Origin of the sequence: Streptomyces sp. NPDC048565 (assembly GCF_040650935.1) — a bacterium.
Lineage (GTDB): Bacteria > Actinomycetota > Actinomycetes > Streptomycetales > Streptomycetaceae > Streptomyces.
Genome location: NZ_JBEZIH010000018.1, coordinates 56282 through 171237, shown reverse-complemented (window position 1 = coordinate 171237; position 114956 = coordinate 56282). Strand labels below are relative to the sequence as shown.

The window sequence follows — 114956 nt, the reverse complement described above, 5'->3', positions numbered from 1 at the left end:
ACGAGGTGATCCCGCCCGAGCCCGGCACCGGACCCGGCCCGGACCCCGCCACCGGTACCGGCAGCACCCCCGCTCCCGACCCCGAGCGCCCGCGCGACTGACCGCGGGCGCCGCGTGTTGCGGGAGTCACCGAGGCGCACGAGGCTGGTCCTGGCCGCGCGGCACCGAAGAAGTCATGCCGCAGAACCGATAGGGCAAGGGACCATGACTCCTGGCGATCAGCGGACCGCTCCGGAACCTGCGGTGCTCAGCGGTGCCAGCGCCCCGTGCTGGGTCCATCTGGTGACCCGCGACCTGGACGACGCGCGGCGTTTCTACGGCGCGGTGCTCGGCTGGACGTTCCGCCGAGGGCCGCTGGGCAGGGACTACCTGATGGCGCGCTCCGACGGTGTGCCGGTGGCGGGTATCGGCGGGGTCGCGTCCGCCTACCAGGTGGCCGTGGCCTGGATGCCCTACTTCTCCGTCCTGGACGCCGACGTCGTCTCGGACCGCATCCGTGAGCGCAGCGGCACCGTGGCCGTGGGTCCGCTGACGGTCGGCACGGGCCGTGCGGTCCTGGCCGCCGACCGCGACGGCGCCTCCTTCGGCGTCTGGGAGTGGACAGGGCGCGCGGCCACTCTCGCGCCGTCCGGTAACCGGGCGCACGCCTGGCTCAGGCTGCGCACCAGGGACGCCTTCGACGCGGCGATCTTCTACGGCGAGGTCCTCGGCTGGGAGCGCGGGGAAGCCGGTGGCTGCGAGGTGGCGTACGTGAAGGAAGAGGTGCTCGTACGCTGCAACGGACGCCCGTTGGCCCGGATCAGCTCCGGCGCCGTGGAAGCCGCTCCCGACCCGCAGGTGCGCCCGCACTGGCAGGTGCAGTTCCCGGTCGACGATGTGGGCGCGACGGTCCTCGCCGCCGAGCGGAACGGGGGGACCCTCGTGGAGCGGCGCGATGTGCGCTACGGCAACGAGGCGACGCTGCGGGACCCGGACGGCGGGCTCTTCACCGTGACGGACGTACGCAGCCCGGCGGGCGCGGACGACGACTGATCCGTCCTGAATCTCCATGGTGGCCCAGGCCGTGGTGGCTTACGATCGTCGTACGGCATCGCGCGTCGGTCACCGGCCGGGTGAGGCGTGGAGGTAGCCCGTGAGATGCCCGTTGGAGGCATTCCACAGTGTCGGTCGAGTTGAATCACACCATCGTTCACAGCAGGGACAACCGCGAGTCCGCCGAGTTCCTTGCGCACATCCTGGGTCTCACCGTCGGAACGGAGTGGGGACCCTTCATCCCGGTCGTCCTCGCGAACGGCGTCACGCTGGACTTCGCGACCGTTCCGGCTGAATCGATCACCGTGCAGCACTACGCGTTCCTCATCTCGGAAGCGGAGTTCGACACGGCCTTCGGCCGGATCCAGGCGCAGGGGATCGCCTACTACGCCGATCCCCACAAGAAGCACCCCGGCGAGATCAACCACAACGACGGCGGACGCGGGGTGTACTTCCCCGATCCGAGCGGTCACGGGATGGAACTCATCACCCGCCCGTACGGCGGCTGGTCCTAGCCGGGACGGCACCGGCCGTTCAGGGGCTTTCGTCGACCGTCAGCGTCAGCTCGGGCCGGTCCCACATCACCGCGGGAGGACGGGCCTCGACCGTACCCGTACGTTCGGCGCCGACGCCGCGGTAGAAACCCTCGGCGGGCGGATGCGCGACCACCCGCACGGCGGTGAGGCCCGCACGACGGGCCTCACCGCGCAGGTGGCCGATCAGGAGCCGTCCGATGCCCTGCCCCTGGACGTCGTCGGCGACGAACATCAGGTCGAGTTCGGGCGGGGACAGGATCAACGCGTAGAAGCCGAGCACGCGGCCCTCGTCGTCCACCGCCACGTGCACGGCGTGGGTCTCGATGTAGTCCGGGCCGATCCTGTACCCCGCCACCATGGGCGCGTAGTGCCCCTCGTAGGCGCGTGACCTGGTGACCAGGCGGGTGAGCCGCCTGGCGTCCCGTGGGAGGGCCCGCCTGATGTGGACGCCTCCGCGCCGGCCCGTACCGCTCGGTCTCATGAGGCGATTATGACGTGCCCCCGGTGCGGGGCAGGCACGGCGATCAGTGCCCGCTCCGCGCCTCGTGCCACTGCGTCACGACCGCCTCGATGTCGATCGGCCTCAGATTCAGCGGCGGGCCCTCCGGCGGCCTGGCCAGCGCCTCGCGGATCAGCTCGTTCATCTCGGTCAGAATGCGTCTGGCCTCGGCCTCGGACCGGGCCTGGGACGCCTCGCGCAGGGCGTCCTCGGCCGCCTTCCGCAGAGTCAGCGAGGGCGGGAGCGCGGACAGGCCCTCACGCTCCATCTTCGCCTTGACCCACCACATCGCGTCGTAGGGCCCTTCGAGACCGGGAATCGGTTTGCCCGCGCCGGGCAGGTCGGCGAAGGCACCTCGCTCCTCGGCCTCCCTGATCTGCCGGTCCACCCAGGTCTCGAAGCTGACCCCTGCGGGTTTGCGCTCGGTCACCGCTTGCCCCTCTCCCCACCCGTACCGGACGGCGCCGTGTTCAGCCGGAGACGCCCGCGTCTGCGCATCCCAGGGTACCGAGGGGTGCGTTCTCTCAGACAGGGACGGCCAGATCCGCGCGCAGCCGCTCGGCCACGGCCGGAGGAAGACGCAGCGCCTTGCTGAGATAGCCGTCCAGCCCGCCCCAGCGCTCGTCCATCGCGTCCAGGGCCGCCTCCAGATACCGGGGGCGTGCCTCGATGACCGCGGAGGCGATCTCCGGGTCACCGCCCTCGTCGAGAAAGCGCCGCACCGCGGGCCCGAAGGCGGCACGCACCGCGCGGTTCACCGCGAGGAACTCCGCTCGTACGACGTCACGCGACGCACCCGCCATCATCAGCAGCAGCGCGGTGGCCCAGCCCGTGCGGTCCTTCCCGGTCGCGCAGTGGAAGAGCAGCGGTCTCGCGCGCGGATCCGCGACGGTGTCCAGGAAGGCGCGGTAGGCGGCCGCCGCCCCCGGGGAGAGGACCATCTTGCGGTACGTCTGCGCGAACAGTTCCTCCGCCTTCCCGCAGCCGAGCAGGCGGGCTGCTCCGTCCGGGTCACCGAGCAGCGCCTTGAGCCGCGCGGGCGCCACGCCCGGGTTGTCACCGAGTACGTCGGCGACGAAGAGCCTCGCGCCCGTCGGCAGCCGGTCGGGCTCCCAGCGGCGCTCGTCGGCGGTGCGCAGGTCGACGACGGTGCGGATGCCGAGCGCGGCCACCGCCATGTCGTGCTCGGCGTCGAGGGCGCTCAGCTGGCCCGAGCGCAGGAGGATTCCCTGCCGCAGGCGACGGTGGCGCCCCAGGGCGATACCGCCGAGATCGCGGAGATTGACAACGGTGGCTGCGGGGACGGCCCGGGCGGTCTGCACGATGAACTGCCTCTTTCCCGACAGACTGCAGGTCGGAATCAACGTCGCACGGCGTGCGAATATCGACAAAGGGAACGTGAGGTACCGGGAAACCGGCCGGTCGAAGACTCAGTCGGCGAGGATCCTTGTCTTCTGCGCCGCGAATTCCGCGTCGGTGAGCACGCCTCGCTGCTTCAGATCGGCGATCCTTTCGAGCAGCGTGATGACGTCGTCCCCGCCGTCCGCCGGGACGCGCTCGTGCGCCAGGAGCAGACCTCCGGCCTGCTGGACCGTCCGGGTGAGAGGGACCGACCACAGGTCCTCCCACACGATCAGCGCGGCAGAGCTCTCCTCAGGCAGCCGATCGAGCACTTCGAGCCCCGTGACCCGCGGCAGGCCGGCGGGCGGTTCGTCCGGTGGATCGAACGCCACCAGGCCCTGGGGATCCATCTCCCGCAGCTCGACATGCGTGAGGGTGCCGTCAGCGGCTCTTCGGGCGAAGGCCAGATCGAGGATGCGTACCGCCTCGGACGCGACGGCGTCGGCCAGTACGGGCGCGATCGCGTCGGCGAAACGTCCGCCGGGAAAGGTGACGACGAGGTACTCCACGGGTCCCACGGCCACGGTGCGTCCTTCCCCTGCGGTTCTGGGTCGACAGCAGCTTAACTTCGGGCAATCCGTTACGCATTGTGAAAATAAATGACAGAAAGGTCACCGGCCCAACGCGGGCCCGCCGTCCTGGCTCCCCCGTCATGGGATGCTGATGGTGTGACGCTGGAAGACCTCGTCCGGATGCGCCGGGCCCGTGACCGGATGGACCGCGACTACGCGGAGCCGCTCGACGTCGCCGCGCTCGCTCGCGAGGCCCTCATGTCGGCGGGCCATTTCTCCCGCAGCTTCCGCGCCGCGTACGGGGAGACGCCGTACAGCTACCTGATGACGCGCAGGATCGAGCGGGCGAAGGCGCTGTTGCGGCGTGGCGACCTCAGCGTGACGGAGGTCTGCTTCGCGGTCGGCTGTACCTCTCTGGGGTCCTTCAGCTCGCGGTTCACCGAGCTGGTCGGCGAGAGCCCGAGCTCGTACCGGGCGCGCCCTCATGACGCGGGTGCCGCCATCCCGGCCTGCGTCGCCAAGGTCCACACACGACCGGTCAGGAATGGAGAAGCAAAAGCTTCCCGCCGCCCGTAGCGTGATCCGTATGGAAATCAACCTTTCGACCTGCTTCATCGCCGTCGACGACCACGACAAGGCGCTCGCCTTCTACCGGGGCGTCCTGGGCCTGGAGGTGCGTAACGACGTCGGGTTCGAGGGGATGCGCTGGGTGACCGTCGGCTCGCCGTCGCAGCCGGACGTGGAGATCGTCCTCGAACCCCCGCTCGCGGACCCCAACGCCTCCCCCGCCGACAAGGCGGCCATGGCGGAACTGCTGGCGAAGGGCCTGCTGCGCGGCGTCATCTTCAGCACCGACGACTGCGACGCCACCTTCGAGCGCATCCGCGCGGCGGGCGGCGAGGTGCTCCAGGAGCCCGTCGACCAGCCGTACGGCGTCCGCGACTGCGCCTTCCGCGATCCCTCGGGCAACATGCTGCGCTTCAACCAGTCCCGTAGCTGATCCGCCCCTGCCAGGACCGTCGCTCTGATAGACAACGACCGTCGCCGCGACGCACCGGTGACGCCGACCACGGCCGCGCAGGCGGACCGCTCAGCAGATGGAGAGACGACCGGCATGCCCACGAGGACGGACCGGCAATCGCCGCCGCACGCTGCCGACACCCACGACCTGATCCGCGTGCACGGCGCACGTGTGAACAATCTCAGGGACGTCAGCGTCGAGATCCCCAAGCGCCGGCTGACGGTGTTCACCGGCGTATCAGGATCGGGCAAGAGCTCGCTGGTGTTCAGCACGATCGCCGCCGAGTCGCAGCGGATGATCAACGAGACGTACAGCGCCTTCGTGCAGGGTTTCATGCCGACGCCCGCGCGGCCCGAGGTCGACGTACTCGACGGACTGACGACCGCGATCACCGTCGACCAGCAGCGGATGGGGTCCGACCCCCGCTCCACGGTCGGCACCGCCACCGACGCCAACGCGATGCTGCGCATCCTCTTCAGCCGGCTCGGCAAGCCGCACATCGGCCCGCCCGGCGCGTTCTCCTTCAACACCGCATCGGTCAGCGCGAGCGGCGGAATCACCGTCGACCGCGGTACCGCCAGGACCAGGACCGTGAAGGCGACCTTCAAGCGCACCGGCGGGATGTGCACGCGCTGCGAGGGCAGGGGCTCGGTCTCCGACATCGACCTCAGCCAGCTCTACGACGACACCAAGTCGCTGACCGAGGGCGCCTTCACCATTCCCGGCTGGAAGTCGGACAGCCAGTGGACCGTGCAGGTCTACGCCCAGTCGGGCTTCGTCGACCCGGACAAGCCGATCCGTGAGTACACGAAGAAGGAACTCCAGTCCTTCCTCCACGGTGAGCCGGTCAAGGTCAAGGTCAACGGCGTCAACCTCACCTACGAGGGGCTGATCCCCAAGATCCAGAAGTCGTTCCTGTCCAAGGACAAGGAGGCGATGCAGCCGCACATCCGGGCATTCGTGGAGCGTGCGGTCACCTTCACCACCTGTCCCGAATGCGACGGCACCCGCCTCAGCGAGGGCGCCAGATCATCGAAGATCCGACGGATCAGCATCGCCGACGCCTGTGCGATGGAGATCCGTCACCTGGCCGAATGGGTGCGCGAGCTCGAAGAGCCTTCGGTGAAGCCGCTGCTCACCGCGCTGCAGCAGACCCTCGACTCGTTCGCGGAGATCGGCCTCGGCTATCTCTCGCTGGACCGGCCGGCCGGCACGCTGTCGGGCGGCGAGGCGCAGCGCGTCAAGATGGTCCGTCACCTGGGTTCCTCGCTCACCGACGTCACCTATGTCTTCGACGAGCCCACCATCGGTCTGCACCCGCACGACATCCAGCGGATGAACGACCTGCTGCTGAGGCTGCGGGACAAGGGCAACACGGTCCTCGTCGTGGAGCACAAGCCGGAGACCATCGCGATCGCCGACCACATCATCGACCTCGGCCCGGGGGCGGGTACCGAGGGCGGCACCGTCTGCTTCGAGGGAACCGTCGAGGGGCTGCGGGCCGGCGACACCGTCACCGGGCGCCACTTCGACGACCGTGCCGCCGTCAAGGAGTCGGTGCGCAAGCCCACCGGCGCGCTGGAGATCCGCGGGGCGTCGGCGCACAACCTCCAGGACGTCGACGTCGACATCCCGCTCGGGGTGCTGACCGTCGTCACCGGAGTCGCCGGTTCCGGCAAGAGCTCGCTGGTGCACGGGTCGGTCCCGGCGGGCGAGAACGTGGTGTCGGTCGACCAGAGCCCCATCAAGGGCTCCCGGCGCAGCAACCCTGCCACGTACACCGGTCTCCTCGACCCGGTCCGCAAGGCGTTCGCCAAGGCCAACGGGGTGAAGCCGGCCCTGTTCAGCGCGAACTCCGAGGGTGCCTGCCCCACGTGCAACGGCGTCGGCGTCATCTACACCGACCTGGGGGTGATGGCCACCACCGCGACGACCTGCGAGGACTGCGAGGGGAAGCGGTTCGACGCCTCGGTCCTCGACTACCACCTCGGTGGCCGTGACATCAGCGAGGTGCTCGCGATGTCGGTGGCCGAGGCCGAGGAGTTCTTCGGCGCCGGGGATGCGCGCACGCCTGCCGCGCACCGTGTCCTCGGCCGGCTGGCCGATGTGGGGCTCGGCTACCTCCGCCTCGGCCAGCCGCTCACCACGCTGTCCGGCGGCGAGCGCCAGCGGCTCAAGCTCGCCACCCACATGGCCGAGAAGGGCGGCATCTACGTCCTCGACGAGCCGACCGCGGGTCTGCATCCGGCCGACGTCCAGCAGCTGCTCGGGCTGCTCGACCGGCTCGTCGACTCCGGCAAGTCGGTCATCGTCGTCGAGCACCACCAGGCGGTCATGGCGCACGCGGACTGGATCATCGACCTCGGGCCGGGCGCGGGACACGACGGAGGCCGGATCGTCTTCGAGGGCACACCGGCCGATCTCGTCGCCGACCGCTCCACCCTGACCGGCGAGCACCTCGCGGCCTACGTCGGCGCCTGACGGTGTCTCCGCGGACAAGGCCGCCACAAGAGCGCTCTACCCAGAGAATCCAGCACATTTCGGAGAGTGCAAGGTCACAGCCGGTGGCCCTGCTGCTCGTCAGAGCGCTGACCTAGCATCTGAGCATGACGGTCCTGCCTGCTGACGGGCTTTCCCAGGCCGCCGAGTTCCCCGACCCTTCCCATGACCAGTGGCAGACCCTTGTCGAAGGTGTACTGCGCAAGTCGGGCAAGGAAGTCACGGGCTCGGCCGCCGAGGAAGCGCTGTCCACCGCGCTCGGGGACGGGCTCACAGTCCGCCCCCTGTACACCTCAACCGACGCATCGGCGGACCCCGGTCTGCCCGGCTTCGCACCCTTCACCCGGGGCAGCAGGGCGACGGGGAACACCACAGGCGGCTGGGATGTGTGCCAGCGCCACGAACTGACCGATCCCGTACGCCTCAACGAGGCCCTGCTCGGCGACCTGGAGAACGGCGTCACGTCGCTCTGGCTCACCGTCGGCGGCCCCGGCGGGGTTCCGGTCTCCGGCCTCGCCCGCGCCCTCGATGGTGTCTATCTCGATCTGGCGCCCGTCGTGCTGGACGCGGGCGACGATCCCGGGCCCGCGATCCGTGAGCTGCTCGGGCTCTACGAGGCCCGGGGCATCACGAAGGGGGCCGTGCGCGGCAACCTCGGGGTGGATCCGCTCGGGCGGTCGGCGCGTACAGGCACGGAGCCTGAGCTCGGCATCGCCGTCCAGTGGGCGCGGCTGTGTGCCCGCGAGTATCCGGGGCTGCGCTCCCTGGCCGTGGACGCACTGCCGTACCACGAGGCGGGTGGCTCCGCAGCGGAGGAGCTGGGGCTCTCGCTGGCCACCGGTGTGGCCTATCTCCGCGCGCTGACGGCGTCGGGGCTCTCCGTCCAGGAGGCGTGCGCGCAGCTGGAGTTCCGGTACGCCGCGACGGCCGACCAGTTCCTGACGATCGCGAAGCTGCGCGCCGCCCGGCGGCTGTGGGCGCGTGTCGCCGAGGTCTGCGGGGCCCCGGCCGCCGGGGCGCAGCGGCAGCACGCCGTGACCTCGCCGGTGATGATGACGCGCCGTGATCCGTGGGTGAACATGCTGCGGACGACGCTGGCCTGTCTGGGTGCGGGGGTCGGCGGCGCCGAGTCCGTCACCGTCCTGCCGTTCGATCACGCACTGGGTCTGCCGGACGCGTTCGCCCGGCGGATCGCCCGCAACACCTCGACGATCCTGATGGAGGAGTCGCATCTGGCCAGGGTGACCGACCCGGCCGGCGGTTCCTGGTACGTGGAGCGGCTGACCGATGAACTCGCCGCTGCCTCCTGGGCGTTCTTCCAGGAGATCGAGCGGGCGGGCGGCCAGGCGGCCGCACTCGGCTCCGGCATGGTCGAGGAGCGGCTCGCGGCCACCTGGGCGGCCCGGAGCAGGGATCTGGCGCGGCGCAAGGAGCCGGTGACCGGGGTCAGTGAATTCCCGGCCGTCGACGAGCGGCAGGTGGAGCGCGACCCCGTGCCCGCCACGCCGTCGGGAGGCGGGCTCCCCGAGGTCAGGCGCGACGAGGCGTTCGAGACACTGCGCGCCAGGTCGGACGCCCATCTCGCGGCCACGGGCAGCCGGCCGAAGGTCTTCGTCGCGGCACTGGGGCCCGCCTCGGTGCACACCGCGCGGGCCTCCTTCGCGGCGAATCTCTTCCTGTCGGGCGGCATCGTGCCCGTCCATGAACCGGCCTCCGTCGACGCCTCGACCGCCGCCGCGGCCTTCGCGGCCAGCGGTGCGACAGCCGCCTGCCTGTGCTCCACCGGTGCGCTCTACGCCGAGCAGGCGGACGACGTCGTCTCGGCCCTCAGAGCCGCCGGCGCCGAACAGATCTTCCTCGCGGGCCGTCCGGGCGAGTACGCCGGGGCCGACGCCCATGTGTTCGCCGGCTGCGACGTGGTCGCCGTCCTCTCCTCCGAACTCGACCGCATGGGAGTGGCGTGATGCAGACCCCCGAGACAACGGCCCCCTCCAGGACCCCCGTTCCGGACTTCTCCGACATCGCGCTGACCGGCGGGGCCCCCGCCGAGGCCTCCGAGGACCAGTGGCACGCCGCGGTGAAGGAGTCGGCCGGCCGGTCCGAGGACGAGCTGCTCTGGGAGACCCCCGAGGGCATCGAGGTCAAGCCGCTGTACACCGGGCGTGATCTGGAGGGCCTGGACTTCCTGGGGACGTATCCCGGTATCGCGCCGTATGTGCGTGGCCCGTATCCGACGATGTACGTCAACCAGCCCTGGACGATCCGTCAGTACGCGGGTTTCTCCACGGCGGAGGAGTCCAACGCCTTCTACCGGCGCAACCTCGCGGCCGGCCAGAAGGGCCTGTCCATCGCGTTCGACCTGCCCACCCACCGCGGCTACGACAGCGACCACCCCCGGGTCACGGGCGATGTGGGCATGGCGGGCGTGGCGATCGACTCGATCTACGACATGCGTCAGCTCTTCGACGGGATTCCGCTGGACCGGATGTCGGTGTCGATGACGATGAACGGCGCGGTCCTGCCCGTGCTCGCGCTGTACATCGTGGCCGCGGAGGAACAGGGCGTGCCGCCCGAGAAGCTGGCCGGGACCATCCAGAACGACATCCTCAAGGAGTTCATGGTCCGCAACACCTACATCTATCCGCCCGCCCCCTCGATGCGGATCATCTCGGACATCTTCGCGTTCACCTCGCAGAAGATGCCCCGCTACAACTCCATCTCCATCTCCGGCTACCACATCCAGGAGGCCGGAGCCACAGCCGACCTGGAGCTCGCCTACACCCTCGCCGACGGGGTGGAGTACCTGCGGGCCGGGCAGGCGGCCGGCCTGGACGTGGACGCGTTCGCCCCGCGTCTCTCGTTCTTCTGGGCGATCGGCATGAACTTCTTCATGGAGATCGCGAAGCTGCGGGCCGCGCGCCTGCTGTGGGCGCGGCTGGTCAGGGAGTTCGGCCCGAAGAACCCCAAGTCCCTCTCGCTACGCACGCATTCGCAGACGTCGGGCTGGTCCCTGACCGCGCAGGACGTGTTCAACAACGTGACACGCACCTGCGTGGAGGCCATGGCGGCGACGCAGGGGCACACCCAGTCGCTGCACACCAACGCCCTGGACGAGGCGCTCGCGCTGCCCACCGACTTCTCCGCGCGCATCGCCCGCAACACGCAGCTCCTGCTCCAGCAGGAGTCCGGCACCACCCGGGTCATCGACCCGTGGGGCGGCAGCGCGTACGTCGAAAAGCTGACGCACGACCTGGCGGAGCGGGCCTGGCAGCACATCGAGGAGGTCGAGGCAGCCGGCGGCATGGCCAAGGCCATCGACGCCGGCATCCCCAAACTCCGCATCGAGGAAGCCGCCGCCCGCACCCAGGCCCGGATCGATGCGGGGCGCCAGCCCGTCATCGGCGTCAACAAGTACCGCGTCGAGACCGACGAGAAGATCGACGTGCTCAAGGTCGACAACTCCTCGGTGCGCACCCAGCAGATGGAGAAGCTGCGCCGGCTGCGCGAGGAGCGCGACGAGATGGCCTGCCAGGACGCCCTGCGCGCCCTGGCGACGGCGGCGGAGCGTGAGCCGGGTCCGGGGCTCGAGGGCAATCTGCTGGCGCTGGCCGTCGACGCGGCCCGGGCGATGGCCACGGTCGGTGAGATCTCCGACGCTCTGGAGAAGGTGTACGGCAGGCACGCGGGCCAGATCCGTACGATCTCCGGGGTGTACCGCAAAGAGGCAGGAGAGTCCCCGTCCGTGGACCGCACCCGCACACTGGTCGACGACTTCGAGGAGGCCGAGGGACGCCGTCCCCGCATCCTGGTCGCCAAGATGGGCCAGGACGGCCACGACCGCGGCCAGAAGGTGATCGCCACCGCCTTCGCCGACCTCGGCTTCGACGTCGACGTCGGCCCGCTCTTCCAGACCCCCGGCGAGGTCGCACGCCAGGCCGTCGAGGCCGACGTACACATCGTGGGTGTCTCGTCGCTCGCCGCAGGCCACCTCACGCTCGTACCCGCGCTGCGCGAGGAGCTGGCGGCCGAGGGCCGGGAGGACATCATGATCGTCGTGGGCGGGGTGATCCCGCCGCAGGATGTGCCCGCCCTTCTGGAGATGGGTGCCGCCGCGGTGTTCCCGCCCGGCACCGTGATCCCGGACGCCGCCCACGACCTGGTCGTGCGGCTCGGTACCACGCTCGGCCACGAGCTGTGAGCCGGTGACCCATGGCGGGAAACATCGACATCGACACGTACGTCAAGGGTGTGCTCGACGGGAAGCGCGCGTTCGTGGCACGCGCGATCACTCTCGTCGAGTCGACCCGCCCCGATCACCGGGTGCTGGCCCAGCGATTGCTGAGTGAGCTGCTGCCGCATTCCGGGCGGGCCAGGCGCATCGGGATCAGTGGGGTCCCCGGCGTGGGGAAGTCCACGTTCATCGACGCGCTCGGCACCCTGCTGACAGGGCTCGGCCACCGGGTCGCCGTGCTGGCCGTCGACCCGTCGTCCAGCCGTACGGGCGGCTCCATCCTGGGTGACAAGACCCGGATGGAGCGCCTGGCGGTGGACCCGCGGGCGTTCGTACGCCCCTCCCCCACCGCGGGGACACTCGGCGGGGTGGCCAAGGCGACCCGTGAGTCGATCGTGGTGATGGAGGCCGCCGGCTACGACGTGGTGCTGGTGGAGACCGTCGGTGTCGGGCAGTCGGAGACCGCGGTCGCCAACATGGTCGACACCTTCCTGTTGCTCACCCTGGCCCGTACCGGAGACCAGCTCCAGGGCATCAAGAAGGGTGTCCTGGAGCTGGCCGACGCCATCGCGGTCAACAAGGCGGACGGCCCGCACGAGCGGGACGCCCGCGCGGCCGCGCGTGAACTGGCGGGCGCGCTGCGCCTGATGCACCCCGTGGACGCGGCCTGGACTCCCCCGGTGCTGACCTGCAGTGCCAGGGAGTCGACCGGTCTTGACACCCTGTGGGAGCGGCTGGAGCAGCACCGTTCGCTCCTGGAGTCCACCGGGCGGCTCTCGGCCAAGCGCCGCGACCAGCAGGTGGACTGGACCTGGGCGATGGTCCGCGACGAGCTGCTCGACAGCCTGCGCGGCCACCCCGCGGTGCGCACGCTCGCGCCGGAACTCGAACGGAGCGTCCGCGGTGGTGAGCTGACCGCCACGCTGGCCGCCGAGCGGATCCTGCGGGCATTCCGCGGGGACGTCTGAGGGGCCCGGGAGGGGGATCTTCCCTCTCCCGGGCTTCCGTGGTACGTTGCATTCAGCACTCGTGAACGCCCGCTCAGGGCGCCGGTGCTTCTCTCCCGCTGTTGCGCCCGTCCTCAGACGACCGGCGATCCAGCTTTTTCGCACCCCCTCTTCTGTCCGGTCCGGGCTTTCTGCCCGTCGTACGAGGCGTGATTTCAGCCGCCTCGCCTTCGCCGGACCTCTCATTCGCCATGTCCGCGAAAGGACCAGCCATGACCAGCACACTCGAACGCCCCGCAGTCCGGCAGAACCAGCCCGTCCGCACCGCCGGTGTCCTCGACACCACGAACAACGGACACGGCGTACTGCGCACCGACGGTGGCCATCCCTCCCCCCGCGACATCCAGGTGTCGCCCGCACTCATCCGGCAGTACGCCCTGCGCAAGGGCGATGTCGTCGAAGGGACGTGCGAGCGACCTCGCGCGCTGTCCGGCGTCGACTCCGTCAACGGCCGTGGGGCGCACGAGCTCCACGGCCGTCCCCACTTCCGTGACCTCACCCCGCTCCACCCCCGGGAACGTCTGCGCCTGGAGAGGCCGGGAGGGGGTCCGGCCCCGCGGATCATCGATCTCGTCTCGCCCGTCGGCAAGGGCCAGCGCGGTCTGATCGTCGCACCGCCGAAGACCGGCAAGACCGTGCTGCTCCAGCAGATCGCCGCATCGGTCGCCGTCAACCACCCCGAGTGCCACCTGATGGTGGTCCTCCTGGACGAACGCCCCGAAGAAGTCACGGACATGCGCCGGTCCGTGCGCGGCGAGGTCTATGCCTCCACCTTCGACCGGCCCGCCAAGGAGCACGTCGCACTCGCCGATCTCGTCGTGGAACGTGCCAAACGGCTGGTCGAACAGGGCCAGGACGTCGTGATCCTCCTCGACTCCCTCACCCGGCTGTGCCGCGCGCACAACAACAGCGCCGGGGCCGGCGGCCGCACCCTGAGCGGCGGCGTGGACGCGGCGGCGCTCACCGGCCCCAAGAAGCTCTTCGGAGCGGCCCGGCTCGCCGAGGAGGGCGGTTCGCTCACCATCCTGGCGACCGTGCTGGTGGACACCGGCTCACGCGCCGACGACTACTTCTTCGAGGAGCTCAAGAGCACCGGCAACATGGAGCTCCGCCTCGACCGGACATCGGCCGACCGACGGATCTTCCCCGCGGTCGACATCACCGGGTCCGGCACCCGCCGCGAGGAACTCCTGCTGCCCGCCGGGGAACTGGCGGCCGTACGGGGGCTGAGGCGCGCCCTGCGCTCCAGGGACACCCAGGCGACGCTCGAAGCGCTGCTGGACAAGGTCCGCAGGACACCCGACAACGCCGCCTTCCTCCGCCAGGTCCAGCACACCGTCCCCGACGCGCAGCCGACCGCGTGAGCTCCGCTCAGTCCGTGGCGCCCAGTGCGCCGGACACCAGGTCGCGGGCCTCGTCCTGGACCCTGGCCAGGTGTTCGGCCCCCTGGAAACTCTCCGCGTACACCTTGTAGACGTCCTCGGTGCCGGACGGGCGTGCCGCGAACCAGGCGCTGTCCGTGCAGACCTTGAGCCCTCCGAGGGCCGCGCCGTTGCCGGGCGCCTCGGTGAGCACCGCGGTGATCGGCTCACCGGCCAGCGTGTCCGCGGTGACCTGCTCAGGGGAGAGCCTCGCCAGCACCGCCTTCTGCTCACGGGTCGCGGGGGCGTCGATGCGGGCGTAAGCCGGATCTCCGAAGCGTGCGGTGAGTTCGCCGTAGTGCTGGGACGGGGTCGAGCCGGTGACGGCGGTGATCTCCGAGGCGAGCAGGGCGAGCAGGATGCCGTCCTTGTCGGTGGTCCACACGCGGCCGTCGCGGCGCAGGAAGGACGCGCCGGCGGACTCCTCGCCGCCGAATCCCAGGGTGCCGCCGAACAGCCCGTCGACGAACCACTTGAAGCCCACGGGAACCTCCACCAACTGCCGTCCCAGGTCCGCGGCGACCCGGTCGATCATGGAGGAGGAGACGAGGGTCTTGCCGACGCCGGTGCCGGCGGGCCAGTTCTCGCGGTGGGAGAAGAGATAGCGGATGGCCACGGCCAGGTAGTGGTTCGGGTTCATCAGCCCGCCGTCCGGCGTGACGATGCCGTGCCGGTCGGCGTCCGCGTCGTTGCCGGTGGCGATGGTGTAAGCGTCGCGCTGCTCGATCAGCGAGGCCATGGCGTGCGGCGACGAGCAGTCCATCCGGATCTTCCCGTCCCAGTCCAGCGTCATGAAACGCCAGGTGGGATCGGCGAGCGGGTTGACCACCGTGAGATCGAGCCGGTGGCGCTCGGCGATCCGCCCCCAGTAGGCGACCGAGGCCCCGCCGAGCGGGTCGGCACCGATCCGGATCCCGGCGTCGCGTACGGCGTCCAGGTCGAGGACGGCCGGGAGGTCGTCGACGTAACCGGTCAGGAAGTCGTGCCGTCCGGTGGTGTCGGCGGCGAGCGCCCGGGCGTACGGGATCCGCCGGACCTCCTTGAGCCCGCCCTCGATCAGGGCGTTGGCCCGGTCCTGGATCCAGGAGGTGGCGTCCGAGCCGGCCGGGCCGCCGTGCGGCGGGTTGTACTTGAACCCGCCGTCGGCGGGCGGGTTGTGCGAGGGCGTGACGACGACGCCGTCCGCGAGACCGGTCTTACGGTCCCGGTTGTACGTCAGGATGGCGTGCGAGACGGCCGGGGTGGGGGTGTAGCCGTCGTCGCTGTCGATGAGGACCGTGGCGCCGTTCGCGGCGAGTACCTCCACGGCCGTGATCCGGGCGGGTTCGGACAGCGCGTGCGTGTCGGCCCCGAGGAACACCGGCCCGTCGGTGCCCTGCCGGTCCCGGTAGTCGCAGATGGCCTGGGTGGTGGCGGCGATGTGGTCCTCGTTGAACGCCGCCGCGAGCGCCGACCCACGGTGCCCCGACGTGCCGAAGGCCACCCGCTGGTCGGGCTCGGCCGGGTCCGGGTGGACGGTGTAGTAGGCCGTCACCAGCCGAGCCACGTCCACCAGGTCTCCGGACTGCGCCGGCTGACCGGCCCGTTCGTGAACCATCGCTTCTCCTAGCGCCTCTCTCGTGGACCGCCACCGGGCGGACGATCATCACGAGTTGTACCCGATACTGCCTCCTCGGCCGCGATCCGGGTATACGGCCCCGCCCGCGGGGCGCACGGCACGCGGCCGTTCCTTCGTGGCCGGCCGGTTCACACCGGAAAAGGCGGCGGGAGACGGCGGGTCCGGAGAATGCCACGCCGGACAGCCGGAATTGACGGGCTCAACTCGACGGTAATTTCGGCACATTAGCGCCGCGGCACGGCCATCATGGGGCACGGCGGCGCACAACCACGGCCATAGCCGCCTGACACGCCGCAGAATTCGAAGAGCCGGTGGTCGGCGGCCTGGCCGCGGGTAATACATCCGGACACGAGCGCGAGTCATACGTGTTTTCCCACGCAGGTTCTGCCACAGTGCAGTTCGGTTTCACCCACTTGATCTCCGCCGCCATATTCCTTACCGCCGGTGTTCATCCCAGCCGGCTCTTCGGCGCATGTGAAAGAGAGCCGCGCGTGCTGCAGAAGAGTTGCACCGACGAAATCCGACTGACCGTCCTTCATCTCGTCCAGCCGGTGGAGGGCGGAGTCGCACGGGTCGTGACGGATCTCGTCGCGGCGCAGGTCCGTGCGGGGCTGCGGCCCGTCGTGGCCTGCCCGCCGGACGGGCCGCTGGCGGCCGGGGCCTCCACCGCCGGGGCGCGGGTATGCGCCTGGCCGGCGGAGCGCGCTCCCGGCCCCGGGCTGGGCCGGGAGATCCTCACGGCGGGCCGTCTGATCCGTGCGTGCGCTCCCGACCTGGTCCATGCCCACAGCGCCAAGGCGGGGCTCGCGGGGCGGCTGGCCCTGCGCGGCCGGGTCCCGACGGTGTTCCAGCCGCACGCCTGGTCGTTCGACGCCCTGGAGGGCCGGGCCGCGGGAATGGCCACGGCATGGGAGCGGTTCGCGGCACGGTGGAGCGACCGCATCCTCTGCGTCAGCGAGTCCGAGCGTCTGGCGGGGCAGCGCGCGGGCATCACGGCACGCTGGTCGGTCATCCACAACGGCGTCGACCTCGGCCGGTTCCGGCCCGCCCGCGAGGACACAGCGGCGTCGGCCCGTGCCTCGCTCCCGCTGCTCGACGGGGTGCCGGCCGATGCGCCGCTCGTCGTGTGCGTCGGCCGGCTGAGCCGGCAGAAGGGCCAGGACGTGCTGCTGCGAGCCTGGCGCACGGCGGCACCACCCGGTGCCCGGCTGGTCCTGGTCGGCGAGGGGCCGTACGGGGACGAGTTGCGCCGCACCGCGCCCGACGGCGTGCTGTTCACGGGGGCGAGCGCGGATGTGCGGCCCTGGATCCACGCGGCCGACCTGCTGGTCCTGCCGTCGCGCTGGGAGGGGATGGCGCTGGCCCCCCTCGAGGCGATGGCCTGCGGCACACCCGTCCTGCTGACCGACGTCGACGGTGCCAGGGAGAGCCTGCCGCCCGGGCATCTGCCCCACTGCCTGGTGCCCCCCGAGGATCCTGCGGCCCTCGCGGCGGCGCTCACCACACTGCTGGGCGATCCGGCACTGCGGGCGGAGCTGGGCCGCACGGCGCAGCACCGCACCCGGTCGGTCTTCGACGTGACGAAGACCTCCGGAGCGGTCCTGCGCCTCTACGAGGAACTTGTCGGCCAGCCCCGCCCCACGACGAGGAAGCGCACCGAGCGATGACGACGGAGAGTGCACCTGTTCCCCGAGCCGCCCAGGCAACAGCCGTACGGGGTGCGGCTCCCACGGTCGGCCCGCCGCGCGACGGCAGCCAGGACGCTCCGGCCCCACGGGCCGTCGGAGGCCTCGGGCGCCGCCGGGGGCCGGTGGCTCTCATGGTCTCCGACGCACTCGCGCTCGGCCTTGCCGTGGCCCTGGCCGCCCCCGGGCCGTGGCCACCGGTCGTCGCGCTCCTGCAGATGGCCGTCCAGCTGCTCCTGAACTCCTACCGGGGCCTCCACCGGACCGGGCTCTCGCCGTCCGCCCTGGCGGAGCTGCCCTCGCTGGCCGGCCCGGCCGTGCTGCAGTGGTGCGTCTTCGCCGAGGCGATGGCCGCCTACGACCCGCGCCGTGCCGCCGGGTGGGTGGCGCTCGGCTGCGCGGCCGGTCTCCAGATCCTGCTGAGCTGCGGGGGCCGCGCCGTCGTCCACCGGTCCCTGCAGTGGTCGGCCGCCCGTGATCCGCAGTCCACCCTGGTGGTCGGCGAAGGGCCCATCGCCGACCGGGTCGTCGCCGTTCTGCAGGAGCACAAGCGGTACGGGATGCGGCCGGTCGGCCGGGTGGGGGGCTCCGGCCCCGATGCCGACGAGGCCGCGGACGCGCCGACGGGCGAGGCACCGCTGCCCGTCCTGACGTCGGTTCAGGACGCCGGCCGGGCCGTCGTGCAGAACTCCGTGCGGCATGCCGTCTTCACCGTCCCGCCCGGGGCCACGTCCGACGGGCAGGACCTCTTCGCGCTGTTCGCCCGGCACGGCTGCCGGGTGTGGCTGATCACCGACCAGCGGACGGCCGCGGCCTACCCGGCCGCGGACCGGCCCGACCATGTGTGGGGTTTCGCGGCCCACGCGCTGCACGCCGGACCGCACCATCCCGTGGCACACCGGGTGAAGCGGGCCATGGACGCGGTCCTGGCCTCGGTCGCCCTGGTCGTGGCGTCCCCGGTGATGGCCGCCTGCGCGCTCGCGGTGCGGGTGTGCGACGGCCCGGGTGTCATCTTCCGGCAGGAGCGGATCGGCGGGTACGGACGGCCGTTCGTCCTGCTGAAGTTCCGCACCCTGCGCCCGGCCGACGCGCACGAGTCGGCCACCCGGTGGAACGTCTCGGCGGACCGGCGCATGAGCCGTGTCGGCAGGACGCTGCGAAGAACGTCGCTCGATGAGCTGCCGCAGTTGTGGAACGTCGTGCGCGGCGACATGAGCCTGGTCGGACCACGCCCCGAACGCCCCTACTTCGTCCAGCAGTTCAGCCGCACATACCCCGGTTACCGGTCCCGGCACCGGATGCCCGTCGGCATCACGGGACTCGCCCAGGTGCACGGGCTGCGCGGCGACACCTCGATCGAGGACCGGGCCCGATTCGACAACCGTTACATCGAGACCTGGTCGCTGTGGCAGGACATGTGCGTGCTGGCGCGCACGGTCGGCTCGGTGTTCCGGCTCGGAGGCAGCTGAACCGTGACACTCACCGTGACCGTGGCACCCGTCGTGCCGGACGCCCGGGAGAAGGCCGCCCCTCACGGGTGGCGCGGCCGTTGGCCGTTGCTGCCCCTGATCGCGACGGTCCTGCTCCTGGCCGTCCCGGCCCACGACACATCGGCCGGGACCGTGGCCGGTGTGCCGGCGGCCGATCTCCTGTCGGGTGTGGCCGTGCTCGTCTGCGCGGGCCGCCTGTTGTACCTGCGGCGGCGTCCCCTCGCACCGGCCGCTGCCCTCGTGCTGGGCCTGCCGGCCGTGGGCCTCGCCCTGGCCACGGTCACCGCCGCGGATCCGGTGGCGGCCCTGCCGGGGTTCGTGCGGTACCTGCAGATCTTCGTCCTCGTACCGGCCGCCGTCCTGCTCCTGGTCGAGGACGCCACGGGGTTCCGGCTCGTCGCGGGAGCGCTCGTCCTGCTGGCGGTCGTCCAGGGCGTGACGGGAGTCCACCAGTACGTCACCGGCACCGGCGCCTCCTACATGGGCGAGAACATCCGCGCCGTCGGCACCTTCGGCCCCAGCGATGTGATGGGGATGGCCACGGTCGTCGCCTACGGTCTCGTGGTGGCGCTCGCGTACGCGCTGCGCACCCCCGCGGGCACACCGGGCCGGGCGATTCCGTGGGCTCCGGTGACCGCCGCTCTGCTGGTCGTCCCGCTCGCGCTGTCCTTCAGCCGGGGAGCGTGGATCGCGACGGCGGCGGGGGCACTCGCCGTGATCGGCCTGACCGGGCTCCGCAAGGCCGTGCGCGTCCTGGCGGTGCTGGGCGCGGCAGGAGTCGTCCTGGTGGGCGGCTTCGGCGTCGGGTCCGAGATGATCTCGCAGCGGGTCACCAGCATCACGGAGGTGACCAGCGCGCCCGACCGGTCGGTCAACGACCGCTACACCATGTGGGCCGCGGCGGCGGGGATGTGGCGCGAACGGCCGGCGACCGGTGTCGGCCTCAAGGGCTTTCCCGCGCACCGGGACGGGCACGCCTCGATCGGGCTCTCGGCCGGCAGCGACACGGCGGGGGCCGGCCAGGAGTTCCGTAAGCAGCCGCTGCTCTCCCCTCACAACATGTATCTGCTGGTACTCGCCGAGCAGGGGCTCATCGGCCTCACCGCGCTGGTGGGTTCCTGGGCGGCGCTGCTGGTCGGCGGGGTGCGCAGGCTGGTGCGCGCACGGGCCCGCGGGGCGGCGGCCGTCGACTGCGGTCTCGCCGCCGTCGGGCTGATGACCTGGCAGACCGTCGACTTCCTGTACGCGGACATCGGCGGCCCCTCCACCGTCCTGACCGGGATCGTGCTCGGGCTCGCCGCGTGGTGGGCGCTGGCCGGGCCGGAGAGGGCGGCCGACGCGTGAGCGGGACCGTCACGGACCGCGCCCCGAAGGCGCCGGTCGCCGGAACATCCGCGCATGATGCCCGGACCGGGTCGGGACGCTTCCTGGCCAGGGCTGCGGGCGGCGCGGCTGGACTCACCGTGGTCGCGGCCCTGCTGGGGCTCGTCCGGGACCAGGCCGTCGCCCGGCTCTTCGGCGCCAGCCATGCCAGTGACGCCTTCCTGATCGCCTGGACGGTGCCGGAGATGGCGTCCACGCTGCTGATCGAGGACGGCATGGCGCTGCTGCTCGTGCCGGCGTTCAGTCTGGCGCTGACCCGGCGGGCGGCCGGGGGGCATGCCCAGGACCCGGTGCGTGTCCTGGTGGCCGACACCCTGCCCCGGCTGTTCGCCGCGCTGGCCTGCGCGGGAGGCCTGCTGGTCGGGGGCGCGCCCTGGGTCGTCGGCGTCCTGGCTCCGGGGCTCGACGACCCCGGGCTCGCGGTGGACTGCACCCGGCTGACGGCCGTCACGGTGCTCACCTTCGGTGTCACGGGCTACTTCAGCGCGGCATTGCGGGCGCACGGCAGATTCCTGGCACCGGCCGGGGTCTACATCGCGTACAACGTCGGCATCATCGCGATGACGCTGGCGCTGCACAGCTTCTGGGGGGTGCGCGCGGCGGCCGCCGGGGTCGCCGTCGGCAGCCTGCTGATGACCCTGACCCTGCTGCCCACGTATCTGCGGCTGGTGCCCGTCCGGCGTGGGAAGGCGGCGGTACGGGCGCGGGGTTCGCGTTCCGCGCCGCTGGGGGCGATGGTCCTGGCGCCGGTCGTCCTGTTCGTGGTGAGCCGTCAGTCGCAGGTCTTCGTCGAGCGGTTCCTCGCCTCGTCCCTGCCGGCCGGGGCCATCTCCCATCTCAACTACGCGCAGAAGGTCGCGCAGCTGCCGATGGTGCTGTCCATGATGATCTGCACGGTGACGTTCCCCGTCGTCGCGCGGGCCATGGCGGCCGGGGACCGGGAGGGTGCCAGGAAGCGGGTCGAACGTGATCTCGCCCTGGCCGGCACCGTGGTGCTGCTGGGCGCGGCCGTGGTGATGGGCTGCGCGCCCCGGATCGTCGAAGTGCTCTTCCAGCGCGGCGCCTTCGACGCGGCGGACACCGCCGCCACGGCCGGTGCCATGCGCGTCTACACGCTCGGTCTGCTCGGTCACACCCTGGTCGGCGCCCTGTGCCGGCCGTTCTTCTCGGCCGGCCGGCCCACCTGGTACCCGCTGGGGGCGATGGGCGCCGGGCTCCTGGTCACCACCGCCGCAGGGGCGCTCCTGACCGGTCCCTTCGGCGTCGACGGCATCGCCGCGGCCAATGCCCTCGGCATCAGTACGGCCGCGCTGCTGATGCTCCTGGGGCTCGGCTCGCGGGCGGTCGCCGTACGGGCCGGGGCGGTCGCCCTCTCGCTCGCCCGGCCGGTGGCCGCGGCCGCGGTCGCGGCTGTCGCCGGCCGGCTGGTCATCGGGCTGGTGCCGGGGCCGGTGCCGGGTCTCGCGGCCGGCTGTCTTCTCGTACCCACGGCGTTCCTGCTCACCGGGCTCGTGCTCCGGGCCCCCGAAGCAGTTCATCTGCTGGCACTCATCCGACAGAGGTTCCCCGATGGCCGCTGACACCTCTCCGCCCCGCCTCCGGACGCTCCCCCTCCGGTCCCAGGCGTGGATTCTGACCTATCACTCGGTGAACGATCCCACCCAGGATCCGTACGGCATCACCGTCTCCGCCGACCGTCTGGACGAGCAGCTGACCTGGCTGCGGCGGCGGGGACTGTCCGGCGTGGACATCGCGGCGCTGCTGCGGGCGCGGGCCGCGGGGAAGCGGGGGCTGGTCGGGCTCACCTTCGACGACGGGTACGCCGACTTCGTGGACGAGGCGCTCCCCGTGCTGCTCGCCCACGGCGCCACCGCGACGGTGTTCGTCCTGCCCGGCCTGCCCGGCGGCTCCAACGACTGGGATCCGCTCGGTCCGCGAAGACCGCTGCTCACCGAGGAGGGCATCCGTACCGTGGCCGCCGCGGGCATGGAGGTCGGCTCGCACGGGATGTTCCACCGCGATCTGACGGCGCTCGGTGACGACGAACTCCGCCAGGAGACGCACGGCAGCCGGGAGGCCCTGCACCGCATCGTCCGGCAGCTTCCGGCCGGCTTCTGCTACCCGTACGGCACGGTCGACCGGCGGGTGCTGGAGTCCGTACGGCAGGCGGGATACGCCTACGCCTGCGCGCTGGCTCCCGGTGCGCTGTCGGGGCCGCTCGCTCTTTCCCGGACGCATGTCAGCCATGCCGACCGGGGCGCTCGTCTGCGGGCCAAGCAGGTACGCCACCGACTGCGGTACCGAACGGCCGGCGCGGTGTGGCCGGGTGATGCCGGGTGAAGGCGCTGCACGTCATCACCGGCCTCGGCGTCGGCGGGGCCGAGCAGCAGCTGCGGCTGCTCCTGCGCCATCTGCCGGTGCGCTGCGACGTCGTGACGCTCACCAACCCGGGAGTCGTCGCGGACGCGCTGCGCGCGGACGGTGTCCGTGTCAGGAACCTGGGGATGACGAGCAACCGCGACCTCGGCGCCCTGCCCCGGCTGGCCCGCATCATCCGCCGCGGTTCGTACGACCTGGTGCACACGCACCTCTACCGGGCGTGTGTGTACGGACGGATCGCGGCGCGGCTGGCCGGGACCACCGTGGTGTCGACGGAGCACTCGCTGGGGCGCGCGGAGATCGAGGGCCGACCCCTGACCCGCGGCACCCGGGAGCTGTATCTGCGCACCGAGCGGCTCGGGGCGGCGACGGTCGCGGTCTCCGACACCGTCGCGGGCAGGCTGCGCGACTGGGGGGTGCCGGCCGCCCGGATCCACACCGTGCCCAACGGGATCGACGCGGCGGCCTTCCGCTTCGACAGCGCCCGGCGGCACGCCACCCGTGCCCGGCTGGGCATCCCCGAAACGGCCTTCGTGGTGGGGGGTGTGGGCAGGCTGGTGCCCGGCAAGCGCTTCGACCTGCTGATCCGTGCCGTCGCCGACCTCCCCGGCGCCTGGCTCGTCCTGGCCGGGGACGGCCCTGAAGCCCTGGCGCTGCACGCGCTCGCGGCGCGGCTCGGTGTGACCGGCCGGGTCAGGTTCCTCGGCGAGTGCGGCGCTGCGGGCGCCGCTCCCGGCGTCCCCGCGTTGCTCAGTGCCGTCGACACCTTCGTCTCGGCGTCCCGCGAGGAGTCCTTCGGCCTGGCCGCCGTCGAGGCCCTGGCCGCGGGGCTGCCCGTGGTGCACGCGGCCTGTCCCGCCATCGACGATCTTCCGCAGGGCCGGGTGCCGGGCACCACCCGGATCGGATCCGCCGGGGCCGACGCCACGGCCGAGCTGACGGCCGCGCTGCGGCACCACATGGAGAGCGGCGCCCGCAGGCTGCCGCCGCCTCGCGCCGTGGACCACTACGACATCAGGCTCAGCAGCCGTCGCCTCATGGATGTATACGCACAAACCATCAACAGAGCCACCGCCCCCGTCCCCTCGACCGAGAGAGCACCCCTATGACCGAGTCGCCCGAGCAGCAGCCGGCCGTCCACGGCCGGCCGCGCAGGCTCCGCCCCGCGTTCGTACGGCCCCGTTGGTGGCCCCTGCCCGCCGGCGTCCTGCTCGGAGCCGCCTGCGGATTCTCGTACGGCATGCTCGCCACCCCCGAGTACACGGCCACCAGCTACGCCATGGTCACCGCAGCCAAGGGCATCGACCCGGCCGCGGCCGTGGGCTACGCGCAGTCGTACGGCCGTCTCGTCACCAGCGACGCCACCCTCACCTACGCCAGGGGCGCCGCCGGGGAGCCCGTGCGCGAACTGCGCACGCATGTACGGTCCGAGACCTCCCCCGACTCACCCATGATCGCGGTCACCGGTACGTCGGCCGACCGGGGCCGCGCGGCGGACATCGCCAACGCGGTGACCGAGGCGGTGGTCGTCAGCAGCGGGCACGTGGCGAAGGACACCGGCGTGACGCTGGTCAAGTTCTCGCACGCCGTGCCGCCTTCCGACCCCGTGTCCCCCTCCGCACCGCTCGGCACGGCCGTCGGCGCCTGCGCCGGCGGGCTGGTCGGCGGACTGGTCCTGCTCGTCCGCCCGCGCCCGGGGCGCCGGGACGTCACGGCCCAGGTGCCGGGCCCCGCCCACGGTGGCATCACCGGCGAACGGGAGCTCGTCCGATGAACCACGACCGTCATGAGCCGCTCACCGTGACCCTCTGCCGGGACCTGCCGGACTTCAGGGACCTGGCCGGGGAGTGGGACGCGCTGCACCGCCGGTGCCCCACCGCCACGCCGTTCCAGAGCCACGCCTGGCTCCACTCCTGGTGGCTCTCCTACGGGGTCCCCGGCCGGCTCCGGGTCCTGCTGGCACGCCGGGGCGGGCGGCTGATCGGCGCGGCGCCGCTGATGCTCGTGCACCGCCCGATGCCCCTCCTGGTGCCGATGGGCGGCGCGATCTCCGACTTCTTCGACATCCTGGTGGACGGCGAGGACACCCGGGCCGCGGTCATGTCGCTGGAGCGCGGGCTGCACCGGGCGGCCGCGCACACGGTCGTGGACCTGCGGGAGGTCAGGCCGGACGCATCGGCGCACCTGCTCTTCGACGCGTGGCCAGGCGCCAGGAGCAGTCGTACGGACTCGACCTGCATGGAGCTGCCCGCCGAGCCGATCGACGCCCTGATCGGGCGGATGAGCAGCTCGCGTGGCCAGCGGGCCCGGGCCAAGCTGCGCAGGATCGACGCGCTGGGCATCGAGTGCCGCACCGCGCCGGTGCACGGGGTGGCGAGCGCGATCGGCACCCTGCTGCGGCTGCACGAGCTCCAGTGGCTCGGCAGGGGCATCAACCCGGAGCATCTGCGGCCCCGGTTCTGCGCGCATCTGGTGCGCTCCACCCGCCGGATGGTGCGTGACGGCGAGGCCTCCGTCCGGCAGTTCCTGCTCGACGGGGAGGTGGTGGCCGTCGATCTGTCGTACCGCACGGCACGGTTGTCGGGGGGATACCTCTACGGGGCCGCTCCCCTGCTCAGGGAGACGAAGACGGATGTCTCGACGATGCTGCTGCGCGAGATGACCCGGGAGGCCGAGGGGCTGGACCTCGGGGTGCTGAGTCTGCTGCGCGGCTCGGAGTCGCACAAGAACCACTGGAGTCCGGTGCCGGTCGTCAACCGCCGTCTGCTGCTGGCCCGTTCGTCGCTGGAGCCGCTGCTGCGGATGCGCGAGACACAGCTGACCGCCCGGGACCGGGCGGCGCGGACGGTGAAGTCCCGTTTCCCCGCCGCGCGGGACTGGCGTGGGCGGCTCGGCGGGCTTCCGGCGGCCGGGGCCGCACTCATCGGCCGGAGTTGAGCCGTGATGATGAGTTTTGAGCCGATCCGTTACCGTCTGTCGACTTTCGCGTTGTCAGGGCATACCGGCCGCACGTTCGGTGGCCGGATTCGACCCTCTCAAGGAGAACTGATGTCGCGTATCTCGAAGGTGGCCGCCGTCATGGCAGGTACCGGTGCCCTGATCGCCGGCGGCGCCGGCATGGCTGCCGCCGACTCCGGTGCGGAGGCCGTCGCGGCCCAGTCGCCCGGTGTCCTTTCGGGCAACGCCCTCCAGGTGCCCGTCCACATCCCGGTCAACGTGTGCGGCAACACGGTCAACGTGATCGCCCTGCTGAACCCCGCGTTCGGCAACACCTGCGCGAACACGTCGGACAGCCACGACGACGAGGGTGACTACGGCAGCTACGACAACTGACCTCCCCCCGAGGCGCCGTCCGGGCCTCCCCTTGCCGCGTTCCGCGCGGAGAGGGGAGGCCCGGCCCGTTCCCGGCGGGCCCGGCCCGTCGACGGCGGGGCCCGCGCCGCTCAGACGTAGCGGTAGACCCCGCTGTGGCCCATGAGCTGTGAGGGCGCCACGTCCCAGGGCGGCATCGGCTGGTCGAGCGGATAGACACGGCCCCGCTGCGGGTCGTCGGCCGGCAGCGCGCGGGCCGGCAGGTAGCGGGAGCGCGGATGCGCCTTCTGCCAGCGGTCCCACAGCAGGTCGATGAAGGCGTGGTGCAGCCAGAAGGCCGGGTCGTCCGGCGAGGCCGCGCCCGCCATCGACCCGCCGATCCAGTTGTGCACCGTGTTGTGGTTGGCGGTGGCGCGGTTGCGCAGGGCCCAGCCCTCGACCCTGTTCCTGAATCCGGTGGTGCTGGTGCTGTTCCAGGGCGCGGTGTCGTACACGGGGTCCTTCAGCGCGCGGTCCACATCCGCCGCCGAGGGCAGTCTCAGTGGTGCGGACGGCCTGCCGAGGTTGCGCCGCAGGAAGGGGTCGTCGGTGACTCCCGCACGCAGCCGCCAGTTGCCCTGACGGTAGGCGAACGGCCCGGTCATGACCTGCCGGTCGCCCGATCTGCCGTTGCCGCCCAGGAAGTCCTCCGCCCACAGGGACGCGCCCGTCGTGTTGTCCCGCGTCCAGTCCCAGTACGGGATCGATACGCGGGAGTCGACCGCTCGCAGGGCCTGCTCGAACTCCAGGAGGTATCTGCGGTGCCAGGGGAAGAAGGACGGGGTCATATGGGCGGGCCGCGGGCCGGTCTCGGCGTCGGTGACGTAGTACTGCCGGTGCAGGTCCACGAAGTCGTCGTAGCGGCCCGATCGTTTGAGCTCCAGGATCGCGTCGACCAGGCGTTTCTTCTCGGTGCGCGTGAGGTCGCGCTGATTCTTGCGGCTGTACACGCGTGCTCGTCCTTAAGGGCTCAGATGGTGTGCGGGGAGACGGCCGACAGCTGGCTGGTGCCGAGTTCGTCGACCGCGGCGCGGGCCGTCTCGCGGAGTGTGGGGAACGACTCGTAGTGGTTGACGGTGCTGAGGTAGCTCCCGTCGGCGCGCCTCATCACGTGCAGCGTCCTCCCGTCGATGGTGACGTCGGTGCCGTGCTCCGCGGCGGCGGCTCCGGCGTGGCCGGCGTAGGACTGTGCGCCGGCCGGCACCGTCGCCGTGGCCGTGCCCTTGATCTCGCGGCCCTTGTACTGCTCGGAGAACCGCTCGGGCCCGGGGGCGTCATGCTCCGGGGCCGGGCTTCCGGGCTCCGGGGTTCTCATCAGGACAGGGGCGAGCGCGCCGCCGGTGCCGGCGATCACGGTCGCGGTGAAGGCGGTGCGCAGCACAGCGCGGCGGGCCGGCCGCGCGGTGCCGGCCGGCTCCCCGCGTGTGGCGTCGGTCGGATTCATGGTGTCTGTACCTCTCTCTCATCCGCAGGACATCACGCGGGAGCGGGAATTCGGCGGCTCTGTCCGGTCGTGTCGGCCGAGGGGGCGCCGCCCGGCGGGTCAGCATGGCGGTCCGAACTCCCGGAGGTTGCTCATGAACGCACCGACGCAGGTGCCCGTGCCCGGAATGCGGGGAACGGCCGGCGCCGATCTGGCCGATCCCGCGTTCTGGCGGCTCCCACGGTCCGAGCGGCTGGCCGCGTTCGCCCGGCTGCGGGAGCTGGACGCGCCGGTCCGCTTCACCCCGCGGACGGGCTCACGTACGCCGTTCCACGCGTTGGTGAAGCATGCGGACGTACGGGCGGCCAGCAGGCAGCCGCAGTTGTTCGCGAGCGCCCCCGGAGTCACCACTCCTGAGCCCGCGCCCTGGGCGAAGGCGGTGTTCGGCAACTCCATGGTCAACATGGACGGCGCCGAGCACGCGGGGCTGCGCAGGACCATCTCCCGCGCCTTCACACCGAGGCTGCTCACCGCCGCCGAGGAGAACATCGGCGCCGTCGCCCGGCGGCTCGTGGACGAGGCGCTCGCCGAGGGACCGGGGGACTTCATGCGCTCGGCGCCCTCACGCATGCCGTTCGAGGTCATCTGCGACCTCATGGGCATCCCCGGGCGCCATCGCGCCCGTATCGCCGCGCGCATCGACCACGCCTCACGGTACGTCGGGGTGCAGAGGCGTGGCCGCGCCCGGCTCCGGGTCCCCGGTCGCGGCCTGCGCTCGCTGGCCAGGATGCAGCTGGAGATGGCGGGCATCGCCCGTGAGCGGCGCCGTGTCCCGGCGGAGGACATGATCTCGGCGCTCGTCCGCGCGGACGTCGACGGGCAGGCCCTGTCCTCACGCCGGCTCGGGGCGTTCTTCTCACTGCTGCTGGTGGCCGGTGTGGAGACCACCAGGAACGCGATCGCGCACGGGCTGATCCTGCTGACGGCGCATCCGGAGCAGCGGGCCCTGCTGGAGTCCGACTTCGACCGCTACGCGGACGGCGCGGTCGAGGAGATCGTCCGTCACTCGACCCCGATCATCCAGTTCCGCCGGACGGTGTCGGCCGAGTGCTCCCTCGGCGGCCACACCTTTCCGCCCGGGGAGAAGGTCGTGCTCCTCTACGCGTCCGCGAACCGTGACGCGTCCGTCTTCGACGACCCGGATGCCTTCGACATCACCCGGTCGCCCAATCCGCACCTCGGATACGGCGGTGGAGGTCCCCACCACTGTCTGGGGGCCCATCTGGCGAAGCTGGAGATGAAGGCGCTCTTCCGCGAAATGCTCAGCCGTCCTGAAAGCCTCCGTATGTCGGGTGAACCAGGTCTGGTCGATTCGAATTTCGACAACCGCGTCGGCTCGCTTCCTTTCACCTTCGGGGTGGGTCACACGAGTCACCCGAATGGCCCGCTGTGAACCCGCCGAAATCGCGAATGGGCTATCACGGGCGGCCCCACAGCCCATTGTTGAATTCTTCACCATAGGGTCGAGGGTCCGAGACAGGCCGCAATCCAAGGAGGAGCCGTGCCCGTACAGCGCCGCCTCACCAATTTCGGCATCGGGGCGACCGCGCTCTGCCTCCTCGTCGGCGGTGCGCTCTTCGCCGACCGCGACACGTCGGACACCCAGTCCGGCAAGGACACGGCTCAGCAGGCCCGGCAGCCGGACACGACGACGGCCATCGGCGCCTATCTGGACTACGGGCCGAAGGGCGTACAGCGCATGGGGGAGCTGTCGCGCTGGCTCGGCGGCACGGAGCTGCGGGTCGGGCACAGCTATCTGCCGGGTGACCTCTGGGAGAACATCGAGGGCAGCCCCGACTTCCTCGCCTCATGGGCGGCCTGGCGGAAGGCGGCCGCCGACCGGATGTTCGTGCTCAACACACCGATGCTGGAGCGCAACGAGGAACACGTCTCCGACGACGAGGTGCGCGGCCTGCTTCGGCAGGGCGCCGAGGGCCAGTTCGACGAGCACTTCCGCCGGCTGGCCGAGCGCCTGGTGCGGCTGGGTGTCCCGGACACGGTGATCGTCCTCGGCTGGGAGATGAACGGGACGACGTACACACACCGGTGCGGCCCCGATCCCGACGCGTGGAAGGCGTACTGGAAGCGCGTCGTCACCACGATGCGCTCCGTGTCCGGCCAGAAGTTCCGCTTCGACTTCGCACCCAGCAGGGGGCGGGACGCCGTGCCCTGGACGGAGTGCTATCCGGGCGACGACGTCGTGGACATCATCGGCATGGACTCCTACGACCAGCCTCCCGCACCGTCCTTCGACGAGCAGGTGAGCGAACCGTACGGTCTGCGGAAGCAGGCCGACTTCGCGGCCGAGCACGGCAAGCCGGTCTCGTTCCCGGAGTGGGGGCTGTTCCGTAACGGGGACAATCCCGAGTACATGCGCCGCATGCTGGAGTGGATCGAGAAGCAGAAGCCGGTGTACCAGACGATCACGGACTACTGTCCGCACGGAGTGTGGCAGTGCACCGAGAACCCCGAGTCCTCCCGGGTGTTCCGTCAGAAGCTGAGGGGGCTGCCGGACGCGGCCGAGCCGTCGGCGCCCGCCTCCGAGCCCGGCGCGACACCCACGGCGCCGAAGCCCGACAAGTCCACGCCACCGACGCCCGCACGGGAACCGAACGATTCGGGATGGTGCTTCACCGTCCCGCTGAGTCAGTGGTTCGGCCAGTGGCTCGGCGACCGCGAACTCTGCGTACGCCGCTGAGCCGCCGCTCACCACCCGGTCCACAGCAGATGATTGACCAGCAGGGCGACGAGCGCCTGGGCGGTCAGCCAGCGACGCCGGCCCAGGTCCGGGAGCAGTGCGGCCGCCGGCATCAGCCAGACGACGAAGGGCTGCCAGATGCGTTCCGTCTCGGCTTTGCTCATCCCGGACAGGTCGGCGGCGGCGAGGACCAGAAGTGCGGTCAGGGTGAGCACGGCCAGCCGCTGAGCGTCCGTCGCCGTGCCGGAACGCAGTCCGCGCAGGGCGGCGGGGGCGGACACGGCGGCACGGCGCAGCCCCGCGACGGTGGCGAGGCCCACGGCCAGCGTGGCGCAGGCGAGGTTCCCCCAGACCCAGTAGGAGTAGGGGCGGGTCCCGCCCGCGCCCTGGTAGTAGCGCTCGACCAGCAGGTGGTAGCCCTCCCACCAGTTGAAGCCCGCAAGGGTGAAGGCCACGGGTACGACGAGTGCGCCGAGTGCCAGGGGGACGAGCGGGCGCGTCGTACGGGTCAGCAGGAGGACCGCTGCCGGCAGGGCCGCGATGAGCGTCAGACCGTAACTGAGGTAGCAGGTCAGTCCGAACAGCAGTCCGGAGCCCAGTGCGGCGGCTGCCGGGTGCCGGGCCGTGCGGGTCGCGGCGAGGGCCAGCAGCGCCACCGACCACGCGGCGACGCCGGCGAAGTAGCCGTCCGCCGATGTGCCGGTCCAGACGGCGAAGGGGGCGAGCACGAGGAACGGAGCCGCACGCCGGGCGAGATGTTCACCCGTCAGCGCGCGCAGCGCGACCATCACGGCCACGGCGGCCGAGCCGCCGGCCACGATGCACCACATGCCCGCCCAGCCACCGCCCCCGAGCCCGACACGGTCCAGGCCGACGAAGGTGAGCGTGGCGCCCGGCGGGTGCCCGGCGACATGGGCGGGCCAGTTGCCCGGCGGGCCGATCACGATGTGGTCGGTGAAACCGCGCAGGGCGGCGCCGATGTCGTCGAAGCGGTCGATCACACGCAGGTACTCGTGCTTGGTGGTCAGCCGGCGTTCGATCCCCCGGTACCAGCCCTCGATGAGGGCGAGCGAGACGATCCAGGCCACCGAGCCGGCCCAGCAGGTGAGCAGCAGCCGCCGCCAGGGCAGCAGGGCCGCGAGCCGTGGACCGTACGCGACGACCGCCACGGCCACCGCGACGGCGGCCGGAGTGCCGGGACCGACGTGCGGGTCCCAGGAGGCCAGGAGAGGCGGCCAGTGGACCTGCAGGCTGCCGTCGCCCTCCTGGATCACCCATCCGACCGCTATGGCCACGGCGACCAGCAGCGCCCCCGCCACCGCGGCTGCGAGGTCCCCGCGGCGGCCGGCGGGCTCGGTCGGGGCGGGCCGGGCCGGGCCGGCGGGCTCGGCGGTACGGGTCGGGTCGCTGCGTTCCTCGGTCGTCACGCGGGCACGCTACGCACCGGCGGGGCTCCATGGGCGGTACGACGCCGCCACGTCACGGAACCGTCAGACCTCCGCGCCCGTCACCTGCCGGGGCAGGGGCCGGCGTCAGACTTTCGTCAGGAGTCGTACGCCTCCGGGAGCGGTGTTCCCGGCATAACGTCGGCACATGCGCGACAGACGTCAGGACGCCGGTGCACGCCTCCGCTCCCCGGACCTCCCTCTTCCCACCGAGCCCGCCTTCTGGCGCAGTCCGGTGCGCGGGGTCCGGTTCACGGCCGTTCTGGGTCTGGTGCTCCTCGCCGGTATCACTGTGCTGTTCGTGACCGGTCTGCTGTCGTACGCGGCCTACAACCCGGACCTCGCCGCGGTGAACGACAAGACGCCGGGCAGGGGTTGGCTCGGCTTCTACCTGTTCGACTGGCCCACGGGCCCGCACTGGCTGTACCGGCTGACCCAGGGGATCCATGTCACGCTCGGCATCGTCCTCGTGCCGGTCCTGCTGGCCAAGCTGTGGTCGGTGGTGCCGAAGCTCTTCGCGCTGCCGCCGGCGCGGTCGGCCGGACACGCCCTGGAGCGTCTCTCGCTGCTGCTCCTGGTGGGCGGGGCGCTGTTCGAGTTCGTCACGGGCCTGCTCAACATCCAGTTGGAGTACCTGTTCCCCGGGTCCTTCTACCCGCTGCACTTCTACGGAGCGTGGGTCTTCTTCGCCGCGTTCCTCGCCCACACCTGCCTGAAACTCCCCCGGGCGCTCAGGGTCCTGCGTCGGGGACTCCCCGTGGCGGAGAACGCCCCGGCGGCGGAGCCCGACGAACTGGCCTCGCCGCGCCCCGCCCCACCGACCGTCTCCCGGCGCGGTGCGCTGGCAGTCGTGGGAGCGGGGTCGCTGCTCCTGCTGGTCACCTCCGCCGGCCGGAGCTTCGACGGCGCCCTGCGGCGGACCGCTCTGCTGACTCCGCGCGGCGGCGCCGAACCGGGGCAGGGCGCCAACGGTTTCCAGATCAACAAGACCGCGGCGAAGGTGGGGATTCCCCCGGCCGAGACGGGCGAATCCTGGCAGCTCACCCTGGTCGGACCTGCCGGGGAGGTCCGGCTGTCGCGGGCGGAGCTGCTGGCCATGACGCAGCACAGCGCGGCGCTGCCGATCGCCTGTGTGGAGGGCTGGTCGACGGCCGACCAGTGGTGGCGCGGGGTCCGTCTGCGCGACCTCGCCGCGCTGGCCGGCTTCCCGGACGGGCCACCGGGGGTGCTGGTGGAGTCCCTCCAGCGCAGCGGGCCCTTCCGGTCGGTGGCGCTCAGGGACAACCAGGTGCGCGATCCGCTCTCGCTGCTCGCGCTCGGCGTCAACGGTGAGGCGCTGTCGCCGGATCACGGCTATCCGGCGCGCGTGATCGTGCCGGCCGCTCCCGGAGTGATGAACACCAAATGGGTGAGCCGCCTGACCTTCGGGGAGCTGTGATGAGCGTTCCGCGCCGTCTGCGGGTGTTGCGCCGCTGGTACGGGGAGGGACCGCTGCACCTGCTGCTGATGGTGTCCTCGTTCGCCCTCGCGGGATACGCGGGGGTGCGGCTGCTCGACGGGGACACCCTCATGATCCTCGTGTGGTTCGTGGGCGCCGCACTGGTGCACGACCTGCTGCTGGTGCCGCTGTACTCGGCGGCCGACCGGGCACTGCGGGTCCCCTTCGCGCGGCGGCCCCGGCTGGTGAACCACGTACGCGTGCCGCTGCTCCTGTCCGGGCTCCTCCTGTTGATGTGGTTTCCCCTGATCACACGTCACACGGAGCGCTACGAGCCGGCGAGCGGGCTGTCCCCCGACAGATTCCTGGGGAACTGGCTGCTGATCACGGCCGCGCTGTTCGCGGTGTCGGCGCTCCGGCTCGTCGTACGCACCCTCCTGGAGCGGCGCAGGGCGAGGAACGGGCGGCCGTCGGCCTCCCACTGATCGACGGGCTTCCAGTCCCCCGAGCGCGCGTAGCCGAGCAGGGCGGAGGCGCCGACGCGGGCCCAGGGGAAGTGCGGGGCGGCGCGGGCCTGTTCGCGGCCGTCGTCGAGGCGCACCTGGACCTGCTCGTCCACGTCATGGGGCGCGGCCTCCGTGATGAGGAGTCCTCCCGGTGCCAGCACGGCTGCGACCCGGCGGAGCAGGGCCTCCGGGTCACCACCGATGCCGATGTTGCCGTCGATGAGCAGGGCGGTTCCCCAGCGGCCTTCGCCGGGCAGCGGCTCGAACACGCTGCGACGGAGCGCCGATCCGCCGATCCGCTGGGTGCGTCCGATGGCGGCCTCGCTCACGTCGATGCCCAGGGCCCGGTGTCCGCGCGCGGCCAGTGCGGCGACGAGGCGTCCGGGCCCGCAGCCGATGTCGATGACCGTACCCTCACTGCGGCGCAGCGCCGACAGGTCGGCGGCGTCGGCGTCCGCGCACCAGCGTTCGACGTCGAGGGGCAGCAGCCATCCGTCCTTCCGGCGCAGGAAGAGCGGGCCGCGGCCCTGGTCCAGCGCTCGCGCGTAGGGGTCCGCCGTCGCCCACGGGGCCGTGCCGGGGCCGGCCGGTGGCAGCACCGTACTCATCGGACCCCCGCCCGGCTCAGTCGTGTGAAGGTCCGTGCGAACCGTCCGTGCGGTGCGGCGGCGGCGACGTACGCGGCGTCGCCTGCCGTGTCCACGTCGCGCAGCGGCGGCAGGTCCCGGACGGTGAGGCCGAGGTCCGTCAGACGGGCGCGCTGGAGCCTTCCCGTGCCGGGCAGGGACATCGGGACGCCTCGCACGAGGCGGGGGTCGGGGGCTGCCAGGCCCAGGGCCCAGAAGCCGCCGTCGTCGGCCGGTCCGAACCAGGCGTCGCAGCCGTCCCAGGCGCCCGGGGAGAGTGCGGGAGCCAGCAGGTCCGGGGAGATCTGGGGGGTGTCCATCCCGATGAGGAGAGCCGGCCCCGTACAGCTGCCGAACGCCGCTGCGATCCGTTCGTCGAGGGTGCCCGGGATCTGCGGCAGCACGTCGAAGCCCTGCGGCATCCAGGGGCCCGGGCGCCCTTCGAGCACCAGGACCCGGCGCAGGGCGGGCAGGGTGAGCACGGTCCGCAGGGTGTCCTCGAGCGCGGCCTCGGCGAGCGCCGCCGCCTCGTCGGGGCTGAACGGCGGCGTGAGCCGGGTCTTGACCCGTCCGGGAACCGGCTCCTTGGCGATGACCAGCAGGGTCGTGGATCCGGCGGGTCGCATCGGTGCGCTCATCGGGACACCCCCTGCGTGACGCCCGTCCCGGCCTGCTGCCGCGGCGGCTGCCGCAGCACCGCACGCATGTCCCGCACGGCGTGCCACGTTCCCAGCCAGGTGCCGGTGACCTTGGACTTGCCGGTTCTCGGCAGATACGGCACGTCCGTCTCGGTGACGCGCAGTCCTGCGTCCGACGCGCGCACCACCATCTGCAGCGGGTAGCCGCTGCGACGGTCCGTCAGGCCGAGCGCCAGCAGCGCCTCCCTGCGTACGGCCCGCATCGGCCCCAGGTCGTGCAGCCGGAGGCCGGTACGGCGCCGGAGCATCCCGGACAGGGCGGTGTTGCCCAGCCTGGCGTGCAGGGGCCAGGCGCCGCTGGTGGTGGGACGGCGCCGGCCGAGGAGCAGATCGCTCTCCCCCTCGGCGATCCGCCGGACGAAGCCGGGGAGCAGAGCCGGATCGAGCGAGCCGTCGCAGTCGCAGAAGCAGACGTACTCCGCCTCCGCCGCGAGCAGCCCCGCGTGGCAGGCGGAGCCGAAGCCGCGGCGCGGTTCGTGGACGACGGTGGCGCCGAGCGAGCGGGCGATGTCCGCCGATCCGTCGGTGGAGCCGTTGTCGACGACGACGGCGCGCCATCCTTCGGGGACACGGGCCAGCACCCGGGGCAGGGCCTCGGCCTCGTCGAGACAGGGCAGAACGATGTCGGCGCGGAGGGAGCCGGCGAGATCAGCCGGTGAGGAGTCGGTCACAGCGATCACCCTACGGAGCGAAAACCGGCATTCCGGGCTTCGGGTTCTTACGAAACGTGGACGTCGACCGTGTGGCGGCCGGAGACCGTCCGTCCGGAGGGCCGGTGATGCCACAGTGGCGGCATGCAGAACATCTCCTCCCCTCCGGAACGGCGCGCCGCGTCACCGAACGGACGCGCGGACGGCGCGTCGCACGGACGTGTGCTCGTCGTCGACGACGATCCGACCGTCGCGGAGGTCGCCGGCGGTTACCTGGAACGCGCGGGCTACGACGTCGAACTGGCTGGCGACGGCCCCGTGGCGCTGGAGAGCTTCGCGGCGCTGCGGCCCGATCTGGTGGTGCTCGACCTGATGCTGCCCGGCATGGACGGCTTCGAGGTGTGCCGCAGGATGCGTGCGCGAGGACCCGTCCCCGTCATCATGCTCACCGCGCGAGGGGACGAGGACGACCGGATCCTCGGACTGGAGACCGGCGCGGACGACTACGTGACCAAGCCGTTCAGCCCTCGCGAGCTGGTGCTGCGGGTGGACGCGGTCCTGCGCAGGGACCGGCGCACCGGCCCGGGATCCCCCGCCACGCTCGGCGGGGCGGGGATCAGTCTGGAGCCGCTCGGCCGCCGTGCCAGCCGCGACGGCAGGGACCTCGCTCTCACCCTCCGCGAGTTCGACCTGCTCGCGTTCTTCCTGAGCCACCCGGGACAGGCGTTCACCCGTGAGGAGCTGATGCGGGAGGTCTGGGGGTGGGACTTCGGCGATCTGTCGACGGTGACGGTCCATGTGCGGCGGCTGCGCGGCAAGGTCGAGGCCGACCCCGCCCGCCCCGGTCTGATCCGCACGGTGTGGGGTGTGGGGTACCGCATGGACCTGCCGGGCGACGACACCTCAGGGTGCTGAGCCCATGACCGACATCCTGCTCATCGCGCTCCTCGCCTTTCTCGGCGCCGCGGCGGCCGGACTGCTGGGGGCGCTGGCCCTGCGGCTGCTGCGGCACCGTCCCCTGGTGGTCTCCCTGACCGTCGTGGCCGCGGTCGCGGTGGCGGCGATGCTGGCCGGGACCCTGACCGTGGCCTGGGCGATGTTCCTCTCCCCGCACGATCTGACGGTGGTGACGACCGTCGTCGCCATGGCCGCCGCGGTGTCCCTTGCGACCGCCATGCTGCTGGGACGCTGGGTGGCCGCCAGGAGCCGGGACCTGACGCTGGCGGCCCGTTCCTTCGGCGAAGGGGGCACGTTCGCCGCACCTCAGGGGCAGGCCACCACCGCGGAACTCGCCGCGCTCACCCGTGAGCTGGCGGCCACCAGCGCGAAGCTCGCGGGCTCCCGGGAGCGGGAGCGTGCCCTGGAGAGATCGCGCCGGGAGCTCGTCGCCTGGATCTCGCACGATCTGCGGACCCCGCTGACCGGGCTGCGCGCCATGTCCGAGGCCCTGGAGGACGGCATGGCGGCGGACTCGGGCCGCTATCTGCGGCAGATACGCAGGGAGGTGGAGCGCATGAACGACATGGTCGGTGACCTCTTCGAACTCTCCCGGATCCACGCCGGGTCGCTCACGCTGACGCCCACCCGGGTGTCCGCCCACGACCTGGTCGGCGACGCGCTCGCGGGGGCAGATCCGCTCGCCCGTGAGCACGGGGTCCGCCTCGTCGGCGACCGGGTCGACGCGGTGCCCGTGGAGGTCGACAGCAAGGAGATGGGCCGGGTCATGGGCAACCTCCTGATCAACGCGATCCGGCGCACGCCCGCCGACGGAACGGTCGCGGTGGCAGCTCAGCGCTCACCCGACGGTCTTGTGCTCTCGGTGACCGACGGGTGCGGCGGGATCCCGGAGGAGGATCTCGCACGGGTGTTCGATACGGGCTGGCGGGGCAGCCCGGCCCGTACGCCGCCGGCGGGGGCGGGGCTCGGGCTCGCCATCGTCCGCGGGATCGTCGAGGCGCACTCCGGCCGCACGGACGTACGCAATGTGGCGGGTGGCTGCTGCTTCGAGGTCACCCTTCCCCAGGCGCCGGGCTGAGGCCGGTCGCGCCTGGTTCCACGGCGCCCCGCAGCGGCGCCGTGGCGAACTCCCGCATCCCCGCGGCGAACTCCGTCTCCGGCTTCCAGCCGAGCTCCTCCCGCAGGCGCCGCGAGTCCGCGGTCACATGGCGGACGTCCCCGAGCCGGTACTCACCGGTGACCACGGGTGCCGGACCGCCGTGCGCCGCGGACAGGGCCCGGGCCATCTCGCCGATGGTGTGCGGTGTACCGCTGCCCGTGTTGTAGGCGTCGAAGGTGCCCGGCTCCCGCTCCCCCAGCGCGCCGAGCGCCACCGCGTTGGCCGCCGCCACGTCCCGTACGTGCACGAAGTCCCGCCGCTGGCAGCCGTCCTCGAACACCTGGGGGGCCTCGCCCCTGGCCAGGGCCGAACGGAAGAAGGACGCGACACCGGCGTACGGGGTGTCCCTCGGCATCCCCGGGCCGTACACGTTGTGGTAGCGCAGGGCGAAGGCCCGGCCGCCCGTCGCGCGTGCCCAGGCAGCCGCGAGGTGTTCCTGGGCGAGCTTCGTAGCCGCGTAGACGTTGCGCGGGTCACCGGCCGCCTCCTCGGTGACCAGGCCGGGCACCAGCTCGGCGCCGCAGGCGGGACAGCGCGGCTCGAACCGTCCCGCGTCGAGGTCGGCCACGGCCCGGGGGCCGGGCTTCACACCGCCGTGCCGCGGACAGTCGTAACGCCCCTCGCCGTAGACCACCATGGAGCCGGCGAGCACCAGGTCGCGGACCCCGGCCTCGGCCATCCGGGCGAGGAGGACCGCGGTGCCGAGGTCGTTGCACCCGACGTACTCCGGCGCGTCCGCGAAGTCCTTGCCGAGGCCGACCATCGCCGCCTGGTGGCACACGGCGTCGACCCCGGACAGTGCGCCGGCCACCGCTTCCCCGTCCCGTACGTCCGCGACGACCGTCCGGACGCCCGGCGGCAGCTGACCGGCCGCGGGGGCGGACGCGGCCGGTCCGTGCGCGGAGGGCAGCAGCGCGTCGAGCACCACCGGCTCGTGCCCGCCGGAGACGAGCGTGCGGACGATGTATGACCCGATGAACCCGGCTCCGCCGGTGACCAGTACGCGCATGGCCGCCACGCTAGGCGGCCCCGGGACGGGAGGCGCGGTCCGGCACGCCCACGTCACGGGACCGTAAGACGCCGCGCGGACGGCATCCGACGGCTCGGGGCAGGTCGCTCCGACGCGTCGCTTCCCGATCACCCGGGTGTCTTCGATACTGGGTGGCGTACGCAGCTGCGACCGACAACCGCCATTCACGCCCACGGCCGGCCGGAGATCGGCCCGCCGTGGCTCTGCCCAGGAGGAACCGTTGCGCATGCTCATCAACGTGCCGGAGACCGTCGTCGCGGACGGACTCCGCGGAATGGCCGCCGCCCACCCGGAGCTCGTCGTGGACGCCGAGAACCGTGTCGTCGTCCGGCGTGACGCACCGGTGGCCGGGAAGGTGGGGCTCGTCTCGGGCGGCGGGTCGGGGCACGAGCCGCTGCACGCCGGCTTCGTCGGGCCGGGGATGCTGTCCGCCGCGTGTCCCGGAGAGGTCTTCACCTCGCCGGTGCCCGATCAGATGGTGCGGGCCGCCGCAGCGGTCGACAGCGGTGCGGGCGTGCTGTTCGTCGTGAAGAACTACACGGGGGACGTGCTGAACTTCGACATGGCCGCCGAGCTCGCCGAGGACGAGGGTGTCCAGGTCGCCCGGGTCCTGGTCGACGACGACGTGGCGGTGGCCGACAGCACCTTCACCGCTGGCCGGCGTGGCACCGGGGCGACGCTGTTCGTCGAGAAGCTCGCCGGCGCGCTCGCCGACGAGGGCGCACCGCTGGAGCAGGTGGAGTCCCTGGCCCGGCGGGTGAACGAGTCCTCACGGAGTTTCGGCGTGGCGCTCAGCTCGGTCACCACCCCGGCGAAGGGCACGCCGACGTTCGATCTGCCGCCGGGCGAACTGGAGTTGGGCATCGGCATCCATGGCGAGCCCGGCCGGGAGCGACGCCCGATGATGACGTCGGGAGAGATCGCCGACGTCGCGGTCCACGCGGTGCTGGAGGATCTGCGGCCCAGCGGCCCGGTCCTGGTGCTGGTCAACGGGATGGGCGCGACGCCGCTGCTGGAGCTGTACGGATTCAACGCCGAGGTACAGCGGGTGCTGTCGGAACGCGGGGTGGCGGTCGCTCGTACGCTGGTGGGCAACTATGTGACGTCGCTCGATATGGCGGGCTGCTCGGTGACGCTCTGCCAGGCGGACGAGGAGATGGTGCGGCTCTGGGACGCGCCGGTGCAGACACCCGCGCTGCGCTGGGGCCGGTGAACGGATTCCACCGTAATTTTTCACCGTGTGCGAGGAAAAGGAGACCCTGTGCTCGACACCGATTTCTTCCTTCGCTGGATGGCCGCCACCGCGGCCGCCGTCGACCGTGAGTCGGACCGGCTGACCGAGCTGGACTCCGCGATCGGTGACGCCGATCACGGGAACAACATGCGGCGCGGCTTCGAAGCGGTGAGCGGCGTACTCGACGAGGAGACCCCCGGGACTCCGGGAGCGGTGCTGACGCTGGCCGGCCGGCAGCTGATCTCGACGGTCGGCGGGGCCTCAGGGCCGCTGTACGGGACGCTGCTGCGCCGCACCGGCAAGGCGCTGGGCGACGCGACGGAGGTGACCCCCGGTCAGCTGGCGGAGGCCTTCGGTGCGGGCGTCGCAGCCGTGGCGCAGCTCGGCGGGGCGCAGGCGGGCGACAAGACGATGCTCGACGCGCTGCTTCCGGCCGTCGATGTGCTGGGCTCCTCCTTCGACCAGGCCCGTGACGCGGCGCTGGCCGGCGCCCTGGAGACCGTGCCGCTACAGGCGCGCAAGGGCAGGGCCAGTTATCTGGGTGAGCGAAGCATCGGGCATCAGGACCCCGGGGCCGCGTCGTCGGCGCTGCTGGTCGGGGCGCTCGCGGAGGCCGCGGGACCGAGCGGCGGAGGCAACGCGTGAGCGACGGGAGGCAGGTCGGGATCGTGCTGGTCTCGCACAGCGCACCGCTGGCCGAGGCCGCCGTCGAGCTGGCCGAAGGACTGGCGGCCGGGGGCGCGACGGCACCGATAGCGGCGGCGGGGGGCACATCGGCCGGCGGCCTGGGGACGAGCGCGGAGCTGATCGCCGAGGCCGCGCGGAGCGTCGACCGGGGTGCGGGGGTCGCGCTGCTCGTGGACCTCGGCAGCGCGGTACTCACCGTGAAGGCCATGCTGGCGGAGGGTGACGAACTGCCCGACGGCGCACGGCTGGTGGACGCCCCCTTCGTGGAGGGCGCGGTCGCCGCGCTGGTGACGGCGTCGGCGGGGGGCGACCTGGACACGGTGGAAGCCGCGGCCACGGACGCCTACGGCTACCGGAAGGCATGAGGTACTGCGCCGGCGGCCCCCGTAGGGAGGGGCGGCCGGCGCAGGGTGTCTCGGGGTGTCGCGGGGCGGGCTCAGGCGCCGGTCTCGACGGCCGATGAGAAGGAGCTGACGGCGAGTCCCACTCCGCCCTCCCACGGCTCGAACCCGGCCTGGACGCTGGTGAGGTACCAGGAGTCCTGCGCCAGGTCCCTGGTGACGGTCTCGTCGACGAAGTCCATGACGTCGAAGCTCCAGCTGTCGATCGCGGACGGGGCCACGAACGAGATCACGTCGTTGCCGCCGTTGTTGCCCGTCCACACCTCCCAGTCACGTCCGGCGACCGTGGCGGACCCGGTCCGCGACCCCACCGGCTGGATGGGGCCCACCCGGTTGAACCAGATCATGATCTCGGTGCTGTTCACGCCGTCCGTACGGGGCGTGGGGTCGAGCCAGATGTCGTAGGCGGCGTCGTAGACCGCGTCGTCGACGTACTCGTAGGTGATGCTGGTAGGCGCGCCGCTGATCGAGCCGATCTGTGCCGGGAGCCCGGTGCCGGGAGAGCAGTTCGTGTAGTGGCAGCCGTTGAAGACGGACGGGTACGACTTGGGCGCCCCCGTCGTCGGGACCGAGCCCTCGGCCCGGGTCACCTCGAAGCCGTTCGCCGTCACACCGACGCACTGCTCCTCGGTGATGCCCCAGCGGTTGTTCTGCACCACGTACTGGTCCTGGATGACCGCCGAACCGTATGCCTGGCAGACCTCGGTGTCGGCGTGCGCGGGCGCGGCGGCGGTGGCGAGGGCCGCGCACGAGACCAGGGCCACACCGAGTGCGGCGGCCTTGGTGCGTATGGACCGGAGATAGCGGATGGGGCTCTTCATGGTGTCCCTTCGGTAGAGCCGAGACGCCGGGCAGGGCCCGGCAGGGCCAGAACTGGGAGCGCTCCCACTCCATTCCAGCGTGGAACCTATGGGGTTGGTGCGACAGTGCGCAAGGCCCGGGCCTTCACCGATTTCCCGGGCCTTCACCATGACCGACGGGGCGTCAGGCGGCGGGAGCCACCGCCCCGGCCGCGATCCGGATCCGTGCCTGCCGGGTGACGCCGTTGACGCTCACCGCGAGCGTGATGGTGCCCGGCCTGAGCGCGGTGAGCGTGCCCGTGGCGGGGTCAAATGCCGCGATGTGGCGCCCGCGTGCGCCGTGCGCGTCCCCGATATGGACGTTCGGGGACGCGGTCCAGTCCGCGCTGAGCGGGAAAGCCACCGGGACGGTCAGCGCCCCCTGGGTGACGTGGGCGCTCACCTTCGCACGCTCCCCCGCTCCGAGCGTCGCGGGGGCGTCCAGGGCCAGGGCGTCGACATGGGCGCGGGTCTGCGCGGAGACCCAGTCGGGTCCGCCCTGCCACGGCTTGCGGCGCGCCGCCGCCTGTTCACCGGCGGGGACCCGGTCGGCGCCGATCAGCGACCAGCCGGTGAACCCGCCTTCGTCCACGGGTGCTGCGGGTGCCTTGCCGGAGTTCCCGTTGACCAGGTACGGGACCCCGTCCACGTGCGAGGCGTCGAAGACACCGACGTGACCGCCGATGAAGGCCGCGCCCTTGCCCGTCGTACGACGGAAGTCGGCGAGCCACTGTTCGACGAGAGCCGCCTCCTTGCGGTCGCTCAGCCGGCTCCCCTTCTGCACGGTCGGATCGCGCGGCGGCACGTGCTCGATCAGGATCACGGACCCGACGGACCGGTCATCGGCCGCCGCGTCCAGCTGGGCACGCAGCTGCTCGATCTGGTCGAAGCCGCCGCCGCGCAGACTGAGGCTCGACGTGTCGAGCGTGACGACCCGGGTGCCCTTGTGGTCGAACGTCCGCTGTGCGGGGCCGAACTGCGAGATGAAGTCGTCGATCGTCCCGCCCATCACCTCGTGGTTGCCCGGCACGTAGTACCAGGGCAGCGTGTCCCCCAGTTCCTCGTCCAGGACCTGGCGGGCGAAGGCGAGGTCGGCGGGGGATCCCTCGTCGACGAGGTCACCGTTGACGACGAGGAAGTCGGGCCGCGCCGCCTTGATCTCGCGCAGGGTGCGGCGGGCCTGGCGGACGATGGCGCTGTCCGGTTCGCGTGCGACGAACTGGGCGTCCGACATCACCGCGAACTGCCAGTCCCGGCCCTCGGCCTCGGCGGCGGATGCGATCAACGGGTCGGCGGGCCGCTCCTGTCCGGGCAGCTCCACGGTGGGCGGCACCTGGGCCGTCAGACCGTCGATGACGATCTCGCCGGTGTACTGCTGGGCCGCGGCCGTCTCGGCGAGGTAGAAGCGGGACACCGACAGCGGCATCGCCGCGCCGGGCGGCACGGTGAAGGTGACCTGCCGCCAGCCGGTCCAGGTGATGTACGGCCCCCGCAGCAGCTGGTCGGAGCCGGCCGCGTCCTTGAGGTGCAGGGTCGGCCAGGCGCCGTTGCCGTCACCGTTGATCCAGAGGGTGAACGCCTGCGGCTGGCCCGGCACCTCGACGGGCTCAGGCGGGGCCGCGTAAGCGGCGCGCGTCGCCGTCGACCGGGTGAAGTCGTAGGTGAGGCGCAGCCCGGTGCCGGTGTGCCCGTCCGGCGTCGCGGCGAGCGAGCCGTCCGCGCGGGCCTGGCTGAACGTCCAGGAACCGGCGTCGTCGAAGTCCGACACGGTCTGCTCCGAGAGGCCGACACTCACCGCCAGAGTCGTGACCGCGCCTGCGACGGTCGCCTTGATCTGCCCCGCTCCGGAGCCGGTGAGTGACCTGACGGTGAAGGACCCCTGGCCGTCGTCGTCGACGGCGAACAGCGTGTGGTCGTAATCCAGGGTGACGTCGGCGGGCTCGACGGGAGCACTCGCGCCGTGGGCGTCGAGTCCGACGATGCCGAAGCCGCCGGTGGCCTCCTTGTCCGCCAGGCCGACGCGCACGGTGGTGGGCCGGATCCGGTCCAGCCGGTCGAGGACGGTGAGCGTGGTCGCTCCGTGGGCTGCGGCCCGCTCCGCCCGGACATCGGTCGTGCCGCCGCTGCGGGCGGTGAAGGTTCCCCGCGCGTCGACGCTGCCGACCGTGGCGTCGGCGGCACGCCAGCGCGGGGTGCCCGCGGCGGGGCCGTACGTCTCGTCGTATCCGGCCGCGGTGAGCCGGCGGGTCAGGCCGGGGAAGACCCGCTCGGGGTGGCCGCCGGCGACCGGGTCGTCGCCGGGGGCGGCACCCGCGGGCGTACGGGTCTCGACCCAGAAGCCTTCGAGTCGCCCGCTGCCGTCGGGGGCGGTCAGCGCGAGGCCGTTGGGGACGGTGCGCTCGCTGCCGTCGGAGGGGCTGTTCTCGACCTGGAGCGTGTCGCTGCCCGGCTCGCGGGCGACGAGCGTCGACGAGCCGCCGCCGTCGAGGTTCAGAGCGCTGTAGGAGCCGGCCTTGCGCATCATCTCGCCCAGCTCGGTGAGGGTGACGCCGCCGCTGTCGCTCTGGCGGCCGTCGACGGTGATGACCTGCATGGTCCTGCCGTCCTTGGAGAACCCGACGGCGGTGCGGGGTGCGGCGGTGTCGTTGCCCTCGCCGTCGTGGTCCTGCGCCGTCCCGTCGACGACGAGCAGCTCCCGGCCGCCCACGGCTGTGCGCGGCACGGCTCCACCGTCGGTGCGTGCCCGGTAGGCGACGGCCGCCGGATCACCGGGCCGCAGGGCGGCCAGCGGGGCGGCGCCTGCCTCACGGCCGAGGAGGACCACGGTGTCCTCGGGCACGGGGCCCGATCCGGGGGTGTCCGACACGGAGACCACCTTGCCGTCACGCACGGCGACTTCGGCGACGGGCCGCGCGTCGTCGACGGTCAGCGCGCGGTCGGCGCTGCCCCAGGCGGAGGTGTAGGCGCCGACGCCGTCGGCGGGCACGTTCGCCGCGTTGTACGCGGCGAGCGGGTGCGTGCCCGAGGGGAGGGTCAGTGTGCCGTCGAAGTACAGCTCCAGGACCCGGCCCGCGTTCCGCGGTCCGATGCCCACCGCGTGGTTGGTTCCGGGGGCCGGGGAGTGGACCGGCCGGCCGTCCTGGATCCCGGGGCCCTCGGGTGCTCCGGTCCCGTCGATGTCGAAGAAGTCCGCGTTGATCGCGGCGACGGTACGACGGCCGCGCCCCGGGTCGTGCGCGGCCGCGAGCTCGGAGACCGTGTGCCGGTCCGCGACCTTGCCGGAGGAGAGGTAGTCGGCGCGCACCCCGCTGCCGTCCAGATCGACGGAGAGGGTGTCGACCCGCAGCCACTTGTCGGATTCGAGGCGGTCGTAGGAGCTCAGACGTACGCCGGGGGCGACGGGGCGGGAAGCCCGGGCCGTCTCGATGCCGTCGCCGTCCACGACGGATCTCGCTCCGCCGGGCGGCCCGCTCGCGGCCGGCGGGGCGACGGGTCTGAGGATCTCGGCGGTGGTGTGCGGGCGGGGGTCCGGGGTCGGGTCGGCTGCCGCGGGCGCGACGGCCCCGAGCGCCGTCGCCGCCACCGTCGCCAGCAGCACGAGTGGCCGTAGGGTGCCGCGTGAGATGCCTGGGCCCACAAGTCCTCCTGTTGCGGAGCGGGTTGCTCACCGGAACTGCGCTGTCGGCGGACAGCATGACCGGGCCGGGTGGGAGGCACCAGAGGACAACAGGGACATCAGGAGGAACAACGCGCGGCGAACGGGTGACCCGGGCGGCCCCCGGCCGCCCCGCTCGGTCTGCCGCGCCTCGGTCCGGTGGCCCCGGGCGCGCCAGGACCGCACACTTGACGCCATGTCGGCAGTCAGGCGCAGCGCGGGGCTTCTCCTCTTCCGGACCGTGACCGGTGCGGACGGCCGGCCGGACGCCGAGGTGCTGATCGGCCATATGGGCGGACCGTTCTGGGCCCGCCGCGAGACGGCGGCCTGGTCCGTCCCCAAGGGTGAGTACGAGCCGCCCGAGGAACCTGCCGCCGCCGCGCGCCGGGAGTTCGAGGAGGAGCTCGGGCTGCCCCTCCCGGACGGGGCCTGGGTGCCGCTGGGCGAGACACGTCAGTCCGGCGGCAAGACCGTGACCGTATGGGCGGTGGAAGCGGACCTCGACCCCGGCCCGGCGGTCCCCGGCACGTTCACCATGGAGTGGCCGAGGGGGTCCGGTGTGCTGCGGGAGTTCCCGGAGATGGACCGGTTCGCCTGGTGCACACCGGACGACGCCGTCGAACGGCTCGTCGCCGGCCAGCGGGTCTTCGTCGAGCGGCTGCGCGCCTACGTACGCGAGGGGCGTGCGCCCTCGGAGGCGTAGGCCGTGTCCGTCATCGCGCGGCCTGCCCGCAGTTCGAGGCGTTCGCCGGTGAAGCGTCCCCGGAAGCTGCGGTCGTGCGAGACGACCACGACGGCTCCCGCGTACCGGTCGAGTGCCGCCTCCAGCTCCTCGACCAGGCCGAGCGCGATGTGGTTGGTCGGCTCGTCCAGGATCAGGAGATCCGCCGGGCGGGTCACCAGCCGTGCCAGGGCGAGCCTGCGCTGCTGCCCGATGGACAGGGCCGCCACGGGCACGCTCAGGTCCTCGGGGCGGAACAGCCCGAGGGCCAGCAGTTCGTCCACGTACTCGTCCGGGAATCCCGGCCGGCCCGCGGCGAAGGTGGCGAGCAGGGTGCGGCGGGTGGGCCTGACGGGGAGCTCCTGCGGGAGGTAGCCGATCGCGCCGCGCCGCCGGACCGTGCCGGCGTCCGGCTGGAGGTCTCCGGCCAGGACGCGCAGGAGCGTGGTCTTCCCCGCGCCGTTGGGCCCGGTGACCAGGAGCCGGCAGCCGGGCTCGACGCGCAGCGAGGGCAGGTCAAGACGTTCGCCGACACGGACGGAGTCCAGCTCGGCGAGCGGGGCGGATCGGCTGTACGCGTCCGCCCCGGCGTCGTGCGCGGAGGCGAGGGCCAGGTCGGCGGTGAAGCGCAGCGGCCGTGGGGGCGCGGGGACGGGTGAGCGGCGCAGCGTCTCCAGCCGGGTCCTGGCCGCCCTGACCTGGCCGGACAGCTTGGCCTCGTGCGACCTGCGGTGCTTGCCGAAGCCCTGCCCGGGGTCCTTGCCCGTTCCCGCGAGGCGCCGTCCGGCGGAGCCCACCAGTTCTTCGGTGCGGGCCAGGTCGGCCAGCCACTCCTGGTGCTCCTGGGCCCATCGGCGGCGCCCGGCGGCCCTCGCCGTGCGGTAGCCGTCCCAACCGTCGCTGTACCGGGAGACGCTCCGCACATCACGGTCGACCTCCAGGATCACGGTGGTGATCCGCTCCAGGAACGCCCGGTCGTGGGTGACGGCGACCAGGGTGCCCCGGTGCGCGCGCAGGTGCTCCTCCAGCCAGGTGACCGCGGTGGCGTCGAGATGGTTGGTCGGCTCGTCCAGGAGCAGGAGCTCCGGTGCGGCGGCCAGCACACAGGCCAGGGCCAGCCGGGACTGCTCACCGCCGGACAGCGTCCCGAGCACGCGGTCGCGGGTGAGACGGCCGAGCCCGAGGCCGTGCAGCGCGGCATCGGTCCTGGCGTCCGCCTGGTATCCGCCGCGCTCCTCGTACGCCGTCAGCAGGTCCCCGTACGCGGCGAGCCGCGCGTCGGTGGGGTCCCCTTCCGACAGCTCCCTCTCCGCCGCGCGCATCGCCCGTTCCAGGGTGCGGAGTTCGGCGAGGGCGGCGTCGACGGCGTCCTGGACCGTGCCGCTGAGGTCGAGGGTGAGGGTCTGCGCGAGGTGACCGGTGCCGCCCGGGAAGCTGACGGTGATGTCACCGCTGTCCGGGGTCTCGGCGCCGGCCATCAGCCGGAGCAGGGTGGACTTCCCCGACCCGTTCTCTCCGATGACACCGGCCTTCTCGCCGGGGCGGACGGTGAGGGACACCTGGTCGAGGACGGACCGGTCGCCGTACGCCTTGGAGACGTCGTTCATGGCCAGTTGGGCGCGGGGGTACTGAAGAGACATGGGTGCTTTCCCTGAAGTGACAGGCCCTCGGCGGGGCGCGTCTCGACGTCAGTGACGGAGGAGGCGCACCGCGGGAGCGGGGTGTCGGACAGTGGAGAGGACGGCGGCCCACGGTGTGACCCGGAGGGTCACACGCCGACGCTCAGCGTCGCGTGGCGGCGTCCTTGCCGTGTATCAGAGAAAGAAGTAGTACGAACCCATGGCGCCCAGTGTAACCATGCCCCGGGCGCCCGCACCGGCGATTTACCGGCGGCGGGCCTCCCCGCCCGGTGCGGGCGGCCCTGACGGTGTACGCCCGCCCCCGCACCGGCGCACCGGGGCGCTCAGCCCCGGCTGATCTCGAAGTGGTCGACGCGCTCCCCCGACTCGGCGAGCGCGGTGACCTTCATACGCGCGTTCCGGCCGGTCTCCACCTCCACCGCGAGGAACGAGAAGCCGGTGTAGCGCACCCGGGACCACTCGACGGTCTCGGTCGCCTTTCCGCCACCCTTGACCACGTGGTAGGTCTCCACACTCTCCGTGTCCGAGAGGTGGCCCTCGTAGCTGTCGGGCGCCGGGAAGTCGTACAGTGCCTTGCCCGCGCCGCCGGCCGTGACGTACACGATGCCGTCCCGCGTCGGGTCGGTGCGCTCGCCGATCGGGACCGCGCGGCGCACCGTGTTCTTCAGGATCGCGTCGGTGCGCTCGTAGACGTGGTTGTGGCCGTTGATGACCAGGTCCACCTGGTGCTTCTCGAATAGCGGCACCCAGGCGTCACGCACTCCGCCGTCGGAGGCGTGCGCGTTGGTCGTGGAGAACGCGCAGTGGTGGAAGAACACGACGACGAAGTCGATGTCGTGCCGGGCCCGCAGCTCGCCGAGCCGCCGGTCCAGCCAGCGCGTCTGCTTGCCGCCGCTGATACCGAAGTTGGCCGGGATCTCGTACGAGACGTCGTTGGCGTCGAGTGCGATCACACCCACGTTCCCGTGCGTGAAGGAGTAGGCGCCGGGCTGGTCGACCGGGTCGGGACCGTTGTCCGGCAGGGTCCAGCGGGCGTTCTGGCCGCCGTAGCCGTCCGGTGAGTACCAGGCCTCCATGTCGTGGTTGCCGGTCGTCACCATCCAGGGCACGGTCTTGGCGACGGTCTCCGTCTGCGCGAGGAACTGGTCCCAGGTGCGGGCGTCGTAGGCGTCGTCCTCCTGTCCTGAACCCGACGGGTCGGCGTAGCAGATGTCGCCCGCGTGCAGGTGGAAGGCGGGGTTCTGACCGAGGATCAGCTGGTCGTTGCCGAGCGCGTCGTAGCTGACGCCCTGGTCGCCGAAGGCCGTGAAGGTGAAGGCCTCGGCGCGCGCGGGCGCGGTGGTGAAGGTGCCTAGTGTGCCCAGGTTGCGGGTGTCGGCCGGGTCGAAGCCGTCGTGGCCGACGCCGTAGTAGTAGGTCGTGCCGGGCTTGAGGCGCTCCAGGGCGGCGTGTACGTAGAACTGTTCGGCAGCCGCGATCTTGCCGTCGTTGAGCAGGGGCGTCGTCAGGTTCCGTATCTCCGCGTCGATCTTGCGGCTGAGCGCCCACGGCTTGAGCCCGATCCGGATGTAGGGCCGCTTCACCGCGAAGGGGACCTGCCAGGAGACCGTCATCTGCGTCTTCGCGTCGGCCCCGTACGCCAGGTGCCGGCCGAAGGGGGCGACCAGCGAACCGTCCACCCGCGTCGAGCTCGATGGCGAGGTGACCGCGTCGTGCGTGGCGGCGTACGCCGGCCGGGAGGCGATACCCGAGGCCAGGCCGGTGCCCGCGACGGCCGCCGTCGCCATGCTCGTGCGGAGCACACCGCGCCGGGTGAGCCGGCTGCGCAGGTACTCGTGCTGCTCGGCCATGCTCATGCGGTCGGCGAGCTTCTCGGGGATTCCGAAACGGGGAATGTCCATGGCCGAAAACATCCATGGGATTCCTGACGGCAGCCCATCAGATAGGTGAACGCTACACGTACAGGATCCCATGAGTCCTTATGGTGAACACGGGGCGTCGTGGAGCTCAGCCCACCCGCACGGTCAGCGTGCCGAATCCGTGGGCGATGAACGACTCCACCTGGGCGGCGGGGACGGTCGGGTCGGCGAGGCGCAGGGCCGGGAAGCGGGCGAAGAGCGCGGGCAGGGCGATCGACGCCTCCAGTCGGGCCAGCGGAGCGCCGACGCAGTAGTGCACGCCGTGGCCGAAGGCGAGATGGTCCTTGTCGATCCGGGTGGGGTCGAAGTGGTGCGCGTCCCCGCCGTGGCGGCCGGGGTCGCGGCCCGCGGAGGCGTACGTCGCGAGGATCGCGTCGCCCCGGGCGATGGTGATCCCGTCGTGCAGCTCGATGTCCTCGACGGCGTACCGCAGGGGGAGGTTCGCGATCGACGGCGCCCAGCGCAGTGTCTCCTCGACGACCTCGCTCCAGGGGATGTCACCGGCGAGCACCCTGCCGAGGTGGTCCGGGTGGGTGAGGAGGGCGTGCACGGCGTTGCCGATGAGGTTGACCGTGGTCTCGTGTCCCGCGCCGATGACGAGGAGGAGGGTGTCGATGAGTTCCTCCTCGGTGAGGCCGGAGCCCTCCTCGTCCCGTGCGGCGATCAGAGCACTCGTCAGATCGTCTCCGGGCTGCTGCCGCTTGGCCTCGACGAGCCCGGCCAGCAGGGCGTGGACCTCCTGCCAGGTGGCGAGGGCCTGTTCGGGTGTGACGGTGGTGTCCATGACCTCACCGACGAGCCTCGCCGTGTCCGTCCGGCTGTCCGACGGCACCCCGAAGAGCTCGCAGATGACCTCCATAGGCAGGGGGTGTGCATAGGCCGCCCTGAGGTCCACGGGGCCGTCGGCGGCCTGCTCCGCCATCGCGTCGAGGAGGCGGGCGCTGATCTCCTCGACGCGGGGGGCCAGTGCGTCGGTGCGGCGCTTGGTGAAGGCCGGGGAGATGAGTTTCCGCAGACGCCGGTGGTTGGCGCCGTAGGCGGTGAACATGTTGGTCACGCCCACCCAGGTGTTGACCCAGGTCTCCCGGAACTCCCCCTCGATCCAGGCGGGCCAGTGCTGGTTGGGGTCCTTGGACACCCGGTCGTCGGCGAGCAGCTGTTTGAGCACCCGGTGCCCGGTCGGCGCCCAGGCCGTGATTCCGCCGGGCAGTTCGACCCGCGCGGCGGAGCCCTGGGCGCGGAGGGCGTCCGCCTCCCCGTGGATGTCGCGGCCTGCGGGGTCGATCACGACGGCGTGCTGTCCCATGGGTAACTCCTGTGTGTGGGGGCCAGGACGGGACGAGCGTACGGGCGCGGGGGTTCATGATCCAGGCCCTCCGGCGGCACAGCCGTGCCGCCGGAGGCCTGAATGTGGTGGCGGACGTCAGAACAGCGGGGGCTCGGCGAACCTGACCAGCTCCAGGGCCTGTTCGGGGAACCAGTCGCCCGCGGCCGGGTCGAGCGTCCCGCGCTCCGGGTCCTCCGGGCCCTCCGTCCCGCGCAGGCAGAGGCCGTCGGACTCACCCGGGATCTTGATCCACAGGCGTGCGTCGTGGAGCGGGTCGCCCGTGCGGGTGGTGGGACGGGCACCCAGGCCGCGGTCCGGCGGGTTGCACCATTCCTGCGGGTCGGTGTACGTGTCCGCGGGCGGGGTCCAGGTGCCGCGGCCGTTGCGGCTGGAGTCGGTGATGAAGTGCTTCATCCGGGCGGGGTCGGCGTCGTCATGGGCGTCGAGCCAGGCCTGGGCGTCGGCGCGGGGCCAACCCTGGTCCGGGCAGTCGGCGCTGTCGCCGCCCTTGTCCACGTAGGCGAGGCAGGAGGAGATGAGAGTGCCGTACCAGGCGCTGTCCTCCTCGGTGAAGTAGTTGGAGGCGTTGGTGTAGAAGCCGGTGGCCCGCTCCACACCGCCCTCGACGAGACGCGGCACGATGCTGTTGACCGAATGCCAGCCCGGGTGCCCGGTGTCGAGGTAGACCTTGGTGCCGGCGAGCGGCTCCAGTGTGTCGACCGCGTAGTTCACCTCGGTGTAGCGGGCCGCGGTCTTCGTCCCCTCCTCGTCGTCCTGCCCGCAGTCGGCGGGGAGCAGGGCGAGGGAGTCCGGCTCCAGGACGACCAGCGCCTCGCCGTCGCCGATGCCCCGGGCGAAGGCGTCGATCCAGTCGCGGTACTCCTCGGTCGTGGAGGCGCCGCCGCCCGAGTAGTTGGCGCAGTCCCGGCCCGGGACGTTGTAGAGGGCGAAGGCCGGGACGGAGTGCTGTCTGCCGGCCTCACGGACGACCCGCCCCGCCTCCTTCTCGACATCGGCGGGGCTCTGGTCACCGAACCAGACGGCGTGCGGCGTACGGGCCATGGCCACGACCCCGGCGGCATCGCGCACCTTGCCGTGGCGTAAGAGGTCCAGGGCCTGGGTGTACGCCCCGGGGTTGGCCTCGGGGGCGTACAGCCGGTCGCCCCCGCTGCCGGCGTGGGTCGCGGCAGCGGTCCGCGCATCGTCCGGGGGGCCGGCGGCTGCCGTCTGGGCGGTCAGCAGCAGAGCTGCCGTACAGGCGAGAGGCAGGGCTTTCAGCAAGGTGGTTCCGGTGCGCATGGGTGTCCGTCCCTCTGTCGCGGCGAACGTGCGGGAGCGCTCCCATGCGGCGGTGCGGGAGCGCTCCCACGAGCGTTCCCGAGGGGCATGTATGCGTCAAGAGTGCGGGTGCTACTTCGTGCCGCCGTTCCCCGGGGAGCCCCCGGGGCACTCCTCCGTGCTCCCGCCGTGCGGCGGTCTGCTCAGGACAAGCACGGCCACGTCGTCACGGCGTACGCCCCCGGAGAAGCTCGCCAGATCGGCCTGGAGGGCGTCCAGGACCTCATCGGGCTCGCGCCCCACCCATCGACCGAGCCGGTCGTCGAAGGGGTAGAAGGCACCTTCCACGTCGCGCGCCTCGGTCACACCGTCGGTGCAGACCAGCAGCGCCGCGCCCGGCGGGAAGTCGATCCACTCGGCCACGCGGGCCTCGCCCCCGAGATCCGCCATCCCCAGCGGCACGGACGTCCGGCGCAGGGTGACCGTCGACACCTTCCCGTCGTGCAGCAGCCGTGGCGGCAGATGACCGCAGTTGACGATCCGTACCCGGTCACCACCGTCGAAACCCAGCAGCAGGGCGGTCACGAAACGCTCGGTCTCACCGGACTCCGCGGAGAATTCGTTGTGCCGGACGACCGCGTCCTCGACGGCCTCGGACACGGCGGTGAGCTCGGGCTCCCTCACGGCCGCCTCCCTGAACGCGCCCAGCGCGGCGAAACCGGCCCCGATGGCCGGCAGCCCCTTGCCCTGCACATCGCCGATGATCACGCGGGTCCCGTGGGGCGACTGCACGACCTCGTAGATGTCACCGCCGACGAAGCGGTCCTCCTCTATCGGCTCGTAGAGACCGTGGGCGCAGACCTGCCGCGTGGTGACGGGGAGCGGGCGCAGGATCTGACGCTGGAGCGCGACGGCGGCCGTGCGCAGTCTCGCCACCTCGTTGGCGTGCCGGATGCGCGCGGCGCAGGCGGCGACGCCCAGTCCGCAGGCGAGGGCGGAGAAGGCGATGAGGAAGACCACGCCCCAGAAGGCCCCTGACCAGATGAACCGGGACCCGATGACCACCAGCATGACCCATACCGCCACCACGGTGGTCTGGCGGACCGTGCAGAAGACGGAGGCCAGCGCCGGCATCACGACCATGAGAGGGATGAGCGGGAGTTCGCTGTGGGTGAGGGCGTCGAGGACGACGACCACGGCGGTCAGGAGCAGGAGCGACAGCGTGAGCGCCCAGTTCCCGATCCGGGCGGCGCCCGCCGAGGCCTCCTCCTGGTACGTGCCGGGCACCGGTGCTCTGCGCGCCGTTGACGGGCGCCGGAGTCCCATGACCACGGCACGCCTCCCGCTGGTTCGTCCCTAATGCCCCACGTGTTCCAAGCTACCCGCACCCCGGCCCTCGGGCCCGGCGTCGGCGTGCGGCTCCACCTCCGCCGGTACCAGGGCGGAGAGGAACGCGGTCCTGCGGCGCAGGGTGAAGCCGAGGGACTCGTAGAGCCGGATGGCGGAGGTGTTCGACGCGGCGGCGTGCAGGAAGGGCGTCTCGCCCCGCTCCCTGACGCCGTGGGCGACCGCCCTGATGAGACGGGTCGCGAGCCCCTGGCCCCGCACCGAGCTGTCCGTGCACACACCGCTGATCTCGGTCCAGCCGGGCGGGTGCAGCCGCTCCCCCGCCATCGCGACCAGGACCCCGTCGCGGCGGACACCGAGATAGGTGCCGAGCTCGACGGTACGCGGCAGGAACGGGCCGGGGCGGGTGCGCTCGACCAGGTCCAGCATCTCCGGCACGTCGGCCGGACCGAGGAGCACGGCCTCCGGGTCGGGGGCGGCGTCCACGGACTCGTCCACCAGCTGGACGCCCTCGGCCTGGAAGACGATCTCCCAGTCGGACGGCGGGGGCTCGCGGAAGGCGGTGAGCGTGACGGACGCGCCGGGGCCCGCGAGCGCGGCGACATCGGCCCAGTCCTGGGCGTCGGGCGCGTCGGGCAGAGCGAGCCAGGGGGTGATGTCGGGGCGGTAGCGCAGGATGCGGCCGCGCCGCTCGGCGAAGTGGGCGTGCGGACCGGTCAGGGAGGCGCGGGCGGGGTTGTCCAGCGGGTGGGGCGGATCGGCGGACAGGGGTGTGGCCTCGGGCATGGACTCTCTCACTCCGGTCGATGGGCGGGCGGCGACAGAGATGGAAGGCTGATCCGCGCGTGCGTATTCCCGGGCCGCCGGTCCGTTCACACACCTGCAATCCAAGTGCTCCGGCGTACACCGCCCCACGGCCGGTCCTGCGAATCGCGCACCACTGCGTGGGTTACGCCCCCAACCGGCGTCGGGCTGTGGCACTCTGGACCTGACCGCCCCACCGGGCTCCCCCGTACCGGTGGGGCGGTTCTGTGTGCTCCCACATGCGAGGCTCCGCCGTCGCGGCCCGGGGGCGGCCACGGCCGTTCCCGCCGTCATCGGCATCAATGTGGCTCAAATCGTCCCCCCTCTGCATGAGTTGCTGACGGACGGGCAGGCGACTACACCTCACGGCCTACCATTCGAGGAGCGTGACGGATGACCGCGCACACTGCACAAACCGCCGATGCGGAGCGAGCAGGTGCCCCGGACCTGCTTCCATGGATCGAGGACGCCGGGCAGGTCGCTCCCCAGGACGCGCGGAAGCTGTCGAAGCTCTTCTTCGACCGCCTGCGGGAGATCGAGGAGGGCACCCCCGAGTACCAGTACGCCCGGAACACCCTCATCGAGATGAACCTGTCCCTCGTGCGGTTCGCCGCCGGCCGCTTCCGCAACCGCGGCAGCGGCGAGATGGAGGACATCGTCCAGGTCGGCACCATGGGCCTGATCAAGGCCATCGACCGCTTCGACCTCGCCCGCGAGGTGGAGTTCACCTCGTTCGCGGTGCCCTACATCGTCGGTGAGATCAAGCGCTTCTTCCGGGACACCACCTGGTCCGTGCATGTGCCGCGGCGACTGCAGGAGTTGCGGGTGGATCTCGCGAAGGCGAAGGAGACGCTGGCGGCGGACCTGGACCGGGACCCCTCGGTGCCGGAGCTCGCCGAGCACCTCGGCCTCGACGAGAAGGAGATCACCGAGGGCATCGTCGCGGCCAACGGCTACACGGCGGGATCGATCGACCTGCCGGCCGACGCGGCGGAGCCGGCCGGCCACGCCTCGGGCGGGCGCACCATGGCCGACGTCCTGGGCGAGCCGGACCCCGCGATGGAGACGGTGGAGAACCTCCATACGCTCGCCCCGCTGCTGGACGGTCTCGACGCACGCGAGCGCCGCATCATCGACATGCGCTTCGGCCAGGAGATGACACAGGCTCGGATCGGCGAGGAGCTCGGTATCTCGCAGATGCATGTCTCCCGGCTGCTCAGCCGCATACTCCGCAAGCTGCGCAGCGGCATGTTCACCCAGGACTGACGCACACCCGACACCGGGCCGGCCCCATGGACGGGGTCCGGCCCGGTCCGTCTGTTGCGGCCGCATTTCAGCTTCGTGGCCACGTGCGCGACCTGCTTCCATCCCGGCGCCACCCGGCTCTACGGTCCGTAATCAGTACGCCCACCGCGCCGCCACCATGCTCCGCGGACATCCTCCGAACGACCGTGCGAGGTATGACATGAGCCAGCCCGTCGACTCCGTCACCGCGGGACACACCCCTGAGGACCAGGACCGGCAGGACGCCGGGGCCGCGTGGTCCTTCGAGACGAAGCAGATCCACTCCGGCGCGGTCCCCGATCCGACGACCGGTGCCAGGGCAGTGCCGATCTACCAGTCGACCTCCTTCGTCTTCAAGGACACCAAGCACGCGGCCGACCTGTTCTCGCTGGCCGAGCCCGGCAACATCTACACCAGGATCCACAACCCCACCCAGGACGTCCTGGAGCAGCGGATCGCCGCGCTGGAGGGCGGGGTCGCCGCGGTCGCGCTGGCCTCGGGCCAGGCCGCCGAGACACTGGCGCTCCTGACGCTGGCGGGCGCCGGGGACCATGTCGTCTCCTCCGCCTCCCTCTACGGCGGCACGTACAACCTGTTCCGGCACACGCTCCCCCGGTTCGGTATCCAGGTGTCGTTCGTCGAGGACCCCGATGACATCGAGGCCTGGCGGGCCGCCATCCGGCCCGGCACCAAGGCCGTGTTCGCGGAGACGCTCGGCAATCCGCGCGGCGACGTCCTCGACATCCGCGGCGTGGCCGACGTGGCCCACGACGCGGGAGTCCCGCTGATCGTCGACAACACGGTGCCCACGCCCTATCTGCTGCGGCCGCTGGAGCACGGCGCGGACATCGTGGTGCACTCCGCGACGAAGTTCCTCGGGGGCCACGGCACCACGATCGGCGGTGTCGTCGTGGACGGTGGCACCTTCGACTTCGGCGCGCACGCCGAGCGCTTCGCCGACTTCCACACCCCCGACCCCAGCTACCACGGTCTGCGGTACTGGCCGGACCTCGGGCACGGTGCCTTCGCGGTGAAGCTGCGGGTCCAGCTGCTGCGCGACCTCGGTCCCGCGCTCTCGCCGCACTCGGCCTTCCTGCTCCTGCAGGGCGTGGAGACGCTGAGCCTGCGGCTGGAGCGGCACACGTCCAACGCACTCGCGCTCGCCCGCTGGCTGGAGGGCCGCGACGAGGTGTCGGCGGTGCACTACGCAGGCCTCGAGTCGAGCCCCTGGTACCAGGCCGGGCAGCGCTATCTGCCGCGCGGCGCCGGCGCGGTGCTCGCCTTCGAACTGCGGGACGGGGTGGAGGCAGGCAAGCGGTTCGTGGACGCGGTCGAGCTGTTCAGCCATCTGGCCAACATCGGCGATGTGCGAAGCCTGATCATCCACCCGGCGTCCACGACGCACAGCCAGCTGACCGAGGAGCAGCTCGCCGCCACCGGAGCCACCGCCGGCCTGGTGCGGCTCTCGGTGGGTCTGGAGAACGTGGACGACCTCAAGGCGGATCTGGAGGCAGGGTTCCGCGCCGCGAAGGCCGCGTCCTGAACCGCGTCTTCGCGGTCCCCGCGCCTCCCCTCCCGCCGGCTTCCGGAGGCCGGCGGGAGGGGGACCCGCCCGGCGGGCGCTCATGGGTGGCGCTCGACGGGCCGCTCGGTCTCGAGTCCGGTGCCACGCTGCCGGACGTACGACTGGCGTACGAGACCTGGGGGCAGCTCGCGCCGGACGGGGCCAACGCGGTGCTCCTCCTGCACGCGCTGACCGGTGACAGCCACGCGGCGGGTCCCGCCGGGCCTGGGCACCCATCGGCCGGCTGGTGGGACGCGCTGATCGGCCCTGGCCGCGCCCTGGACACCGACCGCTGGTTCGTCGTCGCGCCGAACGTCCTGGGCGGATGCCAGGGCAGCACGGGGCCTGCCTCCCTGCGGTCCGACGGCGCCCACTGGGGCGGGGATTTCCCCCGTCTGACGATCCGTGACCAGGTGGTGGCGGAGATGCGGCTGGCGGATGCCCTGGGGATCGGCCGGTGGGCGGCGGTGATCGGCGGTTCGATGGGCGGCATGCGGGCGCTCGAATGGGCGGTGAGCCGCCCGGACCGTACGGGATCACTGCTGGTGCTCGCCGCTCCCGCCGCGTCCTCGGCCGAACAGATCGCGTGGGGCAGCACCCAGATCGCCGCGATCCGCAACGACCCGGGCTGGCAGGGCGGCGCCTACCACGGCGCACCGCCCGGCTCGGGCCCGCACCAGGGTCTCGGGCTGGCCCGGCGGATCGCCCATGTCACGTATCGCAGCGAGGCGGAGCTGGGGGCGCGGTTCGGCCGGCGGGCGCAGCCCGGTGAACTGCCCTCGCGGGGCGGTCGTTATCAGGTGGAGTCGTATCTCGACCATCACGCGGCCAAGCTGGTGCACCGTTTCGACGCGGGCAGCTATGTGGTGCTCACTGAGGCGATGAACGGTCACGACGTGGGCCGGGGCCGCGGCGGCGTCGCGCGGGCGCTGCGCAGGGCGGACATGCCGGCCCTGGTCGCCGGCATCGATTCGGACCGGCTCTACCCACCGTCGCAGCAGGCGGAGCAGGCGTTGCTGCTGCCCGGCGCGGACCACATCCGGCTCATCGAATCCCCGTACGGGCATGACGGGTTCCTCATCGAGACCGATCAGGTGGGCGCCCTCGTACGGGAGTTGCTGCCCCCGGCCGCCGAACCGGCCCGACCCCGGTCCTGACCGCAGACCTCTTCCCCTGGAGCGCACAAGAGTCACATACCGGTCCGAGGTCGCGTACGACCGGGGGCGGCTTCGCCAATGGGTCCGTGGCGGCGCACGATCGGCGGGGATCGACCGCCGCGATCTGCTGAGGCTGGTCGCAGCCGCCTCGGTCGCTGCCCCGCTCGTCCCGGCCGGGGCGTCACCGGTCACCGTGGACTGACCTACTGGGCAGGCCGGCCCGCGTAGTAGGTGGCGATCATGTCCTGGTCGCCGTGTCCGGCGGCCTCCGCCCGGGTGAACCGCTCGGCGGAGGCGGCGACCAGGTCCAGGGTGACTCCGGACGCCTCGGCCGCCTCCAGGATCAGCCGGGAGTCCTTGAGCGCGGTGGAGAGCGCGAAGCTCGGGCTGAGGTCCCCGGAGAGCACCGCGGCGGACTTGCCCTGGAGATACGGCGTGTCCAGCGGGCCGCCCTTCATCGCGTCCAGGAAGAGCTGCGGGTCGAGCCCGAGGCCCTCGGCGAGATTGAGACATTCCGCCACGCTGTTGACCATGTTGATCACCCAGGTGTTGGCGACGAGCTTGAGCCGGGTGGCGGCCCCCGGCTCCTCCCCGACCCACACGGTGCGCTGTCCGATCGCCTCCAGGACGGGCTGCGCCGTCGCCCGGGCGTCGGACGGACCGGAGACGAACACGGTGAGTGCGCCCTGCTCCGCGGGCTGCTTGGTGCCGGAGACGGGGGCGTCGAGGTAGACGAGCCCCAGTCCGGCGGCCCGGTGGGCGAGGTCGGTCGTGGCGTCGAGCCCGACGGTGGCGCTCTGCAACCAGACCTGTCCCGGGCGCAGGCCCGGGGTCGCGGCGGTGAGGGTCTCGGCGACGGACCGGCCGTCGTTCAGGGTGGTGAGGACGACATCGGCTCCGCGTACCGCTTCCTCCGGTGTGTCCGTGACGACGGCCCCGTGGGAGGCCAGCGGTTCGGCGCGCGAGCGTGTGCGGTTCCAGACGCGGACGGGGAGCCGGTCCCTGAGCAGGCTGCGGGCCATCCCGGATCCCATGATCCCGGTGCCCAGGACCGCGACGGTCGGCGTACCGGATGCGGCGTCGGCGGGGGATGCGGTGGTCATGGGTGGGTTCCCTTCGTCGGTGCGGGCCGGTTCCTTGACCGGAGGGCCTCAAGACTGCCGCAGGGCGCCCTCCAGAACGGCGCTGTGCACGGCTCTGGCGAGTCGTGCGCCCCAGAGCGAACGCGGTCCGGCGAACGGTTCACCGGGCCGCTCCTCCGGGTCGGGCGCGGCGACGCAGACCGAGTCCGTCGGTGTCCCCGAGCAGTCGAGTCCGGCGTCCAGAAGTGCCTGGACCTTCGCCTCGGTGGCGGTGGCCACGGCGTTGACCAGGGCGGCGTCGGAGAGCGGCACGGGGAGGGTGACGACGATGTTGACCGTTCCCGGCAGGGGCGGCTCCTCGGTCCCTTCGGCCGGGACGGCCGCCCACCCCCGTACGCCGAGACCGCTGGTGACCGTCGCGGTCGCGCCGCCGTCATCGGCGACGGTGTGCGCGGTGACGTCGGCCGCGGTCATCAGTCCCGCCCCGGGGCCGGACAGTGCCTCGGCCGCCGCGATCTCCGAGAGGTGCAGGGCGGGGTCGAGGCGGGGGTAGCCGCCGGGCACCTGGGCGTTCAGGATCCAGGCGCGCGGGCCGAGTCCGCCGCCGAGCACGGCGCTGCTGCACACCCGCCAGCCGGGTCCCAGCCGCCACACCAGGTGGTGCAGCCCGATGCCGTCCTCCTGGCGGGCCAGCAGCTCGCCGCGCTGCCGGGGCAGCCGGATGCTTACGGATCCGATGGCGCACCCCCTGTGACAGGCCTGCCGACGGTCGGCGGCAGCGCGTCGATCATACGGGCGGGCCGTTGCCGCTCTTCCGCCGCATCCGGGCGTCGGCTCACTCGAATGGCGTAATGGGCTCGCGGGGCGGATAACCGCGTGGAGCGGGGCCACCGCCCCTTCCCGATGTCCTGGGCCGCTCGCCGCTCGGGCCGGGAAGTTGCACCGTCCATCCGGGTGAGGCGCGATGGAATCCGGACGCGCCTCCCCTGCTGGACCCAACCGCAGGACGCGCCCGGGCGAGGAGGAATCGGCCATGGGAGCCGCTGACGGTTTCACGGATTCCGGAGAACTCGACGGTCTGACCGTCTACGACAGCGACGGAGAGAAAGTCGGCACAGTGGGGCGGGTGTACGTCGACGACGACACCGGCAAGCCCGACTGGATCACGGTCAAGACCGGCATGTTCGGCATGAAGGAGAGCTTCGTACCGCTTGCCGGGGCCCGCCGGGTGGGCTCCGACCTGCACGTCTCGCATCCGAAGGACCGCGTCAAGGAAGCCCCCCGGGTGGACGCCGACGCGCACCTGTCCGTGTCGGAGGAGGAGGAGCTCTACCGGCACTACGGGATGACCAGGAAGGCCACCGGCGGCGGTGCGGGCGGCGACGCGCGCACGACGTCCGGGACCGGAACGGGAGCCATGGGTGCCGCGGGTGCGGCGGGTGCGGCCGGAGCAGCCGGCACCGCCCGTACGACCTCCGGTGGCCAGGCGAAGGCCACCGGCACGGGCAAGCACCGCGACACGGCCTCCACTACGTCCCGCCCGCTCGCCGGAACCGGAGCCGAGCGGTCCGCCGCCGGTGCCGGCGGCGAGGAGATGCTCCGGTCCGAGGAGCAGCTCCAGGTCGGTACGGAGGAGTACGAGAGCGGAACGGCACGCCTGCACAAGTACGTCGTGACCGAAAACGTCACGCGGACGGTGCCGGTGTCCCACGAGGAGGTGCGCGTCGTACGCGAGCCTCTGCAGCCGGGCGAGAAGGCCACGGGTGTGAAGGGGACGAATGATCTCGGCGAACAGGACGTCGAAGTCACCCTGCACGCCGAACGAGCCACCGTCCGCAAGGAGTCGGTCCCGGTGGAACGGGTCCGTCTCGAAACCAGCAAGGTCACCGAGCAGAAGGAAGTCTCCGCCGAGCTCCGCAAGGAGAAGATCGACTACGCGGACGGCAAGGACGACATGGGCAGCGACAAGGACATGGGCGGCGAGTTCGGCCAGGGACGTCGTCGCTGACCCCCTCACCCAGCGGCGAAAGGCCGCGCGACAGTAGCGAGGGGCGGACCCGGGTGGTTCACGGGCCCGCCCTTTCGTCGTGCGTCCGGCGCTGCCGTCCGCCGTCCGCCGGGGCCGGGGGCCGGGGGACGGGGGTCGGGCGGTTCAGCGCTTGGGGTGAACCGATTCGCCTCCGTCCCTGTGCGGCTTCCCGCACCGGCGCGAGAGCACGGACGCCGTACCCCAGTAGGCCAACAGCACAGCGCGCAGGCCCAGGGTCTCCAGACGCTCGCCCAGGCGGCCACACACCGGCTGCGCCCTGCGTGGGGCGCTCATCGGGTGACCGCGGGGCTCGTGTGCCAGGGGCCCCGGGGGTCGTCGTACGCGTCCGCGTAGCCCGGTCCGGCGATCGGCCAGTCGGCGAGCAGCTTCTCGGGCAGGGCGAAGGAGTCGGCCAGCTCAGGGGCGTGCGCGGCGACCGCCGCGAGCAGCTCCTCGGCGGCCTCCGGCAGCGCGTCCACCTGGGCGCGGCTCAGGAGACCGGCGGACAGCAGATCGCCGCTGTTGCGGGACACCCACTCGACGGCGAACAGCCGCTCCAGCTCCCCGACGCGGTCCCTGGCCTCCCCCGCGGGCAGCGCCGCGCGCGCCTCGGCGTAGGCCTCGGCGGCCTGCCGGTACGCATGGGCCTCGACCCCGCGCAGGGCGGGGCCCGAGGCCGCGTTCCAGCGTCCGAGTGTGTCCACGTCGGGCGCGCGCGTCGCGCGGGCCCTGGCCCGGGCGAACCAGATGTCCTGGACGGCGGCCATGAGCCGGCCCAGGAAGTGCGGGTCGCTCAGGTCACCCGGTTCCGGGGCGTGGTCCTGGACGTCGTCGCGGCCCGGCTCGGTGGCGAAGAGCATGTCGGCCGCCGCCTTGGCGTACAGCGCGATGTTGTCGCCCTCCGCGGTGATGGCGCCCTCCACGCCCGTGACGAGTTCGGTCATGCCGTTGTTCTCCAGCAGCGCCTGCGCTCCGCAGCGTTCACGGCTCTCGACGATGACGTCACGGGCCCGCCAGGTGATCCACGCCTTGGCGACATCGACGAGTCTGCCCGCCTCCGCCCGGCCGTCCTCGTCCGTGCGGGCCTCCCACCGCTCCTGGGCCCTGCGGTGGAGCAGGCTCATGGCGAAGATCGTGGCCATGGCCGAGGCGAGCGGTCCGTGGTGGGTCCGGTGGGCGCTGACCGGCACCGGTGGTGCGCCGCGGGTCCCGGAGATCATCCGGTGCCCGCCGTAGCGCACGGCGACCGCCAGGGTCGCCCGGGCCGAGCCCGCCGCGCAGGCGCTCATCGAGATCCGGCCGGGGGTCACCCGCCCGATGGAGACGAGGAAGCGCCGTCGTCTGTCCCCGGGGCCGGTCCTGAATTCGCCCGGGGCTTCGCCCTCGTCGCCGTCTCCCAGCAGGGCGTCCCGCGCCACGAAGAGCCGGTCGAACGAGGTCAGGCAGTGGTCGACGGGGCTGCCCATCCGGGCCGGCAGCCGCCGCACCCGGACACCGGGCAGTGCCCGTACGTCGTCGGTGAGGTGCACCAGGAAGAGGCGTACCCCGTGGTCGGAGCCGTCGGCAACCAGGCGGGCGGCGACCAGGCCGGACTTCGCCCCGCCCGCCGGGCTCGTGTTGGGCATGAACTTCTGCGCACCCGGGTTCGGGGTGTGCAGGACGAAGCCGTCCCGCTCACGGTCGTACGTCGCGGTGGTCTCCATGGCGGCCGCGTTGTTGCCGTGCGCCACCTCCGTACAGAGGAAGGTGCCGATGCGTCGCATCGTCAGATAGTCCGACAGATCACGGCGGCCTGTGCGGTCGTGGTCCAGGAGGCTGCCGAGGAAGAGGTTGTAGTGGATGCCCGCCACGGTGGTCAGCGCGGGGTCCACCGGGCCGAGCCAGGCGTGCAGGGCGGCCAGCGCGCGCGGATCGGCGGCCAGGCGCGCTCCGCTGTCCAGGGAGAGGTTGAGGACCCGCAACCGGTCGTAGGCGAGTTCCAGTCGCTCTTCGGGCGTTCCGCCGGCGGGGCGGCGGAACGGTTCTGTGCTGATCAGCCGCTGCCAGAATCCGTGCTCGCGGCGGAATTCCGGACCGAGGAGGACGCCGGTCAGCAGTTCGGTGGTGGACGGTGGGGCGGTGTCGGTCAGGGTCACGGTCATGTAGAAATCAACGATCGTGAGGGGGGCGAGGACACCGCTGGGCGCCCCGGCCGGTCAGGGCGACCGATGCCGGGGCCTGGCGCGGCAGGTAGCCCGGAACGGCCCATGGCTCAGCCGGCGTCGCCCTTGCCCTCGTCGCCGTAGCGCCGTTCGAATTTGGCGACCTGTCCCTCGGTGTCGACCACCCTGGCCTTGCCCGTGAAGAACGGGTGGCTCTCGGCGGAGATCTCCACATCGATGACCGGGTAGCTGTTGCCGTCGTCCCAGTCGATCGTCTGCTCGCTCGACGCGGTGGACCGGGTCAGAAAGGCGTACCCGGCGGAACGGTCACGGAAGACCACGGGACGGTACGACGGGTGCTTGTCCTGCTGCATCTCTGCTCCTGGAGGTACGGGGATCTCACGTCCCGGCTCCGGCCAGCCTCGCCAAGAGCACGCCCCCGCGCGATCCGGGACGCCCGTACGGAGCAGAGGTGTCAGCCGGTGCCGTCGTCGAGGGCGGCTCCGGCGGCGCATCCTCCCTCAGTCTCCCGCCACCGCGTCCGCCACCAGCGAGAGGAACCGCGCGTGGGACTGGGGGCTGCACAGCGGTTCCGGGTTCCACGGCACGATCCGTGCGGCTCGTCCTGCGGCTTCCCAGGCGGTGATCCCGTCGAGCGGGACCGCGTTGGACCTGACGTCCGCCAGAACGATGCCGGGCTCCAGGGCCGCGGCGTCCTCCCAGTCGAGGGTGGCCCAGTTGACCCCGGCGCCGTCGGGCGGGGCGACGAGGCCGACCCCGAGCTCGGCCAGTACGCGCAGTTCGGGCCACATCTGGGGCCGGGCGACGTACGCCTGTTCCGGGCCGGCGGGCGAGAGTGCCAGCACCCTGGGGCCGCCGGAGGCGCTCGTGGCCGCTCGGAGCCGCTCGCGGGCGGCGTGCAGCTCACCGGCGGCGTCCGGGTCAGGCCCGCCGCCGAGTGAGCGGGCGAGGTCCGCGAACCGCTCCGCGACCCGGTCGAGGGTGCGCGCCTGGCCCACGTCGATCACGACGACCGGGACGCGCTCCTCCAGGTGCTTGGCGGTGTCCGGGTCCAGTCCGTAGAACTGGCCGTGGCCGTAGCTGACGGCGACGACCAGGTCGGGCCTGCCGCGTAACAGCGTCTCGACGTCCAGGGCGTCACCCGCGCCGCGGTAGTCCACGGTGTCCAGCGGGAGGGTGCCGGTCTTCGCCAGGTCGGGCTCCGCCCCGTCGTGCCCGGAGCCGAAGATTCCCTCCGGGCGTATCCCGTGGTCCCACAGCGTCGCTCCCGCCTGGACGTACGCGAGCACCCGGGACGGCCGGTGGTCCACCGTCGTCAACTGGCCCCGGTCGTCCGTGAAACTCCACGCGCTCTGCTCAGTCATGCCACTCACCCCTCCCAGCCGGCGGCCTGGGCCCTCTCCCGGGCTCGCCATCCACTACCTGCCCAGCCCATCGGCTCCACACCCGCCGTGGAGCGGCCCAAATATGTCAGTGGCCCAGGATCGGGTACGTCGATCACCCGGAAGCCGAGCCGGTCGTAGAAGGCCCTGGCCGGGGTGTTCGCCGTCAGCATGGCCAGATGGACGGCCTCGACCCCCTTCTGGTGCAGCGCGCCCAGGAAGGCACCCGTCAACTCCCTGCCGTAGCCCTTGCGCTGCCACGGCGGCAACAGGTCGATGTGCAGGTGCGCGGGGTGTCCGTCGAGCTCCGGGAGGAGCATGCGCTCGGGGGTGTACAGGAGCGCCGTCATCGCCTCGGTGAGCGTGGCGGGTTCGCCCCGCGGCTCGGGGAAGCGGTCCGTCACCAGGGGGAGCCAGACCTCGCGGAAGGCGTCCACGAACCGCCGGGTGTCCGCGGTCCCCAGGACGTAGCCGACCGCGTGCCCGGCACCGTCGTCCAGGACGAAGACCAGGTCCGGTTCCAGGTGGGCGTAGGGCTCGGCGAACAGGGCGGGCATCAACCCCGGATCGGGATGAAGACCTGTGCTGTCACCGCCGTTGTCGGCCGTGCGGACGCAGATGTCCGCGAGGGCCTCCTGGTCGGTGCGTCGGTAGGGGCGTACGTACGCGGTGCCGGTCATCGCCTCATCCTTCCCTCCTGGGAGCGCTCCCACAAGGCCCTTGGGCGGCTCAGGGCGTCGCGCGCTTCTCGTCGTCCGCGCGGGCGAGTTCGACGTTGAACTGGACGCCGGTCAGGAGCGCCAGGTTGGTGAACCAGATCCAGATCAGGAAGACCACCAGGCCCGCCAGCGAGCCGTACAGCCGGCTGTAGCTGCCGACCCGGGTCGCGTACAGCGCGAAGCCCGCCGATGCGACCAGCCACAGGAACGCCGCGAGCACCCCGCCCGGCAGGGCTCGGCGGACATGGCGTGCGGAGCGCGGGCCCGTACTGAAGAGGACCAGGATGAGGCAGGCGACCAGGCAGAGCAGCACGGGCCACTTGAGGCCCTCCCAGAGCGTCTCGCCGGCCTGCGGAAGGCCCACCCTGCGTCCGAGCCAGCGCGCCAGGGGCCCCGTGAGCACGAGCGCGCAGGCGCTGGCCATCAGCAGAACCAGCAGCCCGACGGCGGAGAGCACGATGACGTGGGCCTGGCGCAGGGCGGGCCTGGTGTCCTTCATCCGGTACATGGCGTGCATCGCCCTGCGGAAGACCGCCAGATAGCTGGAGGCCGACCACACGGCGCTCACGCTGCCGGTGGCCACGAGCAGCCAGACCGCGGTGCGCTGGTGGGTGGCCTCCTCCAGGGGCCGGCGCAGCGCAGCCCCCGACTCGGCCGGTGCGAAGGCCGTGATGTCGGCGATCAGGGCGTTCGTGGCCCCGGGGTTGGCCAGACCGATGACGGACACGGTGACCAGGAGCGCGGGGAGCAGCGCAAGGATGGCGTAGTAGGTGAGGGCCGCCGCCCAGTCGGAGAGGTCGTCGTTCCACAGGGACACGGGGGTCCGGCGCAGGGCGGTGCCCCAGCGTCCGGGCGCGCCACGCCCTGCTGAGGGCGCGGTTCGTTCCGCGACGGGGTCATCGGTCCTGCTGGGCACGTGCGTACTCCGGGGGCGGGGGAAAGGGCGGACGGCCGGGACGTCCCATGACGGCCCGGCTGCTCCCTTTCTCTCATGCCTCGGTTCCGCGGTCGTACTCCAGGTCGGCTCAGTCGTTGACCGCGGTGAGCAGCACGACCGCGTCCTCCAGGGCCAGCAGTCCGTGCCGCTCCTGCGGAATGGGGTGCAGTCCGCCCGCCACGAGGTCCACGTCCCCGGATCCGGCGGTGAGCCGGACCGCCCCGCGCAGCACCTGGAGCGAGGCGGCCGGCGGCGCGTTGTGCTCGTCGAGGGCGGACCCCGCGGTGAGCGCGATCACCGTCTGCCGCAGTGGCTCCTGGCGCAGCAGCAGATGTGCGCTGCGCCCGTGGGCGTTGGCGCGGGCCGCGATCAGATGCTCGTCGGCGAGAGCGTTGAGATCATCCATACGACCACTGTGCCGCAGCCCCCGCTCCCCCGCTATCGCTTCCCGCGCAGCCAGGCTGCCGTGTCGTCCGGCAGCAGGCCCGAGGGGTCCAGCGGCCCGCTGGTCAACAGGATCTCGTGGGCGCTTCCGGGGAGCGGGACGGGGCTTCCCGAAAGGTTGACGACACAGATCAGGCCGTGGGTCCGCCCGAACGCGAGGACACCTGGCGCCGAAGGCAGCCAGTCGAGCCGGCCACCGGCCGTCTCCTCGGGCGAGGCGGCGAAGCCGGGTTCCTCGCGGCGCAGCCGCAGCGCCTCGCGGTAGAGGGTGAGCATGGAGCCGGGATCCGCGCTCTGCCCGTCGGCGGCGTACGCGGGCCAGGCCGCCGGCTGCGGCAGCCAGGGTTCGACGGTGGATCCGAAGCCCGCGTGCGGCTCGTCCGCGGACCAGGGCAGCGGCACCCGGCAGCCGTCACGCCCCGGGTCGACGCCGCCGGAGCGCGGATGCATGGGGTCCTGGATCCGGTCGCGGGGGATGTCGGCCTCCGGCAGACCGAGCTCCTCGCCCTGGTAGAGGTAGAGGGCGCCCGGCAGCGCCAGGGAGAGCAGGGCGGCGGCCCGTGCCCTGCGGGTGCCGAGTTCCAGGTCGGTGGGTGTGCCGAAGACCTTGGCCGCGAAGTCGAAGCCGGTCTCCTCACGTCCGTAGCGGGTGACCGTGCGGGTCACGTCGTGGTTGCAGAGCACCCAGGTGGCGGGGGCTCCCACCGGGGCGTGCTCGGCGAGGGTGTCGTCGATCGTGGAGCGCAGGCGCCGGGCGTCCCAGGGGCAGGCCAGGAAGTTGAAGTTGAACGCGGTGTGCAGTTCGTCGGGGCGCAGATAGCGGGCGAAGCGCTCGGAGTCGGGGAGCCAGACCTCGCCGACGAAGATGCCGTCGTACGCGTCGGCGATGGCACGCCAGGAGCGGTAGATGTCGTGGAGTTCGTCGCGGTCGACGTACGGGTGGGGGTCGGTGCCCGGGGTGAAGTCGGGCAGGGCGGGGTCCTTGGCGAGCAGGGCCGCCGAGTCGATCCGTACGCCGGCGACGCCCCGTTCGAACCAGAAGCGCAGGACGTCCTCGTGCTCCTGACGGACGGCGGGGTGCGCCCAGTTGAGGTCGGGCTGCCCCGGGGCGAACAGGTGCAGGTACCACTGCCCGTCGGCGAGCCGGGTCCATGGGGTGCCGCCGAATTCGGAGACCCAGTCGTTGGGCGGGATCTCCCCGTGGGCGCCGCGCCCGTCCCGGAAGTGGAACAGCTCGCGCTCCGGGCTGCCCGGGGCGGCGGCCAGTGCCGCCTCGAACCAGCTGTGCCGGTCGGAGACATGGTTGGGGACGATGTCGATGATGGTGCGGATGCCCAGCTCGCGGGCCTCGACGATGAGCTTCTCCGCCTCCGCGAGATGGCCGAAGGCCGGATCGATGGCCCGGTAGTCGGCCACGTCGTAGCCCCCGTCGGCCAGCGGGGAGAGGTACCAGGGGGTGAACCACAGGGCGTCCACGCCCAGTTCGACCAGGTAGGGCAGCCTGGCCCGTACCCCTGCGAGATCGCCGGTGCCGTCTCCGTCGCCGTCGGCGAAGCTGCGTACGTAGATCTGGTAGATGGCGGCGTCGCGCCACCACGGTGTGGTGGCGTCGGTAGGACGGTTGGCTGCCACGTGGCGTTCCTTTCGGGCAGGAGGTACTCCGCCCCGGCCCGGGCGCGGGGTGTGCGAACGGAGGGCCGCTGCGGCGGAGTGCTGGTGAAGACGGTGGGTGGGGCGGGGGTGGTGGCCTGGGTGTCAGCCCTTCAGACCGCCCGCGGTGAGACCGCTCATGATGTTGCGCTGGAAGATCAGGAAGATCAGCAGCGTCGGGATGGACGCGATGGTGAGCGCGGCGATGAGGACGTTCTCCGGGACCCCGTTGGACAGCGAGTAGATGCCGACGTTGAGGGTCTGCTTGCCCGGGTCGGGCAGGGTGAGCATGGGCCAGAGGAAGTCCTTCCAGACTCCGACGACCGCGAAGATGGAGACGACGCCGAGGATCGGCCGGGAGATCGGCAGGATGATGGAGCGCAGGGTGCGCAGGGGCGAGGCGCCGTCGATGGCCGCCGCGTCGAGGAGTTCACCCGGGATGGAGTCGAAGAACCGCTTCAGCAGGAAGATGTTGAAGGCGTTGGTGACCGAGGGCAGCCAGATCGCCCAGGGCGAGTTGAGCAGGTTGCGCTGGAAGATCGGCACGTCGAGGACCGTGAGGTACTGCGGTACGACCAGGACGGTCGCCGGGATCATCAGGGTGGCGAGCATCATGCCGAGGATGACCTTGCCGAAGACCGGCCGCAGCTTGGACAGCGAGTAGGCGGCGGCCACGTCCAGGACGAGCTGGAGGACGAGCGCCCCGAAGGCGTAGTAGAGGGTGTTGACGAGCAGCTTGGCCAGGTCCATCACGTTCCACGCCTGGGAGTAGTTCTCCGTGTGGACCGAGGAGGGGAAGGCGGTGGGCGGGCTCTGCACGACTTCCTGGGTGGTCTTCAGACCGCCGGTGACCATCCAGTAGAGCGGGCCGAGGAAGGCGAGGGTGAAGACCACCGCCACCAGGGCGAAGACGATCCAGTAGGCGGCCCTCCCCCGGGGCCGGCCGAGCTGGGCCGGTGAGATCAGGGTCCGCTGGCGGACCTGGTCCGCGTCCCGGCGGCGGGCCCTGCCCTTGCCGGGGCCGCGCCGGGAGACAAGCGTGTTCGATGCCATCGTCGTGCTCCCGTCCTAGTCTTCGCTGCTGCGGCTGAGGCGTACGTACACCGCGGAGAAGCCCGCGAGGACCACCAGCAGGAGGAGGCCGAGGGCCGCCGCCGCGCCGTAGTTGTTGAAGTTGAAGGCGTACTGGTAGATGAGGTAGACGACCGTCGTGGTGGAGCCCTCGGGGCCCGCGCCGTTGGTGAGCAGGAACGGTTCGGTGAAGACCTGCATCGTCGCGATGATCTGCATGAGCAGCAGCAGCGACAGGATGAGCCGCGTCTGCGGGATGGTGACGTGCCAGATCTTGCGGAGCAGCCCGGCGCCGTCCAGCTCGGCCGCCTCGTAGAGCTCGCCCGGGATGCCCTGGAGGGCGGCGAGGTAGATCAGCGTGGCCCCGCCCATGCTCATCCAGGTGGACGCGATGACGACGGAGAGCATGGAGGTGCTGGTGTCCTGGAGCCATTGCTGGGCGGGCAGATGGAAGAACTCCAGGATGCGGTTGAAGAGTCCGTAGCCCGGGTCGTAGAAGTACTTGAAGAGCAGGACCGAGGCGACCGGCGGCAGCATGACGGGCAGATAGACCAGCAGGCGCAGATACCCCTGGGCGTGCCGGAACTCGTTGAGCACGACGGCGACGACGAACGGGACCGCGAAGCCCAGCAGGAGCGCCAGGACCGTGAAGAGCAGGGTGTTGCGCCAGGCCTGCCAGAACGCGGGGTCGTTGAAGACGTAGGTCAGATTGGACCAGCCGGCCCAGGTCGTCGTGCCGTTCTCGGTCTTCTGGAAGGCCAGGAGGAATTCTCTGACCATCGGATACCAGGAGAAGAAGGAGAAGCAGAGGACGGCTCCGATCAGGAAGCCGTGCGCCGAGATGTTGCGGCGCACGGCGCGTGCGAAGTCCTCGCGGCCGGAGAACCGCCCGGTGCGGGGTCGTTGCTGCCCGGGTGGCGGTGCGCTCGCCTTCCCGGTGGCCAGGGTGGGGGCCGACATGCTCTCTCCTCGGTGCCGGTTCCGGTCGCTCGTCGACGGGTGGTCCGGATGCGGGGCCGGGCCCGCCGGGCCCGGCCTCCGCACGTCCGTCACTGGTTCGCCAGGACCTGATCGACCTGTTGCTCGGCAGTGTCGAGCAGCTTGTCGATGTCGGCGTCCTTGTTGGTCAGGACCGCCGACATCGCGTTGTCGAGGATCTTGTAGATCTCCTGGGCCTTCGGCGGCTCGGCCTTGCCCTGGACGGGGTTGTCCATGAAGGCCTTGAAGTTCTCGACGGGCATGGTGGCGTTGGCGACCCGCTCGGCGTCGTCCTTCGTCTTGCTCTCACCGGTGAAGAAGTTGGGCTGCGGGAGCCCGACGGGGAGTTTGTCCGCCTTCCTGCGGCCCCAGTCGAACTGGCCCTTCTTCGGCGTGAGGTTCTGGAAGTTCAGCCAGGCGACAGCGGCCTTGATCTTGTCGGGTGAACTGCCCTTCTTGATCATGTAGTTGTTCCCGCCGAAGAGCGTGCCCTCGGCGCCGGGGATCGGGCCCATGCCGAAGTTCTCGTACTTCGCGCCGAGCTGCTGCACCATGTAGGTGATGTCGTCGGGCGCGGCGAGGAACATGCCGAGCTTGTCGGTGGCGATCTGCTTCTGCAGGTCCCCCCACTTCAGCAGCTGGGTCTGCCCCATGCTGCCGTCCTCCCAGCGCATGTCGTGCAGCTGCTGGAGGACCTGCTTGCCCTTGTCGTCGTTGAAGGCGGCCTTCTTGCCGCTGGCGTCCACGACGTCCCCGCCCAGCGAATACTGCGCGGCGGTGAAGTGCCAGCCGCCGTTGTTGCCGGCGCTGTACTCGCCGAAGCCGGAGACGCCCTTGCCGAGCGCCGCGATCTTCGCGCTCGCGGCGCGGACCTCCTGCCAGGTCTTCGGCGGGGTGTCGGGGTCCAGACCGGCCTGGGTGAACAGCTTCCGGTTGATCATGAGGCCCATGGTGTAGTTGCTGGTCGGCAGCGCGTAGAGCTTGCCGTCCTTACGGGCGACGTCGAGCACCTGGGGCTGGATCTCCTTCAGCGCCGGTACGGACGTGTCGGTGACGTACGCGGATATGTCCTCGGCGCCGTCGTTGTCCAGCACCTGCTGGAGATCGGTGAAGTACGCGTAGAACACGTCCGGCTGGGACCTGCCCTTGAGCATGGCGGTGAAGCGCGGCGGCTCGAGGCACTGGCCGGGCGTGGACTTCCCGTTGATCCTGACGTTCGGGTACTTCTTGTTGAACGTCTTGACGTCCTCCTTCCACTCGCGCAGCTCCGCGGCCTTCGCGGCCGGCGGCATACAGTCGATCGTCAGCGTCACCTCGGCCTTCGGATCGAGCGGCGCGGACGGATCGGACGAACCGCTGCCGGAGTCGTCGTTCCCGCCGCTGCTGCTGCTCGTGCCGCAGGAGGCGAGGGCGGTCAGGGCGAGCGCGGTGACGACGGCGGCCGCGGAGGCACGGCGGGTGCGGCGGAACCCAGCACTTCTCATCGGTGGTCCCCTTCGGGCATGAGCGCGGAAGGCCCTCGGCCGACTGTCTGCCGGGGCGCGGCACACTCAACCACCGCCGACAACTGAGCGCAATATCCCGCGCAGTTTTCGTAAATGTTTGACAGCATTCCGCATGCGGTGCGACCTCGGGCAGCAGCAAAGGGCCTCGAACGGCCGCGCCGGCCGCGGACATCGACCCCTCACCACCCGGGATGGTGTCCGCAAGAGACGGACTTCCGGCCGCAAGAGGTTACGCACAGCGAGGAGCGGGGCCCGCGGCACGCGGACCCCGCTCCTGTGGAACCGGTCGGAGGTCAGAGACCCCCGGTGTGGAGAAGCCGGTCGGGCGAGCCCGCGCCGAGACCCGTCAGCACTCCGGTGGTCGCCTCGTCGGCGAGCCCGTCGGCGACCTCCTGCGGCGAGGCGTCGGGGTGCTGCTCCTTGTAGAGAGCCGCCGCACCGGCGACATGCGGGCCGGCCATGGACGTTCCGCTCAGCTTCGTCGAGCCGCCGCCGAGCTTCGCGGACACGATGTCCACACCCGGGGCGTACAGCGACACACAGGTGCCCCAGTTGCTGAACGTCGCCTGCCGGTCCTGGTCGTCGGTCGCCCCGACGGCGAGTGCGTCCTCGGCACGCGCCGGGGAGACGTCGCAGGCGTCCTGGTTCTCGTTGCCCGCCGCGACCACGGGCAGGGTGCCGTCCGCGGCCACCGCGTCGAACGCGTCGTCGACGGCCGACGACGCGGGTCCGCCGAGCGAGGCGTTGACGACGGCCGGCTGCTCGGCGTTCCGGGCGATCCAGTCGAGGCCGGCGATGATCCCGGCCCAGGTGCCCGAGCCTTCGCAGTTGAGGACCCGCACCGGCACCAGGGAGGCGCCGGAGGCGACTCCGTACGTCGCGCCGGCGACGGTCCCGGCCACATGCGTGCCGTGGCCGTTGCAGTCCTCGCCGTTGCGGCCGTCACCGATCGCGTCGTAGCCGGCGCCCACCCGGCCGCCGAACTCGCTGTGGGCGGCCTCGATGCCGGTGTCGAGGATGTACGCGGTCACACCCTTGCCCGTGCCGTCCACGTCGTACGTGCCGTCCAGCGGAAGCTTCCGCTGGTCGATGCGGTCCAGCCCCCAGCTCCCGGCCACGGCACGCCCTCCCGCGGCCTCGGCGGTGGGCGGCGATACGGAGGCCTCGCTGTTCTCCTCGACCGTCTGGACGCCTGCCGCGCCGCGCACCTCCTGGAGCTGAGCGGGCGTCAGCGAGGCCGCGAATCCGTGCAGCACCTTGCTGTACGTGAAGAGGGTGCTGACCCCGAGCTGTTCGGCCATGGCGGCCGGCTTCTGCTCGGGCGAGAGGGTGACGATGTACTGGCCGGGCACGGCCCGTGTCGACTTCTGCACCGGCACAAGGGCCTCGCCGGTGTCTGCCGTGGCCGTGGTGGTGCCGATCAGGGGGGCGATCAGCAGTAGAGCGGCTGGTGCCCAGCGGGCGCGCAGGCGCATGCGTTCTCCCTTGGGATGGAGGAGCGGATCGCGGACCGGTCAGGTCCGCGAAAGTGCGAACACCTGACCCTTCGTCCACATCCCCCGCGAGCCTGAGCCGCGTCAGCCGGACAGCGCAACGATCGACGCCGGGCGGACCCGTTCGGCCCATCGCGTGAAAGGTTTCAACCCCTCCCCGCGAGTGAAGATAGACCCGCCGCGCAAGGGCGTCAATGCCGCATGCAGTGGCTCTGCAACCGCCGGTACGGAAAAGGGTCGATCACGCAAGAACTCTTGACAGGGATCGGTCACAATTCTAGCTTCGCGGAACTGAATCGATTCATCATCGCCTCGTTACGGAGCCGCGTTGTGATCAGCAGAAGACAACTGCTCAGCACCACAGCCGCCACCGCCGCGCTCGCCGCGGTGTCCGCCCCTGTCGCCGCCGCGGCCGGGCCCGCGCGGGCGGCCGCCGGCCGGGCTCGCGTCACCGGGCCGACCGTCGAGTACGTGCGCCATCCGCTGGGCCTGGACACCCCACGCCCACGGCTGAGCTGGCCCGTCGCGTCGGACAGCCCCGGGCTGGTCCAGGCCGCCTACCAGGTGCGCGTGGCCACCACCCCCGAACTCCTCGGGAGGCCCGACGTCTGGGACAGCGGCAGGGTGGAGTCCGCGCAGTCCGTACTCGTCCCGTACGCGGGCCCTGAACCGGCCTCCCGCACGCGCTACTTCTGGTCGGTGCGGATCTGGGACGCGGACGGCCGGGCGTCCGCCTGGAGCGAGCCGTCCTGGTGGGAGACCGGGCTGCTGGAGGCCGCGGACTGGTCGGCCGGGTGGATCGCCGCGCCCGCAGCGCTGACCGGCACCCCCGCGCTGGACGACGCCTCGTGGATCTGGTTCCCCGAGGGGGACCCCACCGTCGAGGCGCCCGCCGCCACCCGGTGGTTCCGCGGCCGGGTCGAGATTCCGGAGGGTGTCACCCGCGCCCGTCTGGTCATGACCGCCGACGACGGGTTCACCGCCCGGGTGAACGGCGTGCGGGTGGCGCACGCGGAGGCCGACGGACCGGCCGAGAACTGGAAGCGCCCTGTCCTGGTGGAGGTGTCGGACCATCTCTCCCCCGGTGCCCAGGTGATCGCCGTGTCGGCGACCAACGCGGTCACCGGGCCCGCCGGGCTGCTCGGGGTGCTGGAACTGACGACCGCGGACGGCACGACCACGGTCGTGACCGACGCCGAGTGGCGGGCCACCGACACGGAACCGTCGGGGGACTGGGACTCCGTCGGCTACGACGACAGCGCCTGGTCCGCCGCCGCGGTCCTCGCCCGCTGGGGCTCCGGCCCCTGGGGTGAGGTGGAGGTGGCCCACTCCCCCGCCGTACAGCTGCGCCGGGAGTTCCGGCTGAGCGGCAGGCGCGTGGCGCGCGCCAGGCTCTACTCGACCGCGCTCGGCCTGTACGAGGTGTTCCTCAACGGCGAGCGCGTCGGTGAGGACCGGCTCGCCCCGGGCTGGACGGACTACAACCAACGGGTGCAGTACCGGACGCACGATGTGACCGCCCTGCTGACGAAGGGCGCCAACGCGCTCGGTGTCACGCTGGCGGCCGGGTGGTACGCGGGCAACATCGCCTGGTTCGGGCCGCATCAGTACGGCGAACAGCCCGCGGCTCTCGCCCAGTTGGAAGTCACCTACACCGACGGGTCGACCGAGCGCGTGGTCTCGGGAACCGACTGGCTCGCCTCGACGGGGCCCGTCACCGGGGCGGACCTGATGGCGGGCGAGGACTACGACGCGCGGCTGGAGACCGACGGATGGACGCGCGCCGGTTTCGACGCGGACGGCTGGCTCGAGGCCGACCGCGTCGAGGGGGTCACGGCCGCGCTCGTCGCCGAAGTGGACGGTGCCTGCCGCGTGGAGCAGGAGCTGACGGCACGTGAGGTGACCGAACCCGAGCCGGGTGTCTTCGTGTTCGACCTCGGCCAGAACATGGTGGGCACCGCGCGCCTCACCGTGTCGGGACCGGCCGGTACGACGGTGCGGCTGCGGCACGCCGAGGTGCTGAACCCGGACGGCACGCTCTACACCGCCAATCTGCGCACCGCACGCGCCACCGACACGTACACGCTGAAGGGAGGCGGCCCGGAGACCTACGAGCCCCGCTTCACCTTCCACGGCTTCCGCTACGTCGAGGTGACGGGCTATCCCGGCACTCCGCCACGCGACGCGGTCGTGGGGCGTGTCATCCACACCTCGGCGCCGTTCACCATGGACTTCAGCACCGATGTGCCCATGCTCGACCAGCTCCACAGCAACATCACCTGGGGACAGCGCGGAAACTTCGTGTCCATTCCGACGGACACCCCGGCGCGCGACGAACGGCTGGGCTGGACCGGTGACATCAACGTGTTCGCGCCCACCGCGGCGTACACGATGGAGTCCGCACGCTTCCTCACCAAGTGGCTCCAGGACCTGCGCGACGCCCAGACCTCCGAGGGCGCCTTCACCCATGTGGCCCCGGACCTCCCGGACGTCGGCAACGGCGCGGCGGGCTGGGGTGACGCCGGGGTGACCGTGCCGTGGGCTCTGTACCAGGCCTACGGCGACGTACGGGTGCTGGAGCAGTCCTGGTCATCGATGACGGACTGGCTGGTGTATCTGGAGGAGCACAGCACGGGGCTGCTGCGGCCCGCCGACGGCTTCGGCGACTGGCTCAACATCGAGGAGGAGACGCCCAAGGACGTCATCGCCACGGCCTACTTCGCCCACAGCGCCGATCTCGTGGCACGGACGGCCGAGGTACTCGGCAAGGACCCCTCGCCCCACCGGACGCTGTTCGGCCAGGTGCGCGACGCGTTCCGTGCGGCGTACGTCTCCGCCGGCGGCCGGGTCGAGGGTGACACGCAGACGGCCTACGTCCTCGCGCTGTCCATGGATCTGCTCACGGAGGCCGACCGCGGACCGGCGGCGGACCGGCTGGTCGCCCTCATCGAGGCGAAGGACTGGCACCTGTCGACGGGCTTCCTGGGCACCCCGCGGCTCCTGCCCGTGCTCACGGACACCGGTCACACGGATGTCGCCTACCGGCTGCTGCTCCAGCGGACCTTCCCGAGCTGGGGCTACCAGATCGACCGGGGCGCCACCACGATGTGGGAGCGCTGGGACTCGATCCGCCCGGACGGCAGCTTCCAGGACGCCGGGATGAACTCCTTCAACCACTACGCCTACGGCTCGGTCGGTGAGTGGATGTACGCGAACATCGCGGGCATCGCACCCGGTGCACCCGGCTTCCGCAAGATCCTCGTACGGCCGCGGCCGGGTGGTGGCGTGACGCGGGCCGGAGGCCGGTTCGACTCGCGGTACGGGCCCGTGACCACACGCTGGCGGAAGGACGCGGACGGCTTCACCCTCGATGTCGGGCTGCCGCCGAACACCAGCGCGGAGGTGTGGGTGCCGGGCGGCGACAGACGGAGTGCCGGCCGGGGACCCGCGGCCTTCGTACGGCTGGACGACGGGTGTGCGGTCTTCACAGCGGGCTCGGGCACCCACCGGTTCACGGCCTCCGGCTGACGGGTACCGCCGCGCTGACGGGTACCGCCGCGTGCCCCGTGGGACGTCGTCCCACGGGGCACGCTCGGCCGTCCGCTACCCGGCCTGGGCGAAGGGGCCGGCGCCGGACGCCACCCGGAGCACCACGACCGCCCTCGGGGGAAGCGTCAGGCCGCCCCCGGCCGCCGGCGTGGGGCCGGTGAGGATCTCGCCGTCCACCGTGTCGAACGCGACCGGCTCGTCCGTGCGGTTGACGAGGAACCAGTACGCGTGGGAGCCGTCGGTCCGTATGGTCAGTTCCACCCGTCCCCTGGCGTAGGCGGGAAGCTCGCTCTGCACACCGGCACCGGAAAGCAGGCGCCCCAGCACGTCGGGCAGGCCCTGGCCGCCCAGCCGGGTGGAGACGTACGCGGCGGAACCGCCGTCCTGGGGCACACGCCGGGTGATGGCGGGGCGCCCGGCCTGGTCCCCGGTCCTGTAGCGCGCCAGCACCGTGACCTCGGGGTCGGTCAGGTCGATCCGGTCGGTCCACACGGTGCCGGCCGCGCCGTTGTCCAGCTGTACGTCCTCGCCCTCGCGCAGGGGGCCGAACTCCTCGATGCGGATGCCCAGCAGATCACGCAGTGCTCCCGGGTAACCCCCGAGGTGGACGTGGTCGTTCTCGTCGACGACACCCGAGTAGTAGGTGGTGGCCAGGTGACCGCCGCCGTGCACATAGGCCTCCAGGCGGCCGGCCAGTGCCTTCGGGACGACGTGCAGGAGGGGGGCAGCGACGAAGTCGTAGCCGCTCAGGTCGGCCGAGGTCGTGACGACGTCCACCCGGACGCCCAGGGACAGGAAGGCCGAGTACCAGTCGAGCACCTCCTGCCGGTAGTTCACCAGGGAGGACGGCTGGGAGTCGCGTTCGACAGCCCACCAGGACTCCCAGTCGTACACCAGGGCCGCGCGGGCCGGTTCGCGCACCGAGCCGGTGACCGGGGTCAGCGTCTCCAGCGTGCGGCCGAGTTCGGCCACCGAGCGGAACACCTCGCTGTCGGGGCCGGCGTGGGGCACCATCGCGGAGTGGTGCTTCTCGGCGCCCGCCGCTGACTGGCGCCACTGGAAGAAGCAGACCGCGTCGGCCCCGTGGGCGACGTGGAGCAGGGAGTCACGGGCGAGTTCGCCGGGGCGCTTGGCGACGTTGACGGACTGCCAGTTGACCGCGCTCGTCGAGTGTTCCATCAGGAACCAGGGCCTGCCCTGTGCGATGGAGTGGGTGAGCGCGGCGGAGAAGGAGAGCTCGTCCAGGCGCTGCGGCCCGGGGTGGGTGTAGTGGTCGTTGGAGACGAAGTCGATCTCCGCGGCCCAGTCCGGGTAGTTCATGCCCTTCGTCCCGCTCATCACCATGAAGTTGGTGGTGGCGGGGATGTCGGGGGTGATCCGGCGCAGGACGTCGCGCTCGGCCCTGAGGTAGTCCCTGAGCGCGTCGGACGAGAAGCGCTTGAAGTCGAGCTGCTGGGTCGGGTTGGCGTGGCTCGCGGCCAGTCGCGGCGGCTGGATCTGGTCCCAGTCCCCGTAGTACTGCGACCAGAAGGAGGTGGCCCAGGCGCGGTTGAGCTCGTCGAGCGTGCCGTAGCGCGCACGCAGCCAGTCGCGGAAGGCCTGGGCGGCGTCGTCGGAGTAGTCGTAGATGTTGTGACAGCCGAGCTCGTTGGAGATGTGCCAGGCGACCACGGCGGGGTGGTTCGCGTAGCGGGTGGCCATGGCCTCCACCAGCCGCAGGGCGTATCTGCGGAAGACGGGCGAGGTGGGCCGCCAGTGCTGTCGGGCGCCCTGGGAGAGGGTCTCACCGGTGTGGGTGACCGGCAGGATCTCCGGGTGCAGGGTGGTGAGCCAGGGGGGCGGCGATGCGGTGGCGGTGGCGAGGTCCACCGAGATGCCGCCGCTGTGGAGCAGGTCGAGCACCTCGTCCAGCCAGTCGAAGTCCCACCGGTCCTCGGCCGGTTGCAGGCGGGCCCAGGAGAAGATGGCGACGGAGACGACGGTGACCCCGGCCTCCCGCATCAGCCGGACGTCTTCCTTCCACACCTCGCGTGGCCACTGCTCCGGGTTGTAGTCGGCCCCGTAGGCGAAGCGCGCGGGGCGGTCGTCGGAGGTCGGGCGCAGCCAGTGGCGCTCGGAGGTGGGGGTCATGATGAATCCTTTCGGATACGAGGTGCGGGTACAGCAAAGGGCGGCCACCCGTCGGCGGGCGGCCGCCCCGTGCCGGTTCAGCGGCTTGAGGTCACTTGTTGACGCTGAAGCCCTGATCGTTGCCGTACTTGACGGACTTCTCCTGCCACGCCTTCAGCCCGTCGGCCAGCGTGGTGTCGGAGACGAACGCCTTGCCGACGGAGTCCTTGAAGATGGAGTTCGCGTACACCTGGAAGGGCAGGTAGGACCAGTCCTCAGGCACCTGGCTGGCCGACCGGGCGAAGATCTCGTTCGCCTTCTGGCCGCCGAAGTACGGGAAGGTGGTGTCGAGGAACGACGGGGAGGACAGGTCGGCCGTGGTGGCGGGGAAGGCGCCTTCCTTGAGGCGGGCCTGGACGCCGTCGGAGTGGTTCGCGTACTCGTTGAACGCGTACGCGAGCTCCTTGCTCTTGCTGTCCTTCAACACGGCGAGGGAGCTGCCGCCGTTCTCGGAGCTGACCTGCTGGCCCTTCTTCCACTGCGGGAGCGCGGCCGCGCGCCAGTCACCCGAGGCCGACTCCGCGCCCGATTCGAAGTTGGCGGGCATCCACGCGCCGGTGGCGAGGGTGGCGATGGTGCCGTCGGCCAGCCCCTTGTACCACTCGTCGCTCCAGTTCTTGATGGGCGCCAGAAGCTTCTCGTCGAGGAGCTTCTGCCAGACCTTGGTGAAGGTGGCGACACCCTTGTCGGCGGTGAGGTCGACCGTCACATCGGTGTCGCGGTTCTTGAACGGGGTCCCGCCGGCCTGCCAGATCAGGCTGGTCATGAACCCGGGGTCACCCGTGTCATTGGTTATGTAGGCCTTCGGGTCGGCCGTGTGCAGCGCCCGGGCGGCCTCCAGGTACTCGTCCCAGGTGGTCGGAATGGCGATCTGGTACTTGTCCAGCACCTTCTTGTTGTAGAAGAGCGCCATCGGGCCGGAGTCCATGGGAAGCGCGTAGACGGCGTCCTCCTCGGTGACCGCGTTCCACGGGCCCGGCGAGTAGTCGTCCTTGTACTCCCCGGCGCCGTATCCGCTGAGGTCCTCGAGGGACTTGCCCAGCGCGAACTGGCCCACGGCGTAGTACTCGATCTGCGCGACGTCCGGGACGCCGGATCCGGCCTGGAGAGCGTTCTGCAGGGCCGTGTACTGGGCGTCGTTGGTGCCGGCGTTGACCAGCTTCACCTTGACCTTGGGGTACTTCTTCTCGAAGTCCTTGACCACGGTCTTGAGTGTCGGCTCCCATGCCCACACCGTGATGGAACCGCCCTCCTTGAGGGCCGACCGGAGGTCACCTCCCGATACGGACTTGTCCGACGCGGTGTCGTCGTCGGAGGACCCGCACGCGGTGAGACTCAGCGCGGCCGCGCACAGCAGGCCGACGCCACGCATCGCGCGTCTGGTCATGGTTCTCATAATTGCTTCACTCCGTTGTGGTGAGGGTGGTGCATGAGCCGTCGAGCGTCCGCACGGGGGTGCGGGGCTGGAAAGGGGTGGAACACCGCGCCGGTCGCGGGCCGGCACGAACCGGTCCCGGAGCGCGGAGATTCGGTGGCCGATGCGGCCGGTTGGCGGGTCACTCCTTGACGCTGCCCGCTGCCAGGCCGGACTGCCAGTACCGCTGGAGCAGCAGGAAAGCGATGACGAGCGGCACGATGGTGAGCAGCGAGCCCGTGATGACCAGGTTGAAGACCGGCTGGCCTCCCGCGGTGGACGCCTGCGCGTTCCAGGCGTTCAGACCCAGGGTCAGCGGATACCAGTCCGGGTCCTTGATCATGATCAGCGGAAGGAAGTAGTTGTTCCAGGTCTGCACCATGGTGAAGAGCATGACCGTCACGATGCCCGGGGCCAGCAGCGGGAGCGCGACACGGAAGAACGTCCGCAGTTCGCCCGAACCGTCCATCCTGGCCGCTTCCAGGAGCTCGGTGGGCACCGCCTCGGCGGCGAACACCCACATCAGGTAGAGCCCGAACGGCGAGATCAGGGACGGGATGATGATGGACCACGGCGTGTCGGTGAGGCCCATCTTGCTGAACATCAGGAAGGTGGGGACCGCCAGCGCGGTCGCGGGCACGGCCACCGCGCCGATGACGGTGGCGAAGACGGCGCGCTTGCCGGCGAAGTCGAACTTCGCCAGTCCGTAGCCGCCGAGGACCGCGAGGAAGGTCGCTCCGCCGGCGCCCACGACCACGTACAGCACGGTGTTGAGGAACCAGCGGATGAAGATGCCGTCGTCGTAGGTCAGCGTCTGCGAGATGTTGTCCCACAGGGCGAAGTCACCGCTGAACCAGAGCCCGAAGGAGCCGAAGAGGCCGTTCTGCGTCTTGGTGGCGTTGATGACGAGCCAGGCCAGCGGCATGAGCGCGTAGAGCGCGGTCAGGCCCATGAGCACCGTGAGCAGCACGCTGCGGCGCGGCCGGTCGATGGAGCGGCGTCTGTGCGTGGCGCGGCGCGGCGCCTGGGCGCGGTGAGTGGTGCGCCGGGGCGTCTGCTCGGCGGTGAAGGGAGGGGCACTCATGGTTCACGCCTCCTTTCGCATGCCGCGCAGCTGGACCGCGTAGGCGATGATCATCGTAACGACTCCCATGATGAGGGAGACCGTGGCCGCGTAGTTCTGCTGCTGTCCCGAGAAGGACAGCGTGTAGGTGTAGAAGTTGGGCGTGAAGTAAGTCGTGATCGCGTTGGGCGCCAAGTCCTGGAGGATACTCGGCTCGTTGAACAGCTGGAAACTGCCGATCACCGAGAATATGGTAGCGATCACCAGGGCGCCACGGATCGCGGGGATCTTGACCGCCGTGATGATCCGCCACTGCCCGGCTCCGTCGATCTCCGCGGCCTCGTAGAGGGACTTGGGGACGACTCGCAGCGCCGAGTAGAAGATCAGCATGTTGTAGCCGATGAACTCCCAGGTGACGATGTTGCCGATGCTCGTCAGCACGAGGGAGGGGGAGAGCGGGTCGGGCAGCGACACGCCGAGGGCGTCGTTGATGTTCCCCACCAGTCCGAAGCGGGTGCCGTAGATGAAGCCCCACATCAGTGTGGCGACGACGGCGGGCACGGCGTACGGCAGGAAGACGGCGATCCGGAAGAAGCTCTTTCCGTAGATCCTGCCGCTGTCGAGGGCCAGCGCCACGAGCAGCGCGAGGCCGAGCATGATGGGCACCTGCACCACGAGGAACAGGGCCACCCGGCCCACCGCTGACCAGAACTGATCGTCCTTGAAGGCCTGTTCGAAGTTGTCCAGACCGACGAACGACGTTCCGCCCACCAACTGGTCGCGGAAGAAGCTCAGATAGAGCGAGTAGACGATCGGGGCGAGAAACACCAGGGCGAACACGGCCATGAAGGGCCCCACGAAGAGCCACCCCACCCGTCCGTGCCGACCGCGGGTTTTCCTGGCTGGTGGGCGGCGCCCGGTCGTGATCGGCGTAACGGCCGTCATGGGTACTCCTGTTGTTCCGGCGTCGAGCATGGCCCCGGCCGGATGGGGACACCGGACATCATGGAGGCACTGTGCTTGAGAATCGATGTTTACGTAAACATTTTTCGGTGAGACGATGTCTACACGCCCTCTTCCCCACGGTCAAGGCCGGGATTCCGGAAGAGGCTCCACCACCCCGCCGGCAGGTCCGGACAGCGCCCGTACGCCCGGGCGCACGCATCGACGCTCGGCTTCCGAAAGTGGTAAAAATGCCGTTGAAGCGGGGCTCCGGGTCCGCACGCGGGACGCGCCGGGCGCGAGGTGACGGAAGACTCGCGGAGTCACGACGGAGGCAGACGAAGTGCAGGGACAGCAACAGGCCACGGACCGGCCGGCCCACAGGGAAGCGTCCATGGCCGACGTAGCGCGCCTGGCCGGAGTCTCCTCACAGACGGTCTCCCGTGTGTCCAACGGGCATTCCGTGGTGTCCGAGGAGACCCGTGAACGGGTTCTCTCCGCCATGAAGGAGCTGAACTACCGCCCGAACAGCGCCGCGCGCGCTCTCAAGAGCGGGAAGTTCCGCACCCTGGGCGTCATCCTGTTCACCCTGGCCACGACGGGCAACGTCCGTACGCTCGAGGCCATTTCCGCCTCCGCGGCGGACGAGGGCTACGCCATCACCCTGCTGCCCGTCGCGACACCCACCAGCACGGGCGTCGCGGGAGCCGTCACCGTGCTCGGCGAACAGGTCGTGGACGGCATCATCGTGATCATGGAGGTCCGGCTCCTCGACGCCGCCATCTCGCTGCCGCCGCACACCCATGTGGTGGTGGCGGACTCCGACGCGGGCGACCGCTACAGCGTCGTGGACACCGACCAGTCCGGCGGGGCCAGGGCAGCCGTGCAGCATCTGCTCGACCTCGGACACCGCACCGTGATTCATGTCGCCGGCCCCCCTGAGTCCTTCGCCGCGCAGCGCCGCGCCCATGCGTGGCAGCGGGCCCTCGAGGACGCGGGGCGACCGGTCCCGCCGCCGGTGAGCGGCGACTGGTCGGCGGCCTCGGGGTACGAAGCGGGGCTCGCCCTGGCGGCGGACCCCTCCTGCACCGCGGTCTTCGCGGCCAACGACCAGATGGCGCTGGGTGTCCTGCGCGCGCTGCACGAGCGGGGCAGGCGGGTGCCGGACGAGGTCAGCGTCGTGGGGTTCGACGACATAGCCGACTCCGCCTCCTTCCTTCCCCCGCTCACCACCGTCCACCAGGACTTCGCCGAGATCGGCCGGCTGTGCGTGGACGGAGTCCTGCGGCAGATCCGCAGCGAGACGACGGAACGCGGCACCACCCTGGTCCCGACCCGACTGGTGGTCAGGGCCAGCACGGCGCCGCCCCCCTGACGCGCTGCCCGCTCCCCGTCAGCCCGCGCCGATCCCGAGAAGCTCCGGTTTCGTGGCCAGCGAGGCGAACCGCCCGGCCGGATCCGCGACCAGCCGGCGGGCCTCCAGATCGAGGATGCCGCCCACCCCGGTGATCTCCGCGGCCACCGTGCCGTCCTCCTTGAGGATCTGCTGCCGGAGCTCGAAGGTCTTCCCCGTGCCGTGGAACAGCTCGCAGCTGACGCGCACCCTGTCCCCGCCGCGCAGTTCCCGCAGGTATTTCACCGTCACTTCCAGCTGCACCGGCCCGATTCCATGGGCGAGCAGCTTCTCCTGAGCCACTCCGGCCTCCCGCAGCAGCTCCCACCTGGCGTGTTCGGCGTACTGGAGGTAGACCGCCTGATTGAGGTGGCCCTGGGTGTCGAGCTCGTATCCGCGCACCGTGACGTCGACGAAGAAGGTCATGCCAGGCGGAACGCGTAAGTCCCCTCCCTCATTCCGCTCCGCCCCGGTGTGCGCCACCCTCCTTACGGACCTGTCAGGCACGGACGGCTTCGCCCTGGGTTTCGGGCGGCGCCACGTACACGGGTGTTCCCGACGGCACCTGCAAGGCCCCCGTCACCGGCGACACCCGGGTGGTGACGGGCGGGGCGCTCGATGTCGCCGCCCCACCCCTACCGGCTCTCACCGCCCGCCGTCCACCCTGCGCAGGTGAGGGAAGCGCAGTTCGGTGCGGCTGCGCGCGGTGTCACCGGGGCGCAGCACGGTGCTGGGCAGATCCGGCCGGTTGGGTGAGTCGGGCAGGTGCTGCGTCTCCAGGCAGACGGCTCCGTGCCGTTCGTGGCGGCGGCCGGTGCCGTCGGTGAAGGAACCGTCGAGCTGGTTGGCGGTGTAGACCTGGATGCCGGGCTCCGTCGTCCACACCTCCAGGATCCGGGCCGCGTCAGGGGCGGTGAGCCGTGCGGCGCGGCGCAGTCCGCCGCGGGACTCCCGCAGCACCCAGCAGTGGTCGTAGCCGCCCGCGGCGCGCAGTTGTGCGTCATCGGCGCCGAGGCGCTCCGCCAGGGAGCGCGGCTCGGTGAGGTCGAACGGGGTTCCCCGGACCTCGGCCGGCGGTCCCAGAGGGATGCCGTCGTCGTCCACCGGCAGATAGGTGTCGGCGTCGACCTCCAGGTGGTGGCCGAGTACGTCACCGTGGCCGGCCAGGTCGAAGTAGGCGTGGTTGGTGAGGTTGACGACCGTGGGACGGTCGGTGACGCAGACGTAGTCGACGGCGAGGGTGCCCGCCGTGTCGAGGGTGTACGTCACCGTGGTGTCCAGCGCCCCGGGGAAGCCCATGTCGCCGTCGGGGCTGTGCAGCGTGAGCCGTACGGACACGGTGTCATCGGTCCGGTCATCGGCCGCTTCCCACACCTTGGTGTGGAAGCCGTCCGGCCCTCCGTGCAGGGCGTGGCCCCGGTCGTTGGCCGGGATGTGGTGCTCGGTCCCGTCCAGGACGAAGCGGCCGTGGGCGATGCGGTTGGCGTAGCGGCCGACGACCGCCCCGAAGTAGGGGTGTTCGGCCGTGTAGTCGTCGACGGTCGCGAGTGAGCGGACGACGGGGGCGGTGGCTCCGGTGGTGTCCGGCACGGTGAGGCTGTGCAGTGACGCGCCGTAGGTCAGGACCTCCGCTCTGACTCCCGTACCGCTGTCGAGCGTCCACAGGTCGGTCGGGGTCCCCTGGGCGGAGCCGAAGGGGGTGCGGTGCACGGTGGGGCGCGTCATCAGTGGTCCTCGGTGTTACGGGAGTCGGGCCCGGCCTTGGTGGATTCGCGGACGACGAGACGGTAGCCGGGGCGTGGCCTGCGCGGTTCGGCGACCGGTGCGCCCGAGAGCTGCTCGACGAGGCTGTCGACGGCCAGGCGGGCGATGGCTTCCTTGTCGGGTGCGACGGTGGTGAGCGTGGTGGTGGTGTAGCGGCTCTCCTCGATGTCGTCGAAGCCGACGACGGCGATGTCCTCGGGGATCCGCAGGCCGCGTTCGGTGATGGTCCGCATCGCACCGATGGCGATGAGGTCGTTGTACGCGAACACGGCGTCGGGCGGGGGCCCCTGGTCGAGGAGGAGCGCCATGCCGGCGGCGCCGTCCTCGCGGCCGTATCCGTCGGTGACCACGACGAGGGAGTCGTCCGGTGCGATGCCGGTGGCTTCGAGTTCTTCGCGCCAGCCGCGCAGTCGCAGGTGCGCGGGCTGGCGTTCCTGGCCGGTGCGGGAGCCGAGGAAGGCGATCCGCCGGTTGCCCTGGCCGATGAGGTGGCGCACGGCGGCGCGTGCCGCCGCCACGTTGTCGATGGCGATGTGGTCGTACGGCGCCTGGTACTCCCGCTCCCCCAGCAGGACCAGTGGCGCGGTCTCGGTGCGCGCCATCAGGTCCTCGGCCTCCAGGTGGATGGGGCTGAGGATGAGGCCGTCGATCACATGGGACCTGAATCCCTGGCTGACCAGGAGCTCCTTCTCCCTGAGGCCGGCGGTGTGGTCGACCAGGACGGTGTAGTCGTGCCGGGCGGCCGCGTCGATGACCGCTCCGGCGAGCTCGGCGAAGTACGGGTTGCCGAATTCGGGGACGGCGAGGGCGATGATGCCGGTGCGTCCTTTGCGCAGATGGCGGGCGGTGAGGTTCGGCCGGTAGCCGAGCTCGTCGATCGCCTGTTGCACCTTGGCACGCATGGCCGGTGTGACGTGCTGATAGTTGTTCACCACGTTCGACACGGTCTTGATGGACACGCCCGCCCGTTGTGCAACGTCCTTGAGGCTGACGCCCACGGCACTCCTTGGTTCGGCTCGGCTTGGCTCTGTGTGCCGGCCCTGGGCGGCCGGCTCGTCGTCAGGTGCTTCTGCGACTGCGCGCGAGATAGCGCTGGGCCACCACCACAACGATAAGGAAACCGCCGCTGACCACCGACTGGTAGGAGGAGTTGAGCGAGCCGATCTGGTTGATCAGGTTCTGGATGACGGCCAGCAGCAGGACACCCCAGAGGGTTCCGCTGATGGACCCCGCGCCACCGATGAGCAGGGTGCCACCGATGACGACGGCGGAGATGGCGTCGAGCTCCATGCCCACGCCGACGATGGTGACACCGGAGGACAGCCGGGCGGCGTTGAGTGCGCCCGCGAGTCCGGCGAGCAGGCCGCTGAGCGTGTAGACGAGGATCTTCGTACGGGCGACGGGGAGGCCCATGAGGGTGGCCGCGTCGCTGCTGCCGCCCACGGCGAACAGGGTCTGCCCGAAGGAGGTGCGCTGCAGGACGAGTCCGCCGGCCCCGAAGAGCACCAGGGCGATGACGAGCGGGTAGCCGAAGCCCCAGACGCTGCCCTGGCCGAGCTCGCCGAAGGCGGAGTCCTTGCCCACCAGATAGGTGGTGGAGCCCTCGTCGGTGAGGGCGAGGAGCAGACCGCGGGCACCCAGCAGGGTGGCGAGGGTGACGATGAAGGGCGCCATGTTGCCGCGGGCGATCAGAAGCCCGTTGAGCAGGCCGATCCCGCCGCACACCACGAGGGGCAGCAGCAGCGCGACGAGGATTCCGTACTGCGAGCCCCAGGCGGCGAGGACTCCTCCGAGTGCGAAGACCGAGCCGACGGACAGGTCGATGCCGCCGGTGATGATGACCATCGTCATGCCCAGCGCGACCACGGCGAGGAACGAGGCCTGGGTGGTCACCCCGCGGGCGTTGTCCAGGGAGGCGAACGTCGGGTAGATGAACGAGGCGGCGATCACGACGACCAGCAGGACCGCGAGTACGCCCTGGCGTTGCAGGAGTTCGGCGGCGCGCTGCCGGCCGGTCCGCTCGGGGCTCCCGGCAGGCCGGGCCGGCGGGGTGCTCGATGCGGCGGGGGCCGCGGTGACGGGCTTGGTTTCGTTCATCGGGACCGACGCTCCCGGGCGACGTAGACGGCGGCGATGATGATGGCCGCCTGGGCGATCTGTGCGGTGGAGTCGGGCAGGTCGTGCTTGACGAGCGTGGCGCGCAGGAGCTGCATGAGCAGGGCGCCCGCCACGGTGCCGAGCACCCGGACGGAGCCCCCGTTGAGGGGGGTGCCGCCGACCACGACCGCCGTGATGGCGGAGAGTTCCATGAGGGAGCCGAGCGAGGACGGGTCGCTCGCGGTGAGCCTGGCCGTGGCGAGGATGCCGGCGAGGGCCGCGAGCACTCCGCAGAGCACGTACACGCCGATGAGGACCCGTTTGACGGGGAGTCCGGCGAGCGCGGCGGCGGAGCGGTTGCCGCCGATGGCGACGATCTGGCGGCCGAACGTGGTGCGCTGCACCAGGAATGCGACGGCCACGGCGAGGATTCCGGCGATCAGGACGACCAGCGGGATCCCGAGGAACGAGCCGGTGCCCAGCGACAGCAGGTCGGGGTTGACGATCTGCTTGAGCTGGCCGTCGGCCACGACGAGGGCGAGTCCTCTGCCTCCGACGAACAGGGCGAGTGTGGCCACGATGGGCTGCAGCCCGACGAGGGAGACGAGGGCGCCGTTGACGGCTCCCACGACGGCGCCGGCCAGGAGGGAGACGACCAGCGCGGGGACGAGACCGTATCCGAGGTAGAGCGGGAGGAAGGCGGCGGCGAGCGCCATGGTCGAGCCGACGGACAGGTCGACGCCCTCGGTGCCGATGACCAGGGCCATGCCCAGGGCGACGATGACGATGGGGGCGACCTGGACGAGCTGGGTGCGGAAGTTGTCCGCGGTCATGAAGTGGTCGGTGAACAGCGCGTTGAAGAGCAGCACCACCGCGACGGCGACGTACACGCCGTAGCGCTGGTACCAGGAGGGGTCACGCAGCCGGGCCAGTGGGCTCACGGACTTCCGGGGCTTGTCGCTCCTCGCGGGCGGGGCGACGGCGGTCTGGGTCATCGGGGGTCCTCCTGGGCGGCCTGCGCCCTGTCCGCCGGGTCCGGTGCGTGGTCGGCGAGCGCTTCGAGCAGCCGGTCCTCGGCCACGTCGTCGCCCGACAGCTCACCGGCGACCGCTCCGCCGCGCAGGACGACGATCCGGTCGGCGCCTTCGATGAGCTCCTCGATGTCGGAGGAGATGAGAAGGACGGCGAGGCCTTCGCCGGCGAGGTCGTCGATGAGGCTCTGGACCTCGGCCTTGGCCCCGACGTCGATGCCCCGGGTGGGTTCGTCGAGCAGCAGGACCTTGGGTTCGAGGCAGAGCCAGCGGGCCAGCAGGACCTTCTGCTGATTGCCGCCGGAGAGTTCGCCGACCTTCTGCTCGGGGCTCGACGCCTTGATGCGCAGGCGCTCCATGAAGATGTCGACGATCCGGTCCTGCTTGGCGCGTGAGACGACACCGGCCCGGGAGAGGCGCGGCATGGCCGCGAGCACGATGTTCTCGCGCACGGAGAGACCGGGCACGATGCCTTCGGCCTTGCGGTCCTCGGGGAGCAGGCTGATGCCGGCGCGGATGGCGGCGGCGGGGGTCAGGCGCTTCAGCGTGGTGCCGTCGACGGTGAGTTCACCCGCGTCCAGGGGCAGCGCGCCGGACAGCGCCTTGGCCGTCTCGCTGCGGCCGGAGCCGAGGAGGCCTCCGAGGCCGAGCACTTCGCCCGCGTACAGCGACACGGATATGTCGTGGAGCTGGAGGCGGCTGGTGAGGCCGGTCGCGGTGAGTACGGGGGTACGGGCGGCCTCGTGGCCCTCGGCCGTGAAGCTGGTGACGCCGGAGCGGCGTACCTCGGAGAGGTCGCGGCCGAGCATCATCGACACGAGCTGCATCCGGTCGAGGTCGGCGAGGTCGCCGGTGTGGATGTGGCGCCCGTCGCGCAGGACGGTGACGCGGTCGCAGACCCGGTAGAGCTCGTCCATGCGGTGGCTGACGTAGAGGACGGCGATGCCCTGGCCGCGGAGGCGTTCGATGACGCCGAAGAGGGTCTCCACCTCGCGTGGTTCGAGCGAGGAGGTGGGCTCGTCCATGATGACGACCTGGGCGTTGACGGACACCGCACGGGCGAGGGCGACCATCTGCTGGGTGCCGATGCCGAGGGTGTGCAGAGGCCGCCGCGGGTCGACGCGTACGCCGAATCCGTCGAGCAGATCGCTCGTCTCGCGGTGCATACGGCCGAAGTCGATGAGCCCGAAGCGGTTCCTCGGCTCGCGGCCCAGGAAGATGTTCCGCGCCACGCTCATCAGCGGGACGAGGTTGACCTCCTGGTAGATCGTGGAGATACCGGCCTGCTGCGCCTCGAACGGCCGGGCGAACCTGACGGTTTCACCCGTCATCCGCAGTTCGCCCTCGTCCGGCCTGTACACACCGGTCAGCACCTTGATGAGGGTGGACTTGCCCGCGCCGTTCTCCCCGACCAGTGCGTGGGTCTCCCCCGCGCGCAGCGAGAAGGAGACGTCGTCGAGCGCGACGACACCGGGGAACCGCTTGCTCACCGAACGGGCTTCGAGCACCGTCGACGCCGTCTGTCCGGCAGCCTCCGGTGCCTGAGGTACTGCTTCGGGTGGTGCCATGGATGTTGCCTTCCGCTGTCCAGGGGTGAGGGCCGGAGCCGCCGTGGCCCGGAGCGGGAGCCACGGCGGCCGGGGCCGTTGTGTTCAGGAGCGGATCAGAACGCCCCGCCGAGCGATTCCTTGGCGTTGGTCTCGTCGTAGGCGCGGTCGGAGATGATGACGTTCTCCGGGATCTCCTCGCCGCTGTAGAACTTCTGGGCGGTCGCGAAGGCCAGCGGGCCGAAGCGGGGGTTGGACTCGATGACGGCGTTGTACTCGCCGTTCACCACGGCCTGGACGGCGTTGCGGGTGCCGTCGACCGAGACGATCTTTACGTCCTTGCCGGGCTTCTTGCCGGCCGCCTTCAGCGCGGTGAGGGCGCCGAGTCCCATCTCGTCGTTCTCCGCGTAGACGGCGGTAATGCCGGGCTTGGACTGGATGAGCTGCTCCATGACCTGCTGGCCCTTGTCACGGGCGAAGTCGCCGGTCTGCTGGGCGACGATCTCGATACCGGGCGCCTCGGCCTTGATCTGGTCGACGAAGCCCTTGGTGCGGTCGGTGGTCGTGTTGTTGCCCGACGTGCCGAGGAGGATCGCCACCTTGCCCTTGCCGTCGGTCGCCTTGATCATCGCGTCCGCCGCCCGCTTGCCCTGCTCGACGAAGTCGGAGCCGAGGAAGGACACGTAGTCCTTGCAGGCGGTGGAGTTGAGCTCACGGTCGATGGTGAGGACGGGCACCTTCTTCGCCGCCGCGGCCTTGAGCGCCGGCTCCAGGCCGTCGGAGTTCAGCGGGGCGACGATGAGGAACTGGGCGCCCTGCGACAGCATGTCCTGGATGTCGCTGATCTGCTTGGACAGCTGCGACTGCGCGTTGGTGGTGAGCAGCTTCTTGACGCCGACCTTCTTGGCCTCGTCCTTGATCGACTGGGTCTCGGCGATACGGAACGGGTTGGCCTCCTTCTCCGACTGGGAGAAGCCGACCACGGCGTCCTTGAGGTCGAGCTTGGGCGCGCCGTAGCTCTGCAGCGAACAGCCTGGGCCCGAGGCGGCCTCGGGGGACTTGGCCTCCTGCGCCCCCTGGCTGCTGTCACCGCTCGCGCTGTCCGAGCTCTCCGACTTGGAGCAGCCGGAAGCGGCCAGCGTGGCGGTGGCGGCCAGCAGGCAGGCCGCGGCGAGGGTACGGGATCGACGCTGGGTCATCATGCGCGGGACGCTCCTTGGCGAGGTGACGGCACACCGTTCGGCGTGCGGTCGGGCATGGCGGGACAGTGCATCAGCCGTTCAGCGGCACTGATGCTTCATCCCTCACGGCCCCCGCTGCGAGCTGCGGAAACTGCGGTCGTGAGGGCTTGTACGGCCTCTCGGCGGCTCGGTTTACAACGTTATATAGGCGGGGTGGCGCAGGCGGCAAGGGAGTTGTCGATGCGTTTCCAAAATGTGTCGCCCCGGGGCGCGGTCCCACGCGCGACGCCCGCCGGGCGAAGGCGCACCAGGTGCCGCACACCCCCTGGACACCGGCTTGAGCGCGTGCTGTCATACCGCCGACATCAAATTTTCCAACGTTGCACATGAGTTGTCGTGCAGAAGCGGAGTCCCCACACGATGCCCCTGAACCGCAGACAACTCATGACGGGCGCCCTGGTGACCGCCGCGGCGGTCACCTCGGCCGGCCGCTGGGCCACCACCGCGACCGCCGCCGAGGGCGTGATGGCGGCCGCGCACGGCGGCCACTACTCCCCGAACGCCGATCCGTTGCACCCGACGGCGTTCCTGCGGCTGCCGCCCGGGCGGATCGCCCCCAAGGGCTGGCTCGCGGGCCAGCTGCGGCTCCAGCTGGACGGCCTCTGCGGCCGCTACGAGGAGCTCTCGCACTTCCTCGACTTCGAGGCCACCGGCTGGGTCCGCCCCGACCTGGACGGCTGGGAGGAAGTCCCCTACTGGCTGCGCGGATACACGGAGCTGGCGATCGTCACCGGTGACGCGACGGCGCTGGCCACCGCGCGCCGGTGGATCGACGCGATCCTCACGACCCAGCAGTCCGACGGCTTCTTCGGGCCGAAGGCCTTGCGCACCGCGCTGAACGACGGCCCCGACTTCTGGCCCTACCTCCCCCTGATCCAGGCGCTGCGCTCCTGGCAGGAGTACAGCGACGACAACCGGATCATCCCGTTCCTCAGCAGGTTCTTCCGGTTCATGAACGCGCAGGGCCCCGGGGCGTTCGACACCAGCTGGATCGCCCTGCGCTGGGGCGACGGGCTGGACAGCGTGTACTGGCTGTTCAACCGCACCGGCGACACCTTCCTGCTCGATCTCGCCGACAAGATCCACCGCTACGGCGCCGACTGGGGCGACAACCTCGTCGACCCGCACAACGTCAACATCGCGCAGGGCTTCCGCGAGCCCGCCCAGTACGCCCTGCGCAGCGGCTCACCGCAGGACACCACGAACACCTACGGCACGTACGCCAAGGCCATGGACACCTACGGGCAGTTCCCCGGCGGCGGCTTCGCCGGCGACGAGAACGCCAGGCCGGGCCATGGCGACCCCCGGCAGGGCTTCGAGACCTGCGGAATCGTCGAGTTCATGGCGAGCCACCAGCTGCTCACCCGGATCACGGGCGACCCGCTCTGGGCCGACCGCTGCGAGGAGCTGGCCTTCAACTCGCTGCCCGCATCCCTCGACCCGTCGGGGAAGGCCGTCCACTACATCACCAGCGCCAACGGCGTCGACCTGGACGACGTGCCCAAGCAGGACCGGCAGTTCCAGAACGGCTTCGCCATGCAGGCGTATCTGCCGGGCGTCGACCAGTACCGCTGCTGCCCGCACAACTACGGCATGGGCTGGCCCTACCTCACCGGGGAGCTCTGGCTCGCCACCCCGGACGGCGGGCTCGCCGCGGCGATGTACGCGGCCTGCGAGGTCACCGCGAAGGTCGCGGACGGCACGGAGGTCACCTTCACCGAGGAGACCGGCTACCCGTTCACGGACACGGTCACCCTCTCCCTCACGTCCCCGAAGGCGCTGAGCTTCCCGCTGGTCCTGCGGGTGCCCGCCTGGTGCGCCGCGCCGGAGATCGAGGTCAACGGCGAGCGGGTGGCCGCCCCCGCGGGACCCGCCTTCACCCGGATCGAGCGCACCTGGTCCGACGGCGACCGGGTCACCCTGCGCCTCCCGCAGCGCACCACCGTGCGCACCTGGGCGGACAACCACGGCTCCGTCAGCGTCGACCACGGGCCGCTCACGTACTCACTGCGCATCGGTGAGTCGTACGAACGCATCGGCGGCACCCAGCAGTTCCCGCAGTACGCGGTCCACGCCACCACCCCGTGGAACTACGGCCTCGTCCTGGACGGCGCCCGGCCGGCCGTCCTCCGGCGCCGCCGTGCCGCCGACGACAACCCCTTCACCCTGGACGGCACCCCGCTGGTCATGACCGCCCGCGCCCGCCGCATCCCCGAGTGGAGCGCCGACGACGAGCACGTGGTGGCGCCCCTACGAACGAGCCCCGCGCGCAGCACCGAGCCGGTCGAGGAGGTCACGCTCGTCCCCATGGGCGCGGCGCGGCTGCGCATCACCTCCTTTCCGACGGCGAGCCCGGACGCGGCGCCCTGGCTCGCGGACCGCTGGTACCGGATCGGCAACCGCAACTCCGGCAAGGTGCTGGGCGTGGACGGCATGTCGAGCGAGAACAGCGCCCATGTGGTGCAGTTCGCCGACACCGGGACCGCCGACCACCTGTGGCGGCTCGTGGCCAACGGCGACGGCTGGTACCGCATCCGCAACCAGCACTCCGGCAGGGTGCTCGGCGTGGACCTGATGTCCACCGAGGACAGCGCGCACGTCGTCCAGTTCGACGACAACGACACCGCGGACCACCTCTGGCAGCTCGTGCCGGACGGCGAGGGCTGGTACCGCGTCCGCAACCGCAACTCGGACAAGGTGCTGGCCGTGGACGGCATGTCCACCGCCGACAGCGCCCACATCGTGCAGTACGCCGACGACGGCACCGCGGACCACCTCTGGCAGCTGCTCTGAGGGACGGTCCACCGCTCCGCTCACGCCCGTGCCGGGTCCCGTCGAGGCCCGGCCGGACCCGGCGGTGGCTCAGGCGTCTCCCATGACCAGGCCTTCGATGGTGTGCTTCTGGACGATGGGGGTCAGCTCCTCCACCACCGGGCAGTGCAGATGCGCGCGTACCCGTCCGGGCAGTGAGGCCCAGTACCCCCGGGTCACCGCCATGTCGTGCTGCGCGTCGTTACCGGCGCCGGGAGCGTCGACACCCAGGACCAGGACCGGCCGCGCGTCCGACGAGTGGTTGGCCGTGCCCCGGTGGACCGTCAGGGCGGACCGGGCAGAGATGTCCCCGCGCCTCGGGTACTTGCGCTCGGCGAGTGCGGCGTAGCGCGGGTAGGTGTCGCGGGGCGGAAACATCCCGTGTCCGAAGCCGGGGTCGTCGTCCCACTGGGTGCCCGGCGCGATCTCGAACGGGCCCATGTCGTCACGGGTGTCGACCGCGGTGAGGTTGAAGGCGAGCGACGTCAGCCGTCGCCGGTGCCGGGTGGCGTCGGGCATCGGGAAGTCCCGGTGCCAGGGCTGGTTCACCGCTCCGGCCAGCGGGACGTCGAAGCCCAGCTCGACGATCCGGTAGTCGGGCCCCAGGACGGCCTCGGACACCCCACGCACCCAGGGGTGGTCGACGAGGTCCACGAATCCCCTGAGCCGCTCGGGGTGTATCTCGACGTAGTAGCGGTGCGGCCCCCGGCCGACCGCTCCGCCCTCCCTGCCGCGTGCCTCCGTGAAGGCCTCGTCGATGTCCTCGCGCATCGTGTCGGCCCACCGCGGGGTGAAGGCGCCCCGGTGTGCGGTGATTCCGGCGGTGTACAGGTCCTCGACGGCCGCGTCGAGGTCTGCTGCGGGGGTGGTGACTCGGGGCATGGTGATGGTCCCTTCATCGGCTGGATACGGCGGGATGCGACGTCGGTGCCTTCATGTTGCAACGTTGCAATCATCGTGGCAAGAGCGTGTGCACACCCTGCTTCGACAGGGCTGTTACGGTGCACAGCGCAAGGGCACGGCATGCCGGCCCGCCCCGCGCTCACCGAGGTACAGGAGCTCACCGACCGTGGCAGCGAGACTCAAGGACGTCGCCCTGCTCGCCGGCGTGTCCGTCAGGACCGTCTCCAATGTCGTGAGCAACACCGCGGCCGTCGCCCCGGCGACGCGTGCCCGGGTCATGGCGGCCGTCGAGGAACTGGGCTACCGCCCCAACCTCGCCGCCCGTAACCTCCGGCAGGGCCGCACCGGCCTCATCGGGGTGGTCGTGCCCGAGATCCACTCCCCCTACTTCGGTGCGCTGACGGGTCTGCTCATCGACGCGGCGCAGGAACGCGGGTGGACGGTGCTCCTGGAGCGGACCGGTGGGCGCGCGGATCTGGAGCGGCGTCTGCTGGACGGCTCGGAGGGGCATCAGGTCGACGGGATGATCGTCAGTCCGTGGTCGACGTCTCCGTCCGAGCTGGCCACGCTCGCGGGCGGTCTGCCCCTCGTCGTCCTGGGTGAGCTGGAGCCGGACGGCTCCATCGACCATGTGGCCCTGGACAATGTGGGGGCGGCGCGCGACGCCACGCGTCATCTGGTCTCGCGGGGCCGTCGGCGCGTCGCCGCTGTCGGCCTCCAGCCGGGTCTTGGCCACGGTACGGCGGAACTGCGCGCCGACGGTTTCCGGCAGGGGCTGCGGGAAGCCGGCCTGGATCCGGTGGCCGAGGTGGAGGTGGCCGATCTGCACCGGACCGAGGGAGCACGCGCCATGCGTGAACTGCTGAGGGTGCCGGGCTTCGTCGACGCCGTCTTCTGCTTCAGCGACGAACTGGCCCTCGGCGCCCTGCGCGTGGCCGCCGAGCAGGGTGTCCGGGTACCGGAGGACGTGGCCCTGATCGGGTTCGACGACATCGAGGACGGCCGGTTCGCCACCCCGTCGCTCAGCACGATCGCCCCGGACCGTGAGCAGATCGCCGAACGCGCGGTGCAGTGCCTGACCGAGCGCGTCCTCGGCCGTCTCGACACACTGCCTGCCCGCCGCATCGTGGTCCCGCACCGCCTCATGGCCCGTGAGAGCACCGGGGCCCCGCTCCCCCCGATGTGACGGCGGGCGTGAGCCGGGTCAGCGCTCTCCGGGCCTGGGGGTCGCGTTCCCCAGCCGGATGCCGCTGAATCCCAGTGTGCTGGGCACCACCGCCTCCCAGAAGCCCCAGAGGTTGTCGAGGACGCGCAGCTGGATCCCCGCGTCCTGGTGCAGCTGGACGAGATCGCCGACGGGCTCCGCGGGACCGAGTGGTTCGACGGGCTCCGTCGACACGAAGGCGTTCGGGACCGGTTCGCCGAAGGGGCGGAAGGCGGCGGCGGCGAAGCGGTAGGCGAACAGCTCCACGCTCAGGAGCCTTCTCAGCCAGCCGTGTTCGATGGCGTGCACCCGTCGGCCGCCACCGGGGCCGAGGATGCCCTCACGGTCGGCCGGCGTGGTGCCCGGCAGGTCCCACGCCATGGCGCGCGGGCACTGGCGTGGGAACCAGTAGGCCGGGGCCTGGGTGCCGTCGACGGCCCAGACGTACGCCTGGGCCTGTCTGGCGGTGGCGGCGACATGGGGAAGGAACAGGGGGATCGTGGGGTCTTCGGAGAAGTGCAGCACCTCTCCCGGCCGGGGACGCATGCTCCGGTTCTACCGTACGACCGCCTGTCGCCGTGGCCGATGACGCCGGTGCTCCCGGCAGTGCGGCGCGTGCGCGCACTGCCGGGAGCGGTCCTGCGGGGTTCCGCCTGCTACTGGCCCGCGGCTGCGCCGGCGGCGATGACCTCCTCGTTGATCGCCCGCACCTTGGCGGGGTCGACCTTGATCTCCCGACGGTCGTACGTCCAGAGGCCGTTGAGCTCGTTCTCCAGGTCGGTCACCTGGGTGTAGATGGAGCCGGAGAGCTCCTCACGGGCCGCGTCCAGGTAGTACGTACGGGTGTTCTCGACGTACTTGGCGGTCAGGGCGTCCTTGTCGGCGACACCGCTGTAGATGGCGGCCGGCGCACCGGGCCACATGTTCCCGGGTGTCCGCAGGGTGAAGCCGCCGTGCTCACCGTCCATCGCGGCCCGGGTCTCGTCCGGGGACGCCGGGTCGGTGTTGTTGTAGTCGTGGTGGTCGATGATCTCGCCCTTGCCCGAGTCACCCTTGGAGTCGCAGCAGTTGACACCGCTGTGGGCGTTGACGACCCGGGACGGGTCCGCGGCCTTGACCTGCTCCGCGATCTTCCCGGTCTCGGTGCGGTCCCACTCGCCCCAGCCCTCGTTGAAGACGATCCAGGCGCCGATCGAGGGGTAGTTGTGCAGCTGCTCCATCATCTCGGCCCCCTGGTCGAGGAAGGCCTTGTGGCCCTTCTCGCCGGTGAGGTTGCCGGAGACGAAGTCCTGCCACACCAGCAGACCCAGCTGGTCGGCGTGGTAGTACCAGCGCGCGGGCTCGACCTTGATGTGCTTGCGGACCGAGTTGAAGCCGAGGTCCTTCTGCGCCTTCAGGTCGAAGATCAGGGCGTCGTCGCTGGGCGCCGTGTTCAGACCGTCGGGGTAGAAGCCCTGGTCGAGCTGGGCGAGGGAGAAGAACGGCTTTCCGTTGAGCACCAGCTTCTGGTAGCCGCCGACCTCGGCGACCTCCAGGGAACGCATACCGAAGTAGCTGTCCACGCTGTCCTTGGAGCGGCCGTCCTTGAGGGTGACCTCCAGGTCGTACAGGTAGGGGTCGTCCGGGGTCCACAGGTGCTGCTTGGAGACCGGGACACTCAGCTCGCGGTTGGCCGCGCCGGTGACCCTGCCGACGACCTTGCCCTTCTTGTCACGGGCGACCGCGGTGACACGGGCGGACTTCGAGGCGTCCTCGGAGTTGACCGTCAGGGCGAGCCTGCCCTTGTCGATGTCCGGCGTGGTCGTCAGGGAGTCGACGGCGGCGGGAGCGACGGGCTCCATCCAGACGGTCTGCCAGATGCCGGAGGAAGCGGTGTAGAAGATGCCGCTCGGGTTGGCGGACTGCTTGCCGGTGGGCTGGTCGGCTCCCGTGGTGTCGGTGACGCCGACCACGATCTCCTGGGGGCCGCTGCCCTTGACCGCGTCGGTGATGTCGGCACTGAAGGCGGTGTAGCCGCCGGTGTGCTCGGCGACCTGCCTGCCGTTGACCCAGACCCGCGCCTGGTAGTCGACGGCGCCGAAGTTGAGCTTCAGCCGGTCTTCGTTGTTCCGCTTGCCGACCGACCAGCTCCTGGGCACGGTCACGAGCTTGCGGTAGAACATGTGGTCTTCGTGGCGCTCCAGCCCGGACAGCTGCGACTCGACGGGGTAGGGCACCGTGATGTGCTCGTCGAGCTTCTTGCCGAAGACCGGCTTCTCACCGGCGGTCGCTCCCGCGAACTCCCACTGGCCGTTGAGGTTCTTCCAGTCGTCGCGCACCTGCTGCGGGCGGGGGTACTCGGGCAGCGGGTTCTTGGGGTCGGCCTTGTCGCCCCAGGGGGTGGTCAGCCGGTGCGTGGAGAGGTTCTGCGCCCTGCGGCTGATCTCGGGGACGGTCTCGTCGCCGGCCTTCAGGCCACCCTCACCGTCGTACACGAACTTGACCTGCTGGTCCTTCTGGACGGGCGCGTCCAGGGTGATGTCCAGCACCTTGGGGTCGCCGGGCACCACGGCCGCCGACTTCACGGGCATCGGCGTGGTGTCCGCCTCGATGGCGAGGTGGTCCTTGATGTCCTCGATGCCGCTGACCTCGTGGTCGAAGGCCGCACGCAGCTTCAGGCCGTCCTCGGCGACGCTCAGTCCGACCGGGTAGATCTCGAAGTCGGCGGGCGGGGTGAAGGCGGACTCAGGCACGAGCTGCCGGTCGAGCTTCGCGGACGACCAGCGCAGGAACATGTTCGCCCCGCCGACGTCCTGGAACAACTCCAGCCGGAACGTGTGCTGTTCACCGGCCTTCAGGGCGACCGGTGCGCTGGTCTGCTCGTTGTCCCAGTCCGGCTCCCAGTGGTCGATGACCGCCTTGTCGTCGATGAAGAGGCGGAAGCCGTTGTCCCCGATGGCGGCGAAGGTGTAGTCGCCGTCCTCCGGGGCCTCGATCTGTCCCGTCCAGCGGGCGGTGGTGTTCTCCGTCCGTCCGGTGGCCGACTCGAACGCACCGGTCAGGTCGGGGAAGTTGATGTCCGGGTCGAGGGCGGTCGCACCGAGTTCGGCGAAGTCACGGGCGCCGGGCTCGGACATGGCGAAGTACTCGCCCTTGAGGCCGTGCACCTCGGTGGACGGGTCCTCCTTCACGGACGCCGAAGCGGAGGCGGCGCCTTCGGCGGGAGCGGAGGCCGCGGCCGGGACCATGGTGGCCCCGACGGGCAGCAGCAGCGCCGCCGTACAGGCGAGCGTTCTCAAAAGGATGCGGGGGCGGGCTAGTTGTCGTTTCAAGGCGTCGTCCTCGTCGAAGAAGCCGAAGTACTCCGGACCACGAAGCACTGCACATAGTCGAACATTGAGCCACAGCCTCAAACACCTGACAACGGTCGTGCACACAGAATTTTCAACGATAGAAAAACGAGACCCCTCCCGCGGCCGGCTCCGGACGCACGGGGCCCGGCGAACGGCGTCGCGCCGCCCACCGGGCTCCGGAACAAGGCCGGTCTGTGTGCTACTGCGGAAGACCCGCAGGCCCCGTGGCCCACGATGTGTTCGGCCGGTCGGCGAGCCGGTAGGCCAGCGACCCTCCACGGGTGACCAGTCGGGCGTCGGTCCACGACCTGTCACTCTGTCGCCCGTCGACCTTCACCGCGTCGATGTACGGATGTGTCGCATCCGCCTGCGGAGCGCTGATCCGGATGTCCCCGCCCTGCGGCCGGTCGAGCACCGCGGTCGGGAACAGCGGCGCACCGAGCAGCATGGTGGCGCTGCCCGGCGTCTGCGGATAGAGGCCGAGCGCCGAGAAGACGTACCAGGCCGACATCGTGCCGAGGTCGTCGTTGCCGGGCAGCCCGCTGGGGCCGGTCCCGTAGACCGTGTTCACGATCTCACGCACGGTCTCCTGGGTCTTCCACGGCTGCCCCAGGGCGTTGTAGAGCCAAGGGGCGTGGATGCCCGGCTCGTTGGTCGGATCGTAGCGCAGCGAGTCGCCGCCCTTGACGGACCATGAGCCGTCCTCCTTGTGGAAGAAGCCGTCCAGCCGCTCCGCCGCCACGTCCCTGCCGCCCATGGCCTCGGCCAGGCCCTGCACGTCCTGCGGGACCATCCAGGTGTACGTGGCGCTCGTCCCCTGCGCGAAGCCCGTGTCGCTGCCGGGGCTGAAGGGGGTCACCCAGGAGCCGTCGAGGTTGCGTGCCTGGATGTAGCCGGTGGTGCCGGCCCCGTCCGTGGCCTCGGGGTTGTAGACGTTGCGCCACCACTGGCCGCGCTCCTCGAAGGCCTTGGCCTCCTCGTCACGCCCGAGCAGCCGGGCCCATCGGCCGAGTGCGGCGTCGGCGACCGCGTCCTCCAGAGTCTCGGCGGCACCGCCCCAGCAGTGGCAGACATCCTGAGCGGCGTAGTGGGAGTCCAGGTACTGGGCGAGGTTGGGCCGCTGGCCGGTGCACTGGCCGGGGCATCCCGCGTCGGAGAGGCCGTCCTCGTGGGGCACCGTGGCCTGGCGGGCCAGGGACTCGAAGGCGCCCTCGTAGTCGAAGTTGCGTACGCCCATCGCGTAGAACGTGGCGAGGGTGGCGGCCGTCGGGTCGCCCGTCATCACATGGGTGGCGCCGTTGACGTGCACCCAGCGGTCCCAGACGCCGTCGTTCTGCTCGGAGAAGTTGTAGAGCGACTGGGCGAAGTCGCCCGCGATCTTCGGTTTGAGGAGGGCGAGCAGCTGGATCTGGGCGCGGTACTGGTCCCAGCCGGAGAAGTTGCTGTACTGGGCCTTCTGACCGCGCGTCACGCGGTGCGGCTTCCCGTCCATGCCGGGGTAGCGGCCGTCGGTGTCGCTGATCAGGTTCGGCTGCATCAGTGAGTGGTACAGCGCGGTGTAGAACGAGGTGCGCTGCGCCTCGCTGCCGCCGCCGACGCGCGCGGAGGCCAGCTCACGGTCCCAGGCCGCGGATCCGGCCCGGGCGATGTCGTCGACGCTGTCTCGCGGGGAGATCTCCTCGCGGAGGTTGGCCTCGGCGCCTTTCTGGCTGACGTAGGAGATCCCGATCCGCATACGGACGTCGTCGTCGGCCGAGGTGTCGAAGCCGACCCAGCCACCGGAACCCCGGCCTGCCCGGTCCGCCCCCGTGGCGTATCCCTCGCCGCCGCTTCCGCTGGTCGCGCCCGGCGCGAGGGTGTCGTCCCGCCAGGTGCCCGTGGAGGAGAAGGCGCGGTCGAAGGAAGCGCTGAAGTAGAGCCGGTAATAGCTCTTGCGGTTGTTGGTGCCGCCGTTGGCGCGGCGACCGCAGAAGGCGCCGGTGAGCACCGACCCGGTCACCTTGCGGTGCGCGGTGTCGATCTTGATCTCGGCGTCCTCGCTGCCGTTCAGGGAGTTGGACACCCGGAAGAGCAGATTGGCGGGCTTGTCCGCCGGGAAGCTGAAGTCCGCGACACCCGCGCGCTCGCTCACGGCCAGGTCCGCGGTGGCGCCGGACTCAAGGCCGACGGTGTAACGGCCGGCCACGGCGCGCTCGTCGTCGTGCGAGAAGTCCGACGCGTAGACGGCGTCCTTCGTGTCGGCGGACGGCGACGAGGTGATGTCGCCGACGATCGGCATGATCGGGACATCACCCGCGGCGCCGGGGTCGCACCCGGCTCCGTTGACATGGGTGAGACTCAGTCCGCGCATCCGGGTCACCCCGTGCTCGTAACCGTTGGCCGCCCCGGTGCTCGTCTGGTCGCCCTTGGTACTGGTCGGCGACCAGGCCATCATCCCGTACGGACGGACCGCGCCGGGGTAGGTGTTGCCGCCGTTCGACGTGCCGATCATCGGGTCCACATAGGCGGTGGGCCGGGTGACGAGCGCCTCGGCCTGGGCAGCCGGCGGCATGACGGCGCCGGCGAGCGCGCCGGTGATGACGATCGCGGCGGCCCGTGCGGCGAGGCGCCGGGCCGGGGACAGTCTGGAGGGCATGTTCTCGGAAACCTCCGACAGAGTTGGACAACGTTGTCAACACCGTTCGGAGCACGGCGCGGCAGCGTTGATCGATTCGGCCCGAGCGTAGATCCCCACGGCGTGCCTGGGAATGCCACGGACGGATCCGACCGGTGAACGACCGGTGAACGGGGTTCCGGGACCGAGCCATGGGGATGATGGTGACCGCCTGCCGACGCGACCGGCCGGCAGAGAGGAGCACCATGATCCGCTGGACCTACGCCTTCATCGACCGCCCCGCGCCGGCCGCCGGCCGCGCAGCCGCCTTCTGGGGCACGGTCACCGGAACCCACGCCTCCGCCCCGTGGGGCGAGCGCGGCGAATTCACCACCCTGATCCCGGACGGGGCCGATGCCTGCCTGGTGACCCAGGCGGTGGGCGGAGCAGGCGGAACGGGCGGAGCCCATCCCGATCTCGCGGTCGATGACGTGGGCGCCTTCACCGCACGGGCCCGTCTGCTGGGAGCCGAGGAGGAGGCCCGGCACCCTGAACTCGCCGTGCTGCGCTCCCCCGGTGGTCAGCCCTTCTGCGTCGTGCCCTGGCGGGGCCATCGGAGGCGGCCGTCCGTCCTCACCGACACCGACGGGACCAGGAGCCGCCTCGACCAGCTCTGCCTCGACGTGTCACCGGCCGCGTTCGAGGCGGAGGTCGAATTCTGGACCGCGCTGACCGGCTGGGACTCCCGGCCTGGCGTCCACCCCGAATTCCATGTGCTCCGCCCGTCCGCGGAGCCGACCGTCGATCTGCCCGTCCATCTGCTCCTCCAGCGGCTGACGGAGCCCCGCCCCGCCTCGGGCCATCTGGATCTGGCCTGCTCGGATCTCGCGGCCGGCCGGGTGCAACACGAGCGGCACGGTGCGCGGTTCGTGCGCGACGGCGACGGCTGGACGGTGATGCGGGACCCGGCGGGCGGGGTCTACTGCCTCACCGGGCGTGATCCCGTGACGGGCGAGTAGGCGGTCAGGGCTGCCGCGCCCCTGCGGGTGCGGCAGCCCTTCGGTGCGCTACGGCGTCGTGATGCCGGGCCTGGGCGCGGCCGCCATCCCGTCGCCGATGGCGAAGCTGGGATGCGGCGGCTGGTTGTAGGCGGTGTTCTGCCAGGCCAGCGCCGTCCGGTACATGGTGTCGTGGAGCAGTGTGGTGATCCTGGTGTCGGTCTCGTACGGCGTGGAGTAGATCCGCAGCGCCTTGTTGTCGGTGGTCGGCCAGACGACTTCCTCGCGCCAGTCGCCGAAGAGGTCGCCGGAGAGCGCGGGCGTGGCCTTGGTGCCGTTGTTGGAGTGGACCGAGGCCCCGGTCAGCAGGCGGGTGTCGGACGACGTGCCGTACTTGTCGATGTGGGTGCCGTCGAGGAGTTCACGGGTCGTGTCGCCGTCCCACCAGGACAGGAAGTTGGCACTGGACGGCTTGCGGCTGCTGACGGTGTCGCCGTTCGGGCCCAGCAGACCGGAGACGGCGGACGACCAGGACTCGGCGCCCGCGCTGCCCGACCAGATGTCGTCGGACACGCCGCGTCCGTTGTCACCGTTCGCCGGCGTGGACCAGAGGATCTGGCCGGTGGCGGCGTCCGCCATCCAGGAGGACGGCTTCGAGCTGTCCTCGTCGACCTTGAACTCCTCCAGGCCGGGCCTCGACGGATCGAGGTCTCCTACGTGCATGGCGTCGCCGTGGCCGTTCTTCGTCGTCCACAGTCCGCTGCCGTCGTCGTCCACGGCCATCGCGCCGTAGATGATCTCGTCCTTGCCGTCACCGTCCGCGTCGGCGACGGACAGCTGGTGGTTGCCCTGACCGTCGTATCCCTTGCCGGAGTTGGTCGAGCTGTCGGTGTCGAAGGTCCAGCGCCTGGTGAATGCCCCGTCCCGCCAGTCCCAGGCCGCGACGACACTGCGGGTGTAGTAGCCGCGCGCCATGATCAGGGACGGCCGGGCGCCGTCCAGATAGGCCGTGCCGGCGAGGAAGCGGTCGACGCGGTTGCCGTAGGAGTCACCCCACGAGGACACCGTGCCGCGCGCGGGGACGTAGTCGACGGTGCCCATCGCCGCGCCGGTGTTCCCGTTGAACATGGTCAGGAACTCGGGTCCTGACAGGACGTATCCGGAGGAGTTGCGGTAGTCGGCGGATGAGCTGCCGATCACCTGTCCTGTGCCGTCGACGCTGCCGTCGGCGGTCTTCATCGCCACCTCGGCCTCGCCGTCACCGTCGTAGTCGTACACCTGGAACTGGGTGTAGTGCGCGCCGGAGCGGATGTTGCGCCCGAGGTCGATCCGCCAGAGCCGGGTGCCGTCGAGGCGGATCCCGTCGATGATCGTGTTGCCGGTGTAGCCGGACTGGGAGTTGTCCTTGGCGTTGGTGGGCTGCCACTTCAGTACGAAGTCCAGGGCGCCGTCGCCGTCCAGATCGCCGACGGACGCGTCGTTGGCCTCGTAGGTGTAGGCGACCCCGTCGGGTGTCGTCCCGCCCGCGGGCGGGCTGATGGGCACGTCCTTGTATCCGGCGCGGAACTGGATCGCGTGCACGGAGTCGCTCTGCTCCACGCCGTCGACGACCGCGCGGACCGTGTAGTCGGCGGAGTCCGGCGCGTCGGGGTGGAAGTAGTTCGTCGAGTTTGTGACCGGCGCGTCGTTGACCTTGATGCCCGCCCGGTAGACGTTGAACGACACGTCGTCGGGGTCGGTGCCGAGCCAGCGCCAGCTGACGAGGTTCCCGCCGTCGGTGTGCACGCTCACGACACCGCGGTCCAGCGCCTCGGCCTGCCGGGCGGTGGCGGCCTGCGAGGACGGGCCGAGTGCGACGAGCCCGCCGGCGGCGAGCAGCCCGGCCACGAGAGCGCCGGTCAGCGCGCGGGTTCGGGTGATACGACGTCTGCGGCGGGGGCGGGAATCGGGGTGGGGAAGCAGAGGCTCCACGAGAGGCACCTTCGGCAGGGGACGGCTTACGCCCCCTCAGTTGCTCCCGGACGCCGAAAGGTTGCCGCCTGATTCCGCGTGTGTCACGGCGGGCCGGCCCCGGCCCGCGCCCACCGCGTGCGCCGCGGAGTGCAGCGAGCGCAGGGCGAGCAGCAGGAAGCCGATGTCGTCGAGGTAGACAGGATCGGGCAGGAGGTCGACGGGCGACACGGTGTAGATCACCGAGGCCCATACGAGCGCCTTGTTGTGCAGGGGGATACCCGCGTCGACCAGGAGCCGCCTGGCCCGGATCACGCGCACCAGCAGAACGGCCGCGGCACCCGCCATGAGCAGGAGTGCGCACACGCCGATGAGGAGCCAGACCGAGATGTCCATGGCTCATCGTCTCCCGGCGGGGCGTCCTGAGCACGCACGCCTCACCCGTGGCTCCTGGCGTGCTGCCGGGCGCGACGGCGCCTCAGCGCACGGCGTTCGTCCTCGTCCGTTCCTCCCCAGACGCCCGCGACCTGCCCCTTCTCCAGCGCCCATTCCAGGCACTGTTCCTGTACGGGGCAGGTCCCGCAGACGGCCTTGGCCTCCTGTGTCTGCAGGAGTGCGGGGCCGCCGCTGCCGATGGGGAAGAACAGGTCGGGGTCCTCTTCGCGGCATGCCGCCTGCGTACGCCAGTTGTCCACGTCTCTCACTCCTCTTCATGGTTCCGGGTCGCGCACTGTGCGCGTGACCGTGATCCGGCGTTCGAAACCACGGGGGCCGGGCCTTCAGGGGCTTCCGGCGGGTCGGCCGGCCCCCGGCAGCGGCGAACCCGGGTGCGGCGCCGCCGCGCACGCGCTGTCCAGCCGGATGCGGTAGTCCATGACGGCGGCCGGATCGTCGATGATGTCCACCCGGGCCCCCGCGGTCTCCAGAACCGCGCGGTCGCCGATCTCCGGGGCGGGTACGCGCAGCAGATGCAGCGCCGGGACCCCGGTCATGGGATGCGGCGGGTAGTCGAGGGGCATCACCTGCACCGTGAGGTGCCGGCGTTGAGCGGCCTCCTCCAGCGCCGCCCGCTGCTCAGCCATCACGGCCGGGCCGCCGACGGTGGTGTGGAGCGCGGCGGCCGGGATCAGGGCCCAGAGGGCTGCTCCGCGGGCCTCGATGCGGCGCTGCCGCTCCGCCAGCAGTTCGAGGTGCCTCGCGCCCAGCGACGGCGGATCGGCGCTCAGGCTCCGGCGCAGGGCCGCCTCGTAGGCCGGGGTTCGCAGCAGCTCGGGGACCAGGGCGGGGTGCCAGGTGCGGACGAGTGCGGCGGAGGACTCGATGCCGATGACCTCCTGCTGCCAGGGCTCCAGCGCGTCCCGCCAGGCGTGCCACCAGCCCGGCAGGTTCGCGGCCGCGATGCCCGCCATGATCGGCTCGGCCTCCGCGTCGGACACCGCGTAACGCTCCAGGAGGACGCGGACCTGATGGGCGTCGAGCCCGGTCTCGGCACGCTCGATGCGCCGGACCGTGGCCGGATGGGCTCCCAGCGCCACGGCTGCCGCCTGAAGGCTGACGCCCGCGTGCTGCCGCAGCTTCCGCAGGCGTGCCGCCAGCACACGGTGCTCGACGGTGGGGCCGGACCGGGGTCTCATCGACATCCCTTCCTCTTCGGGCCCGAAACCGTGGGGGTTCGGAGCGGTATCGGCGCCGATACCGGAACCATCCTGACATTCTGCCTCTTGCAAAGTATGCACTTTGCACGGAGAGTACGTACATGTCGGAAATAGTCACGTGCGCGCGTCCGACCCTGGAGGCATCCGGCGGGCGGAGCGCACAGAGCTGGTGGATCCCCCGTCTCCCCCGGGGCGTTCCCGTGGCGAGGCACCGCGTACAGCAAGCCATGCGGGGCTGGGGAGAACCGGACGAGCGCGTCGAGGCGGCGGCTCTGGTCACGACCGAGCTGGTCACGAACGCGGTGGAACACACCGCGGGCCGGCGCATCCGGTGCCGTCTGCTGCGCACGCCCGGAAGGATCCGGATCTGTGTCTGGAACCGCGGCCGGCGCCACATACCGGAGCTGCCCGGCCCACGGGCCGAGCAGCTCGCCGACGCCCCGCCCGATGCCCTCCACGGCACGGAGGGCCCCGGACCTGTGGTCCTCGACGGACCGGACGGCATGGACGACGGCTTCAGCCTGGCGTCGGTGGCCGAGGGCGGGCGGGGTCTGATGCTGGTGGACGCCCTTGCGACCCGCTGGGGCACACGCACCAGCGTGTCCGGCCGGCTCGTCTGGGCCGATATCTGACGGCCCCGGGACAGGACCCGCGGAGGGGCGGTGGCTCAGGCGAGCACCGTCCGGCACTCCGGGTGTCCCCAGCCGTTCGGATTCTTGGCGATCATGTCCTTGGCCGCGTACGGCTTCCCGCAGTGGCACCGGCCCGCGAACTTCGCCCGGATCGTGCCACCGGAACGCGCCTTGCCCCCGGAGCCTCCCGCGGCCCCGCTCTTCACGGCGCCCGCCGTCCGGCCCTTCGTCGAACGGGCGGGAGCAGGGACGGGCAGGTCAGCCGCGCCGTACGCCGTCCCCGCGGCCTGCTGCGAGACGGCCACCTCGCTCGCGGCCTGGTCGGCCAGCGCGTTGAGCGGATCTCCGTCCACCTGGTGGGCGGGCACATAGCGGAACGTCACACCTCTGCTGCTCAGCAGCTCGTCGATGCCGACCACCAGCTCCCGGTTGGCGACCGGCTTGCCCGCCGATGTCTTCCAGCCGTTGCGCTTCCACCCCGGCAGCCACTTGGTCACCGCGTTCATCGCGTACTGCGAGTCCATCCGCACCTCGACGGGCACGGCCGGATCGGTCGACCTCAGCAGCTCCAGCAGGGCGGTGAGCTCGGCGACGTTGTTGGTGGCGGTGCCCAGCGGGCCCGCTTCCCAGCGCAGGGGGTTCCCCCGGCCGTCGGCCACGACCCATGCCCAGGCCGCAGGTCCCGGATTTCCCTTCGATGCCCCGTCACACGCGGCGATGATGCGCTCGTCCATGCCCCTGATCATGCCAGCCCGGACACTCAGGGCACGATCGAGTCGATGTACCCGCCGTCCACCCGCATGGCCGCACCCGTGGTGGCCGACGCCTGCGGCGAGCTGAGGTAGACGACGAGGTTCGCGATCTCCTCCGGCTCGATCAGCCGCTGGATCAGGGACTGCGGACGGTGCAGGCGCATGAATTCGCGCTGGGCCTCGTCCCACGGAAGATCACCCACGAGCTCGCGTACGAAGTCCTCGACCCCGCCGGTGTGCGTGGGCCCGGCGATCACCGAGTTCACGGTCACCCCGGTACCCGCGGCCTCCTTGGCGAAGCCACGGGAAACGGCGAGCAGGGCGGTCTTCGACATGCCGTAGTGGATCATCTCGGCGGGGATGACGATCGCGGAGTCGCTCGCGATGTTCTGTACGCGCCCCCACCCCCGCTCGGTCATGCCGGGCAGATAGCGGCGGATCAGGCGCGCCGCGCTGAGGACGTTGGTGTCGAAGTAGGTGCGCCACTCCTCATCGGTGATCTCCAGCGGCGGCCGGGAACCGAAGATGCCGAGGTTGTTGACGAGGATGTCCGCGTCAGGCACCGCGGCGCCGAGCTCCGCGGCGCCCTGTTCCGTGGCGAGGTCGCAGGTGACCGTGAGGACGTCGGCGTCCGGCTCGGTGCCGCGCAGTACGTCCGCCGCATCGTCGAGCCGTGCCCGGCCTCGCCCGGTCAGTACGACGCGCGCTCCGGCGCCGGCCAGCCCGGTGGCGATGGCGAGCCCGATGCCCTGCGAGGAGCCGGTCACGACAGCCGTCCTGCCGGCGAGATCGATACGCACCTTGCGGTCCTTCCGTCCGTGTCCCGCACGCTGCGGGGTCTACACCCTCGCACTCCCCCGCCCGGGACGCCTTCCGGCTGTCCGCCGCGGGGTCCACCGCCGCAACGGGACCGATACGGCGCGGGGCCCCCGGACCGGACGAACCGGCCGGGAGCCCCGTCGCACGGCTCAGAGAACGCCGGACTCGGAGACGGCGATCTTCGCCTTGGTCGTGCCGGCCGAGGAACCGAGCGACTCGATCTTGCGGACGAGCTCCATGCTCGACTCGTCGGCGACCTCACCGAACACGACGTGCTTGCCGTCCAGCCACGGGGTGACGACGGTCGTGATGAAGAACTGCGAACCGTTGGTGTTCGGGCCCGCGTTGGCCATCGAGAGCAGTCCCGGCTTGTTGTGCTTCAGCGTGAAGTTCTCGTCAGCGAACTTCTCGCCGTAGATGCTCTTGCCGCCGGTGCCGTTGCCCCGGGTGAAGTCACCGCCCTGGAGCATGAAGTCCGGGATGACGCGGTGGAACGGCGAGCCCGCGTAGCCGAAGCCCTGCTCACCGGTGGCGAGCGCGCGGAAGTTCTCCGCGGTCTTGGGGGTCACGTCGTCGAAGAGGTTGAACACGATCCGCCCGGCGGGCTGGTCGTCAATGGTGATGTCGAAATACGCCTTGATGGTCATGAGTCCATCCTGACATCAACCGGCACCCTCCGATGCACGGACCCCGCCCCGCGTGGGCCGCGCGCCGCACGCGTACGGCGTACCACGGGGGTGAGCCGTGGTACGCCGTGCCGGTCAGGGAGAACGCCGCTTCCCCCTGCCGGTGTCCTCAGCGGTTGCCGCGGTGACCGCCTGCGCGGTGCCGGCCCCAGGACTCGGAGTCGACCTTGTGCCCGCGGTTGTCGCGGAGGGTGGCGGTGTCCCTGCTGTCCCACACGTGACCACGACGGTTCTGGTACACGTCGTGCCGGGTGTCACGGCCGGCACCGGTGTGGACGCGGACGGAGGAGCGGCCTGCCAGCCGCAGGTCGAAGGTGTACGAGCGGCGGCTCTCGTCGGTGAGCGTCCAGCCACGGAGGTTGACGGCGTGGCGGCCGGTGTTGGTGACGGTGACCCACTCGGCGTTCAGGCTGCGGTTGGAGCCGTTGTCGCGGCCGGGACTCTCGTGCTGGATCTTGCCCAGGACGACCGTCGGGCGCGGCGCCGGCCGGTTGTGACCGTGGCCCCGGCCATCGGCCGTTGCCGGCAGGGCCGCTGCGGCGAGCAGGGCACCCGAGGCGAGAACGGTGGCGGTGATCCGTCGTGCGGAACGGGACATGGGAACCCCTCATCATGCGGGCCCGGAAGGGAGCCGGGCGTTTTCCCTATCCCGGCGTCGTGCCGGGAACGCAAACTTTGTCCGGCTTTCGGGCCGGCCGGAAGGCACCCTGGTGCGCGTGACGAAACTCGGACATTTCTGTCACGCAGAACAGCACCCGGCAGGCCCCGCTCCCCTTGTCACGTCTGCCAGGACCGACCCGGATCCGTGTAACAGAGGCGACAGCGCTTACCCGGACAGGGGTTCCCCTACCTGCGGGAAAGAAGCTCGCGCGTTCGAGCCTTCAAGATCCATCGCGAGGGCGCGACACGGACGCGCTGACCGCCACCGGTGACCAGGGCGCTCACCGGCGCCATGGGATCAAGCGCCATCGTCCTGGCCAGCAGGACGCCCGCGGCCAGCGGGAGCAGGGTCACGGCCAGCGCCGCGCCGGCGCTGGTGAGGTTCTGGATGCGGGGGCGCGTCGGCGCTTCGGTGACCATGGTCCCCATTCGACCAGCGGCGGAGCGGGCCCGGATCGGTCCGCGTACTCAGACGCCGAGGATCCGCGTACTCACTCCGGGGGCTCGGGCGGGCCCCAGTGGGAGAACCTGGGCAGCCACTTCACCCGGTAGTCGGGGTGCCCGGCGTGTTCGGCGGCCATCTGCCGGACGACGAATCCCAGGCCGACGGCCCGGCCCGAGGTGAAGTCCTGGGCCGGGCGGTCGCTGTCCAGGACCGCGATCTCCTCGTACTCGTCCAGCAGGACCCTGGTGGTCTCGATACGGCGCAGGCTGCGCGCCGGGTCCTGGAAGGCGATGTGGCGGTCGTAGCCGCGCGAGCGCACGACGAACGCGATCCCGCTCGTGCGGTCGTGCACCTCGCCGGGTGCCTCGGCCGGCGTCCGCCAGCCGTCGCCGCCCGCTTCCCTCGCGATGCTCTCCTCCTCGGCGAGGCGTGCCCGCACGAAGGCCAGGAGGTCCGAGTTGTCTGCCATCTGGTTCCGAATCCTTCTCCGTCACAGACCGCGGCGGAGATGCCACTCACCGCCACGGGCCCGTTCTGCCCGACCAGCAGAGGATGCCTCACCGGCGCGCCCCGGGCGCATTCGGCACGGGGCGCGTTCCGTATGACGGACATCTTGCCGGGCTGTGACCGGCGGGATTCAGCGTGCCTGCGCTCGCCGCCCTTCTCGTACACCGGCCGGGACCGAGGGCTCCGTGCCCGCCCTCGCGCACACCGAAGCCGCTGTCTCGGCGGCGTAGGACAGCATGTCCCGCACCTCGTCGGGCTCCGGCACCGCCGTGAAGGAGCCGTGCGCGCCCATCCGGCTCAGCAGACCGGCCGCGAACGCGTCGCCCGCGCCGATCGTGTTGACGACCTCGACGGGTGTGGCGGGGACGGACACGGGCGGCGCGGTCGCGGTGTACGCCGTGCTGCCCCCGGCGCCCCGGGTGAGGATCACCAGCCGTCCTCCGTCCGCCAGACTCCGGCAGGTCTCCTCCGGATCCGCCCCAGGCCACAGACGCTCCAGGTCCTCGTCGCTGGCCTTCACGACCTGCGCGAGCCGGCACAGCTCGCGCAGCGCCGCCGCGCCGTCGTCCGCACCCAGGGTGCGGTCCCGGCGGACGTTGGGGTCCACGAAGAGGAGGGAGTTCTCGGCCGCCGCGGCAGCGGTCGCCCGCACCGCAGATGCCGCGGGCTCCACGACGGCCGCGAGCCCGCCCACGTACACCGCGCCGAATTCGCCGGCCCGCGCGGACAGGTCGGGCAGCTCGAACGTCGCGGTGTCCTGGAGGTGGAAGTGGTAGTCCGTGCCCCCCTCGCCCGGCTCGGCGACCGCCAGCGCGGTGGGCAGGCCGGAGCGCGCGCACAGCGTGGTGGCGACCCCGGCGGCCCTCAGCCGCTCCTCGATGGTGCGGGCGAAGCCGTCGCCGCCGAGGCCCCCGGCGAAGGACACCGGGGTGCCGAGCGTGGCGAGGCCCACGGCGACGTTGGCCGGGGCCCCGCCGAACTGGGCGGCCCGTACACCGCCGTCCCCGGCCACCGGCACGAGGTCGACGAGGGCCTCACCGAGCACGAGGACGGCGCCCGGCCCGCCCGTCACGGTTCGACCACGATCTTGCGGCCGATGCCTGCCTTGAAGCGGTCGATGGCCTGGGAGTACTGGTCGAGCGGCAGCCGGTCGCTGATGAAGACGGCGGGGTCGAGCACCCCGGCGGCGAAGAGGGCCGCCGCGCGTTCGTAGCTGTGCAGGACCGCCATCGAACCGGTGATGGTGATCTCCTGGTTGTAGATGCGGTACGGCTCGATGACGGCCGTCGTCGCGTAGTCGGCGACTCCGAACTGGAGGAAGGTGCCGCCCTTCGCGACGCGTCCCAGGCCGTCCTGGATGGCACCCGCGTTGCCGGTGGCGTCGATGACGACGTCCCAGCCCGCGGGCCGCTCCAGCTCGTCGGCACCGGCCGCCGACCGGGAGCAGCCGAGGAGGCCCGCGGTGGCGAGGCGGTCGGGGTTGATGTCCAGGACGTCCACGGACGCCGCCCCGGTGCGCTTGGCGAGCTCCAGCATCATCAGGCCCATGGTCCCGGAGCCGTAGATCAGCACCTCGGCACCGAGGGTGCTGCTCAGTACGTCGTATCCACGGACCGCGCAGGACAGCGGCTCGATCAGGGCCGCGTCCTTCACGTCGATGTGCTCGGGCAGCCGGACACAGTTGGCGACGGGGGCCACGGCGTACTCGGCGGCGCCGCCGGAGACCGTGACGCCGATGGCGGCCCAGCGTTCGCAGAGGTTGCCGCGTCCGCTGCGGCAGTAGCGGCACTCGTGGCAGTGCAGGGAGGGGTCGACGGCGACGCGGTCGCCGACGGCCAGCTCCGTGACGTCACGTCCGATGCCCACGATCTCACCGGCGAACTCATGGCCTGGCACGAGCGGCAGGGAGGGCGCGAACTCACCCTGGAGGATGTGCAGATCGGTGCCGCACAGTCCGCACGAGGCGACGGAGACGACGACCTCGCGGGGTCCGGGCGTGGGGTCCGGGACGGTGGTGACGGAGATCTTCCCGGGTGCTTCGACGATCGCTGCCCGCATTATTTCACTGCTCCGAGAGACAGGCCCTGGACGAGTTTGTCCTGGGCGGCGTAGCCGGCGGCGAGCACCGGCAGGGACACGACGACGGACGCGGCACACAGCTGGGCCAGGAAGAGGCCCTGGCTGGTGACGAATCCGGTGAGGAAGACGGGTGCGGTCTGGGCGACGACGCCGGTGAGCACCCGTGCGAAGAGCAGTTCGTTCCAGCTGAAGATGAAGCAGATCAGCGCGGTGGCCGCGATGCCGGGGGCGGCCATCGGTGCGACCACCCTGGACAGGACGGTCGGCAGTCGCGCGCCGTCGACCTGGGCGGCCTCGATGACCGAGACCGGCACGTCCGCGAGGAAGGACTGCATCATCCAGACCGCGATCGGCAGGTTCATCGAGGTGTAGAGGATGACGAGGAGCCAGATGTTGTCGAGCATCCCGGCGTTCTTGGCGAACAGGTAGACCGGGAGGAGACCGGCGACGACGGGCAGCATCTTCGTGGACAGGAAGAAGAACATCACGTCCGTCCACTTGCGCACGCGCCTGATGGAGAGGGCGTACGCCGCCGGGAGCGCCAGCAGGAGCACCAGGACCGTGGAGAAGAAGGACGCGCCCAGCGAGTTGAGCAGGGGCGGCCACGGGGTGACGCCGGTGTCGGCACCGAAGAAGGCACGGTAGCCGTCGAGGGT

Annotated in this window: 98 protein-coding genes and 1 pseudogene (2 of these 99 running past the window's edge); 38 read left to right on the top strand and 61 right to left on the bottom strand. The window is 71.4% G+C overall.

Features of this window, described 5'->3' with window-relative positions; all coding sequences use genetic code 11:
• The 3 genes from AB0C75_RS22330 to AB0C75_RS22320 all read left to right on the top strand — a co-directional run.
• Window positions 1-101 carry the 3' portion of a DUF6479 family protein gene (locus AB0C75_RS22330; protein ID WP_362893428.1) on the top strand. 292 nt of this gene lie to the left of the window's left edge, so the window shows 101 of its 393 coding nt (coding positions 293-393); its start codon lies beyond the left edge, outside the window; the stop codon is at window positions 99-101.
• 103 nt (window positions 102-204) lie between these two features.
• Window positions 205-1032, top strand: a complete 828-nt coding sequence (locus tag AB0C75_RS22325) for a VOC family protein (RefSeq protein WP_362893427.1) — start codon at window positions 205-207, stop codon at window positions 1030-1032.
• A 128-nt stretch (window positions 1033-1160) separates the two neighbouring features.
• Window positions 1161-1547 carry a VOC family protein gene (locus tag AB0C75_RS22320; protein ID WP_362893426.1) on the top strand — a complete coding sequence of 129 codons (387 nt, stop codon included), beginning with the start codon at window positions 1161-1163 and terminating at the stop codon, window positions 1545-1547.
• Window positions 1548-1566: 19 nt separating this feature from the next.
• On the opposite strand, the gene AB0C75_RS22315 is transcribed toward AB0C75_RS22320, so the two are convergent.
• The 4 genes from AB0C75_RS22315 to AB0C75_RS22300 form a co-directional block, all read right to left on the bottom strand.
• Window positions 1567-2049 carry a GNAT family N-acetyltransferase gene (locus AB0C75_RS22315; RefSeq protein ID WP_362893425.1) on the bottom strand — a complete coding sequence of 161 codons (483 nt, stop codon included), beginning with the start codon at window positions 2047-2049 and terminating at the stop codon, window positions 1567-1569.
• A 43-nt stretch (window positions 2050-2092) separates the two neighbouring features.
• On the bottom strand, window positions 2093-2497 hold the full coding sequence (locus AB0C75_RS22310) for a DUF1992 domain-containing protein (RefSeq protein ID WP_362893424.1): 405 nt from the start codon (window positions 2495-2497) through the stop codon (window positions 2093-2095).
• Between the two features lie 94 nt (window positions 2498-2591).
• The gene (locus AB0C75_RS22305) at window positions 2592-3389 is read right to left on the bottom strand and encodes a tyrosine-protein phosphatase (protein WP_362893422.1); all 798 of its coding nucleotides are present in this window, start codon (window positions 3387-3389) and stop codon (window positions 2592-2594) included.
• Window positions 3390-3497: 108 nt separating this feature from the next.
• On the bottom strand, window positions 3498-3992 hold the full coding sequence (locus AB0C75_RS22300) for a DUF6325 family protein (protein ID WP_362893420.1): 495 nt from the start codon (window positions 3990-3992) through the stop codon (window positions 3498-3500).
• Window positions 3993-4136: 144 nt separating this feature from the next.
• On the opposite strand from AB0C75_RS22300, the gene AB0C75_RS22295 reads away from it, so the two are divergent.
• The 7 genes from AB0C75_RS22295 (at window position 4137) to rho (ending at window position 14102) form a co-directional block, all read left to right on the top strand.
• On the top strand, window positions 4137-4556 hold the full coding sequence (locus AB0C75_RS22295) for a helix-turn-helix transcriptional regulator (protein WP_362893418.1): 420 nt from the start codon (window positions 4137-4139) through the stop codon (window positions 4554-4556).
• A 10-nt stretch (window positions 4557-4566) separates the two neighbouring features.
• A complete protein-coding gene (locus tag AB0C75_RS22290; RefSeq protein ID WP_362893417.1) occupies window positions 4567-4980 on the top strand; it encodes a VOC family protein in 414 nt (137 codons plus the stop codon).
• A gap of 114 nt (window positions 4981-5094) precedes the next feature.
• Window positions 5095-7482 carry an excinuclease ABC subunit UvrA gene (locus AB0C75_RS22285; RefSeq protein WP_362893416.1) on the top strand — a complete coding sequence of 796 codons (2388 nt, stop codon included), beginning with the start codon at window positions 5095-5097 and terminating at the stop codon, window positions 7480-7482.
• Between the two features lie 125 nt (window positions 7483-7607).
• Window positions 7608-9464, top strand: coding sequence for a methylmalonyl-CoA mutase family protein (locus AB0C75_RS22280; protein WP_362893415.1), 1857 nt, complete (start codon window positions 7608-7610; stop codon window positions 9462-9464).
• Window positions 9464-11698: a methylmalonyl-CoA mutase gene (gene scpA, locus AB0C75_RS22275; protein WP_362893414.1), complete on the top strand. Its 2235-nt coding sequence runs from the start codon at window positions 9464-9466 to the stop codon at window positions 11696-11698. Before AB0C75_RS22280 ends, scpA begins: the two co-directional genes overlap by 1 nt.
• An 11-nt stretch (window positions 11699-11709) precedes the next feature.
• Entirely contained in the window at window positions 11710-12699 is a 990-nt protein-coding gene (gene meaB, locus AB0C75_RS22270) for a methylmalonyl Co-A mutase-associated GTPase MeaB (protein WP_362893413.1), read from the top strand.
• A 251-nt stretch (window positions 12700-12950) separates the two neighbouring features.
• The gene (gene rho / locus AB0C75_RS22265) at window positions 12951-14102 is read left to right on the top strand and encodes a transcription termination factor Rho (RefSeq protein ID WP_362893411.1); all 1152 of its coding nucleotides are present in this window, start codon (window positions 12951-12953) and stop codon (window positions 14100-14102) included.
• A gap of 7 nt (window positions 14103-14109) precedes the next feature.
• Here rho and pgm read toward each other — a convergent pair whose 3' ends face one another.
• The gene (gene pgm / locus AB0C75_RS22260; RefSeq protein ID WP_362893410.1) at window positions 14110-15756 is read right to left on the bottom strand and encodes a phosphoglucomutase (alpha-D-glucose-1,6-bisphosphate-dependent); all 1647 of its coding nucleotides are present in this window, start codon (window positions 15754-15756) and stop codon (window positions 14110-14112) included.
• A 512-nt stretch (window positions 15757-16268) separates the two neighbouring features.
• On the opposite strand from pgm, the gene AB0C75_RS22255 reads away from it, so the two are divergent.
• The 9 genes from AB0C75_RS22255 (at window position 16269) to AB0C75_RS22215 (ending at window position 26047) form a co-directional block, all read left to right on the top strand.
• The gene (locus AB0C75_RS22255; protein WP_362893408.1) at window positions 16269-17444 is read left to right on the top strand and encodes a glycosyltransferase family 4 protein; all 1176 of its coding nucleotides are present in this window, start codon (window positions 16269-16271) and stop codon (window positions 17442-17444) included.
• A complete protein-coding gene (locus tag AB0C75_RS22250; RefSeq protein WP_362893406.1) occupies window positions 17441-18931 on the top strand; it encodes a sugar transferase in 1491 nt (496 codons plus the stop codon). The genes AB0C75_RS22255 and AB0C75_RS22250 overlap by 4 nt, the downstream gene beginning before the upstream one ends.
• 21 nt (window positions 18932-18952) lie before the next feature.
• Complete coding sequence (locus AB0C75_RS22245; protein WP_362893443.1) at window positions 18953-20296, top strand: O-antigen ligase family protein; 1344 nt, start codon at window positions 18953-18955, stop codon at window positions 20294-20296.
• Between the two features lie 83 nt (window positions 20297-20379).
• Window positions 20380-21915, top strand: coding sequence for a lipid II flippase MurJ (locus AB0C75_RS22240; RefSeq protein WP_362893442.1), 1536 nt, complete (start codon window positions 20380-20382; stop codon window positions 21913-21915).
• Window positions 21905-22675, top strand: coding sequence for a polysaccharide deacetylase family protein (locus AB0C75_RS22235; protein ID WP_362893404.1), 771 nt, complete (start codon window positions 21905-21907; stop codon window positions 22673-22675). The genes AB0C75_RS22240 and AB0C75_RS22235 overlap by 11 nt, the downstream gene beginning before the upstream one ends.
• Window positions 22672-23823 (top strand): glycosyltransferase, encoded by a 1152-nt coding sequence (locus tag AB0C75_RS22230; RefSeq protein ID WP_362893402.1) that lies wholly within the window; start codon window positions 22672-22674, stop codon window positions 23821-23823. Before AB0C75_RS22235 ends, AB0C75_RS22230 begins: the two co-directional genes overlap by 4 nt.
• Window positions 23820-24488, top strand: a complete 669-nt coding sequence (locus AB0C75_RS22225; protein ID WP_362893400.1) for a lipopolysaccharide biosynthesis protein — start codon at window positions 23820-23822, stop codon at window positions 24486-24488. The genes AB0C75_RS22230 and AB0C75_RS22225 overlap by 4 nt, the downstream gene beginning before the upstream one ends.
• Window positions 24485-25651: a GNAT family N-acetyltransferase gene (locus tag AB0C75_RS22220; protein WP_362893398.1), complete on the top strand. Its 1167-nt coding sequence runs from the start codon at window positions 24485-24487 to the stop codon at window positions 25649-25651. Before AB0C75_RS22225 ends, AB0C75_RS22220 begins: the two co-directional genes overlap by 4 nt.
• 111 nt (window positions 25652-25762) lie before the next feature.
• Complete coding sequence (locus AB0C75_RS22215; RefSeq protein ID WP_362893397.1) at window positions 25763-26047, top strand: chaplin; 285 nt, start codon at window positions 25763-25765, stop codon at window positions 26045-26047.
• Window positions 26048-26157: 110 nt separating this feature from the next.
• On the opposite strand, the gene AB0C75_RS22210 is transcribed toward AB0C75_RS22215, so the two are convergent.
• On the bottom strand, window positions 26158-27015 hold the full coding sequence (locus AB0C75_RS22210) for a tyrosinase family protein (RefSeq protein ID WP_362893395.1): 858 nt from the start codon (window positions 27013-27015) through the stop codon (window positions 26158-26160).
• 20 nt (window positions 27016-27035) lie between these two features.
• Window positions 27036-27509, bottom strand: a complete 474-nt coding sequence (locus tag AB0C75_RS22205; protein ID WP_362893393.1) for a tyrosinase family oxidase copper chaperone — start codon at window positions 27507-27509, stop codon at window positions 27036-27038.
• Window positions 27510-27642: 133 nt separating this feature from the next.
• Between AB0C75_RS22205 and AB0C75_RS22200 the strand changes: the two genes are divergently transcribed.
• On the top strand, window positions 27643-28941 hold the full coding sequence (locus tag AB0C75_RS22200) for a cytochrome P450 (protein WP_362893391.1): 1299 nt from the start codon (window positions 27643-27645) through the stop codon (window positions 28939-28941).
• A gap of 108 nt (window positions 28942-29049) precedes the next feature.
• Window positions 29050-30246, top strand: coding sequence for a glycosyl hydrolase (locus AB0C75_RS22195; RefSeq protein ID WP_362893389.1), 1197 nt, complete (start codon window positions 29050-29052; stop codon window positions 30244-30246).
• An 8-nt stretch (window positions 30247-30254) separates the two neighbouring features.
• Here the strand turns inward: AB0C75_RS22195 and AB0C75_RS22190 are convergent, their stop codons facing one another.
• The gene (locus AB0C75_RS22190) at window positions 30255-31673 is read right to left on the bottom strand and encodes a hypothetical protein (protein WP_362893387.1); all 1419 of its coding nucleotides are present in this window, start codon (window positions 31671-31673) and stop codon (window positions 30255-30257) included.
• Between the two features lie 166 nt (window positions 31674-31839).
• Between AB0C75_RS22190 and AB0C75_RS22185 the strand changes: the two genes are divergently transcribed.
• Window positions 31840-33129 (top strand): molybdopterin-dependent oxidoreductase, encoded by a 1290-nt coding sequence (locus tag AB0C75_RS22185; protein WP_362893385.1) that lies wholly within the window; start codon window positions 31840-31842, stop codon window positions 33127-33129.
• Between the two features lie 328 nt (window positions 33130-33457).
• On the opposite strand, the gene AB0C75_RS22180 is transcribed toward AB0C75_RS22185, so the two are convergent.
• Genes AB0C75_RS22180 through AB0C75_RS22170 form a run of 3 tightly spaced genes read right to left on the bottom strand, consistent with a single transcriptional unit; the run spans window position 33458 to window position 35630 of the window.
• Window positions 33458-34243 (bottom strand): class I SAM-dependent methyltransferase, encoded by a 786-nt coding sequence (locus tag AB0C75_RS22180; RefSeq protein WP_362893383.1) that lies wholly within the window; start codon window positions 34241-34243, stop codon window positions 33458-33460.
• Complete coding sequence (locus AB0C75_RS22175) at window positions 34240-34887, bottom strand: DUF2064 domain-containing protein (protein ID WP_362893441.1); 648 nt, start codon at window positions 34885-34887, stop codon at window positions 34240-34242. The genes AB0C75_RS22180 and AB0C75_RS22175 overlap by 4 nt, the downstream gene beginning before the upstream one ends.
• An 8-nt stretch (window positions 34888-34895) precedes the next feature.
• The gene (locus AB0C75_RS22170) at window positions 34896-35630 is read right to left on the bottom strand and encodes a glycosyltransferase family 2 protein (RefSeq protein WP_362893381.1); all 735 of its coding nucleotides are present in this window, start codon (window positions 35628-35630) and stop codon (window positions 34896-34898) included.
• A 123-nt stretch (window positions 35631-35753) separates the two neighbouring features.
• On the opposite strand from AB0C75_RS22170, the gene AB0C75_RS22165 reads away from it, so the two are divergent.
• Together AB0C75_RS22165 and AB0C75_RS22160 are read left to right on the top strand one after the other, a co-directional pair.
• Window positions 35754-36524, top strand: a complete 771-nt coding sequence (locus AB0C75_RS22165) for a response regulator transcription factor (protein ID WP_362893379.1) — start codon at window positions 35754-35756, stop codon at window positions 36522-36524.
• A gap of 4 nt (window positions 36525-36528) precedes the next feature.
• Window positions 36529-37644 carry a HAMP domain-containing sensor histidine kinase gene (locus AB0C75_RS22160; protein ID WP_362893378.1) on the top strand — a complete coding sequence of 372 codons (1116 nt, stop codon included), beginning with the start codon at window positions 36529-36531 and terminating at the stop codon, window positions 37642-37644.
• On the opposite strand, the gene AB0C75_RS22155 is transcribed toward AB0C75_RS22160, so the two are convergent.
• Window positions 37619-38734, bottom strand: coding sequence for an NAD-dependent epimerase/dehydratase family protein (locus tag AB0C75_RS22155; protein WP_362893376.1), 1116 nt, complete (start codon window positions 38732-38734; stop codon window positions 37619-37621). The genes AB0C75_RS22160 and AB0C75_RS22155 overlap by 26 nt on opposite strands.
• A gap of 241 nt (window positions 38735-38975) precedes the next feature.
• Between AB0C75_RS22155 and dhaK the strand changes: the two genes are divergently transcribed.
• Genes dhaK through AB0C75_RS22140 form a run of 3 tightly spaced genes read left to right on the top strand, consistent with a single transcriptional unit; the run spans window position 38976 to window position 41041 of the window.
• Window positions 38976-39968 (top strand): dihydroxyacetone kinase subunit DhaK, encoded by a 993-nt coding sequence (dhaK, locus tag AB0C75_RS22150; RefSeq protein WP_362893374.1) that lies wholly within the window; start codon window positions 38976-38978, stop codon window positions 39966-39968.
• A 48-nt stretch (window positions 39969-40016) separates the two neighbouring features.
• Window positions 40017-40634, top strand: a complete 618-nt coding sequence (gene dhaL / locus AB0C75_RS22145) for a dihydroxyacetone kinase subunit DhaL (protein WP_362893372.1) — start codon at window positions 40017-40019, stop codon at window positions 40632-40634.
• A complete protein-coding gene (locus tag AB0C75_RS22140) occupies window positions 40631-41041 on the top strand; it encodes a PTS fructose transporter subunit IIA (protein ID WP_362893370.1) in 411 nt (136 codons plus the stop codon). Before dhaL ends, AB0C75_RS22140 begins: the two co-directional genes overlap by 4 nt.
• 77 nt (window positions 41042-41118) lie before the next feature.
• Here the strand turns inward: AB0C75_RS22140 and AB0C75_RS22135 are convergent.
• Both AB0C75_RS22135 and AB0C75_RS22130 read right to left on the bottom strand, forming a co-directional pair.
• Window positions 41119-41898 (bottom strand): annotated as a pseudogene (locus tag AB0C75_RS22135) (glycosyl hydrolase family 5); the annotation flags it as partial.
• 163 nt (window positions 41899-42061) lie between these two features.
• Window positions 42062-45553 carry a phosphodiester glycosidase family protein gene (locus tag AB0C75_RS22130; RefSeq protein ID WP_362893368.1) on the bottom strand — a complete coding sequence of 1164 codons (3492 nt, stop codon included), beginning with the start codon at window positions 45551-45553 and terminating at the stop codon, window positions 42062-42064.
• Between the two features lie 214 nt (window positions 45554-45767).
• Here AB0C75_RS22130 and AB0C75_RS22125 point away from each other — a divergent pair, with 214 nt between their 5' ends.
• On the top strand, window positions 45768-46274 hold the full coding sequence (locus AB0C75_RS22125) for an NUDIX domain-containing protein (protein ID WP_362893366.1): 507 nt from the start codon (window positions 45768-45770) through the stop codon (window positions 46272-46274).
• Here AB0C75_RS22125 and abc-f read toward each other — a convergent pair.
• From abc-f to AB0C75_RS22095, 6 genes are all read right to left on the bottom strand, one after another.
• The gene (gene abc-f / locus AB0C75_RS22120) at window positions 46238-47932 is read right to left on the bottom strand and encodes a ribosomal protection-like ABC-F family protein (protein WP_362893364.1); all 1695 of its coding nucleotides are present in this window, start codon (window positions 47930-47932) and stop codon (window positions 46238-46240) included. The genes AB0C75_RS22125 and abc-f overlap by 37 nt on opposite strands.
• Before the next feature lie 323 nt (window positions 47933-48255).
• Entirely contained in the window at window positions 48256-49833 is a 1578-nt protein-coding gene (locus tag AB0C75_RS22115; RefSeq protein WP_362893363.1) for a metallophosphoesterase family protein, read from the bottom strand.
• A 106-nt stretch (window positions 49834-49939) separates the two neighbouring features.
• Window positions 49940-51157: a cytochrome P450 gene (locus AB0C75_RS22110; RefSeq protein WP_362893361.1), complete on the bottom strand. Its 1218-nt coding sequence runs from the start codon at window positions 51155-51157 to the stop codon at window positions 49940-49942.
• 117 nt (window positions 51158-51274) lie between these two features.
• Window positions 51275-52477 carry a glycoside hydrolase family 6 protein gene (locus AB0C75_RS22105; RefSeq protein ID WP_362893359.1) on the bottom strand — a complete coding sequence of 401 codons (1203 nt, stop codon included), beginning with the start codon at window positions 52475-52477 and terminating at the stop codon, window positions 51275-51277.
• Between the two features lie 111 nt (window positions 52478-52588).
• On the bottom strand, window positions 52589-53782 hold the full coding sequence (locus AB0C75_RS22100) for a PP2C family protein-serine/threonine phosphatase (RefSeq protein ID WP_362893357.1): 1194 nt from the start codon (window positions 53780-53782) through the stop codon (window positions 52589-52591).
• 30 nt (window positions 53783-53812) lie between these two features.
• Window positions 53813-54589 carry a GNAT family N-acetyltransferase gene (locus tag AB0C75_RS22095; RefSeq protein ID WP_362893355.1) on the bottom strand — a complete coding sequence of 259 codons (777 nt, stop codon included), beginning with the start codon at window positions 54587-54589 and terminating at the stop codon, window positions 53813-53815.
• Between the two features lie 411 nt (window positions 54590-55000).
• Between AB0C75_RS22095 and AB0C75_RS22090 the strand changes: the two genes are divergently transcribed.
• The 3 genes from AB0C75_RS22090 to AB0C75_RS22080 all read left to right on the top strand — a co-directional run bounded on the left by AB0C75_RS22090 (window position 55001) and on the right by AB0C75_RS22080 (window position 58612).
• Window positions 55001-55873, top strand: coding sequence for an RNA polymerase sigma factor SigF (locus tag AB0C75_RS22090; RefSeq protein ID WP_362893353.1), 873 nt, complete (start codon window positions 55001-55003; stop codon window positions 55871-55873).
• A 199-nt stretch (window positions 55874-56072) separates the two neighbouring features.
• Entirely contained in the window at window positions 56073-57434 is a 1362-nt protein-coding gene (locus AB0C75_RS22085; RefSeq protein ID WP_362893351.1) for a bifunctional o-acetylhomoserine/o-acetylserine sulfhydrylase, read from the top strand.
• The gene (locus AB0C75_RS22080; RefSeq protein ID WP_362893440.1) at window positions 57431-58612 is read left to right on the top strand and encodes a homoserine O-acetyltransferase; all 1182 of its coding nucleotides are present in this window, start codon (window positions 57431-57433) and stop codon (window positions 58610-58612) included. Before AB0C75_RS22085 ends, AB0C75_RS22080 begins: the two co-directional genes overlap by 4 nt.
• A 203-nt stretch (window positions 58613-58815) precedes the next feature.
• On the opposite strand, the gene AB0C75_RS22075 is transcribed toward AB0C75_RS22080, so the two are convergent.
• Both AB0C75_RS22075 and AB0C75_RS22070 read right to left on the bottom strand, forming a co-directional pair.
• Window positions 58816-59715 carry an NAD(P)-dependent oxidoreductase gene (locus AB0C75_RS22075; protein ID WP_362893349.1) on the bottom strand — a complete coding sequence of 300 codons (900 nt, stop codon included), beginning with the start codon at window positions 59713-59715 and terminating at the stop codon, window positions 58816-58818.
• Between the two features lie 48 nt (window positions 59716-59763).
• Window positions 59764-60348, bottom strand: coding sequence for an adenosylcobinamide amidohydrolase (locus AB0C75_RS22070; RefSeq protein ID WP_362893439.1), 585 nt, complete (start codon window positions 60346-60348; stop codon window positions 59764-59766).
• A gap of 379 nt (window positions 60349-60727) precedes the next feature.
• Here AB0C75_RS22070 and AB0C75_RS22065 point away from each other — a divergent pair, with 379 nt between their 5' ends.
• Window positions 60728-61702, top strand: a complete 975-nt coding sequence (locus tag AB0C75_RS22065) for a PRC and DUF2382 domain-containing protein (RefSeq protein ID WP_362893347.1) — start codon at window positions 60728-60730, stop codon at window positions 61700-61702.
• A 311-nt stretch (window positions 61703-62013) separates the two neighbouring features.
• Here the strand turns inward: AB0C75_RS22065 and AB0C75_RS22060 are convergent, their stop codons facing one another.
• The 11 genes from AB0C75_RS22060 to AB0C75_RS22010 form a co-directional block, all read right to left on the bottom strand.
• A complete protein-coding gene (locus AB0C75_RS22060) occupies window positions 62014-63864 on the bottom strand; it encodes an acyl-CoA dehydrogenase (RefSeq protein WP_362893345.1) in 1851 nt (616 codons plus the stop codon).
• 110 nt (window positions 63865-63974) lie between these two features.
• Window positions 63975-64238 carry a type B 50S ribosomal protein L31 gene (locus tag AB0C75_RS22055; RefSeq protein WP_362893343.1) on the bottom strand — a complete coding sequence of 88 codons (264 nt, stop codon included), beginning with the start codon at window positions 64236-64238 and terminating at the stop codon, window positions 63975-63977.
• Window positions 64239-64385: 147 nt separating this feature from the next.
• The gene (locus tag AB0C75_RS22050) at window positions 64386-65249 is read right to left on the bottom strand and encodes an ABC transporter substrate-binding protein (protein WP_362893341.1); all 864 of its coding nucleotides are present in this window, start codon (window positions 65247-65249) and stop codon (window positions 64386-64388) included.
• Window positions 65250-65254: 5 nt separating this feature from the next.
• Window positions 65255-65947, bottom strand: coding sequence for a GNAT family N-acetyltransferase (locus AB0C75_RS22045; RefSeq protein ID WP_362893339.1), 693 nt, complete (start codon window positions 65945-65947; stop codon window positions 65255-65257).
• Between the two features lie 49 nt (window positions 65948-65996).
• Complete coding sequence (locus AB0C75_RS22040; RefSeq protein WP_362893337.1) at window positions 65997-66902, bottom strand: YihY/virulence factor BrkB family protein; 906 nt, start codon at window positions 66900-66902, stop codon at window positions 65997-65999.
• Window positions 66903-67011: 109 nt separating this feature from the next.
• Window positions 67012-67329: a cupin gene (locus AB0C75_RS22035; RefSeq protein WP_362893335.1), complete on the bottom strand. Its 318-nt coding sequence runs from the start codon at window positions 67327-67329 to the stop codon at window positions 67012-67014.
• A 32-nt stretch (window positions 67330-67361) separates the two neighbouring features.
• The gene (locus AB0C75_RS22030; RefSeq protein ID WP_362893333.1) at window positions 67362-68999 is read right to left on the bottom strand and encodes a glycoside hydrolase family 13 protein; all 1638 of its coding nucleotides are present in this window, start codon (window positions 68997-68999) and stop codon (window positions 67362-67364) included.
• Between the two features lie 123 nt (window positions 69000-69122).
• Window positions 69123-70070 carry a carbohydrate ABC transporter permease gene (locus tag AB0C75_RS22025; protein ID WP_362893331.1) on the bottom strand — a complete coding sequence of 316 codons (948 nt, stop codon included), beginning with the start codon at window positions 70068-70070 and terminating at the stop codon, window positions 69123-69125.
• 15 nt (window positions 70071-70085) lie between these two features.
• Window positions 70086-71048, bottom strand: coding sequence for a sugar ABC transporter permease (locus AB0C75_RS22020; RefSeq protein WP_362893329.1), 963 nt, complete (start codon window positions 71046-71048; stop codon window positions 70086-70088).
• An 89-nt stretch (window positions 71049-71137) separates the two neighbouring features.
• Window positions 71138-72550 carry an extracellular solute-binding protein gene (locus AB0C75_RS22015; protein WP_362893327.1) on the bottom strand — a complete coding sequence of 471 codons (1413 nt, stop codon included), beginning with the start codon at window positions 72548-72550 and terminating at the stop codon, window positions 71138-71140.
• 314 nt (window positions 72551-72864) lie between these two features.
• Window positions 72865-74046: a S8 family serine peptidase gene (locus AB0C75_RS22010; RefSeq protein WP_362893325.1), complete on the bottom strand. Its 1182-nt coding sequence runs from the start codon at window positions 74044-74046 to the stop codon at window positions 72865-72867.
• Between the two features lie 348 nt (window positions 74047-74394).
• Here AB0C75_RS22010 and AB0C75_RS22005 point away from each other — a divergent pair, with 348 nt between their 5' ends.
• Window positions 74395-77592 carry an alpha-L-rhamnosidase gene (locus tag AB0C75_RS22005; protein ID WP_362893323.1) on the top strand — a complete coding sequence of 1066 codons (3198 nt, stop codon included), beginning with the start codon at window positions 74395-74397 and terminating at the stop codon, window positions 77590-77592.
• A gap of 75 nt (window positions 77593-77667) precedes the next feature.
• Here AB0C75_RS22005 and AB0C75_RS22000 read toward each other — a convergent pair whose 3' ends face one another.
• The 4 genes from AB0C75_RS22000 to AB0C75_RS21985 all read right to left on the bottom strand — a co-directional run bounded on the left by AB0C75_RS22000 (window position 77668) and on the right by AB0C75_RS21985 (window position 83204).
• Window positions 77668-79743 carry a beta-galactosidase gene (locus tag AB0C75_RS22000; protein WP_362893321.1) on the bottom strand — a complete coding sequence of 692 codons (2076 nt, stop codon included), beginning with the start codon at window positions 79741-79743 and terminating at the stop codon, window positions 77668-77670.
• Window positions 79744-79834: 91 nt separating this feature from the next.
• A complete protein-coding gene (locus AB0C75_RS21995; protein ID WP_362893319.1) occupies window positions 79835-81178 on the bottom strand; it encodes an extracellular solute-binding protein in 1344 nt (447 codons plus the stop codon).
• 160 nt (window positions 81179-81338) lie between these two features.
• Window positions 81339-82280: a carbohydrate ABC transporter permease gene (locus AB0C75_RS21990; protein ID WP_362893317.1), complete on the bottom strand. Its 942-nt coding sequence runs from the start codon at window positions 82278-82280 to the stop codon at window positions 81339-81341.
• A gap of 3 nt (window positions 82281-82283) precedes the next feature.
• Window positions 82284-83204, bottom strand: coding sequence for a sugar ABC transporter permease (locus tag AB0C75_RS21985; RefSeq protein WP_362893315.1), 921 nt, complete (start codon window positions 83202-83204; stop codon window positions 82284-82286).
• Window positions 83205-83595: 391 nt separating this feature from the next.
• Between AB0C75_RS21985 and AB0C75_RS21980 the strand changes: the two genes are divergently transcribed.
• Entirely contained in the window at window positions 83596-84576 is a 981-nt protein-coding gene (locus AB0C75_RS21980) for a LacI family DNA-binding transcriptional regulator (protein WP_362893314.1), read from the top strand.
• Window positions 84577-84594: 18 nt separating this feature from the next.
• Here AB0C75_RS21980 and AB0C75_RS21975 read toward each other — a convergent pair whose 3' ends face one another.
• The 7 genes from AB0C75_RS21975 to AB0C75_RS21945 form a co-directional block, all read right to left on the bottom strand.
• Window positions 84595-85020: an acyl-CoA thioesterase gene (locus AB0C75_RS21975; protein WP_362893312.1), complete on the bottom strand. Its 426-nt coding sequence runs from the start codon at window positions 85018-85020 to the stop codon at window positions 84595-84597.
• 219 nt (window positions 85021-85239) lie between these two features.
• Window positions 85240-86319 (bottom strand): aldose epimerase family protein, encoded by a 1080-nt coding sequence (locus tag AB0C75_RS21970; protein WP_362893310.1) that lies wholly within the window; start codon window positions 86317-86319, stop codon window positions 85240-85242.
• Window positions 86319-87356 carry a LacI family DNA-binding transcriptional regulator gene (locus tag AB0C75_RS21965; protein WP_362893308.1) on the bottom strand — a complete coding sequence of 346 codons (1038 nt, stop codon included), beginning with the start codon at window positions 87354-87356 and terminating at the stop codon, window positions 86319-86321. Before AB0C75_RS21965 ends, AB0C75_RS21970 begins: the two co-directional genes overlap by 1 nt.
• Before the next feature lie 61 nt (window positions 87357-87417).
• A complete protein-coding gene (locus AB0C75_RS21960) occupies window positions 87418-88455 on the bottom strand; it encodes an ABC transporter permease (protein WP_362893306.1) in 1038 nt (345 codons plus the stop codon).
• Window positions 88452-89450, bottom strand: coding sequence for an ABC transporter permease (locus AB0C75_RS21955; RefSeq protein ID WP_362893304.1), 999 nt, complete (start codon window positions 89448-89450; stop codon window positions 88452-88454). The genes AB0C75_RS21960 and AB0C75_RS21955 overlap by 4 nt, the downstream gene beginning before the upstream one ends.
• The gene (locus AB0C75_RS21950; protein ID WP_362893302.1) at window positions 89447-91054 is read right to left on the bottom strand and encodes a sugar ABC transporter ATP-binding protein; all 1608 of its coding nucleotides are present in this window, start codon (window positions 91052-91054) and stop codon (window positions 89447-89449) included. The genes AB0C75_RS21955 and AB0C75_RS21950 overlap by 4 nt, the downstream gene beginning before the upstream one ends.
• A 95-nt stretch (window positions 91055-91149) precedes the next feature.
• Window positions 91150-92235, bottom strand: coding sequence for an ABC transporter substrate-binding protein (locus tag AB0C75_RS21945; RefSeq protein WP_362893300.1), 1086 nt, complete (start codon window positions 92233-92235; stop codon window positions 91150-91152).
• Window positions 92236-92634: 399 nt separating this feature from the next.
• Between AB0C75_RS21945 and AB0C75_RS21940 the strand changes: the two genes are divergently transcribed.
• The gene (locus tag AB0C75_RS21940; protein ID WP_362893298.1) at window positions 92635-95067 is read left to right on the top strand and encodes an RICIN domain-containing protein; all 2433 of its coding nucleotides are present in this window, start codon (window positions 92635-92637) and stop codon (window positions 95065-95067) included.
• A gap of 69 nt (window positions 95068-95136) precedes the next feature.
• Here the strand turns inward: AB0C75_RS21940 and AB0C75_RS21935 are convergent, their stop codons facing one another.
• Window positions 95137-95967 carry a phytanoyl-CoA dioxygenase family protein gene (locus AB0C75_RS21935; protein WP_362893296.1) on the bottom strand — a complete coding sequence of 277 codons (831 nt, stop codon included), beginning with the start codon at window positions 95965-95967 and terminating at the stop codon, window positions 95137-95139.
• 187 nt (window positions 95968-96154) lie between these two features.
• Here AB0C75_RS21935 and AB0C75_RS21930 point away from each other — a divergent pair, with 187 nt between their 5' ends.
• Window positions 96155-97174, top strand: a complete 1020-nt coding sequence (locus AB0C75_RS21930; protein ID WP_362893294.1) for a LacI family DNA-binding transcriptional regulator — start codon at window positions 96155-96157, stop codon at window positions 97172-97174.
• Window positions 97175-97192: 18 nt separating this feature from the next.
• Here AB0C75_RS21930 and AB0C75_RS21925 read toward each other — a convergent pair whose 3' ends face one another.
• From AB0C75_RS21925 to AB0C75_RS21915, 3 genes are all read right to left on the bottom strand, one after another.
• Complete coding sequence (locus AB0C75_RS21925; RefSeq protein WP_362893292.1) at window positions 97193-97738, bottom strand: DUF6886 family protein; 546 nt, start codon at window positions 97736-97738, stop codon at window positions 97193-97195.
• Between the two features lie 110 nt (window positions 97739-97848).
• The gene (locus AB0C75_RS21920) at window positions 97849-100551 is read right to left on the bottom strand and encodes a PA14 domain-containing protein (RefSeq protein WP_362893290.1); all 2703 of its coding nucleotides are present in this window, start codon (window positions 100549-100551) and stop codon (window positions 97849-97851) included.
• Window positions 100552-100723: 172 nt separating this feature from the next.
• On the bottom strand, window positions 100724-103159 hold the full coding sequence (locus AB0C75_RS21915) for a GH92 family glycosyl hydrolase (RefSeq protein WP_362893288.1): 2436 nt from the start codon (window positions 103157-103159) through the stop codon (window positions 100724-100726).
• 224 nt (window positions 103160-103383) lie between these two features.
• Between AB0C75_RS21915 and AB0C75_RS21910 the strand changes: the two genes are divergently transcribed.
• Window positions 103384-104136, top strand: a complete 753-nt coding sequence (locus AB0C75_RS21910; protein WP_362893287.1) for a VOC family protein — start codon at window positions 103384-103386, stop codon at window positions 104134-104136.
• Window positions 104137-104184: 48 nt separating this feature from the next.
• Here the strand turns inward: AB0C75_RS21910 and AB0C75_RS21905 are convergent, their stop codons facing one another.
• From AB0C75_RS21905 to AB0C75_RS21890, 4 genes are all read right to left on the bottom strand, one after another.
• The gene (locus tag AB0C75_RS21905; RefSeq protein ID WP_362893285.1) at window positions 104185-106086 is read right to left on the bottom strand and encodes a rhamnogalacturonan lyase; all 1902 of its coding nucleotides are present in this window, start codon (window positions 106084-106086) and stop codon (window positions 104185-104187) included.
• Window positions 106087-106122: 36 nt separating this feature from the next.
• Complete coding sequence (locus AB0C75_RS21900) at window positions 106123-106461, bottom strand: YkvA family protein (protein ID WP_362893283.1); 339 nt, start codon at window positions 106459-106461, stop codon at window positions 106123-106125.
• 41 nt (window positions 106462-106502) lie between these two features.
• The gene (locus AB0C75_RS21895; RefSeq protein WP_362893281.1) at window positions 106503-106760 is read right to left on the bottom strand and encodes a WhiB family transcriptional regulator; all 258 of its coding nucleotides are present in this window, start codon (window positions 106758-106760) and stop codon (window positions 106503-106505) included.
• An 84-nt stretch (window positions 106761-106844) separates the two neighbouring features.
• Entirely contained in the window at window positions 106845-107699 is an 855-nt protein-coding gene (locus AB0C75_RS21890; RefSeq protein ID WP_362893279.1) for a helix-turn-helix transcriptional regulator, read from the bottom strand.
• 194 nt (window positions 107700-107893) lie between these two features.
• Here AB0C75_RS21890 and AB0C75_RS21885 point away from each other — a divergent pair, with 194 nt between their 5' ends.
• Entirely contained in the window at window positions 107894-108352 is a 459-nt protein-coding gene (locus AB0C75_RS21885) for an ATP-binding protein (RefSeq protein WP_362893438.1), read from the top strand.
• A 35-nt stretch (window positions 108353-108387) separates the two neighbouring features.
• Here the strand turns inward: AB0C75_RS21885 and AB0C75_RS21880 are convergent, their stop codons facing one another.
• From AB0C75_RS21880 to AB0C75_RS21840, 9 genes are all read right to left on the bottom strand, one after another.
• Window positions 108388-109086, bottom strand: a complete 699-nt coding sequence (locus AB0C75_RS21880) for a ribonuclease H (protein WP_362893277.1) — start codon at window positions 109084-109086, stop codon at window positions 108388-108390.
• A gap of 26 nt (window positions 109087-109112) precedes the next feature.
• Window positions 109113-109904, bottom strand: coding sequence for an SDR family oxidoreductase (locus tag AB0C75_RS21875; RefSeq protein WP_362893275.1), 792 nt, complete (start codon window positions 109902-109904; stop codon window positions 109113-109115).
• A 168-nt stretch (window positions 109905-110072) separates the two neighbouring features.
• The gene (locus AB0C75_RS21870; RefSeq protein ID WP_362893273.1) at window positions 110073-110570 is read right to left on the bottom strand and encodes a peptidylprolyl isomerase; all 498 of its coding nucleotides are present in this window, start codon (window positions 110568-110570) and stop codon (window positions 110073-110075) included.
• 148 nt (window positions 110571-110718) lie between these two features.
• Window positions 110719-111207 (bottom strand): lamin tail domain-containing protein, encoded by a 489-nt coding sequence (locus AB0C75_RS21865; RefSeq protein ID WP_362893271.1) that lies wholly within the window; start codon window positions 111205-111207, stop codon window positions 110719-110721.
• Between the two features lie 248 nt (window positions 111208-111455).
• Entirely contained in the window at window positions 111456-111689 is a 234-nt protein-coding gene (locus AB0C75_RS21860; RefSeq protein WP_362893270.1) for a hypothetical protein, read from the bottom strand.
• A 71-nt stretch (window positions 111690-111760) separates the two neighbouring features.
• Window positions 111761-112183, bottom strand: a complete 423-nt coding sequence (locus AB0C75_RS21855) for a DUF6221 family protein (protein WP_362893267.1) — start codon at window positions 112181-112183, stop codon at window positions 111761-111763.
• Window positions 112184-112351: 168 nt separating this feature from the next.
• The gene (locus AB0C75_RS21850) at window positions 112352-113293 is read right to left on the bottom strand and encodes a PfkB family carbohydrate kinase (RefSeq protein WP_362893265.1); all 942 of its coding nucleotides are present in this window, start codon (window positions 113291-113293) and stop codon (window positions 112352-112354) included.
• Complete coding sequence (locus tag AB0C75_RS21845; protein WP_362893263.1) at window positions 113290-114279, bottom strand: zinc-dependent alcohol dehydrogenase family protein; 990 nt, start codon at window positions 114277-114279, stop codon at window positions 113290-113292. Before AB0C75_RS21845 ends, AB0C75_RS21850 begins: the two co-directional genes overlap by 4 nt.
• Window positions 114279-114956: the 3' portion of a carbohydrate ABC transporter permease gene (locus AB0C75_RS21840; RefSeq protein WP_362893261.1), read on the bottom strand. 195 nt of this gene lie beyond the right edge of the window; only the last 678 of its 873 coding nucleotides appear in the window; the start codon falls outside the window, past its right edge; the stop codon is at window positions 114279-114281. Before AB0C75_RS21840 ends, AB0C75_RS21845 begins: the two co-directional genes overlap by 1 nt.

Coding starts and splice junctions, on each gene's coding strand:
- AB0C75_RS22325 (WP_362893427.1), top strand. CDS start 205: ATGACTCCTGGCGATCAGCGGACCGCTCCGGAACCTGCGGTGCTCAGC.
- AB0C75_RS22315 (WP_362893425.1), bottom strand. CDS start 2,049: ATGAGACCGAGCGGTACGGGCCGGCGCGGAGGCGTCCACATCAGGCGG.
- AB0C75_RS22290 (WP_362893417.1), top strand. CDS start 4,567: ATGGAAATCAACCTTTCGACCTGCTTCATCGCCGTCGACGACCACGAC.
- AB0C75_RS22285 (WP_362893416.1), top strand. CDS start 5,095: ATGCCCACGAGGACGGACCGGCAATCGCCGCCGCACGCTGCCGACACC.
- AB0C75_RS22280 (WP_362893415.1), top strand. CDS start 7,608: ATGACGGTCCTGCCTGCTGACGGGCTTTCCCAGGCCGCCGAGTTCCCC.
- scpA (WP_362893414.1), top strand. CDS start 9,464: ATGCAGACCCCCGAGACAACGGCCCCCTCCAGGACCCCCGTTCCGGAC.
- meaB (WP_362893413.1), top strand. CDS start 11,710: ATGGCGGGAAACATCGACATCGACACGTACGTCAAGGGTGTGCTCGAC.
- rho (WP_362893411.1), top strand. CDS start 12,951: ATGACCAGCACACTCGAACGCCCCGCAGTCCGGCAGAACCAGCCCGTC.
- pgm (WP_362893410.1), bottom strand. CDS start 15,756: ATGGTTCACGAACGGGCCGGTCAGCCGGCGCAGTCCGGAGACCTGGTG.
- AB0C75_RS22250 (WP_362893406.1), top strand. CDS start 17,441: ATGACGACGGAGAGTGCACCTGTTCCCCGAGCCGCCCAGGCAACAGCC.
- AB0C75_RS22235 (WP_362893404.1), top strand. CDS start 21,905: ATGGCCGCTGACACCTCTCCGCCCCGCCTCCGGACGCTCCCCCTCCGG.
- AB0C75_RS22225 (WP_362893400.1), top strand. CDS start 23,820: ATGACCGAGTCGCCCGAGCAGCAGCCGGCCGTCCACGGCCGGCCGCGC.
- AB0C75_RS22220 (WP_362893398.1), top strand. CDS start 24,485: ATGAACCACGACCGTCATGAGCCGCTCACCGTGACCCTCTGCCGGGAC.
- AB0C75_RS22215 (WP_362893397.1), top strand. CDS start 25,763: ATGTCGCGTATCTCGAAGGTGGCCGCCGTCATGGCAGGTACCGGTGCC.
- AB0C75_RS22205 (WP_362893393.1), bottom strand. CDS start 27,509: ATGAATCCGACCGACGCCACACGCGGGGAGCCGGCCGGCACCGCGCGG.
- AB0C75_RS22200 (WP_362893391.1), top strand. CDS start 27,643: ATGAACGCACCGACGCAGGTGCCCGTGCCCGGAATGCGGGGAACGGCC.
- AB0C75_RS22185 (WP_362893385.1), top strand. CDS start 31,840: ATGCGCGACAGACGTCAGGACGCCGGTGCACGCCTCCGCTCCCCGGAC.
- AB0C75_RS22180 (WP_362893383.1), bottom strand. CDS start 34,243: ATGAGTACGGTGCTGCCACCGGCCGGCCCCGGCACGGCCCCGTGGGCG.
- AB0C75_RS22175 (WP_362893441.1), bottom strand. CDS start 34,887: ATGCGACCCGCCGGATCCACGACCCTGCTGGTCATCGCCAAGGAGCCG.
- AB0C75_RS22165 (WP_362893379.1), top strand. CDS start 35,754: ATGCAGAACATCTCCTCCCCTCCGGAACGGCGCGCCGCGTCACCGAAC.
- AB0C75_RS22160 (WP_362893378.1), top strand. CDS start 36,529: ATGACCGACATCCTGCTCATCGCGCTCCTCGCCTTTCTCGGCGCCGCG.
- AB0C75_RS22155 (WP_362893376.1), bottom strand. CDS start 38,734: ATGCGCGTACTGGTCACCGGCGGAGCCGGGTTCATCGGGTCATACATC.
- AB0C75_RS22125 (WP_362893366.1), top strand. CDS start 45,768: ATGTCGGCAGTCAGGCGCAGCGCGGGGCTTCTCCTCTTCCGGACCGTG.
- abc-f (WP_362893364.1), bottom strand. CDS start 47,932: ATGTCTCTTCAGTACCCCCGCGCCCAACTGGCCATGAACGACGTCTCC.
- AB0C75_RS22115 (WP_362893363.1), bottom strand. CDS start 49,833: ATGGACATTCCCCGTTTCGGAATCCCCGAGAAGCTCGCCGACCGCATG.
- AB0C75_RS22110 (WP_362893361.1), bottom strand. CDS start 51,157: ATGGGACAGCACGCCGTCGTGATCGACCCCGCAGGCCGCGACATCCAC.
- AB0C75_RS22105 (WP_362893359.1), bottom strand. CDS start 52,477: ATGCGCACCGGAACCACCTTGCTGAAAGCCCTGCCTCTCGCCTGTACG.
- AB0C75_RS22100 (WP_362893357.1), bottom strand. CDS start 53,782: ATGGGACTCCGGCGCCCGTCAACGGCGCGCAGAGCACCGGTGCCCGGC.
- AB0C75_RS22095 (WP_362893355.1), bottom strand. CDS start 54,589: ATGCCCGAGGCCACACCCCTGTCCGCCGATCCGCCCCACCCGCTGGAC.
- AB0C75_RS22090 (WP_362893353.1), top strand. CDS start 55,001: ATGACCGCGCACACTGCACAAACCGCCGATGCGGAGCGAGCAGGTGCC.
- AB0C75_RS22085 (WP_362893351.1), top strand. CDS start 56,073: ATGAGCCAGCCCGTCGACTCCGTCACCGCGGGACACACCCCTGAGGAC.
- AB0C75_RS22075 (WP_362893349.1), bottom strand. CDS start 59,715: ATGACCACCGCATCCCCCGCCGACGCCGCATCCGGTACGCCGACCGTC.
- AB0C75_RS22065 (WP_362893347.1), top strand. CDS start 60,728: ATGGGAGCCGCTGACGGTTTCACGGATTCCGGAGAACTCGACGGTCTG.
- AB0C75_RS22060 (WP_362893345.1), bottom strand. CDS start 63,864: ATGACCGTGACCCTGACCGACACCGCCCCACCGTCCACCACCGAACTG.
- AB0C75_RS22055 (WP_362893343.1), bottom strand. CDS start 64,238: ATGCAGCAGGACAAGCACCCGTCGTACCGTCCCGTGGTCTTCCGTGAC.
- AB0C75_RS22050 (WP_362893341.1), bottom strand. CDS start 65,249: ATGACTGAGCAGAGCGCGTGGAGTTTCACGGACGACCGGGGCCAGTTG.
- AB0C75_RS22045 (WP_362893339.1), bottom strand. CDS start 65,947: ATGACCGGCACCGCGTACGTACGCCCCTACCGACGCACCGACCAGGAG.
- AB0C75_RS22035 (WP_362893335.1), bottom strand. CDS start 67,329: ATGGATGATCTCAACGCTCTCGCCGACGAGCATCTGATCGCGGCCCGC.
- AB0C75_RS22025 (WP_362893331.1), bottom strand. CDS start 70,070: ATGGCATCGAACACGCTTGTCTCCCGGCGCGGCCCCGGCAAGGGCAGG.
- AB0C75_RS22020 (WP_362893329.1), bottom strand. CDS start 71,048: ATGTCGGCCCCCACCCTGGCCACCGGGAAGGCGAGCGCACCGCCACCC.
- AB0C75_RS22015 (WP_362893327.1), bottom strand. CDS start 72,550: ATGAGAAGTGCTGGGTTCCGCCGCACCCGCCGTGCCTCCGCGGCCGCC.
- AB0C75_RS22010 (WP_362893325.1), bottom strand. CDS start 74,046: ATGCGCCTGCGCGCCCGCTGGGCACCAGCCGCTCTACTGCTGATCGCC.
- AB0C75_RS22000 (WP_362893321.1), bottom strand. CDS start 79,743: ATGACCCCCACCTCCGAGCGCCACTGGCTGCGCCCGACCTCCGACGAC.
- AB0C75_RS21995 (WP_362893319.1), bottom strand. CDS start 81,178: ATGAGAACCATGACCAGACGCGCGATGCGTGGCGTCGGCCTGCTGTGC.
- AB0C75_RS21990 (WP_362893317.1), bottom strand. CDS start 82,280: ATGAGTGCCCCTCCCTTCACCGCCGAGCAGACGCCCCGGCGCACCACT.
- AB0C75_RS21985 (WP_362893315.1), bottom strand. CDS start 83,204: ATGACGGCCGTTACGCCGATCACGACCGGGCGCCGCCCACCAGCCAGG.
- AB0C75_RS21980 (WP_362893314.1), top strand. CDS start 83,596: ATGGCCGACGTAGCGCGCCTGGCCGGAGTCTCCTCACAGACGGTCTCC.
- AB0C75_RS21975 (WP_362893312.1), bottom strand. CDS start 85,020: ATGACCTTCTTCGTCGACGTCACGGTGCGCGGATACGAGCTCGACACC.
- AB0C75_RS21970 (WP_362893310.1), bottom strand. CDS start 86,319: ATGACGCGCCCCACCGTGCACCGCACCCCCTTCGGCTCCGCCCAGGGG.
- AB0C75_RS21960 (WP_362893306.1), bottom strand. CDS start 88,455: ATGAACGAAACCAAGCCCGTCACCGCGGCCCCCGCCGCATCGAGCACC.
- AB0C75_RS21955 (WP_362893304.1), bottom strand. CDS start 89,450: ATGACCCAGACCGCCGTCGCCCCGCCCGCGAGGAGCGACAAGCCCCGG.
- AB0C75_RS21950 (WP_362893302.1), bottom strand. CDS start 91,054: ATGGCACCACCCGAAGCAGTACCTCAGGCACCGGAGGCTGCCGGACAG.
- AB0C75_RS21945 (WP_362893300.1), bottom strand. CDS start 92,235: ATGATGACCCAGCGTCGATCCCGTACCCTCGCCGCGGCCTGCCTGCTG.
- AB0C75_RS21940 (WP_362893298.1), top strand. CDS start 92,635: ATGCCCCTGAACCGCAGACAACTCATGACGGGCGCCCTGGTGACCGCC.
- AB0C75_RS21935 (WP_362893296.1), bottom strand. CDS start 95,967: ATGCCCCGAGTCACCACCCCCGCAGCAGACCTCGACGCGGCCGTCGAG.
- AB0C75_RS21925 (WP_362893292.1), bottom strand. CDS start 97,738: ATGCGTCCCCGGCCGGGAGAGGTGCTGCACTTCTCCGAAGACCCCACG.
- AB0C75_RS21915 (WP_362893288.1), bottom strand. CDS start 103,159: ATGCCCTCCAGACTGTCCCCGGCCCGGCGCCTCGCCGCACGGGCCGCC.
- AB0C75_RS21910 (WP_362893287.1), top strand. CDS start 103,384: ATGATCCGCTGGACCTACGCCTTCATCGACCGCCCCGCGCCGGCCGCC.
- AB0C75_RS21900 (WP_362893283.1), bottom strand. CDS start 106,461: ATGGACATCTCGGTCTGGCTCCTCATCGGCGTGTGCGCACTCCTGCTC.
- AB0C75_RS21890 (WP_362893279.1), bottom strand. CDS start 107,699: ATGAGACCCCGGTCCGGCCCCACCGTCGAGCACCGTGTGCTGGCGGCA.
- AB0C75_RS21880 (WP_362893277.1), bottom strand. CDS start 109,086: ATGGACGAGCGCATCATCGCCGCGTGTGACGGGGCATCGAAGGGAAAT.
- AB0C75_RS21870 (WP_362893273.1), bottom strand. CDS start 110,570: ATGACCATCAAGGCGTATTTCGACATCACCATTGACGACCAGCCCGCC.
- AB0C75_RS21865 (WP_362893271.1), bottom strand. CDS start 111,207: ATGTCCCGTTCCGCACGACGGATCACCGCCACCGTTCTCGCCTCGGGT.
- AB0C75_RS21860 (WP_362893270.1), bottom strand. CDS start 111,689: ATGGTCACCGAAGCGCCGACGCGCCCCCGCATCCAGAACCTCACCAGC.
- AB0C75_RS21855 (WP_362893267.1), bottom strand. CDS start 112,183: ATGGCAGACAACTCGGACCTCCTGGCCTTCGTGCGGGCACGCCTCGCC.
- AB0C75_RS21845 (WP_362893263.1), bottom strand. CDS start 114,279: ATGCGGGCAGCGATCGTCGAAGCACCCGGGAAGATCTCCGTCACCACC.